This window comes from Paenilisteria newyorkensis, from assembly GCF_000766145.1.
GTDB classification, from domain to species: Bacteria; Bacillota; Bacilli; order Lactobacillales; family Listeriaceae; genus Listeria_A; species Listeria_A newyorkensis.
This window is the reverse complement of sequence record NZ_JNFB01000010.1, coordinates 1-81,684: the sequence shown is the minus strand read 5'-3', so window position 1 is coordinate 81,684 and position 81,684 is coordinate 1. Positions and strand designations below refer to the sequence as shown.

80 protein-coding genes, 1 tRNA gene and 1 pseudogene are annotated in these 81,684 nt (G+C 41.5%); 2 read left to right on the top strand and 80 right to left on the bottom strand.

Annotation, left to right across the window (positions count from 1 at the left end):
- Positions 1-40: 40 nt before the first annotated feature.
- The 3 genes from EP58_RS04195 to EP58_RS17780 all read right to left on the bottom strand — a co-directional run bounded on the left by EP58_RS04195 (position 41) and on the right by EP58_RS17780 (position 2,495).
- A complete protein-coding gene (locus EP58_RS04195; protein ID WP_077917820.1) occupies positions 41-766 on the bottom strand; it encodes a restriction endonuclease subunit S in 726 nt (241 codons plus the stop codon).
- The gene (locus EP58_RS04190) at positions 750-2,228 is read right to left on the bottom strand and encodes a type I restriction-modification system subunit M (protein WP_036090483.1); all 1,479 of its coding nucleotides are present in this window, start codon (positions 2,226-2,228) and stop codon (positions 750-752) included. The genes EP58_RS04195 and EP58_RS04190 overlap by 17 nt, the downstream gene beginning before the upstream one ends.
- A gap of 141 nt (positions 2,229-2,369) precedes the next feature.
- Complete coding sequence (locus EP58_RS17780) at positions 2,370-2,495, bottom strand: hypothetical protein (RefSeq protein ID WP_255309526.1); 126 nt, start codon at positions 2,493-2,495, stop codon at positions 2,370-2,372.
- A gap of 150 nt (positions 2,496-2,645) precedes the next feature.
- Between EP58_RS17780 and EP58_RS04185 the strand changes: the two genes are divergently transcribed.
- On the top strand, positions 2,646-4,175 hold the full coding sequence (locus EP58_RS04185; protein WP_036090460.1) for an AMP-binding protein: 1,530 nt from the start codon (positions 2,646-2,648) through the stop codon (positions 4,173-4,175).
- 46 nt (positions 4,176-4,221) lie between these two features.
- Here EP58_RS04185 and EP58_RS04180 read toward each other — a convergent pair whose 3' ends face one another.
- The 51 genes and pseudogenes from EP58_RS04180 to EP58_RS03930 form a co-directional block, all read right to left on the bottom strand.
- A complete protein-coding gene (locus tag EP58_RS04180; RefSeq protein ID WP_036090458.1) occupies positions 4,222-4,983 on the bottom strand; it encodes an ABC transporter permease in 762 nt (253 codons plus the stop codon).
- Positions 4,980-5,912: a daunorubicin resistance protein DrrA family ABC transporter ATP-binding protein gene (locus EP58_RS04175; RefSeq protein WP_036090456.1), complete on the bottom strand. Its 933-nt coding sequence runs from the start codon at positions 5,910-5,912 to the stop codon at positions 4,980-4,982. Before EP58_RS04175 ends, EP58_RS04180 begins: the two co-directional genes overlap by 4 nt.
- A gap of 14 nt (positions 5,913-5,926) precedes the next feature.
- Positions 5,927-6,919: a pentapeptide repeat-containing protein gene (locus EP58_RS04170; protein ID WP_036090454.1), complete on the bottom strand. Its 993-nt coding sequence runs from the start codon at positions 6,917-6,919 to the stop codon at positions 5,927-5,929.
- Between the two features lie 18 nt (positions 6,920-6,937).
- Positions 6,938-7,270, bottom strand: coding sequence for a PadR family transcriptional regulator (locus tag EP58_RS04165; protein WP_036059077.1), 333 nt, complete (start codon positions 7,268-7,270; stop codon positions 6,938-6,940).
- Positions 7,271-7,389: 119 nt separating this feature from the next.
- Entirely contained in the window at positions 7,390-7,698 is a 309-nt protein-coding gene (locus tag EP58_RS04160; protein WP_036090452.1) for a PTS sugar transporter subunit IIA, read from the bottom strand.
- The gene (locus EP58_RS04155) at positions 7,699-9,414 is read right to left on the bottom strand and encodes a glycoside hydrolase family 3 N-terminal domain-containing protein (RefSeq protein ID WP_052171342.1); all 1,716 of its coding nucleotides are present in this window, start codon (positions 9,412-9,414) and stop codon (positions 7,699-7,701) included. It abuts the gene before it with no gap.
- A gap of 1 nt (position 9,415) precedes the next feature.
- Positions 9,416-9,724, bottom strand: a complete 309-nt coding sequence (locus tag EP58_RS04150) for a PTS sugar transporter subunit IIB (protein WP_036090450.1) — start codon at positions 9,722-9,724, stop codon at positions 9,416-9,418.
- A gap of 12 nt (positions 9,725-9,736) precedes the next feature.
- Positions 9,737-11,032, bottom strand: coding sequence for a PTS sugar transporter subunit IIC (locus EP58_RS04145; RefSeq protein ID WP_036090447.1), 1,296 nt, complete (start codon positions 11,030-11,032; stop codon positions 9,737-9,739).
- Between the two features lie 312 nt (positions 11,033-11,344).
- A complete protein-coding gene (locus EP58_RS04140; RefSeq protein WP_036090445.1) occupies positions 11,345-13,258 on the bottom strand; it encodes a BglG family transcription antiterminator in 1,914 nt (637 codons plus the stop codon).
- 22 nt (positions 13,259-13,280) lie between these two features.
- The gene (locus tag EP58_RS04135; RefSeq protein ID WP_036090443.1) at positions 13,281-13,790 is read right to left on the bottom strand and encodes a hypothetical protein; all 510 of its coding nucleotides are present in this window, start codon (positions 13,788-13,790) and stop codon (positions 13,281-13,283) included.
- Positions 13,787-14,290, bottom strand: coding sequence for a hypothetical protein (locus EP58_RS04130; RefSeq protein ID WP_036090440.1), 504 nt, complete (start codon positions 14,288-14,290; stop codon positions 13,787-13,789). The genes EP58_RS04135 and EP58_RS04130 overlap by 4 nt, the downstream gene beginning before the upstream one ends.
- A 44-nt stretch (positions 14,291-14,334) precedes the next feature.
- A pseudogene (locus EP58_RS04125) lies at positions 14,335-14,508 on the bottom strand (GNAT family N-acetyltransferase); the annotation flags it as partial.
- Between the two features lie 14 nt (positions 14,509-14,522).
- Positions 14,523-14,807: a hypothetical protein gene (locus EP58_RS04120; RefSeq protein WP_052171341.1), complete on the bottom strand. Its 285-nt coding sequence runs from the start codon at positions 14,805-14,807 to the stop codon at positions 14,523-14,525.
- A gap of 15 nt (positions 14,808-14,822) precedes the next feature.
- Positions 14,823-15,263 (bottom strand): AAA family ATPase, encoded by a 441-nt coding sequence (locus tag EP58_RS17655; RefSeq protein ID WP_241480998.1) that lies wholly within the window; start codon positions 15,261-15,263, stop codon positions 14,823-14,825.
- Entirely contained in the window at positions 15,241-15,618 is a 378-nt protein-coding gene (locus tag EP58_RS17650) for a hypothetical protein (RefSeq protein ID WP_236637274.1), read from the bottom strand. The genes EP58_RS17655 and EP58_RS17650 overlap by 23 nt, the downstream gene beginning before the upstream one ends.
- 82 nt (positions 15,619-15,700) lie before the next feature.
- A complete protein-coding gene (locus tag EP58_RS04110) occupies positions 15,701-16,717 on the bottom strand; it encodes a zinc-dependent alcohol dehydrogenase (RefSeq protein ID WP_036090438.1) in 1,017 nt (338 codons plus the stop codon).
- A 214-nt stretch (positions 16,718-16,931) separates the two neighbouring features.
- Positions 16,932-17,525 carry a hypothetical protein gene (locus EP58_RS04105; RefSeq protein ID WP_124892627.1) on the bottom strand — a complete coding sequence of 198 codons (594 nt, stop codon included), beginning with the start codon at positions 17,523-17,525 and terminating at the stop codon, positions 16,932-16,934.
- Between the two features lie 29 nt (positions 17,526-17,554).
- The gene (locus EP58_RS04100; protein ID WP_052164987.1) at positions 17,555-18,067 is read right to left on the bottom strand and encodes a hypothetical protein; all 513 of its coding nucleotides are present in this window, start codon (positions 18,065-18,067) and stop codon (positions 17,555-17,557) included.
- Between the two features lie 142 nt (positions 18,068-18,209).
- On the bottom strand, positions 18,210-19,259 hold the full coding sequence (locus EP58_RS04095; protein ID WP_036090431.1) for a HAMP domain-containing sensor histidine kinase: 1,050 nt from the start codon (positions 19,257-19,259) through the stop codon (positions 18,210-18,212).
- Complete coding sequence (locus EP58_RS04090; RefSeq protein ID WP_036090429.1) at positions 19,256-19,927, bottom strand: response regulator transcription factor; 672 nt, start codon at positions 19,925-19,927, stop codon at positions 19,256-19,258. Before EP58_RS04090 ends, EP58_RS04095 begins: the two co-directional genes overlap by 4 nt.
- A 79-nt stretch (positions 19,928-20,006) precedes the next feature.
- Complete coding sequence (locus tag EP58_RS04085; protein ID WP_036090426.1) at positions 20,007-21,686, bottom strand: alpha/beta hydrolase; 1,680 nt, start codon at positions 21,684-21,686, stop codon at positions 20,007-20,009.
- Between the two features lie 166 nt (positions 21,687-21,852).
- A complete protein-coding gene (locus EP58_RS04080) occupies positions 21,853-22,929 on the bottom strand; it encodes a threonine aldolase family protein (RefSeq protein ID WP_036090423.1) in 1,077 nt (358 codons plus the stop codon).
- 1 nt (position 22,930) lies between these two features.
- On the bottom strand, positions 22,931-24,214 hold the full coding sequence (locus tag EP58_RS04075; RefSeq protein WP_036090420.1) for a DUF2399 domain-containing protein: 1,284 nt from the start codon (positions 24,212-24,214) through the stop codon (positions 22,931-22,933).
- Positions 24,207-28,334 carry a TIGR02680 family protein gene (locus EP58_RS04070; RefSeq protein ID WP_036090416.1) on the bottom strand — a complete coding sequence of 1,376 codons (4,128 nt, stop codon included), beginning with the start codon at positions 28,332-28,334 and terminating at the stop codon, positions 24,207-24,209. The genes EP58_RS04075 and EP58_RS04070 overlap by 8 nt, the downstream gene beginning before the upstream one ends.
- 16 nt (positions 28,335-28,350) lie before the next feature.
- Positions 28,351-29,535 carry a TIGR02678 family protein gene (locus tag EP58_RS04065; protein WP_036090414.1) on the bottom strand — a complete coding sequence of 395 codons (1,185 nt, stop codon included), beginning with the start codon at positions 29,533-29,535 and terminating at the stop codon, positions 28,351-28,353.
- A complete protein-coding gene (locus EP58_RS04060) occupies positions 29,536-31,017 on the bottom strand; it encodes a TIGR02677 family protein (protein WP_036090412.1) in 1,482 nt (493 codons plus the stop codon). It abuts the gene before it with no gap.
- A gap of 129 nt (positions 31,018-31,146) precedes the next feature.
- A complete protein-coding gene (locus tag EP58_RS16895; RefSeq protein ID WP_052164986.1) occupies positions 31,147-31,581 on the bottom strand; it encodes a hypothetical protein in 435 nt (144 codons plus the stop codon).
- A 9-nt stretch (positions 31,582-31,590) separates the two neighbouring features.
- On the bottom strand, positions 31,591-31,971 hold the full coding sequence (locus EP58_RS04050; protein ID WP_036090409.1) for a hypothetical protein: 381 nt from the start codon (positions 31,969-31,971) through the stop codon (positions 31,591-31,593).
- The gene (locus EP58_RS04045) at positions 31,968-32,255 is read right to left on the bottom strand and encodes a Mor transcription activator family protein (protein WP_036090406.1); all 288 of its coding nucleotides are present in this window, start codon (positions 32,253-32,255) and stop codon (positions 31,968-31,970) included. Before EP58_RS04045 ends, EP58_RS04050 begins: the two co-directional genes overlap by 4 nt.
- A gap of 129 nt (positions 32,256-32,384) precedes the next feature.
- Positions 32,385-32,684, bottom strand: coding sequence for a DUF960 family protein (locus tag EP58_RS04040; RefSeq protein ID WP_036090403.1), 300 nt, complete (start codon positions 32,682-32,684; stop codon positions 32,385-32,387).
- Positions 32,668-33,003, bottom strand: coding sequence for a hypothetical protein (locus EP58_RS04035; RefSeq protein ID WP_036090402.1), 336 nt, complete (start codon positions 33,001-33,003; stop codon positions 32,668-32,670). Before EP58_RS04035 ends, EP58_RS04040 begins: the two co-directional genes overlap by 17 nt.
- Positions 33,004-33,047: 44 nt before the next feature.
- The gene (locus tag EP58_RS04030; protein WP_036090398.1) at positions 33,048-33,344 is read right to left on the bottom strand and encodes a hypothetical protein; all 297 of its coding nucleotides are present in this window, start codon (positions 33,342-33,344) and stop codon (positions 33,048-33,050) included.
- Positions 33,345-33,450: 106 nt separating this feature from the next.
- On the bottom strand, positions 33,451-33,876 hold the full coding sequence (locus EP58_RS04025; protein WP_036090396.1) for a hypothetical protein: 426 nt from the start codon (positions 33,874-33,876) through the stop codon (positions 33,451-33,453).
- On the bottom strand, positions 33,857-35,062 hold the full coding sequence (locus EP58_RS04020) for a recombinase family protein (protein WP_077917817.1): 1,206 nt from the start codon (positions 35,060-35,062) through the stop codon (positions 33,857-33,859). The genes EP58_RS04025 and EP58_RS04020 overlap by 20 nt, the downstream gene beginning before the upstream one ends.
- A 318-nt stretch (positions 35,063-35,380) precedes the next feature.
- The gene (locus EP58_RS04015) at positions 35,381-35,854 is read right to left on the bottom strand and encodes an SMI1/KNR4 family protein (protein ID WP_036090393.1); all 474 of its coding nucleotides are present in this window, start codon (positions 35,852-35,854) and stop codon (positions 35,381-35,383) included.
- Between the two features lie 17 nt (positions 35,855-35,871).
- Positions 35,872-37,446 carry a T7SS effector LXG polymorphic toxin gene (locus EP58_RS17180; protein ID WP_077917816.1) on the bottom strand — a complete coding sequence of 525 codons (1,575 nt, stop codon included), beginning with the start codon at positions 37,444-37,446 and terminating at the stop codon, positions 35,872-35,874.
- Positions 37,443-37,805, bottom strand: coding sequence for a DUF3958 family protein (locus tag EP58_RS04000; protein WP_036090390.1), 363 nt, complete (start codon positions 37,803-37,805; stop codon positions 37,443-37,445). The genes EP58_RS17180 and EP58_RS04000 overlap by 4 nt, the downstream gene beginning before the upstream one ends.
- 10 nt (positions 37,806-37,815) lie before the next feature.
- A complete protein-coding gene (locus tag EP58_RS03995; RefSeq protein ID WP_036090387.1) occupies positions 37,816-38,121 on the bottom strand; it encodes a TIGR04197 family type VII secretion effector in 306 nt (101 codons plus the stop codon).
- Positions 38,122-38,224: 103 nt separating this feature from the next.
- Positions 38,225-39,598 carry a lipopolysaccharide biosynthesis protein gene (locus tag EP58_RS03990; protein WP_036090384.1) on the bottom strand — a complete coding sequence of 458 codons (1,374 nt, stop codon included), beginning with the start codon at positions 39,596-39,598 and terminating at the stop codon, positions 38,225-38,227.
- A 154-nt stretch (positions 39,599-39,752) separates the two neighbouring features.
- On the bottom strand, positions 39,753-40,535 hold the full coding sequence (locus tag EP58_RS03985) for a LicD family protein (RefSeq protein WP_036090381.1): 783 nt from the start codon (positions 40,533-40,535) through the stop codon (positions 39,753-39,755).
- Complete coding sequence (locus EP58_RS03980) at positions 40,525-41,301, bottom strand: hypothetical protein (RefSeq protein ID WP_036090378.1); 777 nt, start codon at positions 41,299-41,301, stop codon at positions 40,525-40,527. Before EP58_RS03980 ends, EP58_RS03985 begins: the two co-directional genes overlap by 11 nt.
- A gap of 29 nt (positions 41,302-41,330) precedes the next feature.
- Positions 41,331-43,340, bottom strand: coding sequence for a glycosyl hydrolase family 28-related protein (locus EP58_RS03975; protein ID WP_036090375.1), 2,010 nt, complete (start codon positions 43,338-43,340; stop codon positions 41,331-41,333).
- A 349-nt stretch (positions 43,341-43,689) separates the two neighbouring features.
- Positions 43,690-44,169, bottom strand: coding sequence for a 23S rRNA (pseudouridine(1915)-N(3))-methyltransferase RlmH (rlmH, locus tag EP58_RS03970; RefSeq protein WP_036090372.1), 480 nt, complete (start codon positions 44,167-44,169; stop codon positions 43,690-43,692).
- A 56-nt stretch (positions 44,170-44,225) separates the two neighbouring features.
- The gene (locus tag EP58_RS03965; protein WP_036090370.1) at positions 44,226-44,420 is read right to left on the bottom strand and encodes a CxxH/CxxC protein; all 195 of its coding nucleotides are present in this window, start codon (positions 44,418-44,420) and stop codon (positions 44,226-44,228) included.
- A 514-nt stretch (positions 44,421-44,934) separates the two neighbouring features.
- Positions 44,935-45,495 (bottom strand): DUF3885 domain-containing protein, encoded by a 561-nt coding sequence (locus tag EP58_RS03960; RefSeq protein ID WP_036090368.1) that lies wholly within the window; start codon positions 45,493-45,495, stop codon positions 44,935-44,937.
- A gap of 11 nt (positions 45,496-45,506) precedes the next feature.
- A complete protein-coding gene (locus EP58_RS03955) occupies positions 45,507-45,743 on the bottom strand; it encodes a hypothetical protein (protein ID WP_036090367.1) in 237 nt (78 codons plus the stop codon).
- Positions 45,744-45,750: 7 nt separating this feature from the next.
- Entirely contained in the window at positions 45,751-47,097 is a 1,347-nt protein-coding gene (locus EP58_RS03950) for a hypothetical protein (protein ID WP_036090365.1), read from the bottom strand.
- Positions 47,098-47,109: 12 nt separating this feature from the next.
- Positions 47,110-47,286, bottom strand: coding sequence for a hypothetical protein (locus tag EP58_RS17455; protein WP_159106207.1), 177 nt, complete (start codon positions 47,284-47,286; stop codon positions 47,110-47,112).
- Positions 47,287-47,304: 18 nt separating this feature from the next.
- A complete protein-coding gene (locus EP58_RS03945) occupies positions 47,305-47,583 on the bottom strand; it encodes a hypothetical protein (protein WP_036090362.1) in 279 nt (92 codons plus the stop codon).
- 391 nt (positions 47,584-47,974) lie between these two features.
- Positions 47,975-49,735 (bottom strand): right-handed parallel beta-helix repeat-containing protein, encoded by a 1,761-nt coding sequence (locus tag EP58_RS03935; RefSeq protein WP_036090357.1) that lies wholly within the window; start codon positions 49,733-49,735, stop codon positions 47,975-47,977.
- A gap of 243 nt (positions 49,736-49,978) precedes the next feature.
- A complete protein-coding gene (locus EP58_RS03930; protein ID WP_036090354.1) occupies positions 49,979-50,608 on the bottom strand; it encodes a 50S ribosomal protein L25/general stress protein Ctc in 630 nt (209 codons plus the stop codon).
- Between the two features lie 261 nt (positions 50,609-50,869).
- Here EP58_RS03930 and EP58_RS03925 point away from each other — a divergent pair, with 261 nt between their 5' ends.
- Complete coding sequence (locus tag EP58_RS03925) at positions 50,870-51,808, top strand: L-lactate dehydrogenase (protein ID WP_036090351.1); 939 nt, start codon at positions 50,870-50,872, stop codon at positions 51,806-51,808.
- Positions 51,809-51,865: 57 nt separating this feature from the next.
- On the opposite strand, the gene EP58_RS03920 is transcribed toward EP58_RS03925, so the two are convergent.
- From EP58_RS03920 to EP58_RS17450, 26 genes are all read right to left on the bottom strand, one after another.
- Positions 51,866-54,112: a SpaA isopeptide-forming pilin-related protein gene (locus EP58_RS03920; protein WP_036090348.1), complete on the bottom strand. Its 2,247-nt coding sequence runs from the start codon at positions 54,110-54,112 to the stop codon at positions 51,866-51,868.
- Between the two features lie 241 nt (positions 54,113-54,353).
- A complete protein-coding gene (locus EP58_RS03915) occupies positions 54,354-57,080 on the bottom strand; it encodes a toxin Cry1Ac domain D-VI-related protein (protein WP_036090344.1) in 2,727 nt (908 codons plus the stop codon).
- Positions 57,081-57,298: 218 nt separating this feature from the next.
- A tRNA-Asp gene (locus EP58_RS03910) sits at positions 57,299-57,371 on the bottom strand.
- A 288-nt stretch (positions 57,372-57,659) separates the two neighbouring features.
- Positions 57,660-58,388, bottom strand: coding sequence for a pyridoxal-dependent decarboxylase (locus EP58_RS03905; protein ID WP_052164985.1), 729 nt, complete (start codon positions 58,386-58,388; stop codon positions 57,660-57,662).
- 117 nt (positions 58,389-58,505) lie between these two features.
- Positions 58,506-59,669, bottom strand: coding sequence for a hypothetical protein (locus tag EP58_RS03900; protein WP_036090342.1), 1,164 nt, complete (start codon positions 59,667-59,669; stop codon positions 58,506-58,508).
- A 35-nt stretch (positions 59,670-59,704) separates the two neighbouring features.
- On the bottom strand, positions 59,705-60,544 hold the full coding sequence (locus EP58_RS03895) for a YitT family protein (RefSeq protein ID WP_036090339.1): 840 nt from the start codon (positions 60,542-60,544) through the stop codon (positions 59,705-59,707).
- Positions 60,545-60,631: 87 nt separating this feature from the next.
- Complete coding sequence (locus EP58_RS03890; protein WP_036090337.1) at positions 60,632-61,750, bottom strand: M20/M25/M40 family metallo-hydrolase; 1,119 nt, start codon at positions 61,748-61,750, stop codon at positions 60,632-60,634.
- A 165-nt stretch (positions 61,751-61,915) separates the two neighbouring features.
- Positions 61,916-64,336 (bottom strand): metallophosphoesterase, encoded by a 2,421-nt coding sequence (locus EP58_RS03885; protein ID WP_036090334.1) that lies wholly within the window; start codon positions 64,334-64,336, stop codon positions 61,916-61,918.
- A 387-nt stretch (positions 64,337-64,723) separates the two neighbouring features.
- Entirely contained in the window at positions 64,724-65,671 is a 948-nt protein-coding gene (locus EP58_RS03880; protein ID WP_036090332.1) for a N(5)-(carboxyethyl)ornithine synthase, read from the bottom strand.
- 206 nt (positions 65,672-65,877) lie between these two features.
- Positions 65,878-66,426 (bottom strand): anaerobic ribonucleoside-triphosphate reductase activating protein, encoded by a 549-nt coding sequence (gene nrdG / locus EP58_RS03875; RefSeq protein WP_036090329.1) that lies wholly within the window; start codon positions 66,424-66,426, stop codon positions 65,878-65,880.
- A complete protein-coding gene (nrdD, locus tag EP58_RS03870) occupies positions 66,419-68,569 on the bottom strand; it encodes an anaerobic ribonucleoside-triphosphate reductase (protein ID WP_036090327.1) in 2,151 nt (716 codons plus the stop codon). The genes nrdG and nrdD overlap by 8 nt, the downstream gene beginning before the upstream one ends.
- 267 nt (positions 68,570-68,836) lie before the next feature.
- Positions 68,837-70,165 carry a glycosyl hydrolase family 28-related protein gene (locus EP58_RS03865; protein ID WP_036090324.1) on the bottom strand — a complete coding sequence of 443 codons (1,329 nt, stop codon included), beginning with the start codon at positions 70,163-70,165 and terminating at the stop codon, positions 68,837-68,839.
- 168 nt (positions 70,166-70,333) lie between these two features.
- A complete protein-coding gene (locus EP58_RS17175) occupies positions 70,334-70,558 on the bottom strand; it encodes a helix-turn-helix domain-containing protein (RefSeq protein ID WP_077917814.1) in 225 nt (74 codons plus the stop codon).
- A 23-nt stretch (positions 70,559-70,581) separates the two neighbouring features.
- Positions 70,582-71,622, bottom strand: coding sequence for a glycosyltransferase family 4 protein (locus tag EP58_RS03860; RefSeq protein WP_036090322.1), 1,041 nt, complete (start codon positions 71,620-71,622; stop codon positions 70,582-70,584).
- A complete protein-coding gene (locus EP58_RS03855; RefSeq protein WP_052164984.1) occupies positions 71,619-72,866 on the bottom strand; it encodes a hypothetical protein in 1,248 nt (415 codons plus the stop codon). Before EP58_RS03855 ends, EP58_RS03860 begins: the two co-directional genes overlap by 4 nt.
- Positions 72,867-72,890: 24 nt before the next feature.
- Entirely contained in the window at positions 72,891-74,423 is a 1,533-nt protein-coding gene (locus tag EP58_RS03850) for a lipopolysaccharide biosynthesis protein (RefSeq protein WP_036090320.1), read from the bottom strand.
- 108 nt (positions 74,424-74,531) lie between these two features.
- Entirely contained in the window at positions 74,532-74,969 is a 438-nt protein-coding gene (locus EP58_RS03845) for an FAD synthase family protein (protein WP_036090317.1), read from the bottom strand.
- Positions 74,966-75,823: a LicD family protein gene (locus tag EP58_RS03840; RefSeq protein ID WP_036090315.1), complete on the bottom strand. Its 858-nt coding sequence runs from the start codon at positions 75,821-75,823 to the stop codon at positions 74,966-74,968. The genes EP58_RS03845 and EP58_RS03840 overlap by 4 nt, the downstream gene beginning before the upstream one ends.
- Positions 75,813-76,529, bottom strand: coding sequence for a CpsD/CapB family tyrosine-protein kinase (locus EP58_RS03835; RefSeq protein WP_036090313.1), 717 nt, complete (start codon positions 76,527-76,529; stop codon positions 75,813-75,815). Before EP58_RS03835 ends, EP58_RS03840 begins: the two co-directional genes overlap by 11 nt.
- Positions 76,530-77,234: a YveK family protein gene (locus EP58_RS03830; protein WP_036090311.1), complete on the bottom strand. Its 705-nt coding sequence runs from the start codon at positions 77,232-77,234 to the stop codon at positions 76,530-76,532. It lies immediately after the preceding gene.
- Positions 77,218-77,997: a WecB/TagA/CpsF family glycosyltransferase gene (locus EP58_RS03825; RefSeq protein WP_052164983.1), complete on the bottom strand. Its 780-nt coding sequence runs from the start codon at positions 77,995-77,997 to the stop codon at positions 77,218-77,220. Before EP58_RS03825 ends, EP58_RS03830 begins: the two co-directional genes overlap by 17 nt.
- Positions 77,998-78,110: 113 nt before the next feature.
- Positions 78,111-78,713 (bottom strand): sugar transferase, encoded by a 603-nt coding sequence (locus EP58_RS03820; RefSeq protein ID WP_236637283.1) that lies wholly within the window; start codon positions 78,711-78,713, stop codon positions 78,111-78,113.
- Positions 78,714-78,811: 98 nt separating this feature from the next.
- Positions 78,812-80,074, bottom strand: a complete 1,263-nt coding sequence (locus EP58_RS03815; protein ID WP_036090309.1) for a nucleotide sugar dehydrogenase — start codon at positions 80,072-80,074, stop codon at positions 78,812-78,814.
- A 52-nt stretch (positions 80,075-80,126) separates the two neighbouring features.
- Positions 80,127-80,624 (bottom strand): DUF4352 domain-containing protein, encoded by a 498-nt coding sequence (locus EP58_RS03810; RefSeq protein WP_036090306.1) that lies wholly within the window; start codon positions 80,622-80,624, stop codon positions 80,127-80,129.
- Between the two features lie 286 nt (positions 80,625-80,910).
- Positions 80,911-81,036: an immunoglobulin-like domain-containing protein gene (locus EP58_RS17860; protein WP_373862734.1), complete on the bottom strand. Its 126-nt coding sequence runs from the start codon at positions 81,034-81,036 to the stop codon at positions 80,911-80,913.
- 120 nt (positions 81,037-81,156) lie between these two features.
- The coding region (locus EP58_RS17450) for an immunoglobulin-like domain-containing protein (RefSeq protein WP_036090304.1) at positions 81,157-81,684 on the bottom strand (528 nt) is incomplete at its 5' end.

Below are 81,684 nucleotides of genomic sequence, written 5' to 3'. Positions count from 1 at the left end.
TGAGTCCGGTAGAATACCGTCTTCAGGCCAGCCAAGAAGTCTAATTAAATTTGGTCCAACTTTTGGGGTTCAGTACAATGTTATCTGATTTTATCCACTCGATAGCCTCACCAAAATTAGACTCGTCTTTTCTAGAAGGTGTATTCCCCGTTATTATACGTCCAAATTCTCTCAGTTCTTTTTGTGGGTACTTTGTATTTATCACATCAGGATCTCCGAAAATATCATAAAAAACATTTTTAAGGAGATTATCTAGTTCTTGAACTTGTTGGTGTCTTTTTTCTATTAGCATTTCAGCGCTATCCAAAATTTTCACAATTTTTCTCTGTACGCTTCTACTAGGTAATGGAATCTCAACATCTTTCAAATATTTATAGTGCCTACTATATCCGATACTAGGTAATTTTACTGTTTTCAAAAAATAATATACATACTTTGCACAGGCTCTTTCATTTGTTATTTCCAATAATTTTACACCATCGGCCCCTAAATATAGCGGAAAGTCAACATACTTAATTATCTTTGTATGGTCTCCAAACAAAATCACTGGATTTCCTGTGTATAGTCCTTCCTTTTCATTTGTATATCCAGCTATATAAGATTTACCTTGATCGACTATAGGAAAATTGCCAACCTTTTGATAATCTTGCTTTTTAATTTTGGCTCCTCGTCTAGTATTATCATTTAATATTGCTTCAAAAGGATATATATCCCATCCACTTGTCTCAAAAAAACTTTTATTGCTAGTATTATTTATACTCATCATCAATACCTTTAACCGCGCTTTCTAGATTATTTAATCCTTCAACAATATCTTCCTCTAATTTCTTAATACGTCTTATTATAATCTCTGGTTTATCATAAACTATATGATCATATTCAATCTTTTGATATTTATTAATGCTTAAATTATATCCATTCGTAGCAATTTCTTCGGCAGTAACAAAAAATGATTTATCACTCCGTTTCCGTCCCGCTTCTCCATCAAGCCTCCTAAATCTGCTCACGATATCTGGAATATCATTCATATCAATTGATTTCCGCTTATCATCAAGACTAAACCCATCAGCTTGCATATCATAAAACCACACTCTATCAGTCCCACCCCTACCTATTTTCGTGAAAATTAATATAGCCGTAGATACCCCTGCATATGGTTTAAAAACCCCACTAGGCATCGAAATAACTGCTTCTAATTTATGATTCTCTATAATATCTTTTCGAATTCCTTTATGCGCGCCCGATGAACCAAATAATACACCATCAGGAACTATAACCGCAGCTCGCCCACCTGGTTTTAAAATACGCAAAAACAGGGCTAAAAATAGCAATTCTGTCTTTTTAGTTTTAATTGTCGCAAGCAGATCATTTGAAACTGATTCATAATCTAGTGATCCTTTAAATGGAGGATTAGCCAAAATCATCGTATACTTTTCTTTCTCGTCATTATCTTGTGACAAAGAATCCATGTATTCAATATTCGGCTTATCAACACCATGCAACATCATATTCATCGCGCCAATACGCAACATCGTGCTATCCATATCATTTCCATGAAACATCTCACCATGATAATGTGCCTTCAACTTTTCATCGAAGAATAAATCATTATGATGTTCACGCATATAATCACTTGCCGCAACTAAGAATCCTGCTGAACCCATCGCTGGATCAATAATAATATCCTGTGGTGAAGGCTTCATCAAGTCAACAATCATGCGAATAATATGACGTGGTGTTCTAAACTGTCCATTTGTACCAGAAGTCTCTAATTTCGATAGCAAATACTCATACAAATCCCCTTGCGTATCGCGATTTTGCGTGGGAAGCCCGTCTAATGCTGATACCACCTTCTGCAATGTACTTGGCTTATTTATCTGGAAAATCGCATCCTTCATATATTTTGAAAACGAAGAATCCTCTTCCCCACCTAACGTTTTTATAAATGGGAAAATCTCTTGTTGCATCAGCTCAAACATCTTCTCTGCGCTACCTAATTGTTTAAATTGATTCCAGCGATATTCAGGCTTATCTGCCGGGAAAATGCTCGTGTACTCCACGCCGAGTAATTCCGCATCCTTTTCTTTCACAAGTTCCGCTTCATCAAGATCCTTCATAAATAATAGATATGTTAATTGTTCGATATTTGTTAATGGATTCGTACTTCCTTCCGTCCATAGCGTTGTCCAAATACTGTCTACTTTATTCTTCATTTCACCAGTAATCATTTTATTCCCCACAATCTCCATGATAAATTATGTATCTATTTTTTTCTCACTTCTTATTATATCAGATTTTTGTAAAATTTGGATCTATATTTTACAATTACGGATAAGTAAAAGGAGAGACCTCAATCCCTCCTCTCAATTCTAATGCTTTTTATCCTGATGTGCTTTCAATGTTTTACCCGCTTTTGATTTCGCTGCTTTAGATGTATTGTTACTAGCGAGTTTCTTAGCTGCTGCTCCAACTTTTCCACCTGAATGCTTTGTCATACAATCACCTCCGTATCTCTAATTACAAGTATAAATAAGAATCTTCTATCTATCGTATAAAAAAAGGTGCGAGCTTGTTTCACTTTGTAAATTTCCTCACAATAATGCTATAATAACCCCATCACAAAAAAAGGAGTTGACCACTCATCCATGTTTAACAAATACAAACCACTAAACCTCTATACCAATTTCGCGGAGGCTGCGGAGCGTTTTCCGAGCCAGGCGATCTACTTCGACGAGCCACTTACTGCTTTCCCCGAACTTCAATTGCACACTACATACGCGGATTCCAAAAATGCTCTTATCCAAAAAGCGACGCAATTGCGCAAAATCGGTGTCAAAAAAGGCGAGAAGGTCATCGTTTATAAGTCGGCTAAATTCGATACGTACCTCTTGGCTGTTGCTGTTTCTTATCTCGGCGCGGTGCCAATCATGATCTCGGCGCATCTTCCTGCTGAAACAATGGATATCCTTGTCGCGCGGCTGGATAATCCTTGGATGGTTTTCGATGGGGATACGGCGGCAAAAGCGCAGAGTCTGAAAAACCTGCCTGCTTCGAAATTAATCGCGGTCGAGGAGATTCTCGCAACGACTTTTGATCAGCTTTGTGAGCAGGACTTTCTCACGCCGGACGCGATTTCCTACATGACGCATACTTCTGGGACGACTGGGGTTCCGAAGCTTATTGCGCACTCGGCGAACTCGATGGGGTGGCGTACGAAGTGGCAAAAGAACATTTTGAGTCTCATCCGCAAGCGTGGTTTGGTCGCATTTCATATTTCGCCGGTGCATTCGCGCTTTAATATCGGGATTTCGTCGCTGATGGCGAAGGGTTTTCCGCTACTTCCTATTGCGAATCCGAGCCGCGCCAACATTACTAAAGTTCTCACGGAGTTTGCGCCGTTGGTTCTGGAAACACATCCGAATCATTTTGTGCAGTGGGCGTCGCTTGCTCGCGAAGAACCTAGCGTTTTTGAAAGTGTGAAGTATTATCATTCCACGTTTGACGCGATTAACAAAGAGACGATGGCAACATTTTTGCGGTGCTCGGAGTATCGCTTGCCGGTGTTTTTGCAGGTTTATGGGCAGAGTGAATGTGGTCCGATGATTATGCGTTTCCATACGAAATCTACGCTTAAGCGGACGAACGCGCGCGCGATGGGCGTTGGGATGCCTGGCTTGACGAAGGCTCGGATTGTGGACCAGGACGGGAAACCGGTTGCGGCTGGGACTAGTGGCAATATCCAGATGTTCTCAAAAGGTCGAGCGTTGACGTACTACAAAGAGACGCCGCGCTTCGAGGAAAATGTCTACGGTGCTTGGTGGGACAGCGGTGATTACGGTGTCAAAAGTCGGCTCGGGGGCCTTTCCTTGCTTGACCGCCAAGTCGATCTCGTTGATAAAATTGACAGCACACTCGCGATTGAGGATGCCTTGCTTGATGAACTGACTTTTCTAGATGAAGTCGTGATTATTCGGGGCAAAAATGGGAGTCCGCAGCCGATTGTGGCGGTGAATGAGAGCGCGGAAATGAATTGGGATTTGTGGTGGAAAAAAGTGTCCGATTTACCGCATCTCAATGAACCAATTCTCATGAAATACGACGAAATGCCACGGACGGCGACGATGAAAATTCAGCGTTTGGAATTGGAACGCTCGCTTCAAAATAGCGAAATGTAGACGCAAAAAAGGATAACCGCCTCGCTCAGATGGTTATCCTTTTTCGCTATTCCGTTTTACGTTTGTAAATTTGCATCGAAGCTATCATCGCGACGATGAAAATCCCTCCGCACCAGGCGATTGCCGTCCAGACTTCGCCGGTGTTCACGTTTCCAACTAGCAGAGAACGGACACTTTCAATAATCGGCGTCATCGGCTGGTTTTCCGCAAATGCTCGAACGACTTTGTTCATCGAATCTGTTGGGGCGAACGCCGAGCTGATGAATAGTAGCAATAGGATGAGGTAGCTAAACGATGCTGATCCTTCTGCACTTTTCGCGAGCAATCCTGATATCACAGCAATCCAAGTCATCGCTAACGTGAACAGTAGTAAAATCAAAATCACGACGAGCCAGCCAGCGAATCCTGCTTCTGGCCTGAATCCTAATAGGAACGCGACCAAAACAATCACAAGCGTCGAGATCAAATTGAACACAACTGACGTCACGACATGCCCTGTCAAAATGGACGATTTCGCAATAGGCATCGAGTGAAAGCGGTCAATAATCCCCGTCGTAACATCCTGACTTAACCTTACTGCCGTGTACGCCGTCCCCATCGCGATACATAAAAACATGATCCCCGGGACGACATAGTTAATATAATTTTCCGAGCCAGTATCAATCGAACCTCCAAAAACATATACAAACATCAACATAATCATCAACGGCATCGCAATAGTTGTAATGATTGTATCCACACTACGAAAGGCATGCTTCATGTTGCGCCCAACCATTGCCTGCATATCATTCCAATAATTCCGCATCATGCTTCACCCTTTCTATCGATAATTGTGAGGAATACGTCCTCCAGTGTTGGCGATTTTTGCGAAAATTCAAGTACCGCAACGTTCGCCGCTTCCAACTCCCCTAAAATCGCCATCAATTGCGCCGTGCTACCATCAATCGTCACCGTCACCAACTGCTCATCCACATTCAAAGTCGGCTCAAAGTCAACGAGCGCCGCATGTGCCGCCGTAACCTCGGCTTCCTCTGCAAAACGCAATTCCAAATGACCCTTCGGCAACATCCGCTTCAATTCAGCGACCGTGCCATTCGCGACAATTTTCCCATCGTTCAGAATCGCTATTTGGTTCGCCAATTGCTCCGCTTCTTCCAAATATTGCGTCGTCAAAAACACCGTCGTCCCATTGCTTGCGAGCTCCCGAATAATTTTCCACATTGCTAAACGACTCTGCGGATCAAGCCCAGTCGTAGGCTCATCCAAAAAGATAACCTCGGGATTCCCGACCAAGCTCATCGCAAGGTCAAGCCTACGTCTCATCCCCCCAGAATACGTCGAAAGCGCCCGATCCGCCGCATCCGTCAAGCCAAACCGCGCCAACAACTCATCCGCAATCCCCTTCGCATCTGGCAAATGCCGTAATTTCGCAATCAATCGCAAATTCTCGCGTCCAGTCAAAATTTCGTCGACCGCCGCATTCTGCCCCGTTAAACTAATCGCCGCGCGCACCAAATTCGCCTGCTTCACAACGTCCGCGTCACAAATCTGCGCATCGCCACCGTCTGGCTTCAAAAGCGTCGCTAGAATCCGAATTGTGGTTGTTTTACCAGCACCGTTTGACCCTAACAGCGCGAAAACCGTGCCTTTTTCAACGGTGAAACTGATTTTTTTCAACACTTCTACATTTTTATAAGACTTCTCCAAATTATGGACTGAAATCGTATTTTGTACCATTTTACACGCTTCCTTTACATTAGAATTATTCCGTCAAGATTGGCTTTTCGATTTGTTTTCAAGCTTTCATAAGACGCCAAATCCATGACTGCACCAGTGAAATCCGCACGTTTTACGTAACTTCCTTTGAAAGAAACATTTTCAAACGTTGCATCTCGAAAACTCGCGCCAACAAGCCCCGTGCTTCTGAAATTAGTGCCTTTAAATACCTCGCCGTCAAAATTCACTTTTGATAAATCAGAGTAACTGAAGTCCGCTTGGTCAAATATCGCATTTGTGAAATTCGTCTTGCTTAAAGCTGATTGTTTCATTTCAGCAAACGTCAAATCCGCGCCTTCAAACGACGTATACGTAAGCTCAGAAGCGTTAAATTTCGAGTTTCCTAAGTTCGCATAGCTAAAATCCGCGCCTTTTAACATCGCAACCGAGACATTCACACCTTGCATGAAAGCACCTCTAAAGCTCGGCGAACCCTCACCTTTTTTTGCGTATACACCTTTTAGAGAACCGTTATGAAATTCCGCCTGCTCAAAAGAAGCGCCAGTTAGATTCACATAATCCAATTTCGCATCAATAAACACACGATGATCAAAATTAACCCCAGCCAAGTTGGAATGTTTAAAATTCACACTGCGAAACTCGCCTTCGTCAAATCGGCTATTTCTCAAGTCAGAATTACTGAAATTAAAGCCTTCTACTACTCTTCTTCGGACTGTTCCGTCATTATTCGCCGCACGTTGCTTCGCTTCTTCAATTTCTTGCCAAGCAGGATTATCTTCCAAGGACATCTTCCGCTTCACGCCAATGCTTTCGATGACTTCTGAAATATCGCCTAGTGAATGAATCGTCAACTCGTATGCTTCCTCGGCATCGTAACCTTGCTCTTCTAACTCGCCGTATTTCTCTTGTAAATCATGCACGAGCTCTTCTTTTAGCTCGCTAATTTCCGCTGAATCCTCGTATGCGCTGAACTGCCCATCAATGTACCCAATTAGTTTCTCCGTCATTTTTCCTAACCTCTTTCCTCATAATAATTGCTCGAGAATACGTTTTGCTGATTCCCACTGCCGTTTATTTTCTGCGTATAGTTCCTCGCCTTTTTCAGTTAATGTATAATATTTTCGCCGTCCGCCCTTGGTGGCATCGTCGCCCCAGTATGAAGCAATACATTCCTCTTTCTCCAAACGCTTCAAACTGGAATACATCGTAGCTTCTTTCAGTTCATATTCCCCGTCCGAATTAAGATGAATCAACTTCAAAATGTCATATCCATATTTATCGCCGCTCATCAGTAACTTCAAAATAATCGTATCCGTATGTCCTCTCAGCAAATCAGAGGAAAGTTTCTTATCAGCCATGTGATCGCCTCCATACGTATAATATACACCACATTACTATGACAGTCAAGGTAATAGATTCAACAAGTTACTATTACACATCAAAAAACGCATACCAATCAAGGTATACGCTCAAAAAATTATTTTGTTGCTTTCCATAATTCCACCATCTCATACGCAATATCCCGAAGTAAATACGTCGTCATAAACTGATCTTCGGCGTGTATGAATAACATCGACATCGGGATTTTCTCGCCATTTGCTTCTTTTTGAATAAGGTTTACGTGATTTTTATGTCCTTCGCTTAAATAATGGTTGGCTTCATCGATTTTTCGATATGCTTCTGTAAACTTTCGCTGTCTCGCAAGTTGCAATGCCTCTGTAATCTTGCTTCGCGCACCGCCGACAGCCCCGATAATTTGAAAAGAAGCTAGCTCCATTCCTTCCATTTACCTCACCCCGTTTGTTATCTCAATCACTGTCTCAAGCGCCGTCACCGAACTTCCACCTACAAAAATTCGCACGGTGCCTGGTTCTAATTCCCATCGATTTCGGATGGACCAAATTTGGAGTTCAGCCAGCCCGATTTCGAGTGTTACTTCTATTGTTTCGTTCGCGCCAATTTTGACTTTTTGGAATGCTTTTAGTTCTTTTTTGCGTCGCGTAATGCTGGCTTCTTGGTCGTGGATATAGAGCTGCACGACTTCGGAGCCGGCACGTTTGGCGCGGTTTTGCACGGTTACTGTGAAGCGGAACTTCTCGCCTGATTCTAACTCGGCAACTGTTCGGCTTTGATGTGTTGCTTGGATTTCTTGATACGCGAAATCGCTGTAGCTCAGGCCGTGCCCGAATGGATACAGCGCCGCGCCTCGTTCATCGAAGTAATCTTCTTTGTATTCACCGGCTTTTTGGTTGTAGTAAACCGGGAGTTGGCCGGAGGAGCGCGGGATGCTGACTGGCAGTTTTCCGGATGGATTCACGATGCCAAATAGGGTTTCGGCGACCGCGATTCCGCCTTGTGCGCCGGGATACCAAGCCGTGAGTAGCGCATCTGCCTGTTCGCTGAGCTCTGGAATTGCATTCGGACGCCCTTGCACGAGTACGACAACGACCGGTTTGCCTTGCTTTTTCAACGCTTGGAATAGCTCCAATTGGACGGCTGGTAATGCCAAATCCGCCAAATTCGGAAATACCTCGTCCCACAAACTCAAGTCAACGCCCGCCGCAAGCGCCATGGCACCAGCTTTTCGCACGTCAGGATTCATCGCCAGCAACCGATCCAGTGCACAGCCATCCGCCATCACAATGCCGTCAAAGCCCAGCTCCTCCCGCAAAATCCCCGTCAATAATTCCCCATTTGCGTGACACGGTACGCCGTCGATTTCATTATACGCCGCCATCACGCCAAGCGCGCCTGCCTCAGCAGCAGCAACCATCGGCGGTAAGAAAATCTCTCGCAACTCGCGCATCCCAATTGATACTGGGCCAGAATTATGGCCACCAATCGGTTCGCCTTGTGCTGCAAAATGCTTCAGAATTACCGCAACCCGGCCACTCGCTTGGAAACCCGTCGTGATTGCCTTCGTGAATTCCGCCGCTAAAAATGGATCCTCACTAAAACACTCTTCGGCGCGTCCCCATCTCGGGTCACGCAAAATATCAAGCGCCGACGCCAAAGCAAGATGCACACCTTTATCGCTAATTTCCGCGGCAATCGCCTCCGCAATTTCTCGTTGCAACGCCGTATTAAACGACGCACCGCGAGCCAAGTTCACCGGATACGACTCACTATCCAGCGCCTGATGTCCATGCGGAACCTCCTCCGAAAATAGCATCGGAATGCCCAGTCGCGAGTTTTCCATTACGTATTTTTGCAACTGATTCGCCACCCGCGCCGAGTTCGCCCGACTAATCCCATTTTCCTGATTCATTCCCGACCACGGATCCGCCCGAAAAAGGCCATATAGCGCGCCAATCCCGCCGAATTTTGCGACCTCATCTTGGAACTTCGACGTCACGTCAAACGACTCGCCCACACGTTCAAACGCCTGCCAGCCATAAAGTCTCTGGTTCAGCTGCCCGCATTTTTCCTCCAACGTCATTTGCGCCAAAAGATCCGCGACTCGCTCCTCCGTATCCAATCTATCATCTAAATATCGCGACATACTACTCCTCCTCCAACAGCGCTAAGCCCTGCGCCAGAACCTTTTCACCATCCATCCGGCCATAATCCACAATCGCAATCACGCCAACTGGAATCGAACCTTCGACCGCCTCACTCACCTTGTCTTGCATATAGCTCACCTGTGGCCCCAACAAAATCGCATCCGCCAGACGCCAATTCTTCTCAAAATCAATCTCCGAAATCGCCCAAATATCAATCGCGATTCCCTTCTCATCCGCTATATTTTGCATTTTTCGAACGAGCACACTTGTAGACATGCCAGCATTACACATCAACATTAATTTTTTCATCGCGAACTCTCCTTACACTTTAATCCGGTCATTGACTTTCAAGAACGGCAGGTACAACAGCACACAAACGCCAACTAAGAAAATTTGAAAAACTGCTGCTCGCCAATCTCCGCCTGTCGCTAGAAATCCTGATGCAACAACGGGTGTCGTCCATGGAACCATCACGACGACCTCTGAAATCATATTTATTTTTGTCGCAATGTAGGCCAGTAGCAAACAAAGCGGTGTCGAAATAATAAACGGAATCATCAAGCTCAAATTATACACAATCGGTAGTCCGAAAACGACCGGTTCATTAATATTGAAAAGCCCTGGTGCAGACGAAAGCGCCGCGATTTCGCGATAATCTTTCCGCTTACTCCAAATGAAAATCGCAATCAGCAGCGCAATCGTATTTCCGCCGCCGCCCATAACACCGAAAATGTCACGGAAAGTCGTGTTAATAATGTGCGGAATCGCCGTATGACTCGCATAAGCCGTCATATTATCTTGCATATTCGCAAGCAAAACGGGATCCATAATCGGCCCTAAAATCCCACTTCCCGCAATCCCAATCGAGTACAGCATCTGCGAAATCGTCATCAACGCTAAGAATCCTGGAACACTCGTCACTAAGAATGTCAGCGGTTTTTGAATAATCGTTCCTATCAAAGCATAAATATTCAACGCGAACAGTTGCGTCAACAAGAATGATACAAAAGCAAACACCAGCACCGTCAACATCGTCGGAATCAACACGTTAAACGATTTAATAACAGCAGGCGGCACACTTTCACCCGAAATCTTGATTTTCAACTTCTCGCTTTTCGAAAAATAAATAAACAGTTCTGTAGACAAAAGCGCCGTCACAATCCCCACGAACATCCCAGCCGAGCCAGTAAGCGCCGTCGGAATAACACCCGCAACCTCCACAGCTTTCGTCGCGCCAAGCGGAATCACTTCCGTCGCCAATGGGATAAAAATGATAATCAGTGCAATCGTTTGCAAAGCTGGCGCGAACGGATTTTCGAATCTCCGGTTTTGCGCTAGAAAATAAGAAACCGACGCCCCAATCAAAATCGTGATAATCCCCAGCGTCCCGTTCACAATACTGTTCCCCAGCTCCTGCCAAGTAGTCAACGTCGCCGAACTAATCACATTCGACATAAAGCCATCCGGTTTAATAATGACGTTATTGATCAACACCATAAAACCCGCGAGCATAATAAACGGTAAAATCGTGGCAAACGCGTCACGCATTGATTTAAGGTGGATCTGATTTCCCAACTTTTGCGAAACCCAGCCCAATTTTTCAACAAATTTCTTCATGTTGCAAACCTCCTCTTCATTATACCTCAAGTGTAGCGCTTTCTTTTCTGTAAATAAAGCCAGTCTTTTTCCGCAAGATTCCACTCACAAAGGAAATCCGCAAAAATCAGCTAGGACTAATTCCAAACAAGATAAAATCGCCTTGCCATTCATTTTTGGGTAAGACGAAAATAATGCTTCACACAAATCGAGCGAAAGCGTTTGTATTCAGGGGATTTGGTGGAAGCCGGAAGCGGAGCATACTGGTGTATGTGAGAACCGGAAGTCCGCCAAATCCCCTGAATGCGAACGCTTGCCGCCGATTTATTTGGATTATGTCTTATTTTTTTTCAAAATATGCATAAAACCGTCAAAATCACGAATTGCCTTCAGTTGCCGCATGACTTTCGGATTTTCAACGATGTCACTAATTAATTCATACGTCGTCGTAAGTTGCGACTGTTCCTTGTTTTTCACGGCCAGCATAAACACCACTTGCGCGCAATCTTCCTCATTCCACAACACTGGTGCCTCGCAAATACACACCGCAATCGCCGTCCGCGCCACATCTGCTTGAATCGGATGCGGCGTTGCCAGTCCATTTCCGAGAAACGTCGGAACTACCAATTCCCGCTCAAAAATCGACGGCAAATAGTCCTCGCCAACATACCCCTGCTTCATCAAAAGCCCCGCTAATTCTCGTAAAACCCGCTCCTTATCCCAATCCTTTTCCGAAACAACGAACAGCGATTCCGAAAACACGCTTTCCATCTGAAACGGCGAGCCACTTCCCAACATCGCTTCAATCGCCCGCATATCTGACTTCATCAAGAACGGCGAAACCTGTACGTACGGATGGCTTTGATGGCGCAATGGTACCGTCGCAATGACGAAATCGCAAGCTACCGGTCGACTCTCATATTCATGAAACGAGTACACGCCAATAACCTCCAACTCCTCCGCAAACGCCTTTTTCACCTTCGACTGCAAAAGTTGCGACGTTCCCAATCCAGACGCGCATACAATCAAAACCCGTTTTTTAACGCTTTCCTGTACTTTATCCAGCGCGTACAGTAAATGAATCGCCAAATACCCAGCCTCCGCCTCATTCACCTTCGTGCCAAGCTCCTCCTCCAGCACATCTTTCGCCGTCAAACCCAACTCGAACGCCAACGGATGGTTCTGCTTCAAATTCGACAAATACGGATTTTGTATGTTCATCTGAAATTTTATGCGGTTAATCGCTGGTTTTAAGTGGAGTATCAAGTTGGAAATGAGCGCCTGATCACCAAGCAACGCGTAACCATAACGTTTTTGGATCCGCTCAAGCATTTTGTTCACTAACATAAATTCTTGATAATCGTCGTAATCCGTCGCGATATGTTTTGCGCTGAGATGCAGCAACAAATAGGACAGCTCGGTTTCAGGAAACACGACACCTTCCTGCGCCTCAATTTCCCGAATCATCGTCTGCGATGCCCGCAATTCCTGCATATTAAATTCAATATTTAAAAGCTCATCCGCTGCAACATAACAATCATCCCGAATCCGACAAATCGCGATTGCAATATGGATAATCAGGTTTTTCAGCGCAATATCGGTCATATGAATCTCATATTTAGACACACTTTTCGCGACAATACGCTGAATCCCCTCCAAATCAACCTCTTCGAAAAAGCCTTGTTCCGCCTCACTTATGAGCAAACTTCGTGATTCTGTTAACAAATAATGCGAAAAACAAAAACGGACATGGAGCTCCGTTCCGAGTATTTTAACCCCATATCCCGCCTTTTTGCCAAGCTTCAAATCAAATTCCGCCAGTTTTTTCTTCACTTCTGGGATAGCCGCGTTGATAGTCGACTTGCTGACATAAAGCTCATCCGCGATTTCGTCCAGTTTGACATATTTATTTTTCAGAAGGAGGTAGCGAATGATGTAATCTGTGCGATCTTCGGCGAGCATCGGAGTGATGTGGAGATTAGATCGCTCGCTAGTGTAGACGAGAAGCAGGTTTCGTAGCGCCGTTTCATCCTCCACAACCAGCTTATAACCAACGCCACGCACAGATGTGATTTCATTTTTCGATGGCCCCAGAATATCGTGAAGCGCTTTTATATCATTGCGAATCGTCCGCGGATCCACATGAAGCTGCTCGCCAAGTTCTTTTCCACTGACAAAATCCATTTTTACGTATAGTAGTTGGAGCAAATCGCGCCATCTCGGCACCGGAATCATTGACTCACTCATCTGGACCTCCTCCTTTCTTTCATTATTCCGTTACTTCCAAGCCAAAATAGTAAGTGACATAGTAACCGTCTTCGTACCCATCGCCATCGTATAATTCCTTGAGAATATACATATACTTACCGAACTCAGATGGAACGTTATATTGCCAAGTTCCATCCTCTAGTTTCTTTACATCGACTTGCAGAAAGTCATCGCCTGACTTAGGAACCATTTCTAGCGTAATTGAATTCAGATGTGAGGCTTTTAAAATACCCGTTTTCACTTTTTGTTGAATCGTGATTTGCACTTTATCCGTGTTATCTGTCTGGACTAATTTTTTGCTATTCAAAAAATCTTCTGGTGCAGGAAAATAAGCTTTCGTTTGCTCTCCATTCCAGCTATAATCTGTTCTCGATGGTTTGATTTCTGTGCCTGGCGACGACTTCAACGTAATTTTAGGCGTTGTTTTCTGAATCTGCTCATCATTACTAGGCACCATCCCACAGCTGGTAAGCAGAAATAAACTCAGAACAATCAGGGCTATTTTCTTCATTTCCTAAATCCTCGTTTCCAACCACTAAACACGAGTAGTCGATATTCTTTTCTAGATATAATCAGGAGAAACAGTCCGACATTACCGATTAATGTGATCATCGTGAGCAATGGTACAAAAATAATCGCCGTGAAAGAAACCCAGATTCCCCAAATAATCATCGCGATGATTAGCAAAAATGAGAACTTCTTTTGTTTCAGAATCAAGATAGCCGTGATGATTCGGATGATGCTGAACAGTAGGAATATTTCCGTTGTGAAGACGAAAGAATCTAGAATCAGGTTGATCGTCCATGAACTGGCGAACTTAGAAACTTGCTCGTGAAAGGCGAAATCAATGTAGTTCGTCGCTAGCTGGTCGATGAATCCGCTTAAATATTTGCCTGCAATTTTGCTCAGAATAAAGAATACGAGGTAAATTATTATCTCGATAATGGAGTAAACGATGAGTAGCCAACTGCTTACTTTGATGACAGAATCTTGGGTTTTAGGTGGTTGCATTGGATTTTCTCCTTTTCTTGATTACTCTTTCATTCCATCCGATAAATCCTGCCCATACCGATCAGATCACCATTCTCCTCATTTCGCAAACCGATGAAATACTCACTTTGGGGCAGTGCTTTTGCAGAAGTTTCAATGTCTCGGAAGCTCAGCCCGCAGTCCACCCGCAATTGGACAAATTCGGATGCGGCCGGTAATGCGGTCGTTATCTGATACATGGCGGAACCTCCTCTTATTCGCTGTCTTCATAAATGCCTTCCGTCACGGACAATTGGAAAGGCTCGGCGTTCCACGTAATCACGATTTCTTTTGTCAATGTTACCTCTATTTTCTCAACCAAATGCGGCGTCGATGTGATGCTTGCTGATTGCTCGGTCAAATCAATTAAGAGTGGCGCTGGATCGCCGAATTCCTTCATGTCCAGAAAAATTGCCAGATTCCCCTCGCTCTCTTGATAAATGCGCACACGATGATCCGAATGCACACGCCAGCCGTGACTTACCATTATTATAATCATTTTAAATCTCCTCTCTTATTTTCGAAATGCATCCTGCCGTTCATGAAAAAACCGTTCTAACAACTGCACATTCTCAAGCTCCGTCCAAGCACACGTTTGCAAACCATCCCGGTCCAAATTATAAATCGTCCCTGATAGCGCTCCCAGTAAAAACGGCGAATGCGTCGCAATCACAAACTGACAATCTAAAAATCGCGCGGCTTGATTGATGATTTCCGCCAACTTCATTTGATTTTCCGGTGACAGCGAACTTTCCGGCTCATCCAATAAATAAAACCCGTCCGGCACAATATAATCCTCAAAAACCTGCATCGCCGTTTCACCGTTAGAATATTTCTCCTGCGCAAACTGAAGGCGTTTGATCTCCTTTTTCATCGCATAAGACCCTTGATGCTCTGCGATTTCCTCCTTTGTTTGCCCCAGACGACCACGCTCATACACATAACCCTCCCGCAAAATCGCCTCTTGCTGGATTAATGTCCTCACTCTTAATATAGCGACTATTCGCCGGAATCGCAAGCTCACGAACACCATCTTCCGTGGTTCCAAAGCTCGCCTTACTTTCCGCTACATAGTTCGAAAAATAATCCATCTTACTCCACGCCTTGTTCTGCTCAGCGCCTGCCACACCTAGCTTCGTCGCCATGAGATTCAGCAACGTCGACTTCCCAGAGCCATTGTTCCCATATAAAATAGTAATCGTATCAAAAATAAATATCTCGCCCGATTTCCCACGCAAAATATTGTACGGATAAATATTCGGATTCGTAACAGAACCACTCGACAACTCAAAACACCTGACATATTGCATAGTGGGCCCTCCTTTTTTAGCTTTAAGCCCATTATACCAAAAAAGCCACCCGAATTCCGAGTGGCTCCTTCCTATCCATTTTTCACGTCAAATCGACAATCACTTTCACCGTGCCTTCTCCTTTGATCGCGACATCAAACGCTTTTTCGATATCAACCAATTTGAAAACTTGTGTAACCATCGTTGCGATATCGGTTTTCTTGTTGATAATATGATCGACAACTTTGCGAATATCACCGTCTGTGTAACCGCTCGCGCCTTGAATGCTCACTTCTTTTGACATAACTTGCGCCAAGCTCACTGGCACTTCATCTTTATACACCGCGATAATCGAGATTTTTGCGCCTGGTTTCACGATTGCCATCACTTGCTTGAACAAAATTGGTGCGCCCGCTGCATCGATAAAAAGATCCACGTCCGGAACGACCTGCCCGTACACATTTACTTCCCCAAAATGCGCGCTTAATCCTGCCGCCAAATCCTGCTTCATCGTGTTTAAAACGCTCGCGCCAAGGTGTTCCGCTTTCTGCAATCGCCAGTCATTCGTGTCCACCACACAAACATTCGGAAACCCTTCTGCAATCAAGCTCGCCGCCGCAGACATCCCGATTGGTCCCGCGCCCAGCACGACAAGTTTATCAGTTGGTTTCGGATTTGCGCGGAATGCACCGTGTCGACCAACGCTCATCGGCTCCATCAATACCGCCGATTCTAGCGAACAATCCTTGCCCATATCGTATAAATTATAGTTCAGCGCCGCGTCTTCAATCAGCACATATTCCGAGAATCCCGATGCTTCCAGCGACTGCCGGCGTCCCGCTCGTTTTGCCGTCACAGGATTAATCCCAACAATCATCCCTTTCGCAACTTCACTCGCTACAGCCGCGCCAATCTCAACCACCTCACCGACCATCTCATGGCCAAACTCAGCGCCAATGCTAATACCGCGATTCCCAGCTCCGCCTCGCACAATATTAATATCCGTGCCACAAATCCCAGCTCGAAGATTCCTCACCAAAACATCTTTTTCACCAACTTGCGGCACCGCTTTTTCCTCTACTCGAATTCCTTCTTTTCCATAATAAACTGCTGCTTTCATATGACATTCTCCTCATTTCTTATTTTATTTACGAAGCTTTTTATATGCTAAAACAGTGCCAGAAACGGCTAAAACACTTGCAATACCTATGATTATCTTTTTCATCGTTGTCACTTCCTCTGCGCTTTTTTATTTAACATCTCAAATATATTAGCGATGGAAATATAGAGTATCACCGCGCCAACTATCAATAATGTAATTTGGAATCCTAACATCACGCCAACCTCCTCTTCAAAATCATATATATGCCGATAAAACCTGAAATTGTCCCAAAAAGTAGTCCAGAAATCATATTATAGCCAACCACATTGCCATCATATGCAAAAGACAAGAGCGCGGCTTGCGTCAATGCCAACGATATCAAAGCCGACGCAAAATTGGTCAATTTCACCGCTTCCATGATTAATTTCTTATCTTTTCGCGCGTTTATAATCCCATGAATCGACAACACCAATTCTGTAAACGTCACAGTCGCAATGATAACAGCGATGTGCGGATCGTATTTAATCGCCGTATTGGAGATCGTCAGCACGCTGCAAAACACGATAAACATAATGCTCGAAAACAAAATCATCCAACCGATGCTGCGATACGATTTCCGCTGATCCCTCTCGGTGACACTACTCGTACGATGCGTTTTAACAGCCAAATATTTCGCGACCGCCATCCCAATGTTGAAAAAAGCGTTGATAACGAGAATAAAAGATAGCGAAAATACGCCTAAAACAATTTTTCCAATCGCAAGCATCGCGTTAAACGGCACGGCAATCGTTGTAAAATACATGCACCTTGTATATCTGTCCCTCACATTCCCGCGCCCCTTTTTCAAAATTGGTATTACTTCGGCAACAAACCATTCGCCTTCTTGCTCACTTCGTACAACTCTTCGTTTTTCTGATCCATCAAAATCGTGATTTCGGCGGTTTTTTTCTGGTATAATTTTTTGTAGCTAAAATATGGTATCAACCAGCCGAGAACGCCTGGAATGGCGAAAATGATGGAAAGCGTGATGAGCCCGCTCGTGACGGCAAACACGGAACACGCCATGCCAATCGTTCCCACCAAAGCGATGCCGTAAGCCACGATTCGCGCCGTCGTTTTTTTCGAACGCTCCAGTTGCTCCATCTCATCCACACACGCGTCGAATTGTCGCTGTAACCGTGTCAATTCCGCCTTATTACGAATTTTCCGATCCCGCTTAAACTTGATTTTCAGCGAAGTCACCGATTTTGACACACTGTCCAAATCCCAGCCGAAATTAGTGTAGCCATCGATAAACAGCGATTCTTGCTCCTGATTTATCGTGATATCCTTGTACTCATACCCCACAAAATCCGCTCTACCACTCATGTCCATCTCTCCCTCGCCTCATTTGATATACCTATCTTAATAAACAAATGTTTGCGATTTGCATCTAAAATGTTTCTGAAATGTTAATTCGCACGCAAAAAAAACAGCCCCGATTCCAGTTTCGAATCCAAGACTGCTATTTTTAATACCCAGCTTTTAGCGTGACGACAAACGTCGAACCTTTGCTAAGCTCGCTCGTCACCTCGATGGTCCCGCCCACAAGCTCAATCACCCGTAGCGAAAGCGCCAAGCCCAAGCCGTTTCCATCCTTTGAATGCGACGAATCTCCCTGATAAAATTTCTCAAAAACCCGCGTCCTCGTTTCCTCATTCATTCCGCAACCCGTATCAGAAATCGCGACACGCACCGAATTTGCCGTCGACGTTTGCGTACACGTGATGACCCCGCCAGGTTCCGTGAATTTCAATGCATTGGACAGCAAATTCCGCCATACGATTTCCATTAAATCCGGATCCGCGTAAATCGATGCCTGCTCCTCGATATCAACCACCAGGCGTATACCCTTTCGCTCCAGTAAATCATCGAACGCCAAAATGCTATCAGAAAGCTGGCGACAAACATCATACGGCTCGTCCAGCAACGGAATACTCTGATTTTCCAACTTGTTCAGACTCAAAATATTCGTCACCAAAACCGATAAACTCTGCGACGCTGTAATAATCGTTTCTACATACTCTTTGCGTATTTCTGGCGCTATATCCTCGTTTTTCAGCGCCGTCGCGTAATTTTGGACAATCGATAATGGCGTTTTGATTTCATGAGACACATCCGCGATAAAGTTCGTTTTCATCGTTTCGAGCGATCCCAGCGCCTCCACCATTTTGTTGAAATCTTGGAACATGACATCGATATAATTATGCTTGTCCACCCGGTGTAGCGGCTTCAAATAAACCGTGAAATCCCCCTCCGCCACTTGCTTCGTCGCCTGACTTAACTCACGCATCGGCTTATCAAACGCGATATATTTTTGATACCCCGTGAAAATACAGAAAATCGCCGCAATAATCGCCCAATATAAAATATACCAACCAAGATACGGCCCCGATTCCTTCAAAATATCCGCGCCAAACATCAACGCCGGAAGCATTGCGAGCCCGCCGAGCGCCAGCAAAACAGCGATATATTCCCACCAAGAAAAGCGACTCATTTTTTTCAAGCTGCCGTCATTCATGCCAACACCGCCTTATACCCGATGCCATGCACGGTGACAATTTTAAAATCGGTGCAATCTGAGAACTTCGTGCGGATTTTTGTGATGTAAATATCCACCGCGCGCAGGCTCGTCTGGCTCTCGATTCCCCAGAATTCATCCATCAACTGCGCCCGCGAAAAAGCCTGATTCGGATAAGACAGCAATTTGTAGAGCACATTAAATTCGCGAACCGTCACCGGCACATCAACATCGCTAACCGTTGCGCTCACTGCCGCCGCGTCCATTGTCAAACTACCGACCACCAATTTTTGCTCCGTCGCAATATTCGCCCTTCGAAGCAACGCCGTCACCCGCAAAACCAGTTCATCAAGATCAATCGGCTTCACCATATAATCATCGATACCAATCCGAAAACCGCGCTGTTTCGCCGCCAAATCATCCCTCGCCGACATGAATAAAATCGGAATATCCTTATCCAGCGTCCTCACCGTCTCCGCGAATTCGAACCCATCTATTTTTGGCATCATAATATCCGAAATAATTAAACTATATCGATTGCTATACATTAAATCATACGCCTCTTGTGGCCCCGCGCACCCTTTCGCCGCATAACCATTGCTAGCCAAATACGCGCACGTAATATGATTCAATTTCGCATCGTCCTCCACCACTAATATATTAATCAAAATCCGCAACTCCCTCACCATTTTGATTATATTATACACCTAAAATGTTGATAAATTGTTTCTATTAGAAAAAATTTCCCTATTGCAACACCATTTCCCGTAGCATAATCGAGCCTGCATTCGTCTGATTGAATTCAAAACCAATACTTTGAATCTCACTCTTATTCACATTTGTTAGCAAAGCGAGCGGAATTCTCACATCCATCAGTGGCGTGTATCCTAACCAAAACGGCTCTGTTGTATATGACGTTTCTTCAACCCCATATAAATAACTAAGCGCCGGTGTATTGTTGCTCAGAATAATTCTTGCTTGCTTTCCTTTTTTATCGGTGAAAACAAGAGTAAACGCCTGATCCTTTCCACGATTTATTTTATTGGTACTATCTTGCGCTATCAGCAAACGCACTGTTCTGAATTTAGAAAAGTCCTTTGTAGCCATTGGTAACGTTGCTTTTCCTTTTTTATTCGTCCACTGCATATTGAGCAAATTCAAATTCGGCCCATTCAAATTGAACTCTGTCTCAATCGGATGTTTAAAATAACCCGCTGTATTTCGCTTCTTATCAACAGATTCCACGACATATTTACTCTTCATGTCCGATGTTTTCACCTGAATCTTCTTATCCGCCGTGAATATTTGCTTTGTTTTCGGGGTATACATGGAGCTCATTACTTTCAATCCGTACATTTTTTGAGGAGCCACACCATTCGCGTTAAAATTCGCTTTTGGCTTCTGCTTACCGTGAATAATACCTAGAAACTCAGCCGCGTAATTTGTAAGAAAAGTTTCGTGCTGTTTTCTATTGATTGTATTTTTATCCAAAACGTTGTCACTAGGCACATTCGGCGTGAAACCCAAATCCAATTTTCTGCTAAAGTAATAATGATTCGCGCCTCTTAAAAAAACATCATTCGCCCATGACTTGCGGCCCTTTTTCACCTTTAATTCATCAAAAGAAATTTGCCCCTCCAACGTATCCACGTCAAAATCGTACTCTGGAATAATAAAACCATGAGGAACATCCGTATACGGCGCATTTGGCAGATTCTTCGATGGTGCCAGCGAAATCATGCCCTTAATCGATTTATTCCCTTCTTTTTTCAAACTTGTAGCAAGAAAATCAATGCCTTGTCCACCACGCGAATGACCGATAAGTGTCACGTCATTAAGATTAATCTTATTTTTCAAATCTACTTTAAAATTCGAAGTTTCTCTTTTCACGGCCTTGGCTAATCCGCTAAGATGCGCTTTGTAGATGCTGATTAAACGCTCATAATTTTTAGAATTACCATAATCAATAGCGCCATCCTCGATTGATTCTTTATAAACCTCGTATTGCTCAGGGTTCACATCAATGCTAATGACTGCATATTTCTCTTTTGCTAGTGACTGGGTCAAGTAAGTAAAGCCCTTGTAATACTTTTCAGCTTCTGATATATGCTCATAATCTCGGATGCCGTGGCGTCCATGAATGATAACAACGAGCGGATATGGACCACCTTTTCCTGTTGGGATTGAGAGTACGCCTTGCTTCATATAGGGCATATCCACTTTTCCTGGTGTTTTTAAGAATCCTTTGCCTAAATTGTAATCTACCGTGGTTATCGGTGTTTTTTGGATTGGCATCGATTGCTGGCTCGTCGTTGGTAACACCATAGCTTGCGGACCTTTTGCGGACATTGGGAATATACAGATAATGATGATTATGATGACTGCTACTACGACACAAAACAACGGGATAATTTTTTTGTTTTTCATCTTGTTCTCCTTTTTCAATAGATTTGTTTCTTATTCATTTCTTATATTACAATTATAATACAAATATTACGATAAATAAAGCGTTTTATTAATATCTCGCAAAATTTCTCCATGAAAATAGAGCCAATACTGATTTCGCAGCATTGACCCGTCTCCACTTATTTAACTATTTTTGTAACAATTCAAAGACTTGATCCAGTTTTTCAGCAGGAATTTCCGCCACTGCATCCCCAATCGACAGCTCAAACCCACACGCATCAACCGGTTTCGCCTGCAAGTATCCAGAACACCCAACATTTGTCTCCGCATGAATTTTTGCTAAAATTGGTTCGATGGCTTCTGCCGATTTCTCAAAATACACATGAAACATATTGGAAACAGGGACTTCCGGCACCGTACGCACACCATCACACGCATTAAATCGACGCGCCAAATCCTTCGCCGCCTCATAATACTGCCCCATTTTGCCAATTCGTTTATCGAAATAATAATCCGCCGACACAATATACGGATACAGACTAATCAAATCACCGCCATAACGGCGTTTCCAGACCTTCGACTCTTTTGTGAAATCCGCATCGCCAGCCAAAATAGCACCCGCGATACCGCCAAGTCCTTTGTAAAAAGAAACATAAACACTATCAAACAGCGCACAAATCTCTTTTTCCGACTTCTGATAATACGGCGTGACTTCCCACAACCGCGCGCCATCAAGGTGAAGCCTAATCCCATTGCTGCGACAATACGCCGAAATCTCCTCCAACTCCGAAAACGTTGGCAGCTGCCCACCAATTTCACGTTGCGGCAACTCAAGTAAAATACACGAAACCGGCTCATTTAAATTGCGAATATCATCCAGCGTCGGCACACGGTCCGCCTTCCCGAGCAATAACGGCTCCATCGATTGCAACTCCCTCAAGGCATCCTGCTCATGAATTTCGAGATGAGAAAGCGGATGATACGCGATTTTATTGTTCCCCTTCTCGTCCGCCCAAATCCGCAATGCAGCTTGCTGCGCCATCGTCCCACTTGGGAAAAACACAGCCGTCTCCTTCCCTAAAAACGCCGCGATTTTGTCCTGAAAATTCTCGATAACTGCACCTTCCCCGTAAATATCACTTTCCAAATCCGCATCAACCGATTCAAAAGCCTCTTTCAAAACACTAGCATTACGCGGCCCATGTTGCGAAAGTTTGTACGTCGTTTTTTTGAATGAATCCTTTAATAATCTATTTGTTACCATGTCATAATAACCCCTTATCATTATAAAATTTCTGCCTAATTTCTGTAGCTATACGCTCAATTATTCCCTCTTGATAGCCTGCCAATTCGAGCTCTAATATCTTCTCTTTAACATCATTTAATTCATTCACAACAATAACGTTTCGCAATTTCTTACAACGGTCTCCATCCAGTGGCACACTTGGTTTGCTCTCCAAATAAGCTACTGCATCCATCGCTAAAAAAAAGACCTTATCTTGGTATCGACTTTTTAATTTGGATGCCATCTCAATACCCTCAGGATCGAAATCACCCGAATAATACAGTTGAACATCATGATTCACTAACCTATCTAACAATAGCCAAATCGCATATCGAAATTGACCATTTGTGCAAATAATAGGTAGATCTGGAAATTTATCTAGTAACACTGAAAAAACACCTGAATTTTCTATCAGTATAATTTTCTTCCCCTTATTCGGCCTGATTGTGGTAATCTCGATTAGTTGCCTCACAGGAACATTCCACGGACTATTACTCTCGCACGCACTCCGCCACATCGCCATTGGTTCGCTCTTCTTAAAAGCAACCAAACCATTTATCGCTGCAAAATTCATAATATCATCTTTAATCAAGTGAAATCCAGCATATATTTCATTTTCTCTCTCTACTCGCGACGTATAAATCTGTTCTTTATTTAATGATAACACTCCTAGTACCGCCAATAATAGCTGACCTCTGTACGTAGTACTATCAAAAGCGTGCGGATTCCCTGTCTGCTGATATGCGAATACCGGGAGTTTCGTGTATTCTTTTGGCATGTTTCCCAAAGCTTCCTTAACTTGAGAAAAACCGTTCAAACAATCAATTCCATCTATTAAATACCACTTATAAAAAGGTTTTAAAGGGATTTCCAGATAGACAGATGAAATATTCTCTACCGTACTCACAAAAATTTGCAACAACTCTTCTTCACGCTCTTGCTTCTCTTTGTTCGACACCAATCTCCGCCCTAAAACTGCCTCCACAACATCCTTTAAAGGGATTTCCTCAAACTTACTACTCTCATAATGTTTAATGAAAGTAGCAATTTTAATATGTTTCACCTCATCCCATTCCCAAGGATCTATCCCCATAAACTGCAACAACGGCTCCACATCAACATTATGAAATCCCTTTTTCGAAACATTTCCTTGAAAGCGACCATAAGATTTATATTTCCGCTCCATTTCCTCAAAAAAGATTTTTAAAGCTACACGATTATTAAAATAATGAATAGCATCTTCATATAACTCATTCCTATTCATGCACTAGTTCCTCGTCACCATTTTTAGGCAAAATAAGTTTCTTTGTATATCCATCCCAATGATACTGCAATGTCCCTACCACTGCGGCATTTCTTGGTCGAATTAACTCATACGTATTCAAACTGGAAACAGTAGCAAATTCTCCTTGTAAAGATTGCGAATTCATGATGTAGTTGAAGCCCAATTGTTCCGTCGCCTTAAATAATTCCGCGATATTTAATTCATCAATCCCTGCAAAAGCCTCATCTAACGAAATAATATAGGGTGCATTAGCGCTCGCATCCTCATATCTCGAATATACCGCCGTGAAAAGAGGGAGATACATACAAATAGCCTTCTCACCGCCACTAAATTTATTGAACTCATTATTATTTAGCTTAGACACTCCTTCATTCACCCTGTGATACTTCATTTCAAATTGAAACCACTTCCGATAATCCAATACTTGTTGCAAAATCTGGTACAGGCTATCCCCGCTATCTTCCTCTTTCTGTTCTTTTTTCGCGTGTGCTATTTTTGCCTGGAAATGCCTTTTCATTAACTCCGTGTCACTCTCTTTTAAAATAGAAGTATCTTTCTTCAACAGTCGCACTAATTCCTTCGTCGATAGCTCATCATCACTATCACCAGTATTCGGAACCCAATTAATCGATAACGTTAGTCCAGACGAATTATCCTGATCCTTTAAAATTGCGTTCATCTGTATCACCCATCGTTGCGCCTTTTGAATGAGCTGTCTAATTATTTTGCCTACAGAATGAAAAATAATCTGCTCAAAAAGTTCCTCATCACTCTCTCGCAGTATCAAATTGGCCTGTTCAATCTGAGAATTCAAACGATCTATCAGCAACTGCGGATGAATCCAAGCGCCTTCCGAGTTCACTTCCAGAATTTTTTGTTGGTTTAATGTTCGCCAATTTTCAATCATAGACATATCGCTCTCATCCGTATAAGTTTCCAAATAATCCGGTTCAGACAAGATAACAGCTCTCTTCACGGATGGCCGATACTCTAGAAGATTACTTTCAGATACAGAAAATACTTTATCTAATTTCCTTTCAAATTGATATAAATGGCTATCATTATACTCCCAACCCTGAATCATCCCTTTTGCCTCATCCTCCATCTCCAATTCATTATTCACTACCCGATAACGCTTAAACTCCTGAGTAAAAGTACTCGCTAACAGTTGTTCAAATATAACATCAAAATCCAGTTTCCCAGCTAACTGTTCTATCTTAGACTCAACTTGAACCTTACGTCCATGAGACTCAAGCGTGCTCCTACTTATCATTTTTTTGCGCTTCTCACCTTCTTGAATGTTCAACTTAACTTGCCCAATCTGGGCTTTAATATCATCTAACTTGCTCAACTTTTGTCGTGCCATTATAGAATCATACTGTTTTTCTAAAAGATCCTGAGAATCCTGAGCCTCATCAGATTCCAGCTGCTTCTCATCCATTTCCTCGCTTTGAATGCTTAGTTGCTGTTGCTGATCTTTTTGTTTTGCCATCACATATTGTAATCCTGTCAACCGATCCTTCCAGTCAGAAAAAGCGTCTTGATAATCTATCATCTCCTTGTACGCACCCTCGTAACTCTCTAGATTCAACTCAAGATCATCCTCCGTTGTAAATTGGGTTAATCCCCACTTTAAGCTATCCATATGTTTCTTTTTTTCTCTCATCTCTTCCTGTTTTTTAGATAATTTCTCATTCCATTCCTGCACGTTTCTCCCTTCCTTCTTACTCTCCTCATACGTGGTTTTCAACTCATCATCTCTTGGTAAGTTATTCACCATTTGCTCTGCGTCTTCCACTTTCTTCACTAATATCATTTTATTTTCTTTTAAATTCATATATTCCCCATTCAATAAATCTAACTCGTTATTAATCTTATTTATCTGCTCTGCTCGATAACGCTCCCGACTAGCCTTCCCAATATACATCGCCTTGTAATCACTCGCCGTTACACCTCGTAGTAAGTTCATCTGATAATTACCTTCCGTACTAATCCTCCAAGTTCCTACGTCATTATTACAATCATCCGAGACCTCGATAGAACGTAAAATCTGCGTTATATAATCACTATGTCGACTTAGCCCATCACAATCCGCCACTAAATACTCTGTTAAAGCCTTCTTATCAGGCGTTAACGGGACAGGGATCAGTTGCCGATCTCCTTCCAAAGCTAAAAAATCCTCCGTCACTAATGCATCCAGTATTCCACTGTCTAATAATGCGCCCTCTATTCTATTCCGTTGCTCCTCCGAAAGCTCCTCCCTAAAATCCACACAATCATAAAATGGAGAGGCATTCGCAACTAACTGTTCTCGAAACTTAGTACTAGCAATGCTCCTTAGTGGCTCAGGCTCGCGTTGCTCCTGCCATGCTTGTCGCTCTGACTCTTGATGCTTTATCTCAACTTCCAAACTGTTCATTTCAGCTTCAAGTGGCAATAACGATCTATCCAGTCTTTCTATTTCTAATTTTACAGCCCGGTACAAAGGCTCTATTGCAAATTCAAATATAGTCACTTCATCATATAGTCCCTCTAAATCACGTAATACGCCTTTAAAAACATCTACATCTAGAAAGAATGGCAACTGATTTTTCCATTCATGCAATTTCGTTGCTAGTTTTTCACGCTCTTCTCTGTAAGTCTGTTGCCAATGAAGCTGATTTTTCTGATGCAAATCACGGTTTTCCAAGTATTCACCAAGCTCACTATCTAATTTTGAATAATATATCTGCTCACGATGAATTTCTTTTAAACGCTCGATCCCTTCTTGTAAATGGCTTACATATGCCTTAATATCCGCACTCCAAAAATTCAATACCAACTTCTCATCCTGCCGCTTACTACTATCTAAATGTAGCAAGTGTTTGATAGCATATCCGCCAGACTCGGCATGATCAACCATCTCGTCCAAATAATCATGCTTCTCTTTCTCCAGATTATCATGCTCCACTTCCAGTTCTTGCAAACGGCCTTTAATTTCCTTGATGTAACTCTCCTTTGCTTTCAATTGGCTATGAAGCTTTTTCACTACCTCAGACTGTTTTTCTAAATGTTCCTTTGTTTTTTGCCCCTGAGCAACTAACTGAAAATCCTTGTGATGACTCAATTCCTCATTTTCATCTCGCCAAACGGCCAAGTTCATATCCAAATCATGATCTTCTGACTCTAAATCCAGTAGTTTTTCTTTCAAAATTAAATGCTCGGCTTGATGTTGCTCAAGCTCTATTCGCTTTATCTTAGTATACTCTATACTGTCTAGCCATTTTTTTGCAATAATACGCAATTTTTCATCATAAAAATCGGTATATACACTATTTAAGCCTTCTAATGCCTGTTTCTCCCGTTCAAACTGCTCTAATCTCATTCTACTCGAATCAATCTGATCCAATGTATTAGAAATCGTTTGTAAATCATCTTCTTTTAATGTCGGCAATGAATTAGATAATATCCCGAAAATAACAGTAGGATTAAACTCTTTTGACAATTTTGGACTTCTCAGTTGAATAAGCAAATTTATACAATTATCAAAATCACTGATTGTAGCAAAACCAAAAATTCTTTGGTTGACCAGCTCTTGATATTCTCTTTGTGTGTCTAGCACAACTCCGCCGCTCTCCACTCGATTGATAAGTTGCCTTTTAGAAAGTGGCTGTAGCTTATCCCCACTCACCTCGTCAAAAAGACTAAAATCATGCCCAATTCGGCGATTATCTATCAAAGCGAAATACCATTTAGTCAAGACTCCTCCACGCTTTGCCTTCAAACCAATACCTGTCGTCATGTAGATATCATGGTCCTTCTTCTTGTACTCAATAAATAAATAACCTGTCCGATCATTTAATTTCGTAACATTTTCCTCACCTAGCAAATACTCTTCCATTTTTCTGGCACGACTACCAAATGAATCCAGTCTATTAGCGATAGTTTTCCCATCCAATAATACAGGAAACAGGCTCTGCATTGTAACAGATTTCCCCGAACCATTTGATCCTCTTAAAAGCATCTTTCCATCAGCAAATTCAAAATATTCCTCATCATAATACCAAAAATTAATCAAGCCTACTCGGTTGACTTCCCATTTCGAATCATTAATCGCCATACTATTACCTCCGTTGTTAGTCATCAATTTGAGTTTTCATCTTTTCTTTATATGCCTCTGGATACAACGAGTCAAAACCTGCTGGATAACGCCCTATATTTCTAGCAAAATTAGGCATAATAGTTATATTCCCCAACTTATTTTCACGCAACATTCCCCACGTTTTTCCGATTTCTAATAACACAGCCGCAAGTTTATCCAACGATAATTCCTGATCCTTTTTTGACCATCCACCTCTGTTTCTAGCAGCATGATCTCCAACTAATGTTTTCCACTGATTTGAAGTCAATATCATTTCTCCATACGCATTATACTCCAACCCATCTCCTCGAACGTAGTCTACCAATTGAAGAAAGCAGTCATCTAGTGATTTTAGCGACGGAAATGTATCATATTGTGCTTTTCGATCATGGAGAGTCAACATCGCCACATTTTTTGTTAATTCAAAAGAAAATGGTGTGAATTTTTCAAAAAAATGACGTATGTTCTCCTCCTGATTTCGTAAATAATAAAATTCGGATTCATTATCTGCATTTCTTAAAATAGCTGGCTCCATCAATAAGGTTCGGAAAATTTTCACTCTATTTTCATAATCCGCCAGCTTCTCTCTTCTTTCATTCGAAATAAAGTCCCTACCACTATTATAAATTTGAAAATCCTCTGGGTATGTTCGAATAAAATATCTGCTGTATTTACTAATCCTATAAAGTACCTCATATTGCTCTTTCGATTCCGCAAAAGTATTCGTATTTCCTTCTATTATTTCAATCAGTTGCAAATCCACCATTTTATTTAATACTTTGACCAAGCTTTTTCGATGTCTATAATTAGTCCAATCCAGCCCTTCTTTTTCAGGATAAAAAAGCTCAATCTCCTCTACCAACTCATTTAACAGAAATGGCTCGCCTTCTCCTTTTTCCTCCGTATAGGCCATAGCGCAACAAAAGAGAGCATATTCCATCAAAGTATTAAAATCCGCCATCCCCATCCAGCTTTTCGCTTGAATCGGAATTTTTTCTAACTTGATAAAATGACTACGTACAATGAGTTTTAAACCATAGTTCTCCATCAAATGTCTTATCAATTCACGCTCATTGCTTTTTATTAAATGATATTCATACCTTTGCCGTTCTCGAACAATCCAATAGTTTTCAAATAAAACACCAACTGCCTCAGCTATTTCCTCATTGCTAGCAACCATTTAACTTATCTCCTTTTTCAGGATATTGTATACTACCCTAGGCATTGTTAGTTCGCCATCTTCCGAGCAAAGTGTTATTATTTCAGCCGTATCCACCGTTATTTTAATGGACATATTAAATTCCGTTTGAATGATATTATCCTCTTTTTGGAAAGATAGACTTAGCCACTTTAATAGAATTTTTCGCACATCTTTTTCTACAAATCCCACATCTTTCAAATCAATTTTATTATCTTTAATGTAACTTAATATCCCGTTTTCTAGTTGCTTATTCTCCCGCAAATGCTTATTTCGCAACTCGTCTTTTTCGGCTTGCTTTCTCTCAAATGAATCAGACTTGGTTTTCCTCGAATACGACCTTATTCTTGGTACTGTTTCATGAATAGTCGGATCTATTTCCCACATATCCTCATATTTATTATCAGAAGAGCACGGTTTCACATAGTAATGCTTCGTCTTTTCAAACCCAAACAAATACGCCGATAATTCATTCGCTTCATCTAAGTTTTCACAATCTAAAAACCATTTCGCCAACAGCATATAATCCTTTTTCCGACTATGATACTGTTGCATTTGATCACTAAACCGCTGCATCAAGTGTGTCATTTTTCGAATGGCATGGTTCGTTTGATTTAACAATAAACTATATTCACTCGCCTTATGAGGTTGATCAATAAACCATGATTTCATATTGTTCCACTTCTCAAAAAATTCTTTTCTGATTTGATTTTCATCTATAGTCAATATTTCTAAACGAGGTATTTCTTTTTCCTTCTTTAAAATCTGTTGAAAAATTCGCTCCAAACAAGCCTCCGAAACGTTTTCAAAACTATGTTGGATTTGATAGGCTTTATTTTGCATGGCGATAATAAAATCCCTCAAATAATTAATAAACTTGTCACGATATACTAAAAAAACTTCCGTCTGCATTTGAAGCTCAGATTTTTCACTATTTAGATATCCAATATAGTCTGTCGTATTCTTGCTAATTCTGCTAAAATGTGTAACCGTGTCCTCCCAAATATCCAACAATTGTTGTCCTTCTGGCGTTTCCTTTTCTAATCTTGTAAGGCAAACTAATAATCGTTCAAATATATTTTTATCTAGCGAGCCACGAGTTCCTTTATGTAGGTTTGCGATGTTTTCTAGCATATCTTCAATCACAACACTTGTCTCCGAAATTTGATATCTAAAATGCCGATTTTTATATTCCTCAATGGATTTAGGTTGGCTCATTTCTTGGCGTTGCTCGAGATTCCCCCACGAAATCAAACTATTTAAATCCTGATCCAATTCTTTTTCTTGGTAGTTTGGGAATTTAATATCTTCTTGCATAAATTTAAGAATATCACCACGATACAATAAATCATTCATACTACGATGTTGGTCATAAAAATACCTCATAATTAGCCGATATCGCTTGTAATTTTCCGCTGTTACATAGGTAGCTTCACTCAACTTGGAAAAGTCCTGATTATTCATCAAATATCCCTTCTTCTAGCTTATTTTGGGTCTGTTTCTCAATAACTTAGCATGACTTCTTGTGACTAATTATAACATATTTGGACCTATTCAAACGAAGATAACATTAGAAATGTACATTATAGTTTTTCAATCAATCCAGATAGCGCCGTTCCTTTTGGATTTGGTGATGCATTTAGTTTTCTTCCAAATCTGTAAAGTGGATGCTGTGTCATAGTCTTTTGCTTGTAGTTCCGTTGCTTTTTGAACAAGCGCGTCTGATCCTTTTTTCTCTTGGATAACATTTGCTACTTCTTTCTTGGTTTTCTTATAGTCTTTTTTAGCGTAGGCATCTGTAGCCTCTTGCATAGCTTTTGTTTGCACAAGATAAGCCTTTGCTTTGTCATCGGATTTCTTATCTTCCAATGCTAATTCAAAAGCCGCTTCTGCTTTGTCATAGTTTTCACTGGCAATCGCATCGAGCCCTTTTTGTATCGCTGTATTATACGCATCCTCCGTATCCGCTTGTCCGCAACCCGCTAACAAAAGTAGGAAGCTTAATACGACTAGACTTAGTTTCTTCATGTTTCATCCTCACAATCCCTGTATTTTTTGTTTTTCTAAATGTTCTTGTACCATCTGAGCTACTTTTCGATACATTTTTACCTGAACAATCCCACCTACCGTTGCGCCCCCAATATAGATAACGTTCCATATGGGAACACTCAATATACCAAGTGTTGCTAGCTTGCCTTTCCAAGCTGTTTTACCTACCTCTACCAGCATGCTGTCTTCCAGTAATGTCATGCGGACGGTTAGCGTTGATTTTGTGATACCTTTTCGCTTCATTTTGATACACCACAGATTTTCTTCTTCCATAATTTTCGTTTGCATATTGGAGCGTTGACAAAACAAAAGCAATTCCTCTTGCACCCGCTGCCACCCATCCAAATCTTTCACAAAAAATGTTTTCATGTCACTTCTCCTCCCTCTAATTCTTGGTTCTCTTTAATAATCTTCTGTACCCAACGTGAACTATAACCGTATTCTCGCGATAGGACATGCACATTCTTCCCATTATATTCTTGGCTTATTTTCATGCTGACTTTGTCTTTGGCATATAAGCGGACTGGAAAATTGATTTGTTGCCCACGCAAAAGTGGATACAGTTTCAGCATGCTCTCAATTCCTACAGCCTCCACCATCTCTTTGTAGACCTCCGCCAAACAGTCCTGGTGAATGCGTTGTTGTGGATACATCGTTCGTTTCACTCCTCCCTTGTCACCTACTTCCTTAGCTTACCAATTTTTGAAAACTATTCCAAAGGCGTGTCACACGAAATTTGCGTGTACTTTGACATACTATGAAAAATCATCGCTTCTAGCGATCTAATAATCGGATGGGAACAACATCATAAGGTAGTCTGCTTCTTCGATAATCCAGATGGTGTGATGAATTGGCTTGGTCGTTGTCAATGTCGCATGCACCGTTTTCTTATAGGCTGGTACCTCTTGACGATGATAGATGGTTTGTCTTTGTGTTTCCGGCTCGATGCTTAGTTCAAATACATGGAGATAGTCGATTGGTTTTTGACTTTGTTTCAGAATCGTGAAAAGTTGCCAGAGAATGTCTTGAATCTCAAATGGAATTTCTGCATCGATAGCTCTGGTTCTATACTTCGGTGGCATCTTGTGACTCTCCCTTCGTTTTCCATGGCAAAATAGCTTCGACTTCGCCATTCACTTGCCAAATTACGAGATCATTTTTCTGCGTTTCTGGATGTTGACTGATACTGGCGGTGTATTCCATGTCATTTTGTAGGTATTGCATGGTTAGAAAACTGATTTCGTGTGCTGTCATTTGTAGCTCTTGGAAGCTTCTCGCTATCTCAGGTATCGTTTCCTCCAGAGCTAACATGATTGATTCATAACCAATCTCTTCTATAGAAAGAGAAAGCTGATAGCGCTGTTTCATTTGTTCTTGAAACCAATGCAGGTTTTCTTGCATATTTTCCCCTCTTTTCTATGTTCCTTTTGAATTTGGTGATATATTTAGTTTTCTTCCAAATCTGTGAAGCTGTGTAATTTTTGATGTTGAAATAGCAAGGAATAGAGCGGGCTATCCGTGTCTCCATCTGAAATGACAACCATTTTCCATGCTTCATACTGGCACGTTCGGACAAAGAGCAAGTCTGGTAGCTTTTTCTCAGGAAGATGTTGGCTGTAGTTGTTGTCCAATGCTTGACGATGTAGCAACTGCATCCGCTCTTGTATCGCTTCTTCTGGAATAGCGCCTATGCCCTCTAACCACAATGTTTCTTGAAAGCGTTCTTTCGTGAAAATCGACATAGTTTTCCTCCTTTCTAAATAAAAATAGAGCCAATGCCTGTGTGAGACATTGACTCTTGAATATAATATTTATTTATAATACGATTTGTTTCACGGATGCTTAAAATCAATCCCTACTATTAATCCGAAATGGCTCAAATTCTGTAGCTGAATTTAAATCGAATACCATCGCTTTTTTATCAGGATGATATACCGCTTCTACTTGATATCTATTTTTTTCATTCCACTCATCCTTCATGATAGAACGCAAATAGTCATTTATTACAGTAGAGCTAAGTTTTACTCCACCTTTCTGCTGATTTTTAGGTTTTGAAAATTTAATAGCTCTCTCCCCACCAGCTTTACAGGTTTGTATAGCAAATGCATTACGCTTTTTTGATATAAGTGGCGCGACATATGCTGGGTACCCCATTATTTCCAGCAATATTCTGTTAAACGTAGTTCCATTCAAATTGACCATCATGGAAGGGTTTCCCATCGATTCAACTGTAATTACCTCAAAATCAAAATCATCAAAATTCATTTCTTCCATCTTTCTCCGTCTCCTTTTCACTGATAATACCTTCTAATTTGTATACTTCTTGCAATTCTTCTTTTGTCCACTTTGTATTAATAACCATGAAATCTTTGAAAAAGCCAGATTTTATTCTTCTAATATGCACTTTTTTCTCTACAGGTTTGATATCTGCTCTCGCTCTTCTTTTATGTGGTTCTTTTAATTGTTTCTGTACTGCGTCCCAATTTCCTCTAGAAATTATAGCTGGCATTCCATCTGTCACTCGATATTGTGGTCTTTGCCCCGTGTTTTTACGAGTCTTATGTGTGAAACAGTCTACGGTATAGGTCTTTTGCATAAGGATATCGCCGCAATACTTTTCATTTTTGAGAATACTATAGATACTCGCAGAACTCCATGTTGCTTTCCCCATAACGGTAGGAATACTAGCATCTGTTAGTGCCTGCGCAATTTCCTTTACCGTATTTCCTGCCAAGTAACCGTCATAGATATAACGAACAATCTCCGCTTCTTCCTCCACTATCTCTATCTTCCCAAACTGGCTCTTTGTGTAGCCCAGAAGATTATGTGTAGGAAATATCGGAATTCCTTTTTTGAATTTTTCAATAAGCGCCCATCTTATTGACGCACTTTTTTGTTCACTCTCACTCTGTGCAATCAGACTCATTAAGCCTAGCAACAACTCACTGTTACTATCCAGGGTATTCAGATTAACATCTTCTATATATATCCCTACAGGCTTGTCCAGTGCTTTCAATTCTCTATTGATAGATGTAAAATCCAGTAGATTTCTTGAAAATCGGCTAATACTTTTCACAATGATTAGATCTATCTTTCCCATACGGCAATCTTCTAGCATACGATTAAAATTTTCTCGTTTGTTCGTCGACGTCCCTGATACGCCTTGGTCTGCATAAATATCAACTAGCGACCACTTAGAATTCTTCCTAATTTTTTCACTATAGGATTGAATTTGCAGTTCAAAACTCCCAGCTTGTGCTTCTTCAAAAGTACTGACTCGGCAATAAGCCGCTACTCTCAATTTCTTATGGACTAATGGATTTTCAGTATTTATTGCGGGTATCACTTCTACTTGCAGATCACTAGCAAATGCCTCTCGGATTGCTTCACGCTTATTCTTCGCAACCACATTTTTCTTTTTTGACCACTTGTCCACCTTGATGTGCTTCAATTTATCCATCTAGTTCTCATACTCCATTTATTTTTTAAGCATTTTATCTAGTGAATTCAAGTCACTTACAAACACCTAAATCCGATACATTATTACTAATTCTCTATAATTTATATCCATTCAGACATACTACCACCTCCGCATTATACTTTAACACTATTAACAGCCTTTTCGCTAGACCTTTTTACTACTAAATTTATTTTTTTCTATCTAATGACCCTGAACTTAAAACCTACTTGCGAACTTTAAAATTGTTTCTTCAAAAAAAGAGCCCAGACAGCAAAATGTCTTAAGCTCTTTCATCGTTCTGTGAATACTACTCAATTATTATCTTCTATTTATATTGAGAAACTCTTCGAATGTATTTGTTACAAAATAGGTCTCTGGATCTAATTCCCCAGATTCTTCGTGGTTCCACACACACACTACAGGCTTTTCTCTATTTTCTCTGAAATCCAAACACAGAAAATCTCCAGCAAACAAAACAGCAACGGGAAGAATATCCGCACCAATTAGCTCCTCATTATCTGTCAACCTATCTTCCAACTGTGTCAGTGTCACATCTATATCATATATTCCAAATTCATTGTCCCTAGGCACATCTAGTAAACATAAAAATCTGTCAATAACGTATTCATGATTATTGCAAACGAACGCTCCATCTACTGGAATGCCACCGTTATTCTCTTTTAAAAATTCGACAAAATCCAGCGGTAAACTTACTCTCCAAAATCCTTCTTTTCTTTTGAATAACTCTTCCGTTGGCAATGGAAAAACTATTGTATCTTTTTGAATCAACATTTTTACCCTCCTAATTTTTATCTAGGCGCATCAGCCCACATACCTGTTGTTCGTCCTCCATTATGAGGAGTTATATTATGAATTCCGTATTCCACCAACTCCATTTTCCCTGGAGTTTCTGTATGGTGCCATGTTACACCTTCTCTATGCCCACCAATTGAATTATCCAACCATTGAAATTGTTCTCTATCTGACATTTTCCATAGGTCTTCTGGCAAATATACTGTTTTCTCTACAACTCCCGCTTTAGCAAAATCAGCATACCCATATCTAAGTCCATCGGTCTTCACTACTTCAACCTTTGGTATATAGCCATTCGCTGTTGCCTGTTCTTTGATAAGCCTCTTTTGTTTAAGTGTTAAAGCCTCAGAACCAGCAATATCTTCTCCCCAAGACCATGGTTGATTCGATTGTATCTTATCTGCATATACTTTAGCATAATCATCTATAACACTATCAAATGATTTACTTCCTTTTACATATCCTTCAATATTCTTAAAAGTTAACTTACTCGCTCGTTCTCCTAGTTTGCCCGTATTCGTTGCTTGCTTAATTTCGCCAACACCTTCAAATATAAACTTGAACTCATCTGTTCGCGTAGATGCTTTAATAGCTTTAGCCGCTTTCCCTAACTTACCAAACGGAATGAAGTTCAATACTGTGAATCCAGCTGCTGTCGATTGCTCAAATTCACTTAGCTGTTCTTTTGTAATCGGATCAAGTCCCGTCCTCCAACGATAGATATCAAAAATAGGCGTCACCATATCAATCAAAAAAATCGCATTTTTCATCCCTGCCAACACATGCGCTTGTTGCCATTTCGCATTGTCATAAGTCGCTTTCCCATCTAGCTTCCCGTCTTTCGTGACAAATCCAGCCACATTGCCTTCTGGTATCACGGGTAATGGCCCATCTTCTGCTGCTTTAATCAGTCTTGCCGTCTCATTATCTTTCGCCAACTTCGCCATCGCTTCTTCACGCGCTGTCCATTGTTTCTGCAATGCCGAACGCCACGCCATATTCAAGCCCATCATATGAAAAGTTCCAGTTTTGGCTTGGAAGGCTTTATCACTATCGATTTCCGCCAGCCCTCGAACAATATTCGCCGTCAAATCCATCGCACGATCAAACGAAGTCGCTGTTTCCGCATCAAACCGATATAAAGCCTCTAACTTCTCCTGCAATTTCCGCTTCAAATCCACAAAGATCGGCGTGATTAACGCCATCCCTACAACATTATTGCTCAACCTCTCGATATCCTGAATCTGCCCATCCAATTGCCGAATCTGATTCCGAATTTCATCTTCTATCACATCCGTCGTCGCCACATCGGCTTGGAACTGCCTCGGAAACGCTTGATTTTGCCGTATCAATTCCTCACACAAACAAATCATGCCCTGCGCCAATGGTCGATACGTCGCCGCAAAATACTGTTTCGCGCTGTCATACGTCTTCCCCTGCAACTCCTGGTCAAACGCAAACTCATTCACCGCACGCATCAAGCCTTCCATTGCCTCTATCATATCATGATACGACGCCACCATGCTCTCCGATTGCGCTTCGATTTCACCCAAAAAGACATTCAAACTCATCCCTGCTCACCGCCTAACTCTACTTTTCGACGAGCCGCATAATAGTCCGATTCCTTTTCTATCAATACACGCTTCTCACGTTCCATTCTCGTTTGTTCTTCCTCCATGCCATCCACCACATGAAAATGTTGCCGCTGATATTCATGTCGCTGCGTATCCAAAAATACCGCCATTTCTCGGTCTCGATGCCATGTACTACCAAGCTCATGAAACAACCGATTGTTCCGATTATGTACATAGTCCACTTCATCCAACAATTGCTTCTGCCTTCGAATCTCCCGTTCCTTCGCATACTGGTCATCTGCGACATTCCGCAACCGCTGATTCCAACTATCTATTTCTCTGTCCTTATCATGCATCTGCCATCCCTCATTTCCCAATACGTGGAGCTGTCCCCGAAAAATCAAGCCCGTTCCCAACTTCGCGATCCACCCGTTCAAACTCCTGCGCGACCGAACGAATATGCGCCACGTCTCGCCCAAAACTCTTACCCAATTGCATCATCAATTGCTTAGCTTTATCCGAGCTCTGTTTGGCGTCATGACTCACCTTCACACTCGTCCGATTCGCCAATTGCACTTGCTTCGAACCCGATTGCCGCATCGCATCTCCCGCATGTCCCATCGAAGTCGCCACCTGATTCGCCCGTCCAAGATTACTTTTTATCTGACTCATGTAACCCCTCCCATATCTGTATTCTTCTATTATATGCAATATTTCCCCAAGTGTACAGCCTCTCAACACAAAAAAGAGCGCACCAATCGTTCTCAATACACTCTCATATACCCCAAATAGTGATTGTCAGCAAACCAAAAATAACCACACTTCCCATGATAATACCATAATGCCGCCCTATAAATCTACCACTTTTGCGTTTGAAAAAATCGTGGAACACAAGATATGGATCCACCCACGTCGTCGTGCATAGCCGTGCTACGAACATACTCATCGCACTCCCAGCCACACCAATCTGCGGTATTAACAAGACTGATAATGCCCCATAAATTAAAATTAAGAACACGGGTGAGAGTCGCCCATTCGTATATAACCCTAGCGTTGTCCTGTATAAATACGCGGGATACTGCATACCATTGATAAAAAATTGAATGACAAGGACAAGCACCACATATTGCGGTAAAATAAAGCCTTCTCCAATCCACAGTTCAATAAACGGATTCACAAGGAAGAACAGCAATAACCCTATCACACCATAGACAAGTCCAATTACCAAATATAACTTATTAAAGATACGATACGATTGCGCCAAGTCATTTTTAGCATTTATTTGTCCGAGGGAACCGAGCAAGCCTCGTATAGCCTTTGCAAGAATACTTACAACCGCAGTAAAAATAAGTGTATAGTTTGAGTATATCCCCGTCATTTGTAACCCTAAAAAATACGTGATAAAAATGCTCTCCGTACCAAGAACCAAAGCACCACTCGCCATATAAAGAACTATCCCTTTCACATTCTCCACAATAGCCTGGATTTCTACTTTTTCAAGCAGATTTGGTCGCCCCTCCAAATACTCTGGAAACTTTCGATAAGCATACATAGATTGAAATACATTAAACAACAAAGTACACAAGATTTGAATAACCAAAAAGCCAATCAAGTCGTGTGTCGCATACAAATAACCCCCTTGCAACGCAGCTTGAACTAAAAAACTGCCTTGTTTATAGAGCACATTAATATATTCTTGCTGCTGTACTAAAAACAAGGCTTTCCGGTACGTAAAGAAATAGCTAAGGCTTGTATTAGCAACATATAGGATAAAGATTAGCCCAACCTCAACGTTTCCCGCCTCACCTAGTAAAAAGAGACTCATAATATAAGGAACCAAGCACAATCCCAAAACAAAAATAAGGCTCCCAATCCATCGATAAATTTTCCGATAAAAAAGTAGGAAATCCCTAGCCTTATCATAATTTTTTTGAACAACAGGCTTGTACAACTGGAATATAATCGCCTCGCCAATTCCGAGCTCTGCGAAAGAAAGCAAGGTTAGAATATTGGAAAACAACCTGTCCATTCCCACATATACCTCACCTAGTGTGTGAATAAATAAAGTCCGAATTCCAAAAGATGCTAACAAATATACACTCTGCATCCCGACGCCGATAAGTATGTTTTTTTTCATGTCTTTGTTCATTATATCACCGCCAAGGTTTGTTTATTACCAACAGTCTTTGGCTTGCCTTTCTTGAAATTGGTTGGTATAACCTATTTCTCTTTGCTTGAACAAGCTTCGCTTGCATAGTCGGCTCTATACGTTCTCCCAAAATATCAAATCTTCATTCACTCGCCTAATCTATTTTATTGTTTAAATGTTGGTATTTATATTTTTCTCGATACGACTGTATACCCTTTGAACCATAGACTTTTTCTATCACTCTTTGGGAGTTAGCAGGAATCTTATAGATTTTCCCTTCAAATAATCCATTCTTTAATGGAAAATAATCATCAATAGAAAAAGGGATACCTCCTTGTTTACCTTTCTTACCAGCATAATTAGTGAAAAATCCAGTTTCCCATCTAATGGTTATCCTTCGAAATAGTTTATATGCTGCGAAAGCACTCATTGGTACTAGTATTTTCACAGCAATCTGCTTCATTCTCCTTTTCTTGGAGCCAAAACTCAACTTGCTGCTTCTTTTAAAGAAAATGATTGCTTTCAATTTTTGTACAACAAACTGCTTGAACTTTAGTAATAAACCTTTATCTGATGAAACATAATCTAAGGGAAAAATATCGATAAATATTTCTTCTGCTGTTTCAAAATCATCTAGTGTATAATGGGTATTTCTCTTCCTTATTTTCATAAAAACCAAATGATATCCTTTAACCAGTCGCTGTTCTTCCCCATAAAGATTTGAGCTAACCACCCCATGAAATATTTCCACTAATCTTTCATAGTCTTTTCTTGGCATAGCTATATCTATATCATCGTCAAACTTCCCAAATCCTTCATTGATAAAACTTCCTAAAAGAGTTCCCCCGTCTAGAGTATAAACTAGTTGATGCTCTTCTAATATAGTTATAATTTCATCTAAAATTTCCAATTGGACTTTTCTAATCTTATGAATCATGTAATCCCCCTCCATTGATGCATATTTCTGTTTTTTCTTTGAGAAAATCAGGAAAAAATAGACGTGCATCCTCGTGCATAGGATAGGCTTGTTTGTCTAATACTAATTCATAATCATGTTGCTTTAACTGTGTTATCAGACCTTGAATATGCAATTTATAAATCTCTTCATTCAATGAGTACTGCAAATAAACCTTACCTTTATAATCGTAATTAGCAATAGTGTTTATTAACAATTTATCGTACATGTCTAACTTATTTTGTGATTGTGACATAACTCTAAACAGGGATTTTTCATTTGCAATTCCTTCTAAAAATGTTCTAATATGCACAATCGGAGAGCCCACTATAATATTTTGAACACCCATACGTATACCTAAGTATAACGCTGCAAATGCTCCTTTTGATGATCCTGAGAAGGCGGTGTTTTTGATTTTATTCTTTCTTATAATTTGTCGAATCAATTCTTCTACTGCATCTCTTACCTCCATGTTTCCATTTTCTCCAAGATAGAATACACCTCTCTTATCCAAGCCAAAGTTATCAAGAATAAACAAGCGCTGACAAGGAACATTCTTTAGTGTTCGAATGTAATTAAAGGTATATTTACGCTCTTTAGTTAGAGAACTAAAAACCACTATCAATTGCTTACTAGAGTGTCTTCCTTGATGTAAATAGGTTAATTCTATTCCATTTGACATTTTCTTTTTCCTTTGAGCAAAAGTGAAATAAAGATCTTTCACTTTTGCTCTAAGTAATTTTCTCATAATTTCCCCCCTGTTAAAACCATTTGTAACTAATCTACTATTGGTACAACCGTACTAGCACGTTCATTTCCGTTAGCATCATAACCTTTTATAACACATGTAACAGCTTTGTCCATATTGCCAATCGCGTAGAATTTGAATGTACCGTTTGTTAGCGTTCCTCCTGCTGTAACTTTTGTCGATACTAATTTTATTGACTTGATGAGGCTTGAGTAAGTTCCTGTGATATATGAGGTTTTAAAAGAATAGGGATCTACTGTAATGCTTTCATTGAATTGTATTTGTATTTCCTTGCTATCCAAAATATTGTTATCACGATCCAAGACGTCTAGTATCAAAAAAGAGCAATCAAGAACATCAATTCCTTTACCCAAAATATAAAAATCAAAGACCCCATCCAGATTGATATTCCCACCTAACACAATTGTTGATTCTTTACCACTTCTATAGTGGGCTGTAATACGTAATTTTGCGATATTCTCTATTCCATTACATGAACCCTTAATAGAATTAGCAGTCGCATAGAAATCGTTTATACTAACAATTTTGGAAGCGAAAATTAATTCGTCTTGCATATTTACCCATCTTAAAGACCCATCTTTCCAAGTTTTCAATACAGCTAACTGCTCTGTCCCTTTTTGCTTATCTTGAATGAGTACCATATCTCCCAGTATTTTTTGTGATTCCTCTCTCATGAGCAACATTTTTTCAATCACTGGAACAGTAAATCGATTTGGCACTACCCTTGTAGAAAAAGTATAGGCATCCGTGCCATCTATAAAATTATATTTACGTCCCATAATAATACTACGGATACCTTTGTCTAATATTTTAGGATCATCTTCTAAGCGATTGATATCCACAGCATATACCGTAGTATTCATAGCACCTTCTCCAATAAAAACAGAACAACGATCACGGATGGTTATTAAATCGCAGTTGTCAATCATATAAAAATACTGTGACTTGCTATTGCCTAGAAACCTGTTTTCAGAAATGGTTATTTCGCTGACGCCTTTCCTTCCCGACTCGTTTCCCCCATCAATCTTAATTCCACCACCTGTTATTTCTTCAAATGTATTTCCTTGAATAAAGTGAAATAAGCTAGCCTGTTGTTTACCGTACGTTCCTCTTTGAATTTGAATACTAGGTTTAGAAAATTGAGCAAAGGCGGATTCTTTAATTGTAATTCCTTGACACCCTTCTGTTAAAACACCTATACGTGATGTGTGAGCAACTTTAGTTTTCCCATCCTCTCTCACTACGTTTCCTTCTAAATCAACCTCTACACCACAAGTAATGATTTTAACGTTGGTCAAACTACTTTCATTTATATTTTCTAAATGGATAACAGGAGCCTCTGCATCTTGTGGACGCCCTTTATCTAGTAATTTATTAAAAGTGACATAATTTCCATCTTTTAAAGAGTCTAATACTGTACTACTATTATCTACATGAATATCCCGTAATATAAGGCCTTGTCCCAACCCTTTTGCTGGAGGATTGGGATTATCAGGATATTCACTAATAGCTTCGATTGCTGTACCTCTGATATTAGTGAATATTAGACTTTCAAATATGCATAAATCATATGGTCTTAAAATGCGTATTATTGTTGTTTTGTCTATATTTGACAAGTTAAAACTCAAATTTTTCATACTAATATTACGAATAAAACTTCTGCTTCCTGTCGTTCCAGCCATATTATAGTAGACAAAATCAAATACTGAATTTCCTGTTAATTTATTATCAAAATAAATTTTTTGATCTTTAAGCTCACCTTTTGGAATAATTGCACTTGTAGTAGCCGTATCTCCTTCCAAAGAAACCCCTGCTTTTGTTATGTAAATCGTCTTGCTAACCACATATTGTCCTGCAGGAAAATATACAATTCCACCCTCCTTGAACAAATTGGAATTACCTTCAATCGGTGATTTGTACAAATCATCAATCGCCTTCTGTATAGCTAATGTATCATCTGTTTTTCCGTCACCTAACGCACCAAAATCTTTTACGTTATTTCTTTTCATCTCTATCATTATATTTTTCTCCTTTAAATTAAATTTTTTTATGCGATAAGGACAGTCTAGCATATAATTTTGCATTTTAGTTGTCGTCTAATCTGATATATCTTGACTATTCAGGTTTTAAATATGACAAATTTATGAACTTTGATAGATTATACACAAATTCTCGAAAAAGGGACAATCTTTTTTTAGATTAGTATTTGATATCATTTGCATACTGGTTGTCTACTACATTCTGAGAACACAAAAACAAGGCGTACCAGTCACTCCCGATACAGCCTCACTTAACCCCGAAAAAACGAATCTAAATACCTACTTCCGCAAACAGCTCTATAAAGCCATTCCCATCAAAAAAATATCATTATTTATGATACGGTTCCCCACGATTAATCCGAAACGCCCGGTAAACCTGCTCCACCAAAACTAATCTCATTAACTGGTGCGGCAAAGTCAGTCTGCCAAATGACAATTTCTCATCACTCCTCTTCAAAACCGCATCACTCAACCCCAGCGAACCGCCAATCACAAACGCTACCTTGCTCTTTCCATATGTAGCCAATCGATCCAAGCCTTCTGCAAATTCCTCACTACTCTTCTGCTTCCCGTCAATCGCCAGCGCAATCACATGAACATCATCCGCAATCTTCGCTAAAATCCGTTCCCCTTCTTTGTTCTTCACTTGCACCATTTCGGCATCACTCAACACTTCTGGAGCTTTCTCATCTGGCACTTCTACAATCGTCACCTTGGCATACGGACCTAAACGCTTGGTATACTCCGCAATCCCTTGAATCAAGTATTTCTCTTTCAATTTTCCTACCGTTAAAATCTGTATATTCATAGCTTATCCACCCCTTACTCACATTTTATCCACAGAAATTATCCACATATCCACAATCAACTTCTACATTTTGTGTCTGAACATTCGTTCCCTACCATATATATCGCTCTATTTTCACAGTATCCACAGGTTATCCACAGATTTTCCGACTTATCCACTAGCGTGAACTCAGGAACCGTTTCCACTCCGTAAACCCAGTCATCTAGCGCTTCTTCGATATGTTCTTCACAACTATAAATTGGCTTTCCCACTGCTATTCCTTCTTTCTTATGACACAAACTGTGGATAACCACACTTTGTGTATGTATTTATCCACTTACATTACTTATTATGATAGGTGTAATCCGGTTGGGCGTCAACCAACATCCAATTTAATTCGAATTTTTCTAATTTATTTATCGATTTTTAGCCAAATATCTATTTTTTGTATATTTTAATCCTTATTTTTTCGGTTTTCAGCTATAATTTTTTACTTTTTAACTTATCCCCAGATTTTTAAGTTGTTACACACAAGTTATCCCCATCTTTAATATATATATCCACAAGCATTTCTACATTTCGTGTCCGAATACACGTTCTCTACGACATATTGATATTCACTAATATTCTTATGCACAGGTTATCCACATGTTTTTAAATATCATTATTATTGAAAACTTATCAACAAATCCTTATATTGCAATACATAATGAGTTATCTAGTTATCTTTATTTAAATTTTATTCACAACCACTCATTTTTCTGTGGATAACTTTTTCAATAAAGCTCACTCTATAAAATAATGATCTATTTGCGCTCTATCATAATCTAATATCCAGTCTTGGTATTGTGTATAAAGTGATCTAAGCAAACTCGCCTCGTTGCCCACAATATCGAGGCCTCTGTCATCATATGCATGAAAAATAATATTTGTCCTCGTATTAATAAACCAGCACTGACCTCGCAATCGCGGTTTGCGAATTAAATCTACATTCAAAATGGCTTGTAGCATCCGGATACAACGTAAATCTTCTATTTTACACTTCAGAATTATTCTGCTGTTTGAATCCATACTCAGGCTGTATTTCAAGTTTTTATTTTTCAAATAGCGTCGAATGGAGTCTGTATCTTTATCCACAACTAAATAAATCAGGTCGCTGGGTTCGAATATCTCTTGAAAAAGTCGTTTTGCTCGGTAGTTTACCCGCTTGAAGTAGATTTCCTCATCCATTTCTGCTGGATCACCTAATTCAAAACGAATTCCAACAGGAGCATGATAGAAAAGTGGTGGTTCTAATTGTAATTTCCCAAAATTATGACTGAAATAGGTCTCAAAGCTTTTGCTCACGTTTTTCCTCCTTACTCGGCATCGTTAATAATATCTATCAAATCCTCTAAATCTAGACCGATTTTGTTAGGTTCGTCATTCGATTTTAGGCCGATCTCCATAAAAAGAGATGACAGCACATCTAATATATCCTCGACAGCTTCAGAATCTAGTGCATCTTCGCCTTGTTTTTCAATAATTTCTATATATTGGCCTCTCTGATAACGCTCTAAAACATAGTATAATAAGTTTTTTTGAATAGCTTTCACTACTTTTTCACCCCTTACTGTGTATATTATCCGTTTGAAATAAATACACGATGTTTTCTTTGCTCACTACTGCGATTTTCCCATCAAACGCGTAACAATGCTGAACTTCTATTTCTTTACCGTTCTCATCTGTGATCGCAAATTGATTCACCGTTTCTTGTATCACATCATGCCGTATGACGTTTTTATGATTACAACTCCATATAATGTTGCCCGTTATCGTCGCGGTAACTGGGCTGTAGCCGCAATTTATAATCCTCTGAATGCTGCCACTCGGCTCAATACAAATACACTGATTTTTGCCTTCCCACGAATATTGAAAAAGCCAAATCTCCTTGGCCTGGCTATCATAAGCTATCGCCGTACCGTCAAAAATAAGTCCACTCGCCGTTTGGTGCAATGGAAAACGCCTCGTGCCATTTTTCTCAATTACCGCTAAACCTTCATTACTAGTCGTATCGGTAGTCGCTTCTTCATGAAAAAGTAGCCAGAAATCGTCACCGACTTGCTCTATTCCTGCCAGTCCATCGCCCCAAAATGCAAACTTTGCTAGGCTATTTTTGATTATGATGATGTTCTTCTCTTCATTGTCCATGACAAACGGGCAAACCCAGAGAAGTAGCGCGTCTTCGGCTATTCTGATACACTGCCAAACTTCTGGGATAAAATCTAGATTCCGAATCGCCTGCCGCGTCTCGCTTTTGATAATGCATTGGTTCTCTTCTAAATACATGCTCGCAATCATCACCGAGCCATCAGTTGGAATTAGAAATCCGTTCGATTCCAGCTCACCAATTTTTCGAAAGTTGATCGCTTTCACTTTGCTCATATCGGAAATCACAACATACAGACACGCTTCAAAACCAGCATCGAGAAAGCGAAATTGAACCGGGTGCTGGCCATTGGTTATCATGTGATTGGCCTCATGTTGCCTGAAAATACTCGGGATATCCAACGCATCGAGCGCCCTCTCATCGCCGAATACAAGGGCTTCTGGAAATTGGCTGATAATATCAAAAATATGGCTGGCGATGTTTGCTTTGAACTCGATAACGCCATAGAAAGTCGTGTGCCCCGCTTGTTCTACGTATTCTCTCGATAAAATGCTATCCTGAAATGGCAACACATCTCCATAAGCCTTCCACAACTTTCGGTAGTAATCAATCCGCGTCGGGAATTCAACTTCACGCGTTATCAGTGCAAAATAATGCAGCTCTGACGGCAAAATTCGGCTCAATTCATCGATGCAATAACTCGGATATTCTGTATTTCCAACCTCTAAATGCGTGCCATTTATCGCGATTCGTTTGAAATTCGAGTTTGTTTCTTGGGTTTCCGTCCAGTTTTTCTTCATGAGATTCTCCCCTTAGCTCGCGAATAATTCAACAATCGCGTAGTATACATAGCTATCGAACGAAGCAAGCATTAATAATAGTCCAACGACGGTGAATAATTTTTTATATTGGGTCTTTTTCGCCCGTTTTCCTAGGAGTATCAGGCAGACTAGTATGACGATATTGAATGCTAACAAAATTAGTAACACTTGGCAATCCTCTCCTTTTCAGTATAATAAGTACGATGTGACAATCGCCAACAGTAACAGCACGATACTCAACGTTTGAAGTCCCTCTTTCCACGGTTTTCGTAGCTTTAATTTTTCAACTAGCTCAATCATGAAAAATATATTAGCAAACACCGCGACGCCTACTACAACTTCAAGAACTCCGGTCGTTATAAAATCTTGGAAGAAAAACTGTATCGCTAGCACAGCTATAAAAATGCTGATTAGGATGTATTTAAAACGATTCTCTTTTCTTTCCTGATCCTTTTTTGAAGACAAAATTTTCGCCGCCTTTGCTATGTATTTAGAGTAGTAGAAGTGATATGATAATGGCGCCAAATCCGTTTAAAGCCAAAGTCTTCTGCAATCTCCGCGAACTTTGATATATTGCATAGTATAATGATAACAAGACAGCTTTTGAGGATTGTTCCTGTTATAAAATCTTGATATACATATTGAATTCCGATGATAATTATAACCACACCCACCAGCGCAAATAGCCTTTTATCGATTTGGCGGAGATATTGACTTTCTTCTATCGTGTATGTATTCGCCAAATATAGATCCCACCCCATTCTCAAATTCTAACATAAAACCGCGTCCCGAAAACAATGAAAAAACCAGAAATGAATCGCGACGCATTCCTGGTTCTACTTTTCATGACTTATTTCTAAAACAAATACAACGGTACTTTCTTCGTCACGCTCTTCGTTCCGACTTTATTCGTAATCCACAGAACTTTCGGTTTCGGACTGTAAAATGGCTTCAGCGCGAAATTCACTATGGGGCCTTTTTTAAGCGCGATTGGCTTTGTTAGGGCTTTTCCGGCGGTGTCTCTCAGCTGAATTGTCTTGGTCGCTGTGTCGGTGAACGAACGCATGATGCCGCCGCTGATGATGCCTTTTTTATACGTAGGGAGCTGAATCACGGTGTCGAGATAGCCACCGATTTTTTGAAACGGCTTGGCGTTGAGCGTATTTTGGCCAATGTATAGTGTATCCACGACTGGTAGCTTGCGGATCGGGGTGCCGGCGACGATTTGCTTCACGTTTTTGCTGGTGATCTTGTTGCCGGTGACTGTCACGAGCGATGTGCCGAAATAGGTTAGTTTGCCGCTGATGGTCTCGGTTTTCTCGCGGACGTCGATCAGGGTTTTGTAGTAGGTTGGGATGTCGCCGTTAATCGTGAACGTGTTTTGGCGGATCGTAATGCCGGATGCCAAACTGCCGTCGCTCGCTCCGCCGAAAATTCGTATCGGAAAACTGATATTTTGGGCGGTAAATTTGTTTTTTTCGACTAAAATGTATTTTGGTGCGGTGTACGTGTTGCGGAGTCGCAGGTTGAAGGTCATGAAGGAGATCGCGTCGGGACTGTTGATGGTGACGGTATTGTTTTGGTAGACGGCGTGCGCGATGCCGCTGCCTCGAATGCCTGTGTAGCCAACGTAACGCGCGTTTTTCACACCCCATTTTTGTTCGGTTTTTTGGTTGTCAGCGATGCGTTTATTGTTTTCTTTTTGTAGGGAGACAGTGTTGCCAATAGTGTAGACGTAGTTGTTGGCCGGACCATAGCTGTCGATTCCGCCGTCAAGCATCATGTCGGGCGCGATTTTAGCTGCTTTGGCCGCGTTATAGTGATAACCGCCGAAGCGCTCCATCCAATCGATGACTTTGTTGTTGCGAATGTACACTGGGGCTTTGGCTGAGCCGTTTCCTTGGTACAAACTGATGCCAGAACGTCCGGAATTCTTCACCGTATTGCCATCGATTCGTAGTCCGTCTGTATAACTTGCAGTGATTCCGCTTTGTAGTCCTGAATTAAGTATTTGATTATTAGCAATATTTACGTTCGTCGCCTTGGCGATACTTAATGCCGCGGAACCTACTTGATTAGCGTTTAAAATCATGTTTTGAACCTGAATATTGTTTTTTGTCGGCTTTTTGTATACAGCGTGATAATTTGCCGTAGCTTCTGCTTTTGGTACCGCGCCGATTTCTAGTAAATTGCTTTGGTACACGTGTACATTATGTTTTTGAAAATCGTATTTTGGCATATTAGCGTTATATTGTAGCGTGAAATTCCGCAGGTGCAGGTTGTTCACAGTCGTTACGCCCTTGCCTGTTTCCGTCGTCATCGGCCCGTTATTGAGCGTGATTTTGGAATCGGCCGGGTTCGTAGTTGCTCCAACCAACGTGACATTTGATTTCAAAATAATACTTCCTACTACTTCAAAATTCCCTTTTGGAATCGTGATAGGTTTTTTTGACGTGTTGATTGCATTTTGAAGGGCTTGTGTATTATGAGCCTTGATTTCCGTCGTTGTCCCTGGTTTCAGATTTAATGTCGCTGCTTTTGCGTTCGCGCCTTGGATGAGTAATCCGCCCATCAAGACCATCGCAAAACTGAGAAGCAGTAAAATTCTTTTTTTCATCTTCACTACCCCCTAATTTTCTAAAAACGTGAAATTAACATCGTTTTACGGACTTCTAATTTTTCCCTTACATTTTCCAAAAATGGCTTGTCTTCTTACTTAAGTCTATTTCCCCGTTCCAAAACTTATGTAAACCTTCGTGTAATTGTGAACAAATGTGTCGAAATTGTGAACACGACAAAAAAACCGAGCAGTGGAGGCGAATCGCTCGCCCTCATTACTCGGTTTCCGTCATATTAAAATTTATTTGTCAGGAGTTTCATCTGAACCATGTAACGCTTCTGGTTCTGTTACTGCGCTACTTGTTGTTTCTGGCTCGTCACTAGTACGCGGTGCAGAAACTGTCGCAATGACTTCTTCGCCATCGGTAATCACTTCGTAGTCGCCATTTTTAGGAATATCTGTTACCGTAATCGCGTCACCGATATCAAGATCTGTGATATCAACTTCGACTACTTCTGGTAATTTGTCTGGTGTTGCAGAAACTGTAATTTCATAAAGAACTTGTTGCAGTACGCCACTTAGCTTAACGCCTTTGGACTCGCCGACAAGGTTAATACTCACCGCTGCTTCCACTTCTTCAGACATGTTTACCGCTAGTAAATCGATGTGCTCGATGTCCCCTTTTAACGGGTCTATTTGGTAATCATGTAATAGTACATTTAATTTTGCTCCGTCAACCGATACTGAAAATACGGAATTTCGGCCGTTATCTCGAACTGCTTTAATAAATGTTAAAGAGTCTACGGAAACTGGCACGTTTTCTGCCTTGTAACCATATATAACACCTGGAATTCTACCTGCATTACGGATAGACGTTATGTTCGAATGCGGTTTTGTTTCTCTTTTCTGGACCTCTAATGTTGTTGCCATAAAAAATCACTCCACTCATTCAATTTATGTTGTACACCTCCATCATATACCCTTTCCGAAAAAAAATGAAACAATAAGGGTTTACGTTGCGCTATTTAAGGCTAAAGATAGGAGAAATCCTTTTTAGTAAAAACTGTATCATAACGCTTACATGTTTTTAGTATAACACTTTTTTAAATTCAAGTAGTTCAAGGTTTCACAAATGAAGATTACGTGTTATACTGTACTAGTAGATCGTATTTTTGAAGGAGGAATTTAAAAATGAAAGATCATCAAAAAATCATTTTAGTTGGAGACGGAGCAGTTGGTTCTAGTTATGCATTTGCTTGTGTGAATTTAAATATCGGGCAAGAATTCGGAATCATTGATATAGATAAGGACAGAACGATTGGGGACGCGATGGATTTAAGCCATGCGGTACCTTTTTCAGCGCCTAAGAAAATTTACTCAGCGAATTATAGTGATTGTCACGATGCGGATATCGTTGTTGTTACGGCTGGTACGGCGCAAAAACCTGGTGAAACTAGACTTGATCTTGTGAGCCGTAATATACGTATTATGAAATCGATTGTAGACGAAGTGATGGCGAGCGGCTTTGATGGGATTTTCTTAGTGGCTTCGAATCCTGTCGATATTCTTACTTATGCAACTTGGAAATTCTCTGGTTTGCCAAAAGAGCGTGTGATTGGTTCTGGTACGAGTCTTGATACGGCGCGTTTCCGGATGTCGATTGCCGATTATTTGAAAGTCGATGCGCGTAATGTGCATGGTTACATTCTTGGTGAGCATGGCGATACGGAATTCCCGGCTTGGAGCCATACAACGGTTGGTGGACTGCCAATCATGGAATGGATCGAGGAAGACGAGCAAGGCGCGATGGATACGATTTTCGTGAGTGTTCGTGACGCGGCCTATGAAATCATCAACAAAAAAGGCGCAACGTTTTACGGGATTGCAGCGGCACTTGCCCGGATTACAAAAGCGATTTTGAACAACGAAAACGCGATTTTGCCATTGTCTGTGTATATGGATGGGCATTATGGCTTGGATGACGTGTATATCGGCGCACCGGCTGTCGTGAACCGGAAAGGTGTTCGTCATGTTGTTGAGATGAAGCTGAATGATCAAGAGAAAGAACAAATGGCGCATTCTTCAGCAACTTTGAAAAAAGTGTTGGATGATGCGATGAAAGGTTATTAATCTATAACGTAGGAAAAGTGATGAGCCTCCGATTCAGGAAGCCCATCACTTTTTTATTTATGCACTTTTTCTTCTAACGAGGTATACTACACCTAGCAACAGCATACCCAACCCGTAAAAAACAGCTTGATTCGCTAGACTATCTCCTGTTTTCGGCAATTTTATTTGGGGTGGTGTTGTTTTTTCTACCGTATTAGTTATAGGCTTTATCACTGGATTGACAGGGATTTTCATTAATTTTTTCACTGGAGTCGTAACCGGGGTTTCCGGTAAAGTGATTTCCGGGATTCTATCTGGTGGATCGAGAAGAACTGGTGGTTTTTCTGGTGCCACTGATACTTCGCGACGGTTTTCCTTGATGACCTGAACTTGTGTGTCATTTTCTCCAATTTCAACCGTAACTAGAACTGGTGTGTTATCTAGTATATACCCTGCTGGTGCTTTTGTTTCTATAAAGGAATACTTGCCTGGAATTAGTCCCGAAATGACTATTTTTCCATTGATATCCGTCGTCATGTCTTGGAGCAGAATCTCTCCCTCATTATCTCGCAACTCAAAAATAGCGTCGGCTAGCGTCATCGAAGGATTATCTGCATCTACTTTTGTCAGCTCTATCGTTCCTGATCGAAGCATATTCTCGGTCCCCAGAATAATCGGCACCGTGTCTCCATCATTTACGACCACATAATGAGGTGTGTTATCCAATATATATCCCACTGGTGCCAGGACCTCCCTCACTGTATAGTTTCCTAATTGTAACGCATTCGAAACGAGGAGACCTTTCGCATTTGTTATTCCTTCAAAAACGCGCTCATCTTTATCGTTCAAAATCTCATACATCGCACCAGAAACTGGATTATTCAGATTATCTACTTTTTTAATCTGAATTCTACCGTCATATTTTCTGGTTGAAACCGAATTGGAGTAAATCATATCGTTTGGCAATATCAGAAATGCTTGATTGGATAGCGTCTCACCCATTTTCAGGCTCGCAACATTAACTTTAAAATGCCATTCTGCTAAGTCGCCTTTTGGTAAATCTTGCAACATTTTGATGACCAATTTATTGTTTTCTACCTTTATATCAAACTTTTTTTCGTCGTAAGCGCCAATTTCAGGAGCTACCATTTTTTCGCTTAATGGATCTGTAACAACGGTGCCCGCTGGAATCGCGTCACCATCTAAAGGTACCAAACGCAACGTATATGTCAATTCATTTTCATCATAATTTAAGGCTGTTTTATCGACACTTTTATTTAAAATATAGCTTGTTCCATAGTGCTTAATCGCCTGCACGGAGACTGTTTTTTCGATAGGTTGTCGATTACTCGCCGTCAGATTCGCCACATTCGCCTTTATTCCTAGATTGGTGTCCTCTATTTCTAGGGCATACTCCACAAAATAGGTCGTGTCAGCTGCGATATCCCCAAAGTCCACGGTGAAGCGCTTGGTTACGTCATTATATGCAATCTTATCTTTGAATTCTTCCGTCACATACGCATAACGTATCGCCTCTCCTTCCTCATCAAAATCGGTGACCTTTAAAATCCGAATGTTATCTTTTGTCATCGGATTCCCAGGGGTTGAAACTCTGCTGACCGCCGGAATAAGTTTGGTCCCTTGAGGTAACGTGTCCGAAACAACAACATCCTTTAATTCTACGCCGCGGTAGTTCACCACCAATTGAAAGCGATTTCCTTCGGGTGCCATTGTATTTAAATTGGCGACTCCATTCTGATCAAAATCCCCTTTATACCATTTATCAAACACTGGTAAATGTAGCGTATTTTGTCTCTGGATTTCAGCACTTGTTTGCTGTTGTTTACCAGCATAGGTTACTGTGAAATTTTGAATACTCGCTTGCGCTCCGCCAACTTTTAGTATTGGAGCTCCAAATTTTATTTGGAATAAACCGTTAAATGCATCATTTTCGCCAATCAGCTTGGTATCTACTGAGAAAGTAAGTTTAAAATTTGTAGTATCTCTTTCTATCCCTTCATACTTAAACGGCTCTGGAATAAGCATCTTAGTATCAAAATCATTCACATTATAAACGATTTCTCTCGGTATTGTCACAATGATTTTCCCATGTTCACCCAAAAAATCCCCTGCACTGCCAAAAACATTGACGTGTAAGTTGACTTCTTGGCGACTTTTTATCGTACCTGAAGCCACTGATATTGTTGTGTTGACACCTGTGCCTTCAGCCATAACCTGATCCTTTTTTACAATTAGAAATAACATTCCTAATTGTACGCTCAGTAACATAATCATAAAAATTGCCGTATATTTCTTTATCTTCATCAACTAATCCCCTTTTCTTCTCTATAAAAATATTTACTTCTGTACAGCATATAATTTCATTCAAGCAACGCTATTTTTGACTATAACATATGGATAACGAGTCTCAATTCACGAAATATTTGTTTTTCACCACTATTTTGTGACAATTTTATGACGTGCTAATTTTTCTTTAACTAAATGTTTCCTAATCTCATACGTGAAAAAGATGGCTCGCATTGCGCGGACCATCTTTTTTCGTTATTTATTTTGGTAATACGGTAATAACTTTGCTATCTAAGAATTTACCCGTTTTATCGTATGCTGCAATGCTTACTGTGTCTGTTACAAATGCGATTTTACCTAGGATGTAAAATTTGAATGTGCCATCGCCGTTGATTGTTCCACCGCTGTAAACGGTTGTGCCTACTGTTACTTTAAGCGACTTCACATCACCTGTAAAAACACCTGTAATGTTACTTGTGCCTAGCGTGTAATCTGCCACCGTAACTGTTCCCGCAGTTGGAATGGTTGTTTTGATTTTAACAGTTTTTGTGTCGAGTAGTTTTCCTGCGCTATCGTATGCTTTCACAACTACTTTATCTGTTGCTTTCGTTACCAAGCCATAAGAGTAGAATTTGAAGGTTCCATTGGCTACTGTTCCGCCTTTTTTGAATTCGCCATCGTTCACACTTACTTCAATGCGGGATACGTCTCCTGTGTAAGTTCCTGTAATGTTGTTGTCACCTGGAATAGTCATTTCAACTGGTGTGATTTTTCCTTCTGTCACGACAACGAATTTCACTAGTTCACGTGATAACTCTTTGCCATTTTTGTCGTATGCTACTACATAAATTTGATCCGTTTTCTTGATTGCTTTGCCGACTGTATAGAAACTAAATTCGCCATTTTTGACTGTTGCTCCAGTGTATTCGTCAAAACCTCGGACGATGGATACTTTGGCAACGTCTCCTGTGTAGCTACCTGTAATAAATTTGTCTGTACCAATGGTAAAATCATTCGGTGTGATTTTTCCTGTTGTTGCGTTTTTAGCGTCTAAAAGTTCTTGCGCTCGATCTAAGTTTTTTTGTAGTTCGGCTTTTTTCGCTGTGTCTGTTACTGTATTTACTAGTTTTTGCGCACCATCAATTGCTTTTTGTGTGGTTGTTTCTTTGATTTTATCTGTTGCTGGCTTGTTGCTTGTGAACAGTTCATTTACTGCTTTTTCTGCTGCAACTTGGCGATCTTTCTCCGCTTGGATTGCTGCGTTTTTAGCATCTAAAAGTTCTTGCGCTCGATCTAAGTTTTTTTGTAGTTCGGCTTTCTTCGCTGCGTCTGTTACTGTATTTACTAATTTTTGTGCATCATCAATTGCTTTTTGTGTGGTTGTTTCTTTGATTTTATCTATCGCTGGATTGTTGCTTGTGAACAGCTCATTTACTGCTTTTTCTGCTGCAACTTGGCGATCTTTCTCCGCTTGAATTGCTGCGTTTTTAGCATCTAAAAGTTCTTGGGCTTTGTCTAAGCTCGCTTGCAATTCTGCTTTTTTAGTTGCATCGGTTACTTCATCTATTAATTTTTGCGCATCATCAATTGTTTTTTGTGTAGTTGTATCCTTGATTGTGCCTGTCTCTGGATTGTTGTTTGTGAATAGCTCGTTTACTGCTTTTTCTGCCTCAGCTTGTTTGGCAGATTGGTCCGTCTTGTTGCGTAGATCTAGCAATTCTTGAGCGCGGTCTAGATTGGCTTGCAACGTTGCTTTGACTGTCGGGTCTTTCACTAAACTTACTTGTTCTTGTGCCTCATCAATTTTCACTTGGTTCGTTGCATCTTTAATGGCATCGCTTGTTGGCGTGTTATTTACGAAAAGTTGCTTTACTAGATGATCTGCAATAACTTGTTGGTTTTTATCCGCTTCTAAGGCTGCGTTACGTGCATCTAGTAATTCTTGCGCCTTATTTAAATCGGCTTGTAGTGCATCTTTTACCGTTCCATTTGTTACGATGTCAATTGTTTTTTGTGCATCATCAATGGCTTTTTGGTTCGTTGCGTTCTTGATTGCATTGCTTGCTACTGTGTCGTTTACGAATAATTCTTTGACTGATTTATTGGCGGCTTCTTCTAATTCAGCTGCATGACGTGCGTTTAGCAATTCTTGGGCTTTGTTTAAATCCTTTTGTAGTTCTTCTCGTATCGTCTGGTTACTGACTGAATTAACAAGTCCTTGCGCCACATCGATCGCCGCTTGATCGGTTGTAGCTTTAATTGCATCCGATTTTGGATCGTTATTACTGAATAAAGCATTGACGGCATTGCGTGCTTCTGTTTCTTTCACAGTTGTATTGTTTGTTAGCTGCGTCTGTGCTTGATTAATTAAATTTTCCAATCTTGTTTTTTCTGGAGAAGTTACAGCGTTTTTCGCAGTATTTTTTGCAATATCAATGTCCGCTTGCGTTACTTCTGCACCGATTGTTGTCAAACTTGAGCTAGTAAATAAATTGTATACCGCTTGTCCAAAGTTGGTATCGTATTTATAAAATCTGGACGTATCTACTTGAAATGAATATTTACCGCTAAGATATGATGTTCCATTTGGGTTAATTTTATCTACATAGAAAACCCGATAAGGTGCGGACTGAAGATTCGTATTTCCTACATAAATCCGAGCTGTTTCAGCAACATTGGAAGCAAGTTGCTTATATACCTGAATTTTTTGCCCATTTGGAAATAGAACATCTATACCGTAACCCTTGTGTATTTTTATCATATCAATAACTAGGTAGTTCCCGTCGAGTGATGCTGAAGGAAAATATGCATTGATATTTGACATGTATAATGTTGTATACCCTGGCGCCACGTATTTTGGAGCTGTCGCTGATGTCGCTGCTTGTGTTGGTGTAGCCATCGTATTAAGCGGTGTTACTACACTTGTTCCTAGTACTGTTGCAATAGTTAATACACTTACTAACTTCTTTACTTTCTTGTTTTTCAATTCTATTCCTACTCTCATTAAGTTTACAGGATGGTTCGCATATCTCAACCAAACTGCTTAATTGCAAGTATAAAGCAGAAATTTAGGCTAATGTTCTATAAATACGGAATTCTCACGGCATCCAGTTGAACATTTTGTGTCTTTTAAACGTTGGCATAATAAAAAATCGCGTCTTGTCTAGGATATGAAATCCTAAACAAAACGCGATTCTTATTTGACGGTCCCGACGGGATTTGAACCCGCGATCTCCTGCGTGACAGGCAGGCATGTTAACCCCTACACCACGGAACCTTTCAAGCTGCACCATTTTTGGCACTCCCTTATTAAAACATGTTTCAGCCCCCGCGTCAAGCGATTTCGAGTTTTTTCTCAAAAAAACACGACTCCTTATAAAATCCTGATTTGGAATACCTAACCCCAGCAGCCCGACAAATGCTTAGTAGCTAGGCAAAAGCGAGTACCGGAGCGGAACTTTTAACGACGCTAATGAGTATTTATCAGGCTGCTGGGCGCTTAGTGGGTGAAGCCGTAGGAAATCGGATAGATCGTATAAGTCCCATTTGACATCGGTGCCTTCTTTTAGGGGCCAAGCGACGATGAGAATGGCTGGACGTTAAAAATTGATAGCCATGCTTTGTCTTTCCACACTACCCAACCAACGCCGGGGTAAACGAGACCGTATTTGTGGCCGGATGTGTTGATGGATTTGACGTTATCGAGGTGGAAATCCCATTCTAGCTCTGCTTCCATGAACGGGGTGTATAAGCTTCCTGACGCGGCGTCCACGTGGATATAGACTTTTACCTTACTTGTTTTATCATAGGTCGTGATTGCGGCGTCTAGCGCTTTGATGTCATCGTAACGGCCGGTATAAGTCAAAACCATGATGCCGACGACGCAGATGGTGTAGTCATCGATGAGAGCTATTGCTTTATCGGGATCGAGCGCGAGGCATTCTTTGGTCACTGTAACTTTGCGTAATTCGATATCCCAGTAGACGCCGAATTTCTCCCAAACGACTTGATATGCGGATGAAATAATCATGTTTGGACGCTTGCTCATATCTAAGCCGAGATTGCGGGCTTGTTGTTTCCAACGAAAAAGTGCGGCCATTCCGCCTAGCATGCAGGCTTCGGAGGAACCGACTGTCGATGTACCGATGAATTCGTCGCGTTGATCGGCGTTCTCGTCTATCGTATCTGCTGGTATTACGTAACGCGGAAGTGACTGTTCGGATAATCCTTCTCCGTAAAATAATCCTATTCCATCGTGCTTCGAGTCTTTTTTATTACCACCAAGTAACGCCATTTTTATCCAACTTCTTTTTAATATATTCTTTGCACCATAGCCTCTTTTGGATGCTGGCAAACTTAATTAGTACGTAAAAACAGAGAAGAACCGCGTGGCCTTCTCTGTTTTGGGTGTTTAGTGAATCAGTTCCGCTAGAATACTTGTGAGCACGACGGAGGTTATCGTTACTGCTGAAAAACCTGCGATGATCATTTTCGGTAAAATTTGGCCTTCGATTGCCGCGATTTCTTGTTCGTTTTCACCAACACTTCTCGCGGCTTCCTGACTCAAAATCATGGTTCCTGGGAAGCCGTATAGCGTCGTGAGGCCGATTGCGATCGACATCGAAACGCTGTAGCCAAGGATTTTTCCCATGACAGCTGAGAATACGACACTCCCGCTTACGCCGATTGCGAATGCGATGCAAAGTGGGCCAATAAGGGCAACGAGGTCATCGACGGAAGATGTAGCTAGTGGGCCAAAAATGATGATTAGGATGGCCAGCATCATTAGGCCGTATGCATCGATGCCGCTTAGGATGTTTGGTTTGATGACGCCGAATGCGCGTAGGGCGATACCGAATAATAGCGCGACTACGAACGTGTTTAGAACGCCGTTTGTGATGGTATCAATGTAGATGGACAGCATCACGACAACGCCGACTACGAATAGGGTTCCTGCCGTTGTTTGTAACGCTTTTGGCATCATCGTTTTCGCTTCATCATGATGGACTTCTGCTTTTTCTGTTTGAATGTTCCCAGCCCGATATTCTCCTTTGATACGGTTGGCTTCTTTGCGCAAAATAAGGGATGTCAGCGGGAAACCGATTAAGCCCTGGAACGCAGCGATCAGAACTGGGAAAACGGCTACAAGTAGTAAGCCTGATGCTAGCGCGGATTCTTGTACAATAATGACCGAAATGGTTCCGCCGCTGATCGCACCAATGGCAGCAATGACGAAGTTCTCGTCTAAGAAAAACGAGCCGATGAGGAAAAGGAATGCGGCGATACCAAGTACTGCAGCGACGCCAATCACAACGGTTCTCCATTGTTTTTTGAGTTCGTCGAGGCTAATCATGGTTCCGATATGAACGATGATAAATCCGACAACCGTCTGGCCTAGCGCGAGTAGTGATGAACTGCTAAGTAGGTCTTCTGGAAATATATTTGTTTTAAAGCCCACCAAGAAAATGATGGATGCTACAAGTAGTGATGAAATAAGTGACTTGGTTTTTTTGGAAACGAAATCACTGATCGCCCAAATGAGCATAATAATCGTAAAAGCTGTAACTGGATTCATGATTAATCCCCCCCGTTTTGTTATACACTTAGTTTTTATTCAATTGTATGATAACTGAAGCCGAGTCCGTGTACTTCAGATACCGTGTAAGCAATGACAAAAGCTTTCTTGTCTAAAGAATTGATAACTTTCAGGATGGTTTGATATTCGCGTGTTTCCAAAACGACCATCAGCATCGTTTTTTCGCTACCACTGTATCCCCCTGACACATTGAAAACAGTGACACCACGCCCCATTTCTTTTAGCAAGCCTTCCTTGATTTCTTCTATTTTGTGATCGCTCATAATCATCACGGCTTTGCGTTTCTTGAGGCCTGTTTCTAAATAATTCATAATAATGGCAACTAAAATAAGTGAGAGTATGGCGAATAGAAACTCTTCGACGCCGAATATGAAAATATTGAAAATAACAATAATCGTATCGACTAAAAAGAGGCCAAGCGATGTGTTCAGATTAAAATATTTCTTGAGAATCAGCGGTGGAATCGTTGTCCCGCCACTAGAAGCCTCGATGCGGTACAGAATCGCAACACCAATCGCAAAAATCATACTACCGAAAATAACGGATAGCAGGCGATCTTGCGCTAGCATAACTTCTGGAATAACTGCCAAGGATAGTGGCAAAAGTAGGCTTCCAAGGAATGAGCGGACAAATACGGCGCGTCCTAAGAAAATAAAGGCTAGGATAAGCATGATGACGTTTAGAACGAGTACGGTCATCGCGATTGGAATTCCAAGTGCTTGTTCGGCCAAAATCCCGATACCCGTCACGCCACCCGCTGCGATATGATGCGGCGCGAGAAAAAGATTAATACTTGCACCGATAAGCGCAATGGAAACTGCTACGAGTAAAAATTGTTTCACTAAATGTTTCATTTAAACACCTTCTATCTGATTAGTCTTACCGTGATTTTCGTCTATGAAAGGTGCTGTTTATGTCGCGACTTCCTAGCTTGTGGGCAATTATTTCGATGCCACGTGTTTCACAATTTCGTATGCTAATGCCGTCGCTTTTTCTAGTTCGCGAATAGGAATATACTCGTGAACGGTGTGAATTTTTTCATAGCCAATCGATAAGTTGGTTGTTTCTTTTCCTTGTTCGTTAAAAATGTTGGCGTCACTGCCACCACCGCTTGTTTCGTGCTTTGCTGTCATACCGAGCGTTGCCATCGCTTGCGTTGCGATTTTGACGACGTTCGTTTCGGCATCGAAGTGGTAACCGCCGTACTTCATCTCTACTTTTATTGTAATCGCGCCACCCATTTCTGCTGTCGTTTTTTCGAATAAGTCTTTCATGTGCTGTATTTGCGTCTCGCAGGACTTGCTGTTGATCGACCTAACTTCTGCAACCATCCGCACGTGTTCCATCACGATGTTCGTCGCAGTTCCACCTTTAATTATACCAATATTTGCGGTCGTTTCAAAATCGATACGGCCTAGTTTCATCTGAGAAATTGCTTTTGCGGCGATCTCAAGGGCTGAGATTCCTTTTTCAGGCTCGATTCCAGAGTGTGCCGCGGTTCCGTGAATCTCGATTTCCAGGCCTGCATGCGTCGGGCTGCCAACTGTAATGCTTCCGACCGGGCCACCTGTGTCAAGGACAAAACCATAATTCGCGGTAAGTGCGCTCATATCAAAGGCTTTAATGCCGATTAAACCGCTCTCTTCCCCGACTGACAGCACAAATTCGAGCGTGCCGTGGGGGGTGTTATTTTCCTTGATTAACTGGATGGTTTCCAGCATAATCGCGATACCAGCCTTATCATCGGCCGCTAAAATCGTCGTGCCATCGGAATAAATAATATCATCTTTGATTTGCGATTTGATACCCACGCCTGGTGTAACCGTATCCACGTGACAAGAAAAGAAAATCGCGTCGGCGTCGGTAGTCGCAGGTAGTCGGCATACTAAATTATTAGCGCCAAAACCCGTTTTTGACATCGTGTCATCTTCTTTTACCTCAAGGCCTAGCGACTGAAATCGTGTTTTTAAAAATGCTTGAAAATTCCCTTCATGTTTCGTTTCTGAGTCGATTTGGACAAGCTCGATAAACGTGTCCACTAATCGTTTGCTGTTCACCATTGTTGATTCCTCCCTTTTGCTGATTTTGTCGATCATTAAAAATAGGTAATTTGATATATACTTGAGATTTTCCCGTTATATTTTTGCCTTAAACCTAGTTTTACATTTATTAGTATTAAAAAAGGAGTTGGCAGACCACAATCGGCGCCAACTCTTGATTTATCCTTATTTTAATTTGCGTCGCCATAAAATCGCTGAGCCTAAAACGAGGAGGCTTCCGCCGAGGACCACAAGTGCCCACATCGTGTCTGTATCTCCCGTCGTTGGTAAATTGGGCTCACTCGCATCGCCATCAGAAACGGCGCTAGCCTCAACTGGCTTAGATTCCGCGCCGACTTGATTTGGTAATGGTTGTACGACGGTCAGTTGCTCTGACGCAGTTGGTGTCTCTGGTGATGTCGGGATTTCTGGTTGCTCCCGATTCACCGGTTTTTCTGGCGTCGGAATTTCTGGGTCTGGATCTGGTTGTTCCGGCTCCGGCGTTGGTTCCTCTACTTTCAAGGCCTCCAAATCAGCCAACTTTGCAGTTAAAACGGCATAATTCGTAACGTATTTTTGCAATGTCGCGTCCAGATTATCGTACGCAGCTTTTGCGGCTAAAATGGCTGCCTCGTCTGTGAGCGCTATCGTCGTCGGCAAAGCATCGATTTCCGCGGTGACCGCCTGCGCCTTGTCCGTTTTCAAAATGCCATACGTATCGAAAAGCGTCGCATCAGTTGTGGCACGAGCAGTTTGAGCCGATTTCGCGTCATACGTGTAGGCTTTATACGTGAACCGATCCTCTGTAAAACTAATCCCAGCAAACATTTGCAACATCGGTTGGGCGTACTTCGCTGGATACACGCCCGCAGCGCTCATATTACTTTCCGATTGCGGCTGATAAAACTTGTACCCACTCGTATTGATGACATGGTAGCTCTGTCCGCCCGGATCGACATCGCGCGAAATCCCGTCATCCTCCACTTTGCCAATAGTATCCGTCGCGATCGGCATCTTACCATCCATTTGCTGCGAACGGAAATAGCTGTGATCGTGGCCCTGCAACACAATATCAATACCCAGCTCATCAAAAACTGGCGCTAATTGATCACGCAGCGTCACGATTTCCGTATCCGTCATGTGACTCGCCACCGTATAAATCCCTTTATGAAACGCGACAACCAGCCATTTTGCACCGTCCGCACGCGCTTTTTTAGCATCCTCTTTCAGCCAAGCAAGTTGCGTCGGATCAAGCGCCCGCGAATCCTGATCGTTCGTGTTTAGCATCATGAAATGCGCCGGACCATAGTCAAACGAATAGTACACGCCTTTATTCAAATTATTCGCATTCGCCGGATGATCATAGTAGAAATGTTGGCGGAACGAATTGTTGAACGCGTCATGGTTCCCCGTCGCCGCCGCTATCGTCGTATTGCTGAGCAACTTTTGCGATGTGCCAAATAACCAGCCCCATTCAGCTGGACTCGATGACGTATTCACCAAATCCCCCGTTTGCAAAATAAATTCAGCGTTCGGATACATCGCGAAACCTTTATTCAGCGTCGCGTCCGTCCAACTATACTCCTCCTCACTACTTCCCTGCGAATCCGTCACATATAAAAAATCAAAAGCCTTCGTATTCCGTTTCTGCGTCGTAAACTTGGCCGGCTCACTCCATTTATCCCGCGTCTTATCACCGACACGATACCAATACGTGGTGCCCGAATCCAAATACTTCGCTGCGACTTGATGCGAGAACCCGCCGATCGCAGCGTCATTCGCCTCACTTTTACCCGTCACCGTCTGCGCTCCCGCAAAACTCGGAACCCCCGTCCCGACCGCCTTCACATATTGCAAGTCCGAGCCCGCGTCCGATTTCGTATGCCACGTCACACCTTTTTGCGTCTGGGTGTTCCCGAAGAACGTCACCGCAATCTTGCTCGGCGTATAATCCGCGTCCGCCACAACCTCATCCGGCGTCACAAATCCCGTCAACTCCGCGTCAAACGTCACATCCGAGCTCGTTCCCTTCTGCTGAAAAACCGCAACGGCAATCGTGTTCGTCCCTTCCACAAGCGGAATCGCGCCGAGCTTAATTCCCTCATATTCCACCGCATCCGAACTCTGCTGCCCCGAATAATCCACGAAATTAATCGCTCCATCCGCGAGTCGCACCCGCTTCACTTCTTTCCCGTTCATATAAACAACCGCACTATCATCAGCTTTCAGCGCCAAATTCGCACGCAAGTACTTGTCCGAACCCTTCACCTCAAAATTCTTTCTAAAAAAGGAAACTGGATATTTCTTGTCCTCATCCGTACCGTAAGAAATCGTTGTATTTATCTTAATATCCGCATTTTTCGGATTGTAACCCAGCGCCCCTTTTCCAGATTTCCAAGCAGTATCATCAAACGTCCCGTCACGCCACGTATCACCTGGATATGTACCCTGATCCCAATATTTCCAACTAGATTCTTTCGCGATAAGCGTCTCTCCCGCAACGCCCTCCGCCTTCACCACATTTCCAAATGGGATATAACTAACCCCGATTTGAACCAATATAAGCGCCACCAATAAATAAACAAACCCTGATTTCCACTTTTTCACCGTTTCTCAATCCCCCTCCATTTCACTTACCACACCAGTTTAGCGCAGCAATGTTAAGCGTTGTTTGAGAATGTGTATCGATCCTGTATTTTGCATGTAAATTTTCAATCCTTACAATAATTATGATAAAACTGTAAGATATTCTTAGTAAATTGTTATTTAAATCGCGGGAAACTCCCATGCGCACAGGCTATAATGGAATTAGGAAAGGAGCTGTTGAATATGAAAAAATTCTGGCAAGTAATTACAGCGATTGGCGAGACACTTGTAGACCCTGCAAAAATGGCTAAGGAAGTTAACCGTGCTGGCTAATCAAAACAAACAGAAACCCCGACTATAACGCCCACCTTATGAATCAGGGCCTATAATCGGGGTTTATGCATTTATTTATCTATAAATTGAGTCCATCACCACCGTAACAACACTAGCTTCAAGCGTGGCATTGGCTCTACTTTCGATCAAATCATCTACATATTTCGCTATTTCTGTGGAAATCGAATGCGACGCGGTTCTGTAAAGTAGGCTCGGCGTATGATCGACTACATAGTGTAAAATCCCGTCGACCGTATATGTCGGATTCGCAATCGTCGTTGGAATACTCGTTTCAATGGCGCCCGCCCGATCACAACTCACATCGATAATAATTGCATTTTTCTTCAAACGCTGTAAATCTTTTCGATACATAATATGATCTGTTCGTTTCAAATCCCATAAAATCGCATTGATAATCACATCATATTGCGGTAATTCCTCTTGAAATAAGGCTTCTTGATTACGATTATAAATATGAACTTCGGCGCCTAAGTTTTGCAGTATTTTCTGTGCACCATGAGATACATTACCACGCCCCAAAATCGCCACTTTTGTATTGTAAGGCATCTCGCCAATCAGTTGGTACGCATGCATAATCGCACCCTCGCCTGCCAGCTCATTATTGATCCAGAAACAATGGCGATTCATGTAGTCCATATTCTCCCAAGCGTAGGCTTTCACCCCTGATTCCACCAATTTATTCGCGATATCCTTATTTTGTTCCGCGTGCACCCAGCCAAATATCGTCTGACCTTTTTGTAATTGGCTTAGAAATTCGGAGTCACCGATCTTCGGCTCGCAAATAATATCTTGACGGAGCACGTCCGCTCGCGACTGAACATGACAGCCAAGCGCCATGTATTCCCCATCTTCTATCCCCAAAACCTCACCATACCCTGTTTCGAAAAAAAGCTGATCTGCATTCGTAATAGTCGTGATATGTTCAGGTAACAACGCAATTCTCTTCTCGTTTTCCTTATGACTATTGACAAAACCCATCGTCTTTTTCTTCATTTCTAACATTTTTTTTACCTCCATTGTATTTGTGGTATAGGTGTTTAGTCCAGCATTTTTTTGTTTATACCGACTTTTCCGACTAATAATCCGTGTGATGTCTGCAATATTCCTTGCTACTTAATAGTAACACATAAAAATGATACGATGCTAATTTATGTGAAATTTTTACAAACAAAAAAGCGACCCTCCTATTTTCAGGCCACTTTCTTTGTTCACTTATACATAACGATTTGTTCTGCTTTCAAAGACGCCTTCACGTCAATAATCCGCTGATTACTCGAGCCTCGAAATGCGAGTTTTACATCGAATAAATCCTGTTCAAAACGCCCATCGACAAGGACATCTACATAAGAAAGCAGCTCCAATTTATCCGGCGTTTCCTGCATCAATTCTTCCCACGTGTAACCCGTCCACGACCAAATATCCTTCGCATCGCCAAACAACGTCCGAATCCGCTTCACGAGCGGCAAACACACACCCGTATTCAAAAACGGCTCCCCGCCAAGCAGCGTCAAACCCTGCACGCTTTCATGCCATAAATCCGCGATAATCCGGTCCTCGAGCTCCTCCGAGTACGGCGTGCCATAGCGAAATGACTGCGCCGCCTTGTTGTAGCAACCTTCACAATGGAATGGACAACCAGATACATACAAGCTACAACGCACGCCCTCGCCATCGACAAAATTAAACGGCTTATAATCAGCGACATAGTTTGCGGACATGTCCTCAGCGCGCCATTCTTGCGGTTTCGGATTATTCATCGGAAGACTCCAGATGCTTCACCCGTTGCGTAATCTCCTCGTGTCTGCCATGCACCATTGGCCGTTTCATCGGATTCCCAAGATATCCACACGTCCGCTTCACCACATCCGCCGTTTCTGGGTTCGTATTTCCGCATGCTGGGCACTTAAACCCTTCCGCGGTCGGCGCAAATTCGCCCTCAAAATCGCACTCATAGCAACGATCAATCGGTGTATTCGTTCCCAAATAAGCGACACGATCATATGCATAATCCCAAACGGCTTCCAAAGCTTTCAGGTTATGCGTCAACTTCGGATATTCACAATAATGAATAAAGCCACCAGAGCAATATTCGGGATATTCCATCTCAAAATCGAGCTTTTCAAACGGCGTCACTTTTTTGCGGACATCATAATGAAACGAGTTTTGATAGTATTCTTTGTCTGTGATGTCTTTAATATCGCCGTATTTAGCGCGGTCCAAGCGATTAAAGCGATCCGTCAAACTCTCGCTCGGCGTCGAATATACGCTGAACCAATAGCCATATTCCGCCTTCCAAGCATCCGCGTATTCCTTCAACTCTCGCAAAATCTCAATCGTGAACGCCTTCGCTTCAGGATTCGTCTCCCATTCACCGCCATAAAACATTGTCGCCGCCTCATACAAGCCAATGTAACCAATCGAAATTGTCGACCGCTCCTTGTTGAACAGCTGATCCACATCCTGCCCATCATCGAGCCGCTTTCCAAACGCCCCATGCTTATACAAAATCGGCGCGTTCTCCGGTTTTGCCTCCCGAACCCGTTCCAATCTGAAAAGTAGCGCGTCCTTCATCGTTTGCATCCTTTCCGTGAAAATTTCCCAAAATCGTTCCTTATCACCGCCACTTTGAATCGCAATTCTCGGCACATTCAGCGTCACAACACCCAAATTATTCCGCCCAGCATTCACAAATTCACCATCCGCATCTTGCCACGCCGGTAAAAACGAACGACAACCCATCGGCACCTTGAAATCACCCGCCAAGCGCACCAACGAATCATAATTCAGCACATCCGGATACATCCGTTTCGCCGAACATTCCAGCGCCAACTGCTTAATATCGTAGTTCGGGTCCTCTGCGTCCAAATTCGTCCCCCGTTTCACCGAGAAAACCAATTTTGGAAAAATCGCCGTCTGCTTATCCTTGCCAATCCCACCAAGCCGAACCCTCAAAATCGCCATCTGAATCTCGCGCGCAAACCAGTCCTCGCCAAGCCCAAAGCCCAGCGTCACGAACGGCGTCTGGCCATTACTCGTGTACAGCGTATTAATCTCATACTCCAAACTCTGCATCGCGTCATAAATATCCTTTCGCGTCCGTTCCCGCGCAAATTCCTCCCGGCGCTCCGCCAAAACCCATTTTTCCGCCTCGCTCTCGTGTTTCTCATAATTCCGTTTCGCATACGCCGCTAAAACTTCATCAATCCGATCCACCGAACAACCACCATACTGCGAACTCGCCACATTCGCGATAATTTGCGCTATTTGAGCCGTCGCCGTCTGAATCGATTTCGGGCTTTCCACGTTCGCATTCCCAATCGTGAAACCGTTCGCCAGCATCCCCGCAATATCGATCAAACAACAATTCGTCATCGCGTGATACGGACTATAATCCAGATCGTGAAAATGAATATCCCCCTTCAAATGAGCGTTCGCCACATGTTTTGGCAGCATATATTTCAACGCATAACTTTTCGCCACCGCGCCCGCCGTCAAGTCCCGCTGCGTATTAAAAACCGTCGCGTCCTTATTAGCGTTCTCGTTCACCACCGTTTTATCCCGATCCAGCAACTTCTGCACACTCGTCGTTAAGTCCGTCATGTTCGCCCGCTGCGAATCCCGGTCATGCCGATACTCAATATAAGCCCGCGCCACATCTGGATATGTAGATTTCATCAGCTGATTCTCGACCACATGCTGAATCTCATCAATCGTCACCGCCATATCATTTGGTAAGTTTTTCACAATGTCAACTAAAACTGCTTCCAAATACGCCGCATCATCCACGCCACAACTCACCATTGAAGCCTGCACCGCATTCCGAATCTTAATCAGGTCAAACCCGACCTTCCGACCATCCCTTTTAATAACTAATTGTTCCGTTTCCTTCTCCACGTACATTATCTCCGCTTCCCTTCGAACACTATATATTGTATCTGCATTTCTATTATGGCACAATATAAGCTTTATTTCTAACGGAAACCGAAGCAAATCAGAAAATAGGCTATTCGAACGAACTTTCAAAAAAAGCTTGCCAAGGGAGAATGTGATTAAATTAACAATTGTGTTCCGCCAGATAATAATGACTACATAGTGAAGAGGCTAATGGCTTATTTCCGTGAAAAAAAGGAGCGCTCAAAAAAACACGCTACCTTCTAAAATGATTAATCAATTTGGTATAGTCAGCTGTCTCTGTCCCGGCCCTCCGCTGTCTACTGGGCCTACAGATACTTTTGCAAATTTCTCCACACCATCTACTTTATAGCTTAAACTAATACTTGTTGCTTTTTCTATACTTGAATCGACCACCAATTTTTTCTTATAAGTGCTATCTTCCTTTAAATCTAACTGAAAGCCAGTGCCTATTTGCCTCATTCTTACTTCTTGTAAACCATCTTTTCCACGCAATGTAAATGTTGGATCTAATGATTTCCCATTAATGTCAAGCGCTTCATTCATACTAAACCCTAATTTATCAAACTTGGACAACCCCATTATCGCATTCCCTTTTGGCGTATCTACTACTTTTGAAATATCAGATGAAAATATGACATTCCTTGAACTTCCTTGGCTTAATTTGACTTCTTTATTAAGCGAATAAATAGTCGATAACGTGCAATTATTCAACTCAAAACCGCCTCCGCCTGATTCGTCACGATAAGGCAAATACGTGATAGAACCAATCGCAACTCCTGTTTTACAAATTGTCTTCAGTGCTAAATTGGAGATTTGTTCGTTCGTTTGTCCTGATATCGTTGTCCCAGTTGCATTTCGTAAATCAGCCTCTACAATGATTGCATTTTCCGCAAATGCTGCGGAACAACCCGACATAGTGACGCCTCTACAATCCTTATAATGGAAAGCGTTTCCTGCTTCTGGCTGTGGGTCACTCGCATTTTCTTTTATAGCCGAAAATGCTTTACAACCGATCAGATTGATTTCTTGGTAACGATTGATGTAATATAACGCTCTATCTGCCTCTTGTCCCCACCGAAGAGCTACACAGTTTTCCATCAAAAGTGTTTGCCCTAAAACTTTGATATTACTACTTGTCTGAGTAAAATTAAAGGCACTATGATTCTTATTGACACCTCTTATTTCAACATTTCTAAAGCTCAACTGATCGTAGCCTCTTATTACGGTGATACCATGAACAGTAGCATTCTGGCAACTTATCGTTAAACCATTTTCGATACCTACTGATTTAGCGCTATCAAAATCATGCCCTGGCTCAAATCTAATTACTTCACTACCTGTAAATTCCGTCTCCACACTAAGCATTGATCTGTATGGGCTTGCAGAACGAATATATATTCCAGGATAATCAATTGTTATCGTTTCGTTAATTTTATATGTGCCTAGAGGTATAAAAAGAATGCCTCCTTTTAAATGAATAAGTTGGTCTAAAGCCTCACGAATAGCCTCCGAATTTTCTGCCCCGCTATTTGTTGTTGCTGCACCGTAATCTGCTATATTTATAATACTCGATATACTCATTTCATCATCCCTTCCATTTTTAATTTATTTTAAAATGTAAACGCCTCCTCGCATCTACACAGTAAATATATCATAAATAAACCTATATTTGGTGACTATTCTGTGAATTTCAATAAAAATAAACCTTGTTTAAATCCATTATGGTGGATTTAAACAAGGTTTATTTTCTTAATCTGAATAATTATATTTTCGCCTTAAAGCAAACGCATCTAATTTACGATTTTCTATCTCATGTCGATAATATAAAACTACTGAGCCTTTTTTTATCTTATTAATTTTACCTCTAGAAACTAGTGAAAAAAAACATTGCCTAGATACACCTAAATATTCAATGGCTTCCTTTGTTGAGAGAAAGTACTCGTCTAATATCTCTAATAAATTTTTATTTTCCATATGAACCTAGCCTTTCCTTATTATTAAATACCTTTATATATGCTTTCCCATTTTTTGTTATAGGAGCCTATAGAGAATTTAGTTTGAATCATTGTGTATGCTTTTTGGCTTTGTTCTTTTCTTGCTACATCATTATCTAATAAATAAGCTAGTTCTCTACTCAATTCTTCCACATCACCAGGGCTTACTAATCCACTGTTTGCTCTATGTTGAATCACTTGCGGAATACCTCCAACTGGCGTACTAATATTGGGGATTCCGTTTGCCATTGTTTCTAGTATAGCCATTGGAAGACCTTCGTGATAAGATGGTAAAACATGGATTATCGCATCATCCATTACTGCTTTTTTCTGTTCGGCTTCAATCCATCCACCTATCTTAACGTTGCTCAGAGCTTTCGTTTCAATTATTTGTGTTACTTGTTCCAAATCTCCGTCACCATAGAGAACAAACTCATAGGTTGCATATTTTTCACCTAAAAGCTCTACTGCTTTCAATAAGTCGTACGTGCCTTTACGCTCACCAAGTCGGCCAAACATAACAACTGTTTTTCCATCATTAGTATATGGATTAGACGTGGGAACCTCTACCGCATTCTCAACAATTGTTATTTTCACTTTGCATATTTGCTTATAAAACTTAGCCCATTCCTCGCTAAGCACAATAAGCTCATCCACATGATTTAATTGCTTTTTTATCCATTGCTGTTGTTTCGGTGTTCTGTCGTCATAGAATAGATCGAATTGGGAGCCATGCATGTGCAAAATTACCTTGCGACGAAACATTTTTGCGGTTCTCATGAATAGAACTTTTCGATAGAAGCTTCCTTTCTGAGCAATATGGATGTGCGCAATATCGATTTTTTTTGCTAGGAGAAGCATACAGAACTGAAATAGTGCCTTCATTAGAACTAACATGCGAAATATTGAGTTGCCCTCTCTCCAGCTAGCAATGTAATGTATTTTCACTGTATCTTTTGAAAAAGTTTTTTCAAAATTAGCGATTACTGTAGCAATCCCACCCTTTGATGTCGTTCCTGGACCAATCATAGCAACTTTTTTCATAGTACCGCTTCCTCTCCTCTGTTTTCTTGATATTCATTTTTTAATGCCACCATATAGATAACTGCTAATACGATAGTTACCATGGTGCCTGATACCATCACTGTATCCATAGGACTCGTGATGAAGGCATAAATAAGCGGGAGCATAATCAAAAACTTTGTCTGATAATCATTTATTTGTACTTCCTTATATAACAGCCATACTATATACCCAAAAAGGAAAATGATGAACGCAGCTCCCATAAATCCTAGCTCACCGAATACCATCGCCCAGAATGAATCTGCTATAAAGCTAGGATATTCTTGTGATAAACCCCATACTTTAGAGATATTATAGGTTTCGTATAGCGGGGAATAGTTTAGTCGCGAGGCATGTGAGCCAAACATGCCTAGCCCTGCACCTAATGGAGCGTGTTCACTGGCAATTTGAAGCCCTGTGTTTAGCAAAACGCCTCTTGCTTCGTCTTCTGAACCGAAGAACTGAGAGACAACTCGATCTCGACCGAACCAAGCCAAGACACCCGCTACTAGGAAATAGATATATATTGGGATACGACGAATGTGTGGGAGTATTAGCAACAGTAACATCATGCATAAATAGAAACCTATCGATGTTGTTCTTCCTGCCAAAATTACTAGTGCAAAGTTAGCAAAAATGAGAAGATATGGGACTTTATCTTTTTCTGACCAACTGATAAAACTATGAATAATGGTTATAATAATGACGGCTGCAGCAAACTGAGCTGGATGGCCGAAACCAAAAGATACTGTTTCAAATCCAAATCGAATGTCGAATGTACTTAGGAAGTGTAACTTTAGATTGGCTATGCCTAAGATTAAACAGATAGTTGTAAACGTAACTGAAATTATTTTGAAATATTGCGTCGTTTTTTGCAATTTCAGATTCCTAAATAAATATAATCCGCTCCAGAATGTAATCGCGTATTTGATTAAGGAAAACATAGAGTATATTTGTAAAGAAAGCGTATTACTTGGTTGGTGGAACATGTTTGGTAGAAAACTATAGATGATGAATATTATAGTTAGAACGAATAATCCGATATCTCTCGGACGGAGCGTGTACTGCCCTTTACGTTCCATGTACACCAATTTCATGATGGCGCAGAGAGCAAATACCACAGTTACAACTTTATCAATATATCCGAATTGAGGTAATATTTCTTTTAATGGACCTGCGAATAAAGCCATTAAGAGAGTTATAAAAAATGCTGTGATATTTGCCACGCTCCTTTAATAGATTATTTTATACTAGGCTAATTGACGTTTCACTATACTTTTGACGCGGCGGATAATGGCTTGGCACTCGGCTTTCTTGTAGAAAATCGCGAAGTAAGTGATGTTTAACAGAATGAACAGTGTTCCTGCGCCGAGAATGAGTGTGAGCCATGTGCCTTGGTAGATCCAGTTCATAACAGGAATCGAGGCGGCAAATGCGATAGCGGTGATAACTGCGTAACCGAGATACATTTTGAAGTAGCTGCCGACTTTCTTTTTGAAGCCGAAACGGTAAACGAGGTATGGGTCAATGATCGTTGTCGTTACGAGTCTTGAAATGATGGTTGCAACGATGACGCCGGTTAGGCCGAAATGGATGGCGAAGATGATGGACAGGATGATGTTTAGGACGGCCATCGCGATTGGAACGTAACGACCTTGGCGGAAAAGTCCCATCGTGGTTCGGTACGTGTAACCTGGAAATTGCATGCCGTTGACGTAGAAGCTTCCGACGATGGCTAGCACCGTACCAGTTCCTAGTATGAAGCTTTCACCGATCCATAATGTGATGAATGGGTTGATAACGTTGAATAGGATGATGGAAAGCAAGAAGTAGATCCACGCGACAATGAAAAATAGTTGCTTGAAAACTTGTTCTTTCTTCGCGTCATCGTTTGCGTTATTGAGATGTCCGATACTGCCTGTAATCGAGTTCAGTGCGCGAGATAGGACGGTTACGACTGCGGCGATGATGAGTAGGTAGTTGGAGTAGATACCGACGACGCTAAGTCCGAGAAAAGCGGCGATGATGATGCTGTCCGTTCCATTCATGATGATGGAGCCGAATTTATACATCGCGAGTGCTTTAACGTTTTGAAAAATGGTTTTGACTTCTGCTTTTTCGAGTTTTTCTGTCGTTTTTCCTTTGAGGTAGGCGTATTTCTTGTTGGCGTAGATGGCTAGGAAAACGTTGAGGCCAAATGTGCCGACGACTTGGATGACGATGAAGCCGATGTAGTCGCGTGTGATATATAGGTACGTGAGTTGCACGACTGACTGGATGAGGAAGAAAATTTGTTGGCTCACGTTGATGACATATTCTTTTTGATCCGCGGAGAAAATTGCTTTTTTGTAGGAAAACAGGTAGGAAATCGCGGTGTTTAGTAGGAATAGGAAGTAGATAATGTAGATGTTTTCTGGGATGTTCGGCGGATTTTTAATGAATAGGTTTAGAAAGGGCATGATCAGTAATCCGACGATGAAAACGGTGAGCCCGATGATGCGATAAGCTTTGGCGTAAAGTGCCATGATGGCTTTGATTCGGGCTTTATTTTTGTCTACCATACTTTTATAAAGACTAAAAATGATGGCGTTTCCGATGCCAAGTTCTGCGAAGGAGAGGACCATCAGGATGTTGGTGAACAAGGCGTCGAGTCCAAGGTATTCTTTGCCTAAGAAGTAGATGAATACGGTTCGGTTGATGAAACTTAAAATTAAGAAAATGACTTGTGTCCCGCTGCCAATCAGGAGGTTTTTAGCAACGAATGCTGTTTTTGTTTTTGCCAATCGGGTCACACTTCCTTTCTTTTATTTGTTACCTTAAGTTTATCAGGAAAACCCTCCAAAACAGGGATTTTCCAGATGTTTGATAGGTTTTGTCAAATGTTCGGAAACTTAGACAACGAGTCTGGGCTCTTGTTGGATTGTTTCGACGAGTTTTGTGGAGGATACGCCTGCTGTGTAGTCAAAGTACACGATATCAACGTTGCGACGCTTGAATTCTGCTTCTAGTTTGTTGAATGTTGGGCTGCCTTTCCAATCGCTACCGTGGAACATCACGTCGATATTATGGTTGTCGATCATGTTCAGCTTGCTTTCATGGCTCGTTTGGGGAACAACTAGATCAACGTACTGCAAGGCTTCAACAATCGCTTTACGATCAGCGAATGGGATGACTGGCGTTTTGTGTTTGTATGCTTGAACAAACTCGTCTGTACTCACACCAACGATTAGGATGTCGCATTGTGCTTTGGCGTTTTTCAGGATGTTTAAATGTCCGACATGGAATAGATCAAATACGCCTGTAGTAAGGCCTACGCTATATTTTTTCATAAATTAATCTCCTCTTTCAATTGGATTCGTTTCGGTTTGTGGGTGATGCGTTTTTCGACAGGTGGCAGATCCATGTAGTTTTTTCCGTAGATGCGTTCTAACAGTTGTGTGGTGTTGCCTGGAATTTGGAATGTGTATCCTTCGAACTCGGTTGTCGCGGTCGGGTCGTACATTGTTTTTGGCATCGTTTGTTTTTTGTAACCGTATTGGCTGCCGTAGTTGACGTAGTATGATGAATTATCGTCGGTGTTGCTTTGCATGAAACTTGTCAGTATTCGGAAAATGGCGCTTGTCGGGACTGGTTTTAAAATGGCTAATACGACCTTTTTCCATGGTACAACGGTGTGTAACGTTGTTTTTTCATTCACTTTCAAAAATAGCAAGCTTTTGAGCTCTTTTAAAATCCGTCCTTTTGTGTGAAAAAAGAAACCAGAATTCTTTTTGGCGTTGTCGAGTGGAAAAATATCGATGAAAATGCCTTTATGCTTGATGTTTGGCGATGCACTTTCTTCCTCGAATACCGTACCGTTTTTCTTAATTTTGATGATTGGGAGATAATATTCTGAATCGGTCGTTCCGTAGTGTAAAAACAAGGATTCGGGTAGTTCGGTTTTCGCGATTTTCTGGAACGTTTCGAAGTCCTTGCGTGGCATCGCGATGTCGATATCGTCGTCCCATGGGATAAAGCCGTCATGTCTGATTGCGCCGAGCAGCGTGCCGCCGATAAGGTAGTAAGTCAGGTTGTGCTTCTCGCAAAGCATCGCCACATCCAATAAAATGCTCAATTCGATTTTTTTCAGTTGTTCGAACATTTCTGTTGTTAAATGGTCTCCATTATTTACCTTAGTTGGCATAATAGTATCCTTCCATTTTCATTTTTTGGTTGTTGAAAATACTGCCAATCACGTGAGCGCTTCCGCTTCGTAGTTTTTCTAATGCTTTTTTGCTGTTTTCTCTTGAAGAATGGTCGCTACGAACGAGTAGAATCGAGCCATCAACGAAGGAACAGAGAAGTTGCGCATCCACAACGAGTTGAATTGGCGGTGTGTCAAAGATGATTTGGTCAAATAGTTCGTAAAGCTCGGCGTATACTTGCTTCATTTTCTCAGAACCTAGTAGCTCCGATGGGTTTGGGGGAACAATGCCTGCTGGTAACACGTATAAGTCCTCTACATCTGTCTCGCAAATCGCTTCGCTGACCGTAATTTTATTCGTCAAAATCCCTGTTAAACCGTGTGATGCGGCTCCTGGGAAGATTTTTTTCACGGTTGGTTTACGTAAATCGGCATCGATGAGTAGTGTTTTCTTGCCTTGTTGGGCGAATACGACGGCTAAGTTAGCACAGATGATGGATTTTCCTGAATCGGGCTCAGAGGATGTGATTAAGATGGATTTCATGACTTTATCAACGCTTGAGAACTCAATGTTTGTACGGATAGATCGGAATAACTCAGAGTGTGGTGACTTCGGGCTTAATTTGGCTACTAATTTTTGCGGCTCTGTGCTTTTCTGGCGTCTGTGGCGAGTTTCTGCTTTTGATTTCTTTTTTGATTTTTTCATTTATTTCCACCCTTCCTCGTGATTTTCTGGAATCTTAGCGATATTTCCAAGTAACGGAATGCCTAGTTCTTCGATGACATCTGTTTCGTCTTTGAATTTCGTGTTGAAGATAACGCGGATAACCATGATGACAAAACCGATCATAAGTCCGCCGACTGCGCCACCACCGATAAGTAGGATTGGGCTCGGGCTAACTGGTTTTGGATTTTCTGCAACGGTTGCTTTGGCTAGGATATCGATGTTGTTGACGTTCATCACGTCTGGTGTAATTTTTGCGAAGGATTCGGCGACTGCGTTGGCAATCAGTGCTGCTTGGGCTTGATCTTCGTCTTGTACGCTGACGTTGATGACTTGGGAATTGTGCTGACTACCGACTGTGATTTTCCCCATGAGCTTGCCTGCTGTGTAGTCTCCACCTAGTTTGTTTGCCACATCATCGAGGATTCGAGGGCTTGTGAGTAGGGCTGTGTAGGTATTAACGAGCTGGATGTTGGCTTGTACTTCGGATGTTTGGATGTTATTGACACCTGCATCTTGCACGGTTTGTGTAACTAGAATTTGCGTTTTCGCCTCGTACATTGGGGTGATGAGAAATGTGAGGGCGACACCTGCGACGAGGATTCCGACAACGGCTGTACTTATTAAAAGCAACAAGTGTCGCTTAATGATCTGAAAAATAGCTTTGATACTAATAGTTTCTTTCATTTTGTCTCCTTCCTTGATAACGAGTGGCTTTCCATGACTTTACTTTTTCATTTTTGATATGGTTTAAGAATTGTAAGTTGCCTAGGAAGTAACGGCGGAACATGCGACGTGGTTCTTGAATAAAGCGGTAAAACCATTCTAATCCAGCTTTTTGCATCCACTGTGGGGCGCGGGTCGTTTTGCCTGCGATAACGTCGAAGCTACCGCCTACGCCCATCACGAATGGTACGTCGAGTCTTTGTAGATGCTCGCTTGCCCAGTATTCTTTTTGTGGGCTGGAAAAGGCTAGGAATAGTACGTCTGCTTTACTTTCACGGATTGTGTCGGCGATGTCTGCTGATTCTTCGGGTTGGAAATAGCCATTTCGGAATCCTGCGAAGGACATATTTGGATATTTTTGTTTGTAGTGTGATTCGATTTTTTCGATAACTTCTTGGGTCGCTCCGAGAAAATACGGGCGGTATCCTTTTTCATTACTAATTTCGAGTAATTTTTCAAATAGGTCAATACCGGTCACACGTTCTGGAATCTCTTGTCCAAGTAGCTTTCCTGCTAAAACAATCGAGGAGCCGTCCGCGTTGATGAGAGGAGATGCGTTGACAATATCTCTTAGTTTGGCGTCTTCGTACATTAAATTAATTTTGTTTGCGTTAATGACAACGTGCTGTGTGGGGATTCTTGTTTTGATTATTGTTTCTATTCGTATTAAAGTTTCTGATAAGGTTAAGCAATCTAAGTTACTGCCAAGCAACTGGGTTCTCATTTGCGTTCATCCTTTCTTGTTCTTTCTTGTACTACAAGTGTAACAGGAAATGTGTTGACATTTGGTATATTCCAGATAATTGATACTTTTTGTCAATAGTTCGGACGGATGGGTTACATTCCGCTTCCTTTACCGGTAAATTCCTTGAAGGTTAGGAGTAAAATCTTGATATTGAGGCGGATGGATCTTTTTTGGATGTATTTCAAGTCTAATTCCACCATTTCGTGAAAGCTTACGTTATTCCGACCGCTAACTTGCCATAACCCTGTGCATCCTGGCGTGACAAGCATACGTTTCTTTTCATGGTTCGTGTAGTTTTCATATTCTGTCGTTAGCGGTGGGCGTGGTCCGACGAAGGACATGTCGCCTTTTAAGATGTTCATAAACTGTGGAAATTCATCGAGGCTCGTTTTGCGAATCCATTTACCGACTTTCGTGATTCTTGGGTCATCTTTCATTTTGAACATGTGACCTTCCATTTCGTTCTGCGCTTGGAGTTTTGCAAGTTGCGCTTCTGCATCGACATACATCGAACGGAATTTATACATATAAAAAGTTTTTCCGTCCTTACCTACACGTTTCTGTTTAAAAAATACGGGGGCTTTCCAATTTTCGAGTTTGATACTTGCAGAAATAATCAGGAGCACTGGCGCTGAAATGATGAGCGCTAAGATTGCGGCGATGAAGTCCAATAGGCGCCACACCTTGTCGTGTATTGGTTTTTCATGTGATGTACGAGGTTTTTCTGAAAATTGAGGTAGGGTCTGTGCTATTTTAAAATCTACTTTCTCCACCTTCGTTCACGTCCTTCGTTTTAGATTGATATTGCTTGTTTTTTTGTGTGCAAATTGCCGTAATTCAAGTAAGTGACATCATCACTGACCGTCTGAACCATGTTTTTCGTATCGAATAGAATTGGCGTGCGCATTTGGTCTGTATAACTCGCTGGAATCTCACGGAACTCGCTGTGATCGCTTAGAACAAGAAGCAATGAACTATCTTCACAAGCTTCTTCACCTGTTAAAATTTCAGATGCAACGTGAGGATCAAAAGCTTTCACGTCAAATCCTGATTTGATTAACATATCTTTGATTTCCATAGCTGGACTTTCGCGTGTGTCGTCGATGTTTCCTTTATAAGTGAGGCCAAAAATCGTTACGCGGTTGCCGTCTTGTTCTGCCATCAATGACTTCACTTGTGATACGACATGAGCTGGCATGCTGTTGTTTACTGCACGCGCTGTTTGCATGAGCGGTGATTGTTCTGGTGCTGCGGCGATAACGAAATATGGATCTACCGCTAAACAGTGTCCGCCAACACCTGGTCCTGGCTGATGTAAGTTTACGCGTGGATGCTTATTTGCCATTTCAATCACGCGCAAAGCATCAATTTCGAGGTGATTACTGATTTTTGCAAGTTCGTTTGCGAGTGCGATATTGACGTCGCGGTACGTGTTTTCCATTAGTTTACTTAGTTCTGCTTCGCCAGCCTCAGCCTTGATAATTTCGCCTTCTACAAAAGCACCATATACTGCCGCGGCTTTCTCGGTACATTTTGCTGTGATGCCTCCGATGATTCGCGGATTGTGAACGAGTTCGTGCATGATGTTTCCCGGCAAAACGCGTTCGGGACAGTGTGCTAGATAAATATCTTCGCCGACTGTAAAGCCTGCGTTTTCAATCATTGGTTGAACAACATCTGCCATGGTTCGCGGGGCAATCGTAGACTCGACGATGATGGTATCGTTTTTCTTCAAGTGGGGCATGATGCTTGCCAGCGCTGACTCAATGTAGGCTGTATCACATGATTTATATAGATCATCTTTGTTTGGGGTCGGAACAGCGATAATGTACGCATCTGCGCTGACTGGTACTGTGCTCGCGTGAAAATTACCAAGAGCAAGTGCTTGTTTCAAATCTTCTTCCAAACCTGGTTCTTCTATATGAAGATGACCCATGTTCAGGTTTTCTGTCATGATTGGAGATAAATCCACACCTGTCACTGTGTTGCCGTACTTTGCAAAAAGAATCGCTGTTGGTAATCCGATGTATCCAAGACCTACTACTGTAATTTTCATTGATAAAATTCCGCCTTTCGTATTTTTGCTCTTCCGTGACTTTTACCGTTCATTATTTAGAGGGAATTGTGATTGCCCATTCAATTTTGTCTATTGCCATTTCTGTAAATGGTTCATATAATACGGTGAATTCTTTTTGGCCGGCGGGGATTTCATAATAACCCGAGCCTTTTAGTGTTTTACCTGATTGGATAACATCTCCAAAGTTATTGGCATTTAGTCCGTAAACTTGATGTTTTTTCCCATCTTTCGTCTTGATTACGAAATCGCCTGCACCAGCTCCTGATTCTTCTTTGCCAGTGTTTTTAATGGAGAAATCGATTTTTGCCATTTCTTTTTTATTGTCGTTGCTGTCTTTCATTTCTATATTAGTAAGCGTGATTTCTAGATCGTTTGCCGTTCTTGTTTTACCAACGTCATCACTTGTTGTTGCCGTTGTTTTGCTAGTTTCATCGCTCGTTGGTGTTGCGGTTCCTCCGCATCCAGCTAAAATCATGACTAGTGTCAAAGTAAGGGCGAATAGGGGTAAAAGGATTTTTTTCTTTTTCATTTAATGGTTCTTCCTTTCTTGTTTTGGAATTAATTGTTCTTTATCTACTACTAGTTTATCATCGACTAGCCTCAAATCAGCTGTTTTATAAATAAATGATTTTTTTTATCAATTATGTGAAAAGCGCTGTGATTTCCCTCTATTTCTAATCTTATCAGCTATTCTTAGATCTGTTTTCCACCCGATTGGAATTCGAACTGCTGTTTGTTACTATTTTTCGAACTTTTGCATAAAAAAAGCGAGAAACGTTGTATATCGCTACACTGTTTCTCGCTTGAAATTGGGTTTATTTTTGAATGGTTACTGTTTTTGTATCAAGTAATTTACCAGATTTATCGAAGACTTGCATGGTTACTGGATGTTCTGTTGATTTGGTTTTGTCGATGGCGTAGAATTTGAACGTGCCGACGATGTTTTTATAACCTATTAAAGGTATACTCTAATATGGCACTACAGCTAAAGCTATTTGCTCAGTCATACTCATGGGCAAGTCAAAAACCAACCCCATTAGCAGCGGTTGGTTTTTGATGTTTTATTTTGCTACACTTTGTGCCACGATAGTTTGTGTGTCGAGTACTTTTCCAGCTTTATCGAAGGCTTGGATGGCGATGACATCGTCTGCTGCTTTGATTTTGTCTAGTGCGTAGAATTTGAATGTGCCATCTGCGTTGAATGTGCCACCTTTGTAAGCTGTACCATTAACAGTGACTGTCACGGATTTCACGTCGCCTGTGTACGTGCCTGTGATGTTTTTGTCACCGATTGTGTACGTATCCAGTGTGATGTCGCCAGCTGTGACAACGACTGGTGCTTTGATTTTAACTGTTTTTGTATCGAGTAATTTCCCAGCGCTATCGAAGGCTTGGATGCTTACTTTGTCTGTCGCGGCTTTGATTTTGTCTTGGCTGTAGAATTTGAACTCGCCATTGGCTACTGTTCCGCCTTTGTAGACGGTACCGTTGATTGTCACAGCGACGGATTTTACGTCATCTGTGTACGTACCTGTGATGTTTTTGTCGCCAGGGATGGTCATCTCGTTTGGTGTGATTTTACCTTCTGT

Coding starts and splice junctions, on each gene's coding strand:
- EP58_RS04195 (WP_077917820.1), bottom strand. CDS start 766: ATGATGAGTATAAATAATACTAGCAATAAAAGTTTTTTTGAGACAAGT.
- EP58_RS04190 (WP_036090483.1), bottom strand. CDS start 2,228: ATGATTACTGGTGAAATGAAGAATAAAGTAGACAGTATTTGGACAACG.
- EP58_RS17780 (WP_255309526.1), bottom strand. CDS start 2,495: ATGACAAAGCATTCAGGTGGAAAAGTTGGAGCAGCAGCTAAGAAACTC.
- EP58_RS04185 (WP_036090460.1), top strand. CDS start 2,646: ATGTTTAACAAATACAAACCACTAAACCTCTATACCAATTTCGCGGAG.
- EP58_RS04180 (WP_036090458.1), bottom strand. CDS start 4,983: ATGATGCGGAATTATTGGAATGATATGCAGGCAATGGTTGGGCGCAAC.
- EP58_RS04175 (WP_036090456.1), bottom strand. CDS start 5,912: ATGGTACAAAATACGATTTCAGTCCATAATTTGGAGAAGTCTTATAAA.
- EP58_RS04170 (WP_036090454.1), bottom strand. CDS start 6,919: ATGACGGAGAAACTAATTGGGTACATTGATGGGCAGTTCAGCGCATAC.
- EP58_RS04165 (WP_036059077.1), bottom strand. CDS start 7,270: ATGGCTGATAAGAAACTTTCCTCTGATTTGCTGAGAGGACATACGGAT.
- EP58_RS04160 (WP_036090452.1), bottom strand. CDS start 7,698: ATGGAAGGAATGGAGCTAGCTTCTTTTCAAATTATCGGGGCTGTCGGC.
- EP58_RS04155 (WP_052171342.1), bottom strand. CDS start 9,414: ATGTCGCGATATTTAGATGATAGATTGGATACGGAGGAGCGAGTCGCG.
- EP58_RS04150 (WP_036090450.1), bottom strand. CDS start 9,724: ATGAAAAAATTAATGTTGATGTGTAATGCTGGCATGTCTACAAGTGTG.
- EP58_RS04145 (WP_036090447.1), bottom strand. CDS start 11,032: ATGAAGAAATTTGTTGAAAAATTGGGCTGGGTTTCGCAAAAGTTGGGA.
- EP58_RS04140 (WP_036090445.1), bottom strand. CDS start 13,258: ATGAGTGAGTCAATGATTCCGGTGCCGAGATGGCGCGATTTGCTCCAA.
- EP58_RS04135 (WP_036090443.1), bottom strand. CDS start 13,790: ATGAAGAAAATAGCCCTGATTGTTCTGAGTTTATTTCTGCTTACCAGC.
- EP58_RS04130 (WP_036090440.1), bottom strand. CDS start 14,290: ATGCAACCACCTAAAACCCAAGATTCTGTCATCAAAGTAAGCAGTTGG.
- EP58_RS04120 (WP_052171341.1), bottom strand. CDS start 14,807: ATGATTATAATAATGGTAAGTCACGGCTGGCGTGTGCATTCGGATCAT.
- EP58_RS17650 (WP_236637274.1), bottom strand. CDS start 15,618: ATGCAATATGTCAGGTGTTTTGAGTTGTCGAGTGGTTCTGTTACGAAT.
- EP58_RS04110 (WP_036090438.1), bottom strand. CDS start 16,717: ATGAAAGCAGCAGTTTATTATGGAAAAGAAGGAATTCGAGTAGAGGAA.
- EP58_RS04100 (WP_052164987.1), bottom strand. CDS start 18,067: ATGAGTGGTAGAGCGGATTTTGTGGGGTATGAGTACAAGGATATCACG.
- EP58_RS04095 (WP_036090431.1), bottom strand. CDS start 19,259: ATGAATGACGGCAGCTTGAAAAAAATGAGTCGCTTTTCTTGGTGGGAA.
- EP58_RS04085 (WP_036090426.1), bottom strand. CDS start 21,686: ATGAAAAACAAAAAAATTATCCCGTTGTTTTGTGTCGTAGTAGCAGTC.
- EP58_RS04080 (WP_036090423.1), bottom strand. CDS start 22,929: ATGGTAACAAATAGATTATTAAAGGATTCATTCAAAAAAACGACGTAC.
- EP58_RS04075 (WP_036090420.1), bottom strand. CDS start 24,214: ATGAATAGGAATGAGTTATATGAAGATGCTATTCATTATTTTAATAAT.
- EP58_RS04070 (WP_036090416.1), bottom strand. CDS start 28,334: ATGGCGATTAATGATTCGAAATGGGAAGTCAACCGAGTAGGCTTGATT.
- EP58_RS04065 (WP_036090414.1), bottom strand. CDS start 29,535: ATGGTTGCTAGCAATGAGGAAATAGCTGAGGCAGTTGGTGTTTTATTT.
- EP58_RS04060 (WP_036090412.1), bottom strand. CDS start 31,017: ATGAATAATCAGGACTTTTCCAAGTTGAGTGAAGCTACCTATGTAACA.
- EP58_RS16895 (WP_052164986.1), bottom strand. CDS start 31,581: ATGAAGAAACTAAGTCTAGTCGTATTAAGCTTCCTACTTTTGTTAGCG.
- EP58_RS04050 (WP_036090409.1), bottom strand. CDS start 31,971: ATGAAAACATTTTTTGTGAAAGATTTGGATGGGTGGCAGCGGGTGCAA.
- EP58_RS04045 (WP_036090406.1), bottom strand. CDS start 32,255: ATGTATCCACAACAACGCATTCACCAGGACTGTTTGGCGGAGGTCTAC.
- EP58_RS04040 (WP_036090403.1), bottom strand. CDS start 32,684: ATGCCACCGAAGTATAGAACCAGAGCTATCGATGCAGAAATTCCATTT.
- EP58_RS04035 (WP_036090402.1), bottom strand. CDS start 33,003: ATGCAAGAAAACCTGCATTGGTTTCAAGAACAAATGAAACAGCGCTAT.
- EP58_RS04030 (WP_036090398.1), bottom strand. CDS start 33,344: ATGTCGATTTTCACGAAAGAACGCTTTCAAGAAACATTGTGGTTAGAG.
- EP58_RS04025 (WP_036090396.1), bottom strand. CDS start 33,876: ATGGAAGAAATGAATTTTGATGATTTTGATTTTGAGGTAATTACAGTT.
- EP58_RS04020 (WP_077917817.1), bottom strand. CDS start 35,062: ATGGATAAATTGAAGCACATCAAGGTGGACAAGTGGTCAAAAAAGAAA.
- EP58_RS04015 (WP_036090393.1), bottom strand. CDS start 35,854: ATGTTGATTCAAAAAGATACAATAGTTTTTCCATTGCCAACGGAAGAG.
- EP58_RS17180 (WP_077917816.1), bottom strand. CDS start 37,446: ATGAGTTTGAATGTCTTTTTGGGTGAAATCGAAGCGCAATCGGAGAGC.
- EP58_RS04000 (WP_036090390.1), bottom strand. CDS start 37,805: ATGCATGATAAGGACAGAGAAATAGATAGTTGGAATCAGCGGTTGCGG.
- EP58_RS03995 (WP_036090387.1), bottom strand. CDS start 38,121: ATGAGTCAGATAAAAAGTAATCTTGGACGGGCGAATCAGGTGGCGACT.
- EP58_RS03990 (WP_036090384.1), bottom strand. CDS start 39,598: ATGAACAAAGACATGAAAAAAAACATACTTATCGGCGTCGGGATGCAG.
- EP58_RS03985 (WP_036090381.1), bottom strand. CDS start 40,535: ATGATTCATAAGATTAGAAAAGTCCAATTGGAAATTTTAGATGAAATT.
- EP58_RS03980 (WP_036090378.1), bottom strand. CDS start 41,301: ATGAGAAAATTACTTAGAGCAAAAGTGAAAGATCTTTATTTCACTTTT.
- EP58_RS03975 (WP_036090375.1), bottom strand. CDS start 43,340: ATGATAGAGATGAAAAGAAATAACGTAAAAGATTTTGGTGCGTTAGGT.
- rlmH (WP_036090372.1), bottom strand. CDS start 44,169: ATGAATATACAGATTTTAACGGTAGGAAAATTGAAAGAGAAATACTTG.
- EP58_RS03950 (WP_036090365.1), bottom strand. CDS start 47,097: ATGAAGAAAAACTGGACGGAAACCCAAGAAACAAACTCGAATTTCAAA.
- EP58_RS03935 (WP_036090357.1), bottom strand. CDS start 49,735: ATGAAAAAAAGAATTTTACTGCTTCTCAGTTTTGCGATGGTCTTGATG.
- EP58_RS03930 (WP_036090354.1), bottom strand. CDS start 50,608: ATGGCAACAACATTAGAGGTCCAGAAAAGAGAAACAAAACCGCATTCG.
- EP58_RS03925 (WP_036090351.1), top strand. CDS start 50,870: ATGAAAGATCATCAAAAAATCATTTTAGTTGGAGACGGAGCAGTTGGT.
- EP58_RS03920 (WP_036090348.1), bottom strand. CDS start 54,112: ATGAAGATAAAGAAATATACGGCAATTTTTATGATTATGTTACTGAGC.
- EP58_RS03905 (WP_052164985.1), bottom strand. CDS start 58,388: ATGGCGTTACTTGGTGGTAATAAAAAAGACTCGAAGCACGATGGAATA.
- EP58_RS03900 (WP_036090342.1), bottom strand. CDS start 59,669: ATGAATCCAGTTACAGCTTTTACGATTATTATGCTCATTTGGGCGATC.
- EP58_RS03895 (WP_036090339.1), bottom strand. CDS start 60,544: ATGAAACATTTAGTGAAACAATTTTTACTCGTAGCAGTTTCCATTGCG.
- EP58_RS03890 (WP_036090337.1), bottom strand. CDS start 61,750: ATGGTGAACAGCAAACGATTAGTGGACACGTTTATCGAGCTTGTCCAA.
- EP58_RS03880 (WP_036090332.1), bottom strand. CDS start 65,671: ATGTTAGAAATGAAGAAAAAGACGATGGGTTTTGTCAATAGTCATAAG.
- nrdG (WP_036090329.1), bottom strand. CDS start 66,426: ATGAATAATCCGAAACCGCAAGAATGGCGCGCTGAGGACATGTCCGCA.
- nrdD (WP_036090327.1), bottom strand. CDS start 68,569: ATGTACGTGGAGAAGGAAACGGAACAATTAGTTATTAAAAGGGATGGT.
- EP58_RS03865 (WP_036090324.1), bottom strand. CDS start 70,165: ATGAGTATATCGAGTATTATAAATATAGCAGATTACGGTGCAGCAACA.
- EP58_RS17175 (WP_077917814.1), bottom strand. CDS start 70,558: ATGGAAAATAAAAATTTATTAGAGATATTAGACGAGTACTTTCTCTCA.
- EP58_RS03860 (WP_036090322.1), bottom strand. CDS start 71,622: ATGAAAAAAGTTGCTATGATTGGTCCAGGAACGACATCAAAGGGTGGG.
- EP58_RS03845 (WP_036090317.1), bottom strand. CDS start 74,969: ATGAAAAAATATAGCGTAGGCCTTACTACAGGCGTATTTGATCTATTC.
- EP58_RS03840 (WP_036090315.1), bottom strand. CDS start 75,823: ATGCCAACTAAGGTAAATAATGGAGACCATTTAACAACAGAAATGTTC.
- EP58_RS03835 (WP_036090313.1), bottom strand. CDS start 76,529: ATGAAAAAATCAAAAAAGAAATCAAAAGCAGAAACTCGCCACAGACGC.
- EP58_RS03830 (WP_036090311.1), bottom strand. CDS start 77,234: ATGAAAGAAACTATTAGTATCAAAGCTATTTTTCAGATCATTAAGCGA.
- EP58_RS03825 (WP_052164983.1), bottom strand. CDS start 77,997: ATGAGAACCCAGTTGCTTGGCAGTAACTTAGATTGCTTAACCTTATCA.
- EP58_RS03815 (WP_036090309.1), bottom strand. CDS start 80,074: ATGAAAATTACAGTAGTAGGTCTTGGATACATCGGATTACCAACAGCG.
- EP58_RS03810 (WP_036090306.1), bottom strand. CDS start 80,624: ATGAAAAAGAAAAAAATCCTTTTACCCCTATTCGCCCTTACTTTGACA.